Origin of the sequence: Morganella sp. HSTU-ASny43, assembly GCF_022819185.1 — a bacterium.
Lineage (GTDB): Bacteria > Pseudomonadota > Gammaproteobacteria > Enterobacterales > Enterobacteriaceae > Morganella > Morganella morganii.
Genome location: NZ_WSPG01000002.1, coordinates 57,331 through 172,673, shown reverse-complemented (window position 1 = coordinate 172,673; position 115,343 = coordinate 57,331). Strand labels below are relative to the sequence as shown.

The window sequence follows — 115,343 nt, the reverse complement described above, 5'->3', positions numbered from 1 at the left end:
CTGGAAGAGCTGACCCCGCGTGAACGTGAGGTGTTTGATCTGCTGGTGGCCGGGATGAGTGTGAGGGCGATTGCGGATAAACTCGAACTCAGCCATAAAACTGTGCATGTCCACCGCGCCAATGTGCTGGGCAAACTGCAGTGCGACAGCACGATCGATCTGGTTCATTTTGCCCTGGCGCACCACCTTATCGCGGGACAATAGGCCATGAGGCGCGGCGCTCGTCTGCTGTTACAGTCGGTATTTCTGCTGTTTACCTATTCCCTGACCTGGATTGGTCTGTGGATCATCGGTTTTTACCTCAGTCAGAACAGTGTGCTGTCAGCGTTTTTTCTGCCGGAAGGATTGCGGCTGGCGCTGATGATCCTGCTGTGGCGGCGCTTCTGGCCGACCCTGCTGCTGGCGGAGCTGCTGCTGAATATCTGGCTGGCACAGGAACAATTGCTGTCACAGCCGGTGATCCTGCTGTCGCCGCTGCTGAGTCTTATCACCGCCTTTATTATCCAGACCACCTGGTGGCGCTACACCCTTTACTGGCAGCGCCTGTTACTGCTGATCACCGGTGTCGGTATCAACAGCCTGCTGCATACCCTGGTGTTCAGTCTGCTGACGCCGCTGAGTGTGACTCAGATTTTCCTCACCACGCTGACCGGCGGTATCCTTCTGACACCGTTTGTCTATCTGATCTATGAATATCTCCATGAACAGCATTTCCGCCTGATCCTGGATTACGGCACGCCGGATCCGCAGCTGCGCACGTCGCTGCTGATGTGGTGTTTTCTGTTCTGCCTGGCCGGGCTCAGTGCCCAGCTCTTTTTTACCCCGGAAATTGAGCGCCTGCTGGTGCTGCTGGTGTTTATCCCCAATGTCTTTATGGCCTACCGCTACGGCTGGCAGGGCGGCGTGCTCTCTGCCCTGCTCGGCAGTCTGATCATCACCTTTGCCCGCCAGTTTAACGGCGCATTTGCCGATTTACAGGAATTGCAGATGTTTATGAGCACCCAGGCACTGATTGGTATCGGCCTCGGGATTGCCATCAGCCGTCAACAGCAACTGTCACGTAATTTACAGCGCTACCGCGAACGGCTGGAGCAGGAATTACAGGCGCGGCGTGACCTGATGCAGCAACTGGTGCATACGGAAGAGGATGTCAAAAAAGCGATTGCCCGCGAACTGCATGATGAAATCGGCCAGAACATCACGGCGATTCAGATCCAGTCGATGCTGGTCAGAAAAACCGCGCCGGATCCGCAAAGCAGCCGTGCGGCAGCACAAATCAATGAACTGGCACAGAAAATTCATCAGTCCACCCGCCAGCTTTTACGGGAACTGCGTCCGCCGGTGCTGAGTGAAATGTCTCTTGAAAATGCACTGCGCCATCTGATTACGGAATTTGCGTTCGGGGAAAACGGCATTCAGTGCGAGTTTCATTATGAACTGAAACAGCCGCCGGAAAATGAAACTGTGCTGTTCACGCTTTACCGGCTTGTACAGGAATTGTTAAATAATATCAGTAAGCATGCCGGAGCCACCCACATCCTCATCATACTGAGACAGCAACGTGACACGATACAGCTCCATGTCTCTGATAACGGTATCGGTATCCCGGAGAGCAAACGCCGCGGCGGCTTTGGTCTGCGCGGTATTGAGGAACGGGTCAGGGCACTCGGCGGCGACTGGACACTGACCACCACCGGCGGGACCCGGATTATTGTTAACCTGCCCACATTTTCTGATGAAAATCACGAAAACTAAGACTTATTCCTAGTCATCTACTACCTTCTCTCATCCTTTTTATTGACAGATTGATTACATTTACAGCCTGAACGGGACATAACGTAATGGCCGGAAAACAGACCAAAACCATGGATAAAACCTATCGATTCTGGCGCAATAAACTGATGTTATCGATGATAATCGGTTACGCCACGTTTTATCTGACCCGCAAGAGCTTTAACTTTGTGATGCCGGTGATGCAGACAGAACTGCATCTCGATAAAAGCGATATCGGCCTGATAGCGACCGCATTTTACCTGAGTTACGGCATCTCAAAATTTGTATCGGGGATTTTCCACGATATCACCGGTTACCGCTGGTTTATGGGCGCCGGGCTGTTTATGACCGGCGTGCTGAATATTGTCTTTGCCTGGTGCCTGTCATTTCCTGCCCTGCTGATTGTCTGGACACTGAACGGGTTTTTCCAGGGCTGGGGCTGGCCGCCGTGCGCGCGCATCCTGACACACTGGTATTCGCGCAATGAACGCGGCTTCTGGTGGGGATTGTGGAATATCTCCATCAGCCTCGGCGGCATTACCCTGCCGCTGCTGACCGCCTGGCTGGCAACCCGTTACAGCTGGCAGACCGCCCTGATAGTGCCGGGCATTATCGGGATGGTGACCGGCCTGTGGCTGTGCAGCCGGTTACACGGCACGCCACAGGAGGAAGGATTACCGACTGTCGGACAATGGCGGCATGACCCGTCAGAACTGCGTCAGGAGCAGTTATCCCCGCCGCTGCCGATGCGGGTGATCCTGAAAGAGACAATTTTATGTAACCGGATGATCTGGTTACTCGGTTTCTCCTACATTCTCGTTTATCTCATCCGGATGGCGATCAATGACTGGGGAAACCTGTGGTTATCCGAAACACACGGCAGCAATCTGCTCAGTGCCAATGCCACATTGTCACTGTTTGAACTGGGCGGTTTGCTGGGTGCGGTCTGTGCGGGCTGGGGGTCGGATATTTTATTCCGTGGTCAGCGCGCCCCGATGATTCTGCTGTTTTCCCTCGGCCTGTTTATTGCTGTCAGCGCCCTGTGGTTAATACCGATTCATCACTACGGACTGCTGGCGGCGTGTTTCTTCAGTACCGGCTTTTTTGTATTCGGGCCGCAAATGTTAATCGGACTGGCGGCGACAGAATATTGCCATAAAAAAGCCGCCGGTACGGTAACGGGTTACCTTGGTCTTTACGCCTACTTAGGGGCGGCAATGGCCGGGTGGCCGCTCGCGCAGGTCATGGCACATTACGGCTGGCAGGGCATGTTTACCCTGCTGACCAGTGCCGCGGCACTGACGGGATTACTGCTGATGCCGCTGCTGATAGCTAATGTCAGCAAGCGGGAACATCTGGCAGGCTCTGTTTCACTCTCCGATGACAGAACCCTATAATAAGGAATGAACTGATAATGAAACTCAAGACCCTCTCTGCTCTCGCTGCCGCCGGTTTATCACTGGCTGCTGTTACCACATCCGCTAATGCCGCCGGTCGTCTGGTGGTTTACTGCAGCGCGACCAACGCCATGTGTGAAGCTGAAACACAGGCTTTCGCCAAAAAATACGATGTGAAAACCACATTTGTCCGTAACGGTTCCGGCAGCACCCTGGCCAAGATCGAAGCGGAAAAACGTAACCCGCAGGCTGACGTCTGGTACGGCGGTACATTAGATCCGCATTCACAGGCGGGTGAGATGGATCTGCTGGAGGCGTACAAATCCCCGAATTTAGATCAGATCATGCCGCAGTTCCGTGATCCGGCCAAACGCAAAGGCAACTACTCTTCTGCGGTTTATGTCGGCATCTTAGGTTTTGGTGTGAACAAAGATCGTCTGAAAGAGAAAGGCCTGCCAATCCCGACCTGCTGGAAAGATCTGACCAAGCCGGAATACAAAGGTGAAATCCAGATTGCTGACCCGCAGAGCTCCGGTACGGCTTACACTGCGCTGGCGACATTTGACCAGCTGTGGGGCACCGATCAGGCATTCGATTACCTGAAAAAACTCAACAGCAATATCTCCCAGTACACCAAATCCGGTATTGCCCCTGCGCGTAACGCCGCCCGTGGTGAATCCGCTATCGGTATCGGCTTCCTGCACGACTATTCCCTGGAAGTGGAAAACGGTGCACCGCTGGAGTTAATTTCCCCGTGTGAAGGAACCGGTTATGAAATCGGTGGTATCAGTATCCTGAAAAATGCCCGTAACATGGACAACGCCAAACTGTTCGTGGATTTCGTGCTGTCCAAAGAAGCCCAGGAAATCAGCTGGAAAGAGGGTAAATCTTACCAGATCCTGACCAATACCACGGCTGAATCCTCACCAATGTCACTGAAACTCTCTGATCTGAAACTGATCAACTACGATATGGATAAATACGGTGATGCTGAAACCCGTAAGAATCTGATCAACAAGTGGGTCACCGAAGTCAAAATGAGTAAGTAATGTTGTCTGCCGCGCGGTGTTCTGCCGCGCGGTCTTGTTTTTATTATAATAATTATATTGTCTTGTCTCATTCTCCTGAATGAAGACGGGCAAGGGAGATTCTTTAATGTCTGAAACCCTGACTCTGCCTTCAAAACAGGGACGGGATTCCATCTTCTTATGGCTGCTGATCGCGTGGCTGGGCTTTGCCCTGCTGCCGTCCTGGAGCCTGGATTATGGTTTAACCGACTCCACATCAGATGAAATTCTTGCCGCTTACGGCTGGCACGGGCTGAATGTCAGCTGGCTCTGGTATCTGCTGCCGTCAGTACTGTTTTTCCGCTCACTGACACCGGCTTCCCGCGACCAGCGCGGACGTCACTATACCGATATTGCGATCGCCGTTCTGACGGCAGTGGTGGCGGTTGTCAGCGCCGTATGGGAAGGGAAAGGTCTCGGCTATTCCGCCATTGTGCTGTTTATCTCGCTCGGCATGATTATGACCCTCGCCCTCAAACGCCTGGAGTGGCTGGGCGGCGACCAGTTTGTTATCGGCTCACTGATTGCGGTGGTCGGGCTGATTGCGCTGTTTATTGTATTCCCGAGTATCGCGATTTTTATCCCGATGTTCACCGACAATAACGGGGATTTCGCGCCGTTCGCATTTGTATCGATTCTCACACAGTCCCATATTGTGCAGGTCATCTGGAACTCCGTGATACTCTCACTGGCAGTCGGTGCGGGCTGTACCTTCTTCGGTCTGATTCTGGCGATTTATACCAGCCGTATCGCAAAACGTTCGGCAATTATCGGCCGTGTGTTCTCCATCCTGCCGATTGTCACCCCGCCGTTTATTGTCGGCCTGGGTGTCACCCTGATGATGGGACGTTCCGGTTATGTGACCGAATTCCTCGCCACGTATGCGGGGCTGGAAAACACCAACTGGCTGTACGGCTTTACCGGGATCTGGCTGGCCCAGGTGCTCGCCTTTACGCCGATGTCCTTTATGATCCTCGACGGTGCCATCAAAACCATTCACCCGTCGCTGGAAGAAGCGTCTTACACCCTGCGCGCCAACCGTTTCCAGACGTTCTTCAACGTCTTTATGCCGCTGCTGAAACCGGCGCTGGCTAACGCCTTCCTGATTGTGATTGTACAGTCACTGGCAGACTTCAGTAACCCGCTGGTCCTCGGCGGTAACTTTGACGTGCTTGCCACCCAGATTTACTTCTATATCACCGGCTCCCAGCTCGATTATCAGGCGGCCAGTACCCTCGGCGCCTCCCTGCTGGTCTTCTCGCTGCTGGTCTTCTGTGTGCAGTATATGTGGATCGGCAAACGTTCTTATGTCACGGTGTCCGGTAAATCTTACCGCGGTGATGTACAGCCGCTGCCTGCCGCGCTGGTTGCGTTTGTCACCACCTTCCTCACCATCTGGGTTGTCTTCAACCTGGTACTGTACGGCAGCATCTTCTACGGCAGCTTTACCGTGAACTGGGGCGTGGATTACACCTTAACCCTGGATAACTTTATCAAGCTGTTCGGTCAGGGCATGAATGACGGCGCATGGCCTTCACTGCTCGATACCCTGCTCTACGCCGGGATTGCCGCACCAATCACCGCCGTGCTCGGCCTGCTGATCGCCTACATTGTGGTGCGCCAGGAATTCCGCGGCAAAAAGACCATCGAATTTACCACGATGCTCTGCTTCGCGGTGCCGGGAACCGTGGCGGGTGTGTCTTACATCCTCGCCTTTAACGATTCTCCGTTCTATTTAACCGGGACGGCGGCAATCGTGATTATCTCCATGACGATGCGAAATGTGCCGGTCGGGATCCGTGCCGGTATCGCCGGTCTGGGGCAAATCGACAAATCCCTGGACGAGGCGTCACTCAGCCTGCGTGCCGGTTCGATGCGGACAATCTTCCACATCCTGCTGCCGCTGCTGCGTCCGGCGATTCTGTCGGCACTGATTTACAGCTTTGTCCGCGCCATCACCACGGTCAGTGCCATTGTGTTCCTCGTGACACCAGACACCCGTGTGGCAACCGCCTATATTCTGAACCGCGTGGAAGACGGCGAGTACGGCGTGGCCATTGCCTATGGCTCAATCCTGATCGTCGTGATGCTGGCGATTATTTTCCTGTTCGACTTTTTGATTGGCGAAGCCCGTGTTTCACGTTCCAAAGCCAAAAATGCACAGTAATCATGGAGTAACCGACATGACACAACAAAGTTTTGTTGAATTAAAAAATGTGACTAAACGCTTTGGCACCAACACGGTCATCGACGATTTAAGTCTTTCTATTCCGGCGGGCAGCATGGTCACCCTGCTCGGCCCGTCCGGCTGCGGAAAAACCACCGTGCTGCGTCTGGTGGCGGGGCTGGAAAAACCGACCGAAGGTAAGATGTTCATTGACGGCGAAGATGTCACAGACCGTTCCATCCAGCAGCGTGATATCTGTATGGTGTTCCAGTCTTACGCGCTGTTCCCGCATATGTCCCTCGGCGATAACGTCGGTTACGGGCTGAAAATGCTGGGCCGCCCGAAAGCGGAAGTGAAAGAGCGGGTGGAGGAAGCACTGGAGCTGGTGGATCTGGCCGGATTCGCGGATCGCTTTGTCGATCAGATCTCCGGTGGTCAGCAGCAGCGTGTTGCACTGGCCCGTGCCCTGATCCTCAAACCGAAAGTGCTGTTATTTGATGAGCCACTGAGTAACCTCGATGCCAACCTGCGCCGCAGCATGCGGGAAAAAATCCGTGAATTGCAGCAGAAGTTTAATATCACCTCTCTGTATGTGACCCACGACCAGAGCGAGGCCTTTGCGGTCTCGGATATGGTACTGGTGATGAACAAAGGGAAAATTATGCAGCTGGGATCGCCGCAGGAGCTGTATCGTCAGCCTGCCTCGAAGTTTATGGCGAGCTTTATGGGTGATGCCAATATCTTCCCGGCGACACTGACCGGTGATGCCGTTGAGATTTTCAGCTACCGCCTGCCGCGTCCGCCGCAGTTCGTCACGGACAAAAGCAGCGTTACTGTCGGTGTCCGTCCGGAGGCCATTACCCTGAGTTTGCTGGGTGATGAGAGCCAGCGCTGCACCGTGTCTCATGTGGCCTATATGGGGCCGCAGTATGAAGTGACCGTCGACTGGCACGGCCAGTCCATGCTGCTGCAGATTAATGCCACACAATTGCAGCCGTCTGTCGGCGACAGTCTGTTCCTGCAAATCCACCCTTACGGTATGTTTATTCTGCCGGAAGAGCAGTAATTTTCCCCTGAAATACAAAACCGCTTCCTCACGGAAGCGGTTTTTTGTGTTGCTCACACTGCCCGGTCAATTATTTTTTATAGCTGTAACCGGCTGAGAAATTCTCACGCGCCTGCTCCTGAGCGGCATCGAAGAAGGTTGCCACCTCTTCTGCTGTCTGTTTCGGCAGCTTTTTCGCCGCTTTCTGAATACGGCGCAGTGCTTCTGTCGCATCAGAACGGATTTTGTCGGTATTCTGCTGTGTCAGCTTACCAAAGCGTTTTTTCACATCGCCGTTGATAATCACCGTATCCACACCGGATGATGTGGTCTGCAGAACCACTGAGCCCGCCGGATAACTGGACGGTACGAAGGCTTCTTTCTGGGAAACGATAATAATATCCGCTTTTTTACCTTTGGTAATCGAGCCGATCTCTTTCTCCATCCCCATCGCTTCCGCACTGCCGTGTGTTGCCCAGGTCAGCGCATCGCGCACACTCAGGTCAATTTTGGTGGTGGTTTTGCCGGTGCGGTTTGCTTCTGCTTCGCTGTCCATACAACGCTGGAACTGAAGACCCAGACGCATCTGCGAGAACAGGTCACCGGAGCCGACACAGACAATATCGCTGCTCAGGCCGGGTTTAAAACCGTGGTCAAGACTGGCGCGGAACGGCGGACGCCCCATCCCCATCTGCATTTCAGTTTCCGGCGCGATAGAGACTTTACCGCCGGTCTCTTTCAGGATTTTCCACTCGCTGTTATCCAGCGAAGTACAGTGAATGTGGAGATGGCCGGGCTTCAGCAGATTATTGTGTTTCAGCTCATGTAACCCTTTCAGCAGAATGGATTTTTCTGCCGCACCGGTATGAGATGCCACAAAGATACCCAGGTCATTGGCCAGCTCAATCTCTTTCGCGGTATGCGCAAACGGAATGGTACCGAAATCACTCAGCAGCACACCCATCTGGTTCAGGGTTTTATTACCGGAACCATAATATTGCTGATGAATATTTTTCATCACATCCAGGCGCTGCTGATGGCTGCGGAACCGGTTACTGCCTTTATAATCATAGGCCTGCATACCATAAGCATAGATACTGCGGATCCCGGAGGCACGCAGGGATTCAATCGCCGCCGGCGCATGATCCGGTGAGTTAACACAGTCACAGCAGTCAAGAATGGTGGTTACCCCAGCATTCAGTGCCTCAACCGATCCCACCAGTGCCGCCATGCGGATATCTTCCGGCTCCATGACTGAACCGATGCCGTAGAAAGTAGAGCCGAGGAAACCGGCCAGTGACATATCCGCGGAGATCCCGCGCAGCAGTGACATCCAGGTATGACGGTGGCTGTCGATAATCCCCGGCAGGATAATACCGCCGTCCGCATCAATCAGCTCCGCATCAACCCCGGCAAATTTGGACACCGGGCCGACATCGACGATTTTATCGCCGTCAACCAGCACCGCACCGTCTTCAATATCACCATACTGCTCATCCATAGTGATAAGATAGCCGTTATAAATCAGCTTCTTACGCTTATCTGTTTTGATATAACTTTTATTTTTATCATCTGCCCCTGTCAGCACGGCATTGCCACCTGCTAATGCAGAATGGCTGCCGAGCGCACCGGCCGCCAGCCCCATTGTGCCGAGACCGGCATTTTTCAGGAAAGATCGTCTTGAAGGATCCTGCGCTTTTTCTGTCATTTGATTATTACTCCTCACACGGTTAACAGACACCATAAGTGTACTAATTAGTACGGTTTTTAAAGTCTAACAAGACTCATTTGTATTAACCAGTACATATTGTGTGATTTCCTGAATTGACAGATACCGGGCACAGTTTTTGTTGTGATCTTTTTTTATACTGGCAAACTTATTTTTTGCATGAATATCAGGGAAGAAACCATAATGCGCCTGTCTCATTCATTTCTCAGGGGAACCGTTGTACTGCTGCTGTGCGGGATGTTAAGCGGCTGCGGGGTGTTTTATGGTGCCATGTGCGGCGGTATGGCTATATTTACGCCGTCAGAATCGGTGACCAAAATCCCGGCACCGGATGCGGTGACCGGTCAGCCGTATGAGCAAACGATTGAAATCACCCGGCACGCAGGAATGATCCCGTTTTATGTCAGTGAGAAACCGGACTGGATGACGGTCACACTGATGTCAAAAAATGAGGCCGGGGAATGGATACCGCTTATCACCGGTGAGGAGTGGCAGACACGGGTGATGAAAGCCGATCAGCGCCCGCTGATCGCTGCCCGTTTGCAGGGAACACCGGCGGAGCGCGGGAAAGTCAGGGTAAATATCAAAGGAATGTCTTACCGCAACATGTGCGGAAACTCAGACCCGGTCTATTCTGTGCGGCTGACCGTGAAAAAAGCGGAGTAATTACTTACTCCGCCGTTCCTGAATATACAGCACCACTGACGGCACGCTCTGAATAATCAGCATGCGGAGAATATGGTTAAGCATGACAAAACCCGCATCTATCCCCATCGCAATTGCGGCGAATGTCATGGCTTCCATGCTGCCGGGCGCCCAGGAGAGCAGCAGCATCGGGAAGGAAAAACCGGTCAGGTGAGACGCCCCGAATGCAATCAGTGCAGTCAGCACAATATTGATCAGCACCACCTGCGCGGACGTCACCATATTGCGCAGCAGTGACCTCAGCGGAAACAGAACAAAATAGCTCCCGATATACATGCCGATCAGCGTCATACTGATATCATTCAGCGGCAGCGGGAAAACAATGTAAGTACTCACCATGCTCTGTACCGCAATCGCCGTGCCCAGTGATGTCAGCATAAACGGTGCCGGGACATTGATTTTTTCCAGCGCTTTGCCGGACAAATACCCGCACACCACAATCACCAGCAGCCACAGCACGGACACCAGACTCTGCGGCGGAATATCCGCAGGCGGCGGGACAGGATGATCACTGCCGACCACCACACCCGCCAGCATAATCAGAATAATCAGGCGGATAGTATGAGAAATCACTACCTTCTGCGGCGGTGTACCGGTGTGATCCATCAGCGCCAGAATTGCCGCCATTGCCCCCGGCACCGCTCCCAGCAGAGATTCCTGAACTGACCACCCCACCCGTTTGCGGAACCAGAGAAAACTGACGGTAAACTGCACCGCCAGACACGACACCATGATGAGCATAATCAGCAGAAGATGATCAAACTGACTGAGATCGACACGGGTAAACATCAGCCCGACGGATGTTCCGAGCACCATCTGAACAAAGGTTAATGTTCCCTTAGGAATAGTGAGCGAAACATTGAAACGGTGCGCAATAATAATCAGAATGATGGGGCCGAACATCAGCGCCATCGGCACGTTCAGGTATGCCAGCAATAATCCGGCCGCAAAACAGGCCGAAACCCCTGCTGCAGTTTTGATAATATTCATATTGTTATAATGTCAGCCGGTTGCCGGAACAGAAAATCAGTCTATCACCGGAATCAATTAATTACAGGGGATATAATTATGCGCGTAACTTTCTCACCGTCAGAGGCGGAAATCAGTGTGGTGCACGGAAGATAAGAGAACAGCCGTGATTACGGCTGCTCATCCTGTTGTGCCCGGCTGTCCGCCATGGCCTGATTCAGAATCGCTTTTGCCATCCACTGGGTAATATCGATGACTTCACCGTCATTCATCTTCCAGATATCTTTCATCACCAGGAACACTTCCGAACCGTACACCAGCGAAAATGCGCGGATCACTTTATCCAGTGTTTCCTGATCCACATGCGCCTTCAGCGGCTCGGTGACATTAGCCAGAATCGCCTTGCGGTGCCCTCTGACCAGTTTTTTCTCATCATTAGTCTGGGATTTGGCCGAAGCCGAGCGATCCTGCGCCCACTGCTGCAACGACACATACAATGCCGCACGCAGTGCACCTTCGTGGCGGAACATCTGCGGATAAGCGAAAGCCAGCAATTGCTCCATGCGGTCGCGGGTTTCCGGGCTGTCGGAGCGCCAGGTCAGAATCGGGCCGAGGCTCGCATCCACGGTGGCGGCGATCAAATCACTTTGTGTCGGAAAATAGCGGTAAGCCGTTGCCCGTGACACACCGGCTTCCGCTGCCAGTTCAGAGACTGACGGCATCGCGCCCTGTTCAAACAGTGCCAGCGCGGTATTAACCAGCAGATTAAATGTCCGCTTCCGTGTGCCGGAGTAAAGTGCCCCATCATCAGTACAGGCCATAACTGATTTTCCTTTAACAATTTTCTGTGAATTTTGCGCGGCTATCTTACACAACATCCCCGCCGGCAACACCCTTATGGTGTTTTTTTTATCAAAAAACTGATTTAAAGATAGACAAATTGAGATGCATGTCTCAAAATCAGCCAAACAAAATGATACTACAGTCTCATTCTGGTTATGATGCGTTATCAGACATCCGATATCCCTTTGAGGTTAACCATGAACAGCAATAAAGGCGCTGTCTATATCGCCACAACGCTCGATACCAAAAGTGATGAGATTTTTTATGTCAGTGAGCTGATCCAGCGCACCGGCCTGGCTGTAAAGACTGTGGATTTAACCACAAAACCCGGTCAGCTGACCCGGGAAGCGGATGTCTGCGCCCGCGACGTCGCCGCCTGTCACCCTGACGGCGAAAGCGCGGTTTTCTGCGGCGACCGCGGCCGTGCTATCGCGGCAATGGCTGTCGCCTTTGAACGTTTCCTTGCAAAACAAAATGATATTGCAGCACTTCTCGGTTTGGGCGGATCCGGTGGAACGGCACTGATTACACCAGCAATGCAATCCCTGCCTGTCGGCATCCCTAAACTCATGGTTTCCACCATGGCCTCCGGTGATATTTCCGGCTATATCGGCGCAAGCGATATTGCCATGCTCTACTCTGTCACTGATGTCTCCGGCCTGAACCGAATTTCACGTAAAGTTCTCCGTAATGCGGCTAACCAGATTGCCGGGGCGGTTTACTTCTGTCAGGAAGAGCAGGTTACTGATAAACCCGCCATTGCCCTGACTATGTTCGGCGTCACCACACCGTGTATCCAGCAAATCAGCAAAGAACTGGAAGCGGATTACGATTGTCTGGTCTTTCATGCGACCGGCAGCGGCGGTAAAGCGATGGAGAAACTGGCGGATGACCACCTGTTCGACAGTATCCTTGACCTGACCACCACGGAAGTGTGTGACTATCTTTTCGGCGGTGTTCTGGCCTGTGATGAAGACCGTTTCGGCGCCATTGCCCGCTCACAGACGCCGTATATCGGCTCCTGCGGCGCACTGGATATGGTCAATTTCGGCCGCCCGTCCACCGTACCGGAAAAATACGCCGATCGTCAGTTTTATCATCACAACGCCCAGGTCACCCTGATGCGTACCACCCCGGAAGAAAATGCACAGATGGGGCGCTGGATTGCGGAAAAACTCAACCAGTGTCACGGCGATGTCATTTTTATCATTCCGGAAGGCGGTTTCTCCGCCCTCGATGCTGAAGGTATGCCGTTCTGGTCGCCGGATGCGGACCGCGCCTTTATTGAGGCGTTCGAAACTCATTATAAACAAACAGAAAAACGTATTTTACGCAAATGCCCGTATCACATTAATGACCCGGAATTTACCCGTTTTGTCATTAATCAACACCAGCAATTACGGGCGAAATAAGGAGACACAAGATGCCACTTTCCCGTGACACATTACTGAAAAAATTCAATGACATGATTTCACGCGGCGAGCCGATTATCGGCGGCGGTGCCGGTACCGGTCTGTCAGCAAAATGTGAGGAAGCCGGCGGTATCGATCTCATCGTTATCTATAACTCCGGCCGTTACCGCATGGCAGGACGCGGCTCACTGGCCGGTCTGCTGGCTTACGGTAATGCCAACGAAATCGTCATGGATATGGCAAAAGAAGTGCTGCCGGTCGTGAAACATACGCCGGTTCTGGCGGGTGTCAACGGCACGGATCCGTTCTGTCAGTTTGATAAATTCCTGGACGATATCAAAGCCACCGGGTTTTCCGGCGTGCAGAACTTCCCGACAGTCGGCCTGATCGACGGTAAATTCCGCGCCAATCTGGAAGAAACCGGCATGGGTTATGCGCTGGAAGTGGAGATGATCCGCAAGGCACATGAAAAAGATCTGCTGACCACACCGTATGTCTTCAGTCGTGAAGATGCCATTGCCATGACCGGAGCCGGTGCGGATATTCTTGTGCCGCATATGGGTCTGACCACCGGCGGTAATATCGGGGCGGAAACCGCCACCACGCTGGATGACTGTGTTGAGATGATCAATGACTGGGCGAAAGCGGCCAAAGCTGTCCGTCCGGATATTATTGTATTGTGTCACGGCGGCCCTATCGCGACCCCGGAAGATGCACAATACATTTTAGATCGCTGCCCGGACTGCCACGGTTTTTACGGTGCCAGTTCCATGGAGCGTTTACCGACAGAAGTGGCATTAAAAGCCACCACAGAAGCGTTTAAAAATATAACAAGATAATTAAATTATTTATTTTTTAAGTCAACACCGGGTGCCTGCAATATATATTGCAGGCATTTTTTATATCAAAAATCCGCCCTCATGAGTCAGCGGACAGGATCATTAATCTCAACAATCCTGCCGCTTACGTAATGGCTTACCGGTAAACCGGCAACAGGCTGAAACTCGACAAAATATGTACCACCGCGTTCAGTACCCCGAAGCCCAGGATCAGCCAGATCATGGGCTCACCGCCCCAGACCCGGAACTGCGGGCTGCCGAAGCGTTTACGGGATGCACGGGCCAGCAGTGCCGGGACAATAGCCGCCCAGACCGTCGCCGCCAGACCGGCAAAACCGATGGCGTAAATAAAACCGTTCGGATAGATCAATCCGCCCAGCATCGGCGGGATAAAGGTGACCCCGGCGGTTTTCAGGCGGCCAATTTTGCTGTCATCAAATTTGAACAGATCCGCCAGATAATCAAACAGCCCCAGCGTCACCCCGAGGAACGAACTGGCCACCGCAAAGTTCGAGAACACAATCAGCAGCAGCTCCAGTCCCCGGCTGTGCAGTACACCGCTCAGCGCCTGAACCAGCACATCAATATTACCGCCCTTCTCCGCAATCGGAATAAAGTCCGGACGCGGAATATTCCCCATCGTGCCGAGCATCCAGATGATATAGAGCACCAGCGCCATCAGTGTGCCGATTGTCAGACAGCGGCGGATCTTACCGGGCTCTTTGCCGTAATATTTCATCAGGCTCGGCACATTACCGTGGAACCCGAAAGAGGCCAGGCAAAACGGCAGGGTAAACAACACATAAGGCAGATAAGAAGCATCCGGCTGTGCCACGTTCAGTAATACCGCCGGTTTCACATTCCACAGCAGACCGCCGAATGTCATAAAGAATGTCAGGATTTTGGCACCGAGCACAATCGTCGTCATCCGGCTGACCGCTTTGGTGCTCAGCCAGACAATAAAGGCAACCGCCAGGGCAAACAGAAATCCGCCCAGGCGCGCCGGAAGCGTGATCCCCGCCTGTGCAAAGGTGTGGCTCAGCACCGATCCGCTGGCGGAAATATAGGCATAAGTCAGAATATACAGGACGAACGCAATGGTCAGGCCGTTAATAATATTCCAGCCGTTTCCCAGCAAATCGCGGGTGATCGTGTCGAAACTGGAACCAATCCGGTAATTCAGGTTGGCTTCGAGGATCATTAATCCCGAGTGCAGCATACAAAACCAGGTGAATACCAGTGCTGCAATCGACCAGAAAAACCATGCACCGGACATTACCACCGGCAGGGAAAACATCCCCGCACCAATGATAGTTCCGCCGATAATCATTGCTCCGCCGAATACGGACGGCGAAACAGAGGACGCAGGAACAGTAGCCATAAGAGTACCTCTGGTGGCTTAGTATTACCATTATGTTTGAAATCAGGAGGATGCAGCGCATCCTCCTGTAAGACGACAGGGTTACATGACAGGTTTCAGGCGGGCGACAAAGTGACGCAGAACCGGTGGTTCATAGGTGAATGTCAGCCCTTTGATATCCGCCGCTTTCTCTTTCAGCCGGATAAAGGCATCCGCGATATAATCCATATGGTCATTGGTATAGACACGGCGCGGAATTGTCAGGCGCAGAAGCTCCATCGGTGACGGCTTCTGAATACCGGTTTCCGGGTCACGCCCCAGCAGCAGAGAACCAATTTCCACCCCGCGGATGCCGGATTCCAGGAACAGCTCATTGTTCAGGGCATGCGCCGGGAACTGATCGCCCGGGATATGCGGCAGCATTTTCTTCGCATCGACAAAGACCGCGTGGCCGCCGACCGGATACTGGATCGGGATCCCCGCTTCGCGCAGGCGCTCTCCCAGATATTCCACCTGGGTGATACGGTAGCGGAGATAATCCTCATCCATCCCCTCTTCCAGCCCGATAGCCAGCGCCTCCATATCACGTCCGGCGAGACCACCGTAGGTGACAAAGCCTTCCATCGGCACACAGCGGGTGCGCACTTCGTTAAACAGATCTTCGTCATCACGGAAACAGCACAGACCACCGATATTCACCAGTGAGTCCTTTTTCGCCGACATTGTCAGCATATCGCCGTATTTATACATCTCTTTGACGATCTCTTTCACCGACTTATCCGCATAGCCTTTTTCGCGCTGTTTGATAAACCAGGCGTTTTCACAGAAACGGGCGGAATCAATCACCACCGGAATATCATGCTTTTTGGCAATGTCATACACGGCTTTCATATTTGCCAGTGATATCGGCTGACCGCCGGAGCTGTTACAGGTCACGGTGGTGACAATTGCGGCCACATTTTTTGCGCCGTGCTCTGCGATTGCCGCATTGAGCAGATCTAAATCGAAATCCCCTTTCCAGTCATAATAGGTTGTTGTATCAAAGGCTTTCGGTGTGACCACATTGATCGCTTTCGCGCCGTTTAACTCCACATGGGCGGCAGTGGTATCAAAGTGGAAGTTGGAGATAAAGACCGGTTTATCCGCCCCGGCTTTGCGGCGGCGGGCGATCAGTGACGGGAACAGAATTTGCTCGGCACCGCGTCCCTGGTGTGTCGGGATAGTGAACGGGTAGCCAATCAGTTTTTTCACCTGATCACAGAGATGATAATAGTTACGGGAACCGGCATACGCCTCATCCCCCATCATCAGCCCGGCCCACTGGCGGTCACTCATGGCACCGGTACCGGAATCGGTCAGCAGGTCAATAAAGACCACATCGCCCGGTAATAAAAACGGGTTATATCCGGCTTCTTTCAGGGCAACTTCCCGCTCATTACGGGTGGTCATACGGATATTTTCAACCATTTTAATACGGAACGGTTCTGGAATACGTTTCATTATTTTATTCTCCGGTTTCGGGCTGCCGGATATATTTATCCGCTGCATTTTTCTGAAAAGAAAATACAGGAATGCAGCCACGTTATATCAGCGTGTTTTTAATTAGTTTTCGTGGTAAATACGCAAACGGAGAATCACTCAGGGAAGAAGTTGGAAATGCGGTGATCAATATTAAACCATGCCTGCACAAAGCAGACACCGGCAAGACGACTTGGGATGGATAAGAAATTCATACACAAAGCCCTCTGGGTGGATAAGTAATGCACAAAATTACATTGAATAATCCTTTTGTCTATGATGAACATCTCAATTATTATACTTTGATATATTAAATAATCATGATGATTTCATAAAAAAATCAAAATACATTAAGCACAGCTAATCAATTGCTTCGGTAATTAATTACGCGTTCTTTTTTTATCTTCAGCCGGCACGGAGAAAAATAAGAATAACATCAGAAAGCGTCCGGTTTGTTTACCATTTTTTGTATTCACAGAAAAAATAAACAACAATAACATTACGTATATAACAGTTAATTTAATTATCGGTTTTGCAGGCAATAAAAAAGAGGTTCTCACCTCTTTTTTATTGCTGTTTTGTGACTGAAATATCACTACACCAGTTTGCTGATCCAGCTGTTGATATCCCCGGCCAGGAAGTTTACCGGCGGGATTTCGATCACACTGTATGCGCCCGGCTGCTGACGGCAGGTCGCCCGCGCCGCAGACACCATAAACTGGGAGGTCAGTGCCGGGTTATTGATGCGCATGCTGTATTCAAACAACTGGTTATGGGTTTTACCCGACACGCCTTTGTGCGTCATGGAAACACCGTGTCCCACATCTTTCAGGGCATCCACGCTGTCCACCTGACGGACGTGCGTCTCATCAGAGGCAAAATAGCTGTCGGCTTTCAGCGCGGCGGTCACGGTATCAATATCATGCCCCGGCTCCAGCTCAACATAGACCATGCGGCGGTGAACACCGGTACCCAGCGGGATTGTCATGGAAAGTGCATCCTTCACACCGGGAATCGCTTTGGCGGCAACACTGTGCCCCATGCTCATCCCCGGCCCGAAGTTGGTGTACGTCAGCCCTTTCGGCGCCATTGCCTGCATCAGCGTGCGGATAATGGAATCCGAACCCGGATCCCAGCCTGCGGAGATGATTGCCGTACACTCACCGGCGCGGGCAATCGGGTCAAGGTGCTCTTTCAGCGCGACAATTTCACTGTGAACATCAAAACTGTCCACGGTATTAATTCCCAGTGCGAGGATCTCTGAAGCAACCGCACGGATGGCACGGGTCGGCGAGCACAGCAGTGCCACATCCACCTTGCCCAGTTCACGGATATCCGCCACCACCGGATACACGGAATCTGTATCAGCAGCAGACGGGTTGCGGCGCACAATCCCTGCAATCTCAAAATCAGCGGCAGCTTCCAGCGCCTCAATCGCATACTGTCCGATATTGCCGTAACCAACGACGGCGGCTCGTATTTTTTTCACGGAATTCTCTCTGTCATCATTGATTAGTCTGATAAGGAAATCATACTTATTTATGAAAGGAAACATTGATTTCTTAATTAGTTATGAAAAAAATGTTTTATTTTTCACCTTTCGCTATTCTCAGTAATATTATCCTGGTAGAATCCGGCTCCCTGTATCCGTCCCGGAACAAAAATCACACTCTTTACAGAAGGTCGTCATGCATCAGTCTGATGTGACAGAGCGCGGGCTCTTTTCCTTAAGCTGGCCGATTTTTATCGACCTGTTATTACACTTTTCCACCTTCCTGATTAATACCTGGATGGTCAGCCATGTGTCGTCAAAATATCTGGCGGCAATGGCGGTCGGCAACCAGGCGTTTGACCTGTTTATCACTATTTTCAACTTCATCAGTGTCGGGTGCAGTGTGGTGATCGCCCAGTATATCGGAGCGGGCAGACGGGATAAGGCCAGTCAGGCTATTCATATTTCCATCGCGTTTAACCTGCTGCTGGGATTATTGTCCGCCGGGTTTACCATTATTTTCGGCTATAAAATTCTGGAACTGATGAATACGCCGGAACATCTGATGGAAGATGCCTTTAATTATCTGCATATTCTGGGGATCTGTTTAATTCCGGAAGCAGTGACCATCATCCTGGCAGCCTGTCTGCGGGTTTACGGCAGAGCCAAACCGGCGATGTATGTCACGCTGATCGCCAACGTGGTGACTGTCGTCGGTAACTGTATTGTGCTGTACGGTCTGTTCGGGCTGCCGCAGTACGGGCTGGTCGGTGTCGCCTGGTCCACGGTGGCCGGACGTCTGATCGCGGTGGCGCTGCTGTGCGGCCTGCTCTTTTACGGCCTGCGGATTAAATTCGTGCCGCGCATGCTGTTTCACTGGTCCAGAAATATGCTGAAGCAGATCCTGCATGTCGGTCTGCCGTCTGCCGGGGAAAACCTGGTCTGGATGCTGCATTATATGGTCGCTATCGCCTTTATCGGGCTGATGGGCGAGACCGCACTGGCGGCGCAGACCATCTACTTCCAGCTATCACTGTTTATTATGCTGTTCGGGATAACCATCAGTATCGGGAATGAGATTCTGGTCGGGCATCTGGTCGGGGCAAAACGTTTTGAGGATGCCTATCAGCGCGGCATGAAAAGCCTGAAAACCGGCTTTTTCAGCACCATCCCGATTGTCTTTCTGTTCTGGCTGTTCCGCGACCACCTCGCTTACGGGCTGAGTGATGACCAGGCGGTGATAAAACTGCTGCTGCCGCTGTTCCTGCTGTCAGTCTTCCTCGAGCCGGGCCGGACCCTGAATATTGTGATGGTGAACGCCCTGCGTGCCGCCGGTGACGCCCGCTTCCCGCTCTGTACCGCCCTGTTCTTTATGTGGTGTGTGGCACTGCCGGTCGGCTATGTGCTGGGGATCAAACTGGAAATGGGAATACTGGGGATCTGGATTGGTTTTCTGTGTGATGAGTGGCTGCGCGGGCTCGTCAATACCTGGCGCTGGCGCTCGAAAAAATGGCAGTCAAAACGGCTGGATATTGAGGGCTGATCCTCCGGCAGAATTCCTGCTGCGGCTGCGCAGCGGGAATTATCTGGCAAACCAGCTGATAACACCACAACCATGCAGATAAGAGAAAAAATACAGAGTTATGCTCTGACAAACAGCTATTAACGCAGTTTTTCGTGACTGCTGTCACGGGGCCTCATCACACTTTTTTATTTATGCATAACATAATGCATACAAATCATATTCGATACTTTATTTAAATCAAATAGTTAGATAAGTATTTTTATCTCTTTTCACCACCGGACGATTTATTGCTTTTTTCCCCCCTATCCGCCCTATTTTTTATTTCCGGGAGAAAGTTTTTCTCCGGATTCTGCAAATACCCCTGAATTGTGAAAGGATTTTTCTGCTTCCCTTTCGGTACACTGAGCCGCATAACGGATTCGCGTATTTAAGGCTGAAAAATGGCAACACATCACACCCCTGCTCAATGGAACAATTTTGTCGCGGCACTGCGTCAGTCAGTCAAACCGGCGACAGGCTGCACCGAGCCGATTTCTCTGGCACTGGCCGCCGCAAAAGCAGCGGCCTGCCTCAGCGCTGCACCGACTCAAATCCGCTGCTATGTTTCCCCGAACCTGATGAAAAACGGCCTCGGCGTGACCGTTCCGGGAACAGGCATGACCGGCCTGCCGGTCGCTGCGGCACTCGGCGCTATCGGCGGACAGCCGGATGCCGGTCTGAATGTCCTGTGCGGGGTGACTGCGGACGATATCGCCGCCGGGAAAGCCTTTCTCGCCTCCGGCGCGGTGTCTGTGGAAATCAAAGAACCGTGCAGCCACGTGCTTTACTCTGAAGCCACCGTATACAGCGGCGACGATCAGGCCACCGTCACTATCTGCGGCGATCATACCCATGTAACGGAAATCAGCCATAACGGCACGATTATTTATCAGGATGATGCGATCACGCATCAGGGCGGCAGCGATAATCCGTTCGCGGATGCCTGCGCCCGTGATATTTATGATTTCGCCACTCAGGCACCGGTTTCGATGATCAATTTTATGCGTCAGGCCGCTGATCTGAATGATGCCCTGGCCCGCGAAGGCATGTCCAACCCGTACGGGTTACAAATCGGCCGTTCGCTGGAGAAACAGCGTGAGCGCGGATTGCTGTCAAAAGATCTGCTGTCCGACATTATGATCCGCACCTCGTCAGCCTCGGATGCCCGTATGGGCGGCGCGCAGCTGCCTGCCATGAGCAACTCCGGTTCCGGTAACCAGGGGATCGCCGCTACCCAGCCGGTGGTGGTGGTCGCGGAATATTTACAGGCGGATGAAGAGCAGCTTATCCGTGCCCTGACATTGTCCCACCTGATGGCGATTTATATTCACAGCCAGTTCCCGCCGCTTTCGGCGCTGTGTGCAGCCACGACCGCCTCAATGGGGGCCGCAGCCGGTATCGCATGGTTATTTGAAGGGAAATATGAGCCGGTGGCGATGGCTATCAGCAGCATGATCGGGGATATCACCGGTATTATCTGTGACGGTGCTTCCAACAGCTGCGCGATGAAAGTCTCCAGTGGTGTCAGCGCAGCCTATAAAGCGGTGCTGATGGCGATGAATCAGCAGTGTGTCAGCGGTAACGACGGCATCGTCTGTACCGATGTGGATAAATCCATTGCTAACCTCTGTGCGCTGGCCAGCCTGTCTATGCAGCACACCGACGTGCAGATTATTGAAATCATGGCAAACAAGGCAAAATCAGCCTGATTTTTCCGGGTTTGGCTTTTTAAGGAAGCCCCCTTTCCTTTACCGGCCGCACCGGCCGGTTTTTTCATGCTTTATTTTTACAACGACCTGAGCGGGTGAATATCCGCTGTTATCATGCCGTCAGCGTGGCAAACGCATTGCGGATTTCCTGCTCCGGCAGTTGCATGCCGATAAAAATCAGCACACTCTGTTTTACATCATCCTCACGCCATTCGCGGTCAAAATCTGCACTGTAAAGACGCTGAACGCCCTGGAATAACAGGCGGCGCGGCTCATCTTTAATCCAGAGTAACCCTTTGTAACGCAGCATATTATCAGCATAGCTGAGCAACAACGTTTCCATGGCGCGGGAAATGGCGCTGATTTCCACCGGTTTATCCATGGTGATCACCAGAGACTGAATGTCATTCTGCTGTTTCGGCGCAAAGCGGAACAGCGGTTTGCTGATTTCCACATTGTCATCCAGCATAAAACCGCCGACATTAAACAGCAGGTTCATGTCGATATCACCGTTAATCACCTTATACACCGGCGCTTTGGCATTAATCCGCTGCAAACGGGCAAGCAGCGCCTCATTATCCGGCTCGACGTCCGTTTTGGTCAGCAGAATGCGATCCGCGTAGCCAATCTGTGCCTGGGCGATAGTGAACTGATCCAGTTGCTGCTGTGCATGCACCGCATCCACCAGCGTGATAATGCCGTCCAGCACATAGCGTTCACACAGTTTTTCATTGGAGAAGAAGGTCTGTGTAATCGGGCCGGGATCAGCCATACCAGTGCATTCAATCACCAGGCGGTCAAAATCGATTTTGCCGCTGTCCAGGTTTTCACACAGGTCGAGCAGCGCATCTTCCAGCTCACTCGAGCGGCTGCAGCAGATACACCCGTTGCTCAGGGTTTTTATCTGCGTGGCGCGGTCACCGATAATTTCATCATCGATAGGCACCTCGCCGAATTCATTTTCAATCACAGCAATTTTCTGCCCGTGCTCCTCGTGGAGAATATGGCGCAGCAGTGTGGTTTTACCGGCACCCAGGAAACCGGTCAGGATAGTCACGGAGATAGGTTGCATAATCGGGTCCTTCTTACAGACAGACAGCGGAACAAAGGCTGTCAGAGTAACAAATAACTCGGATAATAAAAAATATCCCCCGTACAATGTGACTGACATCATACGGGGGATGAGACTTCAGCGTTACTGCATGCTGTTATCAGTGTGAGGAGGAGACTTTAATTCCCTCTTCCGGAACCGGGATATACGGAGTTTCGTTATCAGTACGTTCCGGGTTTTTGCTCGCTTTCATCGCTGTACGGATGCCGTAGAAGATGATGCTGTACACAACAACCAGGAAGATAATGCTCAGACCGGCGTTGGTGTAGTTGTTCACCACGATGTGCTGCATATTGGCGACCTGCTCAGGCGTTAACGCGACACCTTCAGCAATACGGCGTTTGTACTCATTCGCCAGCCAGAAGAAGCCTTCCAGTTGCGGGTTGTCACTGAACAGTTTCAGACCCAGCGCCCATGTGGTACAAATCAGCAGCCATACCGCAGGAATAGTGGTTACCCAGATATATTTGCTGCGCTTCATCTTAATCAGAACGACGGTGGACAGAACCAGGGCAACAGCCGCCAGCATCTGGTTGGAGATACCGAACAGCGGCCACAGGCTCTTAACGCCGCCCAGCGGATCGACCACGCCCTGATACAGCAGATAACCCCACAGACCCACGCAACCGGCAGTACCGATCACCCCGGCAATGAAGGAGTCAGTTTTCTTCAGGAACGGAACGAAGTTACCCAGCAGATCCTGGAGCATAAAGCGGCCGGAACGGGTACCCGCATCCAGTGCAGTCAGGATAAACAGTGCTTCAAACAGGATCCCGAAGTGGTACCAGAAGCCCATATCCGCTGCAGGAATGATTTTGTGGAACACATGCGCGATACCTACCGCCAGTGTCGGTGCACCACCCGCACGGTTCAGAACAGACGGCTCACCGATATCTTTGGCGGTCTGTAAAATCTCTTCCGGCGAAATCACAAAGCCCCAGGAACTGACCGTCGCGGCCGCCTGAGCGGTCACATCTTTCAACTGTGCCATGATCATCGGTGCATCTGCGGTACCGAGGTTATGCAGATCCGGCATGGTGATACCCAGCGCCGCAGGCGGGGTGTTCATCGCAAAATAGAGACCCGGTTCGATAATGGAGGCTGCAACCAGCGCCATAATCGCCACAAAGGATTCCATCAGCATAGCGCCGTAACCGATATAACGGGCATCGGTTTCACAGGCCAGCAGTTTCGGTGTGGTACCGGAAGCAATCAGGGCGTGGAAGCCGGAAACCGCACCACAGGCAATAGTAATAAACAGGAACGGGAACAGAGCACCTTTCCAGACCGGACCGGTTCCGTCAACGAACTGTGTCATTGCCGGCATTTTCAGATCCGGGTTGAGGATAACGATACCCACAGCCAGACCGACGATAACACCGATTTTCAGGAAGGTTGCCAGATAGTCACGCGGAGCCAGAATCAGCCACACCGGCAGCAGAGCGGAAACAAACGCATAGCCGATCAGGGCATAAGTGATAGTGGTATCTTTAAAGGTCAGCGCAGGGCCCCAGTACGGGTCGTGTGCAATCACACCACCGAACCAGATAGCCGCCACCAGCAGCACAATACCGATGACAGACACTTCACCGACACGTCCCGGCCGGAGATAGCGCATGTAGATCCCCATAAACAGGGCAATCGGCACAGTGGATACGACGGTGAACACACCCCACGGACTTTCTGCCAGCGCTTTCACCACAATCAGTGCCAGCACGGCGAGGATGATGATCATAATCAGGAAGCAGCCGAAGAGCGCGATAGTGCCCGGCACGGTTCCCATCTCTTCTTTAACAATCTCACCCAGAGATGCACCATTACGGCGCGAGGAGATAAACAGCACCATAAAGTCCTGTACCGCCCCCGCCAGCACCACACCGGCCAGCAGCCAGAGTGTGCCCGGCAGATACCCCATCTGCGCGGCAAGTACCGGTCCGACTAACGGACCCGCACCGGCGATCGCGGCAAAGTGGTGGCCGAACAGAACGTTACGGTTAGTCGGAACATAGTTCAGACCATCATTATTAATCACCGCCGGTGTTGACCGGGTCGGATCCAGTTTCATAACCTTTGTTGCGATATACAGGCTGTAGTAGCGGTACGCCACCAGATAGACTGATACCGATGCAACAATGATCCATAATGCACTGACATGCTCGCCGCGGCGTAATGCGACAACGCCGAGACAGAAAGCACCTATAATCCCCAGGATAAACCAAGGAATGTGCTTAAATAAGCGATTAGAGTTCATAACGCACCTTAAATGTGACTGTGATAATCAAAATGATCCGTATCCGTACGGAAAAAGTGTTTCAGCCGAATAAAATAGAAACTTCCTGCAAGTGTGTTTTATGATAGAAAAATCAAGGCGGGAAACGGGGATTATCCCGTAAGCGGTTGTATAGCAGATTAAGCGGTCACTTTTTACAGCCGGGCGGTTTTATCCGCCTCCCGGGACGGTAAAATTTGTGATCGGGTTAACGTTATGTTTTTTAAATTTTTTCGTGCTTTTTGTTAATTTTTTATGAAAGCGTGCTTTTATCCGCTTTTCTCCGTGATTTATGACCTGAAACCGACAGAAGACAGTAACCGATATGACTAAAAAACCCGGCACACCTCCCGGCAACTTCCGTGCTTATGCTGATAAGCAGACACAACGCAATATGCTGTTTCAGCGGGTTCTCCGCCTGCTGACCTTCAGTGTGGTTTTCCTCGCCGGATTTATGATTTATCAGACCTGGCAGACACAACAGAATGATGTCTATGCTGACGGGCAGATAACCGGTTATCTGCGGACAGAAATGCGCGATACCCGTTCGGGACAGCAACTGGTCGGCTGGCCGGTGGTGAAATTCGTGACAGCGGATAATAAAATCGTGACCTTTACCTCAACAGATCAGTTGCTGTGCCAGTCACAGTGTGAAAACGGTCCGGTGGGTGTTTATTATCAGAAGGATAATCCGGGCAAAGCACAGATAGCGGACTTCGGTGCCCGCTATGGTGAAATGATTGTCTGGGGAGTGGTCGCCTTTATTTTGCTGGTGACCTATATTCTGCACAGCTGGCGCCTGCGGATTCTGGCCCGCCGCCGTTACGGTGCAGCATCATAAACGGCTGTCCGGCGGTGGTGTCCGGCCGAATCCGGTGATAAGGCCGTAAGGTGAAATACGGAACCAGTGACCGCCGGTCCACCAGGAGTGCTCGCCGTCGGTTTCCTCTTCACACCCCACGCCAACCTCGGCGGTACCGCTGACAAAGCCGTACGTGCAGTCATAAATGGCGGGGATCACCACCCGCCCGGTGACGCTGTCCGCATAACCGATTTTATTGCCGGAGCGGATACGGTAACGCCCGTCTTCCGGTTCGTCCGGCGCACTGTCGAAATAGTACGGCTGATACGGTTCCTGCAGATTACGGTCAACGAAATGGCTGCCGAAGGTATCTTTATCCCGGTACAGACAGAGCTCAAAGGGATTATCCGGCCTGAAGCAGTTATCCGCCACTGACGGTTCATCTGCGCGGGCCCGCACCCATTCACGGGCTTTTTCTGCCTGCACATCCGTACCGGCAAATGCAGTCAGCGGCAGCAACATTACAAATACGATTCCCGGTATTCTGCATCTCATCGGTTATTCCTCTGCCTGACCACGGTCTGTGATGCCTTCCTCTTTATATATACGGGAAGGCCATCACAGATATTACCCCGGTCAGCCGGTGACGACTACTGATGCCGCCGCCTGTTTTGCAGTATTTACCGCCTCCTGAACAGAAGGTGCCAGCGCCAGGGCAACGCCCATGCGCCGGGAGCCGTCAATCTCCGGTTTGGCAAACAGACGCAACTGCACAGTCCCGGTCAGGGCGTGCTCCAGCCCGCTGTAACGAACATCATCGCTGCGCAGTGACGGCAGGATCACCGCTGAGGCAGCCGGACGGTACTGAACTATCTCTCCGGCCGGTAATCCGAGAAACGCCCGCACATGCAGGGCAAATTCAGAGATATTCTGTGAAATCAGTGTGACCAGCCCGGTATCGTGAGGACGCGGAGAAACTTCATTAAAAATAATATCCTCACCACGGACAAACAGCTCAACACCGAACAGACCATAGCCGCCCAGTCCGTTAACTATAGTCTCCGCCACCTGTTGTGCCCGTGCCAGAACAGCATCCGGCATGGCCTGCGGCTGCCAGGATTCACGGTAATCCCCGCGCTCCTGACGGTGCCCGACCGGTGCACAAAAATGCACACCATCTGCCGCACGGACAGTCAGCAGGGTGATTTCATAATCGAAATCAATCATCCGCTCGACAATCACCCGCCCTTTTCCGGCGCGTCCTGCTTCCTGAGAGGCCAGCCAGGCATCGTGCAATGTGCTTTCATCGCGGATAATGCTCTGCCCTTTACCCGATGAACTCATCACCGGCTTGATAATGCAGGGAAATCCAATCTCACCGGCGGCACGGATAAAAGACGCCTCATCATCCGCAAAACGGTATTCTGATGTCATCAGCCTCAGCTCTTCTGCGGCCAGGCGGCGGATCCCTTCGCGGTTCATGGTCAGTTTTACCGCATTGGCACAGGGCACGACATGAAAACCCTCCTGCTCCAAACGGTATAATGTATCTGTCGCAATCGCTTCAATTTCCGGCACAATATGGTCAGGCTGTTCTTTCCGGATCACAGCTTCCAGCTCCGCGCCGTCCAGCATGTTGATCACATAGCGGCGGTGTGCGATATGCATGGCCGGCGCGTTGTCATAACGATCAACAGCAATCACTTCAATACCGAGCCGCTGGCACTCAATCGCCACTTCTTTGCCTAATTCACCTGCGCCCAGCAGCATCACTTTTGTGGCCCCCGGGCGTAATGCCGTACCTAATGTTGTCATCACTGTCACCTGTTCAGAAATACCGGAAAATTTGCGCGCCATTATATACGCAATCGTTTGCTTTAGTCACGAAATAAGCAAATCACCGGCTGTCACAGCGCTCAGCGGGGTTTTATACCCAGACCGGCTTTTGCTGTATTTTTCCAGTGATGGCGGATAAGAGACAGGATACAGAACAACAATCCCAGCCAGATCAATGAGAAACTGACGCCTTTGACAGCATCAAAATGCTCATTAAAGAGGAACACCGCCAGCAGGAACTGAATGGTCGGCTCGAGATACTGTGCCAGCCCGATAGTGGTCAGTGTGGTGGAACGCACCGCCGCCGTGAAGAACAGCAGCGGCAGCAGCGTGACAGGTGCGGTCAGTATAAAACAGATGCGGGTAAAGGTATCTGCGGTGCTGAATGTGCCCGCTCCGCTGTTTTCAAGCCAGAAATACAACACAATAGCCACCGGCAGCAGCCAGAGACTCTCAATCAGCAGTGAAGTCGTCAGGTCATAACGGATAAATTTGCGGATAAAGCCGTACAGTGCAAACGCAGAGCCCATCATCAGCGCCAGTTTCGGCAGGCTGCCGTACTGATAAAGCTGATAACCCACCCCGGCACAGACAAAAATCAGCGCGGTTTTCTCTGCCGGTTTCAGGCGTTCATGCAGGAAGATGACACCCAGTAAAATAGAAAACAAGGGGGTGATGAAATATCCCATGCTGGCTTCCAGCACCAAATCATGGGTCATTGAATAGGTAAAGGTGCACCAGGATATTGCCATCACACTGGTACTGAGCAGACAAAGCAGCAGCGAGCGTTTATCCGCCCATACCGCTTTTACCCGGGTACGGTTTTTTAAAAAGAAACGGACAAATATTAACAGCGGAATTGACCAGAGGACACGCTGGGATAATAACTCCAGCGGCTGCACCCCCGGCAGCAGGCGGTAAAAAAGCGGTGTGATCCCCCAGAGAAAATAAGAAAAAATCGCCAGCATCGCGCCGGATCGTAAAAACATGGTTCAGCCAATCCTGTTTATCATTATGTTATGACTATCATACCCCCCTGCATTAAAAATCCCATGCGCCTGCTCAATTTATTTCCCGTCACCGGTCTCTCCCGTATACATCATATTATGTTCACTGAAACCACGCTGTTTACTACGCAGATATAACTATAAAACACCAGTCTCGCTTGATTTTCATATTGATAACGTCAACATTATAAGTATCATTAACAAATCATTTTTGGGTATAATTCCTAACATTTGATGTTAACGTTAACTTTGAGTGATTATAGCCAGATAGATCCCCTGATTTTTTATACTCTGGAAACTACAACCTCTCGTAATGCATTGATTACAAACGATAAATAATCATTTAATGTTCATTGCCACGATAAACAGAGCAACACGTCAGACATTTCCCTCCGGAGATTGAAAAATCTTTCGTGCGGTAGCTTTGTCTCTGAAAAATATCATTACCTTTTTTTAATTAACTATTTTAACGTTAACATTGAAAGGTAAGTAATAATAATTACCACTACGAACCAAAAATCAAAGAAACAACATTAAAATACAACATTGAAAGTTTTGTGTTTAGCTAAAGCGAAATTTACGCTTAATGTTGCACTCAAAACGACAGATAAGTCCGTAATTACAAAAATAACGCTGCGCTGATTTTTTATCCGGCAGCCTGCCTTTGGTTAATTAAAAAAATTAACCAAACGTGAACGGATAAAAATCAGGAAAAAAGAGAAAGGATTGTGTAACAGCAGGGGATCAGAGTGACTCTCTGCTGAGCATCCGGCAGGGGACATAAGTCCGCCCTGACGAAACCCGTTCCTCAATAAGATGCAGTGCCGCTGTTTCACCCAGCAGGCGATACGGAGAGCGGATAGTGGTCAGCGGGGGATAAAAAAGTTCTCCGGTACCGGTCATATTTTCACAGCCGAGAATACCGGCCTGCTCCGGAACAGAAATACCGCGGGTTAATAAAACCTGATACACAACAAAGGCTATCTGATCATTACCACAGATAATACAGTCAAATAACGGTGAATTACCGTCAATGTATTGATCTATCAGTGTCACAACGTCCCGGTAATAAATATCAGATAATGTGATGTTGTGCTGATTCAGCTGACCGGCTGACAATCCCGCATTCAGCCACGCATTCTGAACCGCATCACGGCGCAGACCGGATGAAAGGCATTCCGCCGGCGGCCAGATACAAAGCGGGCGGCGGTAACCCCGCTGAATAAGATATTCTGTTGCATCATACTGAGCATGATAATCATCCGGAATATAAGACGGTAACGCTGTATTTCCGGGATCATAGCAGTTCGTTAATACCAGGTTTCTGTCGCGGAGTAACTCAGGAATGTTTATCTCACGCAATTCTGCACTGGTAATAATAATACCGTCAGGGCGGCGGGATAAAATCTGGCGGACAGCCGCAACCGGGTCATCTCCGGATGAAATATTAACAACAAAGTGGTCCCAGCCATATTTTTCTGCACACTGCTCAATAGCCAGCAGTATTTCAACAGAAAACGGGGCTGAGGCGGTATCAATTGCTAATACCCCCATGCACGACAGATTTGTATTTTTACCTCTGATTTTCCGGGCTGATAAATCCGGTACATAATTCAGAACATCAATAGCATGCTGAACCTGTCTCAACGTCTCAGGCTTCAGCAGTTCCGGATTATTTATTGCCCTTGAAACAGTCATCAGTGAGACTGATGCCAGGCGGGCAACATCTTTCAGTGATGCCATATTATTATCAGTAGAAAATAAGTGTTTGTTCTGTCGCGTGAAAAAGAAAAAATGTGAGCTGCCATTTATAACATATTGTGTCTGTAATCCCAAGAGCAAATGTAAATGTTTATTTCATAAAAAACCCCTTACTCCATAAATTAAACGAACTTTAAACAATAGCAACGTATTGTTTTATAAAAATAAAAATAAAAAACATCCACATTATTTTGCTTTTATTAAAAAACATACACCGATTCCGAAATGAAATTTACTTATCCATTTAAACATTTCCTCGACGTTATCTTATCTACAATACATAAAATTTGCGTAGATAAACCTAAGTAATTATGCCCTTATTTTTATCCGTTAATATCGGTTTGTTTTGTGTCCTATTTTAATTGAGGAGTAACTTATGGATGCCGTTATTCATTTAATCAACTGTGCTGATTTACCAGGCAACAATATCAATTTCATGCTTGATAATATGAATTGTGAAGTAAAATCTTATTCATCTGAGCAGGCTTTTCTGAAATATTATGTTAATACGCCAAAAGAGCATGCCCGTGAATGTATTATTCTGGAAGTGGGAGAATCATCTGCTGAGGCATTCTATCTTATCGATGAACTCAAACGCCTGAAAAGCATTATTCCTGTGATTGTTATCACCGCTTATCCGTCTTTTGAGACCTGCCGTCGTGCATTTAAAGCGGGTATTCTGGAATTCTTCAAGAAACCGATTAATTCAGAGCTGTTAGTTAATGCGATTCATGACGCATTTAATCAATATGAAAATAGCCTCACTAAGTACCATAGATATCAACGCTTTAAAGATAAATTCAGCAAGTTATCTGCCCGTGAGAAAGAGGTCATGGATATGATTCTGGAAGGAAATACCAGTAAAGAAGCTGCACAAAAATTATCATTATCGCCGCGTACTGTTGAAGTACACCGTTCTAATATGTATACCAAGCTGCGTATTAAATCATTACTACAACTGGTGCAGGAATATGATTTCTATAAAAACTATTCAGATTCAATCTGAGCATTTCCGTTTTTATAATAAACTTTATATTCCGCTTTTGTAGTTAATAAATATACCGATGATTTTACCTGCTTCTGCTTGCTTATTTAACTGCTTCTGATGTTTCACTGTTAATACAGATTGTCATTTCTATCATATTCCGGATTGCGCCAGTGTTACCACTGGTGACAAATTGTAATGTAATGATAATACACCAGGGTATCACTCTGATATTAACGACACATACCGGCAGTCATATATTCCGGAAAACCTGACATAATGAGATCTGACATCCTGTAATACAGATATAAAACTTCATTAATAGTATTTAATACCTGATTACTCATTTTAATATTTTGTTACAAATGAAACAAAATGCACTTTACCCACCTTATGGGTAAACCGGAGTTGTGTGCTGCCTGAAAACTCCCTTCTCTTTATACCACTCTTCCCCTGCGTGTTTTCATGCTGATACTGCCAATCAGCAATAATGACATGCCCCGCTGTTATTCCCTGAAATTCGCTGTCTTCCTGTAATAATACGCCATAAAAAAAGCATCCGTTACAGGATGCTTTCAGTATTCACATAATCGCCGGATTATTCTATTTTCAGCACGTTCAGTTTGATCATAGACATTGAGTTCGGTGGTATCTGCCCTTCAATACCGGCGACACCATAACCGCCTTCCGGTTTTATATACACATCAACCGCACCGCCTGCGCCGGCAAGTGAAACGAATTTAGCCAGGTCACCCGGTAATTCATTGAACGGAATAACCGCCGGTGCATTTACCGGATATGACACGGTTACTTTACCGTCAGTTAGTTCCTCATGCATCGCAAATGTGACTGTTTTTCCTTTCAGCGCTTTATATTTCTGTCCCTGTTTGGTGATACGGTAATAAACGTCCGGCGTCATTTTGGAATAATTCTGGCGCTCCAGGCGGGCGATCAGCTCCTGGTTTTTCCGTTTATTCAGCTCACCAACCTGCTGGAAAGTATAAGCCGCCACGGCTTTATTTTTTTCTTCTGCTTTCGCAATTTGTGTATTCAGCGTGGTATTTTCTGTCCGCTGTGCACTGACAACCGCCTTTTGCTTATCCATTTCTTTCTGCAATGCGGTGTATTTTGCCGAGAGATCGGCATTTTCTTTCAGCTTAGCCGCCGCTTTGGCGAGTTCTGCATCTTTATCTGCCAGCTGCTTTTTCTGGTTATCAAGCTGAGTATTCAGCTTAATTAATTCCGCATCAGATTTCGCCAGTGCTTCAATCTGCTGTGTTTTTTCTTTTAAGGCTTTATCCAGCTGAGCAGCCCGCTGCTGTTCTGCCGCTAATTTTTTATTCAGTCCGGCATTATCCGCCTGAACAGTACTGCTCTCTTTATCTGCACCAGATATTTTTGCCGACAGCAGTTGCTTATCCGCCGTCAGCTGCGCAATTTTTTGTTCCAGTGTGGCTTTATCCACGATCAGCGCAGCCACCTCTTTTTTCAGATTATCGCTCTGACGGGCATTATCCGCCTCACGGCTCTGTAACTGAGCTGTCAGCTTAAGTTTATCGGCCTCACGCAGCTGTAATTCTTTTTCCAGTGTCTGCAACTGAGCTGCCATTTTTGCGTTATCGGTATTTTTGGCGTTCAGTTGTGTAATCTGTTTTTCCAGCGCGGTTTTATCGGCGGCCAGAGTGCTGAGGTCTTTTTTCAGCTTGTCACTCTGTGCTGCCGCATCTTTATTCTGAACAGCCAGTTGATCTGCAAGTTTCTGCTTTTCTGTTTCGGTATTTTTCAGCTTCTGCTCAGTATCGGTCAGGCTGCGGGTGACTTTCGCCAGATCGGCATTTTTATCATTCAGCAGTGCCGCATTTTTCTCTGACTGTGCTTTCTCTGCCGTCAGCTGTGCAATCTGTTTTTCCAGCGCAGTTTTATCCGCAGCCAGGGCAGCGAATTCTTTTTTCAGCTGTGCGCTCTGTTTGTCACTGTCAGCATTACCGGCCGCAATCTGTGCCGCCAGCGCCTGTTTTTCGGTATCACGCTGTTTCAGTTGCTGCTCCAGCGTACTCAGTTGCTGAACCATTTTTTCCATATCGGCATTTTTACTGCTCAGCTGTGCGATACTTTTTTCAGCCTGTGCCTGCTCTTCGGTCAGCCGGGTGATTTGCCCGGTCAGCGCCGTTTTATCAGCGGTCAGTGCGGTCAGATCTTTTTGCAGCTGCGCATTCTGCTGCTGGTTATCGGTGGTTTTCTGCAGTAATTCAAGCGCGATACGCTGTTTTTCCGCTGTGCTTGCTTTCAGCTGTTTTTCCAGCTCTGAAACCTGCGCGGTGGTTTTCTGCATTTCCGCTGTTTTCGCATTCAGCAGTTCGGTATTTTTGGCTGAGGCGCTGTTTTTATCTGCGGTCAGTGCAGAGATCTGTTTTTCCAGAGCTGCTTTTTCTGCCGTCAGTCCGTCGAGAGATTTTTTCAGCTCCGCGCTCTGTTTCGCACTTTTACTGCCCTGTTCCGCCAGTTGTGCGGTCAGTGCCAGTTTTTCGGTATCACTTTGTTTCAGCTTACTTTCTGTTGCCGTCAGCTGTTGCGTAAGTTTTGCGAGGTCGGCATTTTTACTGCCGAGCAGCGCGAGGTTCTCGTCAGCCCGGCTCTTCTCTGAATTCAGCTGCGCAACCTGTTTTTCAAGCGCCGATTTATCCGCTGTCAGCGCGGTGATCCTTTTTTCCAGATCGGCTGATTGTTTGCCGTTTTCGGTTTCCTGAGATTGCAGTTTTGCTGTCAGGCGCTGTTTTTCCGCATCCCGCTGAGCCAGCTGTTTTTCCAGCTCCGTCAGCTTCTGCGTGATTTTTGCCATACCAGCATTTTTATCCTGCAACAGCGCGAGATTTTTCTCTGCCTGAGCATTATCGGATTTCAGCCCGGTAATCTGCTTTTCCAGTGCCGCTTTTTCTGCCGCCAGTGCTGCCAGGTCTTTTTTCAGCGCGTCGCTCTGTTTGCTGTTTTCACCGGTCAGCGCGAGGATTTTGTCATTCAGCTGCTGTTTTTCCGCATCCCGCTGAGCCAGCTGTTTTTCCAGTTCCGTCAGCTTCTGCGTGATTTTTGCCATATCGGCATTTTTGCTTTCCAGCAGCGCGAGATTTTTATCTGCCAGCGCTTTTTCTTTATTCAGCGCCGCAATCTGTTTTTCAAGATCGGCTTTTTCGGCTGTCAGAGCCGTGACCTGACCTTCCGCCTGACCAAAACGGGCCAGGTTTTCGCTTATCTGCTGATTGAGTGAATCAATCGTTTTGCGGTTCTGTTCCAGCTCGGCGGTCAGTTTGGCGCTGTCGCTTTTTGCCGCAGTCTGTAACTCATTATTTGCCAGAGTCAGATTGCTGAGCTCTGTCTCTTTTTTCGCAATATCCGCGAGCGCCTGTTCATAATTATGCTGAACATTCCGGTACTTTTCGTTCAGTGACGCGAGTTCACGCTTCACATCCTGTAATTTCAGGCGGGTGAGGCGCAGTTGTTTCTGCGGATCAGACGGCGTAAACCAGGTTTCCGGTTTCAGCACACGGGCAACCGTCAGCGGCAGATCAGAGAAATACGTCATTGAACGGAAAGGTTCACCCGGGATGGCAAACAAGGCTTCCGGTGTGAGAGTCAGTGAGGAGGTCATACGGGAAGGAACAGGTGAGAACACAAATCCCCGGTGATTTCCGCCCCATTTCTGGCTGTCACGGACCAGATAAGCCGGAGACCACTGCGGGTATCCGATCGGAACAGGATTGGTCACAACAACCGGTTCCCTGACCACAATATTTTCGCATTGTGCCGGTACGGAGATCCCCGGGGTTGTTGTGTCAGTTTTCTGTGCGGCAGCTGTTTGTGTCCGGCTTTCCTGCGCGGACGAAACAGTGCGTTTTCCTGTGCGGGCAGCTTTACGTGTGCCCTGACGCTGTGACTGAGTGGCCTTACCCGCCGTATTTACCGGCGGTGTAACCCGGGTTTCGGGAGACCTGCCAGGTTGCTGCACTGATACCGGAAAATTGCCTGATGCTTTTTCAGCCTGAATATAACGGTCAAAATCTTCAATAACCTGATTAAATTCAGATGCAGTTGCCGGTTGCACTGCCGCAAACAATGCGACAGTAATACACAACCTGATGTTCAGTCTCATAACCCGTTAACCTTCTCCAGGGTATTCTCAATAGACAGAACAGAATAATAACGAACCTGGGCACACATCACTTTGGTTTTCGCTTCAATCGACATCTTCAGTAATTTAAGCGTATCCGGGCTGGCGGTTCTTTCGAGCTGACGATACAGTCTGTTGATCTGGCTGATTTCGCTGAAACCGGCGACCATCTGACTGTAATCTTTCGGAGAAATAGTTTTGAGCGAGTCGAGTTCTTTAACACACATACTCAGCTCAGGCGAAATCTGTCCGGAGGGTTGCTGTAATTCAGGTCTTGGCAAAGGTGCAGTCGTTCTCACCGGCTCCTGCTCCGCCGGCTGAACCGGTTGTGCCGCAGGCTTCGGCGCAGAGGGTGTCGTTAATGAACAGCCGGACAGGGTTACAACGCCTCCCAACAGGAGTATCCCCGCCATTTTGTTCAGTGCTGTCTTGGATAACATAGTTTCACCTTAGAGAAATAATTTGGCCACTGCTGCGTTGTGCAAAAATAGGCACCAATTGTATAGCCAGAGCCGTGGAAAATAAACTCTGACGTGTCACAACTCAGGCTTATGTAACATACACTACGTCGCGGGCGAGTCTGAACTATTCGTTTTTTGTTATCCGAACACCTTACTGCAGCCGCACAATCTGAATTCTCACGCTTGTCATCGTCAACGATTTGGCTTCGTTATTATTCTGCTCTGCCGGTCTGTTTCTTACAGGCCGAGAACATAAATTAGTCAGTTTACCTTACAAAACGGTACCGGAATATTTGCCGGACAGTTTGTAACAAGTCTTAAAAATAAGTATCACCCGGTATCTGTCCATCATAAAAAGAATATAAGCACAGTTGTACCTGAGGCGGCATTATATCTTATTCACGAATAAAATCGATTAACCGCCGCAGACAACCATTCTGTAAATATGAAAATAAAACGACAGACACAGAACAAATACATAACCCGCTGTTATCCCGGATGATTCACGGCAGTATAAATGAATAATTCCGTTATGGATTCTCTTTTTTTCAATTATGCGACCGGGATTCCGTTCCTTTTTCCGGGTTGATTATTATCATTATTTTCTTAGTAATCTATTATCTTCTTATAATTTAAAAGCGACAGAATTTATCAGGCTTATTACGCATTATATGATTAGTAACACTATCAAACTATAAATTATCATTCTGCTTCTGCGGTACTCCGGGATTATCAATACAGACACATTTTTCTCTCAATATGAGAGAAAGCGGGACAGGAAAATCCGCCGTTTCCTGCCGGACACCCTTATTTTTTTTACCTCAGTCACAAATCCCCCGATAAATTGCTGTTTTTCTCCCTGCTGGCGTATTTATTGCTTGTTTTTATGCATGCTTACTTTTTCCTGAAGCCGGAGAAATAATAATGTCTGAAGCAGTCGGAAAACGCGCGCTGGGTACGCCTTACCTGCGCGTTGATGCCCTGAGCAAAACATCAGGGCGGGCGCGCTACACGGATGATCTGCCGATGCCGGGTATGCACTACGCCAAATATGTCCGCAGTACCATTGCCCACGGGATGGTAACATCCGTTGATGCGTCACAGGCGCTCGCCATGCCGGGTGTGGTCGCGGTATTCACCTGTAACGATGTGCCGCAGATCCCGTTCGCCACCGCCGGTCACGCCTGGTCTCTGGAACCGGCCAAACGTGATGTGGCAGACCGCCTGCTGCTGAACCGCCATGTGCGCCACCACGGCGACGGTGTGGCGATTGTGGTTGCCCGTGACGAACTGACTGCCGAAAAAGCGGCGGCACTCGTCAGCGTCACTTATGACGAGCTGCCGGTTATCACCTCACCGGAGGCGGCACTGGCCGCAGATGCCCCGCAAATCCACAGCTGCGGTAACCTGCTGAAACGTACCGCTATCAATGCGGAAAGCGCCAGAGCGACAGTCAGTCAGTCGCCGTTCCAGTTCCGCGGCCATTTTGATACCCCGGTGGTTCAGCATTGCCATATGGAAGGCGTCACCTGCTACGCCTGGCAGGAGGCGGATAATAAGATTTCCGTGGTATCGAGTACCCAGATCCCGCACATTGTGCGCCGTGTGATAGGCCAGGCGCTGGATATGCCGTGGTCGCATATCCGGGTGATTAAGCCGTATATCGGCGGCGGTTTCGGTAATAAACAGGACGTGCTGGAAGAGCCGATGGCCGCCTGGCTGACCCTGAAACTCGGCGGTATTCCGGTGAAAGTGGAGCTGAGCCGCGAAGAGTGTTTCTTTGCCTCGCGCACCCGTCACGCCTTCCATATTGATGCGGAGATGGGACTGACCGCCGACGGCACACTGAACGGTTATCATCTTGATGTTCTGTCCAATACCGGCGGCTATGCCTCTCACGGACACTCCATTGCGGCTGCGGGCGGGAACAAAATCCCGTACCTGTATCCGCGCTGCGATTACGGCTATTCCGCCGCCACCGTCTATACCAACTACCCGTCAGCGGGCGCAATGCGCGGCTACGGAGCACCACAGGTCACGTTCGCCCTCGAATGCCTGATGGATGATGCCGCCGCACAGCTGAATATCGACCCGGTGGATATCCGTCTGCGTAATGCGGCGCGGTCCGGTGACTGTAACCCGGTCAATAAGAAAACGATTTACAGTGCGGGGCTGATTGAGTGCCTGAAACGCGGTAAAGAGCTGTTCGGCTGGGATGAACGCAAAGCAGAGGCGCTGGCAACACGCGGAGACATCCGCCGGGGCGTCGGTGTAGCCTGTTTCAGTTATTCATCCAATACCTATCCGGTCGGCGTGGAAATCGCCAGTGCCCGTCTGCTGATGAACCAGGACGGTAATATCAATGTGCAGGTCGGCGCGACAGAAATCGGCCAGGGCTCGGATACCGTGTTCTCGCAGATGGTGGCGGAAACCCTCGGCGTGCCGGTCAGTACCATTCAGATGATCTCCACCCAGGATACGGATATCACCCCGTTTGACCCGGGCGCGTTCGCGTCACGGCAGAGTTATGTCACCGCACCGGCGCTGAAAGAAGCGGCATTGTCACTGCGGCAGAAAATCCTCGATCATGCCTCGCTGATGACACACCAGGCCGCGTTTAATATGACCATTCTCGACGGCAATGTGGTGCTTGAGGCGCAGCCGGACGTGGTTGTCACCACCGTCGCGGAAGTGGCAATGCACAGTTTTTATCATCAGGAGATCGGTGGTCAGCTTTCTGCTGAATCCTCTCATAAAACACAGACCAACCCGCCGGCCTTCGGCTGTACTTTTGTCGATGTCACCGTGGATATTCCGATGTGTCAGGTGACCATTAACCGGATCATCAATATGCACGATTCCGGCCGGATCCTGAACCCGCAGCTGGCGGAAGGCCAGGTCCACGGCGGAATGGGAATGGGGATCGGCTGGGCGCTGTTTGAAGAGATGCTGATCAACGAGAAATCCGGGGTTGTTCATAACCCGAACCTGCTCGACTACAAAATGCCGACCATGGTTGACCTGCCGGATCTGGAGTGCGGGTTTGTCGAAACCTACGAGCCGCAGTCCGCATACGGCCATAAGTCCCTGGGTGAGCCGCCGATTATTGCGCCGGCTGCCGCTATCCGTAACGCCGTGCGTATGGCGACGGGTATTTCTGTCAATACTATCCCGCTGACACCAAAACGGCTGTACCGGGAATTTGTTAATGCCGGGCTTATCAGGGGGTAACTGCCATGTATGATTTTGAAACTTATCACCGTGCAGAGAGTGTCGCACATGCCGTCTCACTGCTGACGACGGATCCGCAGGCCAGATTGCTGGCGGGCGGAACGGATGTGCTGATCCAGCTTCATCACCTCAATGAACGCTTCCGCCGTATTGTGGATATCCATGATTTGCCGGAACTGCGCGGGATCAGCTGTGATGATGCGGGACATATCCGTATCGGCTCCGCAACCACCTTCTCCGAACTGATTGACAGCCCGGTGATCAACAAGTGTCTGCCCGCGCTGAGCGAAGCGGCTGCCACCATTGCCGGACCGCAGATCCGCAACGTTGCCACTTACGGCGGCAATATCTGTAACGGCGCCACCAGCGGCGACTCTGCCTGTCCGTCCCTGGTTTATCAGGCAGAGCTGGAGATAGCCACCCCGGACGGCATCCGCCGCAGACCACTGCGCGGCTTCCATACCGGTCCGGGTAAAGTGGCCTTTGAACCGGGTGAACTGCTGATCGCGTTCCATTTCTCACCAGAGAATTACCGTGGTAAAGGCTCCGCCGCTTATAAATACGCCATGCGCGGCGCGATGGATATCGCCACCATTAACTGCGCGGCTCTGTGTGATATCAGAGAAGGACGTTTTGAGGAACTGCGCCTCGCCTTCGGGGTTGCCGCACCGACACCGGTCCGCTGTGAACACGCGGAAGCGGCTGCGATCGGAAAACCGGTCACCGCAGACACTCTGAAAGCTGTCAGTCAGGCGATTGAACAGGATGTGGCACCGCGCACGTCATGGCGGGCAGAGAAAGAGTTCCGTTTACACCTGATCCGCGTCCTGAGCGAGCGGGTGATCCGCACGGCGGCTGAACGTCTGGGAGAAAAAATCGCATGAATATCAAAGAATGGAAAACCATCAGCTGCACACTCAACGGACAGGTACGGGAACTGACGGTGTCACCGGCGGCACGGCTGTCCGATGTCCTGCGTGAGCAGGGGCTTATCAGTGTCAAACATGGCTGCTCTGTCGGTGAGTGCGGTGCCTGCACGGTACTTATCGACGGTATCGCGGTGGATACCTGTCTCTATCTGGCGGTCTGGGCGGACGGTAAGCAGATCCGAACCGCCGAAGGTGAGATGAAGCACGGTAAACCGTCTGCGGTACAGCAGGCTTATGCGGACAGCGGCGCGGTACAGTGCGGGTTCTGCACCCCGGGCCTGATTATGATGACCACCGCCCTGCTGGAAAAACACAAAGGGCAGACCCTTACCATCCGTCAGATCCGCCACGGCCTGGCCGGTAACCTGTGCCGCTGCACCGGTTATCAGATGGTTGCCAATGCCGCGGATAAACTCCAGCGTAATCAGTAAACCGCAGAAAATAGACACCGTCCGTCTTCAGGACGGCGGTGTCAGGGTTGCGGTGTCTGTTGCTGCAAAAGTACCGGCAGGGCGTGTTCTTCCCCCCAGCTTTTCAGCATCAGTAAGATCGGTACCAGCGACTGCCCGGCGTCCGTCAGGCTGTATTCCACTTTCGGCGGCACCTCCGCATAGACCTTGCGGTGGACAAGCCCCGCTATCTCAAGCTCCCGTAACTGTTTTGTCAGCATACGCGGGGTAATAAATATCAGCAGCCGTTTCAGCTCGTTAAAGCGTTTGATGCCGCTTATCAGATGGTAAAGGATCATTCCCTTGCCCTTCCCGCCCATCATTTCCAGTGTTGCCTCAACCGGACAGGCCTCATAAGCATACGACTCGTAACGCGTCTTTCTGACAGTATCCATTTTGTACCTATATACCAAAAATGTACGTACTTGTTAAAAACATATCATAGTTTATCATTGCGCCGGTTAATGTAAATTACCTTATAAGGATGCCATCATGACCATCACTCAGGCTGTAATGCAGCGTTATTCAACCAAATCCTTTGATCCGGCGAAAAAAATCAGTGATGAGGTGATGAACAGTATCAAAACATTGCTGCGCTACAGCCCGTCCAGCGTCAATATCCAGCCGTGGCATTTTATTATTGCGGCCAGTGAGGAAGGGAAAAACCGGATCGCGGCATCCACCCGCCCGGGCTTTGAATTTAATACCGCCAAAATTACCGACGCCTCTCATGTTGTGCTGCTGTGCGCAAAAACAGATGTGGATGAAGCCTACATGAACAGCGTTCTGGAACAGGAAGACAAAGACGGCCGTTACACCACGCCGGAACACAAAGCGATGAATAACGGCGGCCGGACTTTCTTTGTTAATCTCCATAAAGAAACACTCGGTGATCTGCCGCACTGGGCGGCAAAACAGGTTTTCCTGAACATGGGGACATTGCTGCTAGGTGCTTCCGCGCTGGGTGTGGATGCTGTTCCGATGGAAGGAATGGATTTTAATACCCTGGATACCGAATTTGGTTTATCCGCCAAAGGGCTGGCACCGGTAGCCGTTGTGTCGCTCGGTTACCGCAAAGAGGATGACTTTAACGCCGCGCTGCCGAAATCCCGCCTGCCGGAAGAGCAGATCATGACCGTTATCTGATACGAAAAAGCCGCGCGGACCGGTAACATCCGTGCGGCTTCGGCACACACACATTTTCTTCCGCTTTCTGCTACCCGGCGGATAACTCGTACTTCTTAATCTTCCGGTACAGAGTGGCAATACCGATCCCCAGCTCCTCTGCTGCCTGACGTTTGTTGTCATAGCGCTGCAGTGCTTCGCGGATCATCTGTTTTTCCATCTCTTCCAGCATGGTTTCCCCGTGCAGTGCCGGATCCTCATCCGCTGCTGCCGCAGGTACGCTTCTGACCGGAATGGTAATTTCGCTGCGGTGAATATCCCCGGTATTCTGAACCGGTGCGGCAGTGCCGCTTATCATCTGCGCCGCATGTCTGGCAAAGTTCGGCGGCAGCAGTGAGATATCAATCACCTCACCCGGCGGCACCACGTTCACCAGATATTCCACCAGGTTACTCAGCTCACGCAGGTTACCCGGCCACGGCCATGCATTAATGACCGCCATCACCTCATCCGAAATGCCCGGATACACCAGACCGAGGCGCCTGGTATGCACATTGAGGAAATGGTGCACCAGCAGCTCCACATCGCCGTGACGCTCACGCAACGGCGGCAGGGCAATCGGGATAACATTGAGGCGGTAATAGAGATCCTCGCGGAATTTACCTTCACTGACAAACTGTTCCAGATTCTGGTTGGTCGCGGACACAATCCGGATATCGACCGGGATGGTCCGGCTTGAGCCAATCGGCTGCACTTCGCGTGATTCTATCGCACGTAATAATTTCGCCTGAACAATCAGCGGCATATCGCCGATTTCATCCAGGAACAGCGTGCCTTTATCTGCCGCCTGAATCAGACCCTGTTTTCCGTTGGCGGACGCGCCGGTAAACGCGCCTTTCACATAACCGAATAATTCACTTTCCAGTAACTGCTCCGGTATCGCCGCACAGTTGATGGCAATAAACGGTTTTTCACTGCGGTTACTCAGCTTATGAATAGCCCGCGCCACCACTTCTTTACCGGTGCCGCTCTCACCGGTGACGAGAATACTCGACGGGCTCGGTGCCACGCGGGAAATCAGGTGTTTCAGCTGACGGATAGGTTCGGATTCCCCGACCAGGTGTTCAATCAGCAATCCGTTTTCATCACGGCGCACTTCATTCATATCAATCGCCGCGTGGGACTGATGAAACGCCATCAGGAACATCTGACAGCCGTTAACCACATGAAGCTGCCCGATAATAATATTGCTCTCCCCTTCCCAGGAGACAATATGCTGTAAATGCCCGCGGTTCAGACTCTTGAAATAGGTCAGCGGACGGATGGCAATGGTTTTGCCGGAAATCTTTTCATGCGGGACATTGAGGATCTTCAGAGCATGCGGATTGGCAAATTTCAGATGATTTGCCTCATCCAGGATCAGAACGCCCTGATCCATAAACTCTATCAGGCTCAGTAATACCTTCTGCGCGGCATTACGGCCTTCCTGTTCATCCAGCAGCTTAGCCACAAAAATATTGGAAATATGCTGCACATAATCCGAGAAGTCATGGATGTTATCCCGGATCCGCTCCTGCTGTTCAGAGGTGACGGCCACCAGGCTGATAACCCCGATACAGCGATCCTGGAAGATGATCGGTGTACCGATAAACGCTTTCTCCTTACAGTTATCTTTATCCGCGCAATTGAGGCAGAGCGGATCAAAACAGGAGTGCGTGACTATCTTTTCTTTTTTGGTATCCAGCACATAGCGGAGCAGCTGGGAATTATTGGTCAGACGATGTCCGAGGTGCTGGTTAAACAGCCCTGTTCCGGCAATCCTTGTCAGTTTGTCATCAACGATTTCAACATCAAGCTGTAACACACTGGCGAGCATTTTGCTGAAGTGAACAATCGTCGGCTGTATCTGCATCAGCACAGATGGTGATTTTTCAGTGATCATGCTTACGACTTCCTATGCTCTTAAAACGACATATCGAAAAGAAAGTTCATAACGCGACAAATTAATGATTTTATTATAGTTATTTATCAACGGGCTGAATTATCACCCACTGATAGCACAAGATTGCCAGATCTTTATCACCGAAACTCTAACGTATGTACAAAAATCACACTTTTCTTCAGATTTGATAATGAAACTGGAATCTCCGTCACTCTATTTTATCAATATGATAAATCCGCCGGGGTGTTTATCATTCTGGCCCCGCTTCCGGCGGTTCCGCCCTCTCACCGGTCTGATACCGGCGACTTTTCACCCTTGCTGAAAATAACTTTTATTCGCATTTGTCACACATAACCCGGCCATCAGCCCCTGATAATTGTGATCACCCTCCCGAATCCGCCCTGCATTTCACCCCCGGAAGATCATTCCGGCTGATTTGGCATGCTTATTGTTAATAGTCACAGTACACATGCAGAAATGCCTTCTTCTCACTGCATATTCAATTGTCACCGGCCATTTCACATAGGATTTAAAGATGAAAAACGTTAATGAATTATTGAAAGATATCGCCAGACTGAAATCTAATCTTCATCAAAAGGATTTTTTGCTTACCTGGGAACAGAGTCAGGATGAACTGACGATGGTGCTTGATATTGCAGCTGCACTGAAAGGGCTGCGTGCCGATAACATCGCAACCAACGTATTCACAAATGGCCTTGGCATCTCTGTTTTCCGTGACAACTCCACCCGTACCCGTTTCTCTTATGCTTCTGCACTGAATATGCTCGGCCTGGCCCAGCAGGACCTCGACGAAGGTAAATCTCAGATTGCTCACGGCGAAACCGTACGTGAAACGGCCAACATGATTTCATTCTGTGCGGATGCCATCGGTATCCGTGACGATATGTACCTCGGTGCCGGTAACGCCTATATGCGTGAAGTGGGTGCGGCTCTGGATGAAGGTTTTGAGGAAGGCGTTCTGCCGCAGCGTCCTGCGCTGGTTAACCTGCAGTGTGATATCGACCACCCGACACAGTCTATGGCTGACCTGGCCTGGTTACGTGAGCACTTCGGTTCACTGGAAAACCTGAAAGGCAAGAAAATCGCCATGACCTGGGCGTATTCACCAAGCTACGGTAAACCACTCTCTGTACCGCAGGGCATCATCGGTCTGATGACCCGCTACGGTATGGATGTGACGCTGGCGCATCCGGAAGGTTATGACCTGATCCCTGACGTTATTGATGTGGCGAAAAACAACGCCAAACAATCCGGCGGCAGCTTTAAGCAGGTTACATCGATGGAAGAAGCGTTCAAAGATGCGGATATCGTGTATCCGAAATCCTGGGCACCTTACAAAGTCATGGAACAGCGTACCGAACTGCTGCGTGCCAATGACCATGACGGCCTGAAAGCCCTTGAGCAGCGCTGCCTGGCACAGAACGCCAACCATAAAGACTGGCATTGTACTGAAGAGATGATGAAGCTGACCAAAGACGGCGAAGCGCTGTACATGCACTGTCTGCCTGCGGATATCACCGGTGTTTCCTGTAAGGAAGGGGAAGTGGAAGAAGCTGTATTCGAGAAATACCGTATCGCCACTTACAAAGAAGCCAGCTGGAAGCCGTATATCATCTCCGCCATGATTCTGGCCCGCAAATTCCCGCAGCCTGCCCTGGTTCTTGAGCAACTGCTGAAAAACGCACGTAAACGTATTTTATAAATCCGGATCCCGGCCGTCACCGGCCGGGTTCTTTTCCCGATGATATGAGGTGAGGCTCTATGTCTGTCTTCTCACTGAAGTTAGATATTTCAGATAACCGTTATTTCAACGGTAAACACTCCCCGCTTTTTTCCCGTGAAGAAGCACATAAGGCGCTGAAGTTTCATGAGAAAATTACGGGTTACCATCCGACACCACTGTATGACATGAAAGATCTCGCCGCGCTGTTCGGCGTGCGTAATATCCTGGTGAAAGATGAGTCACAGCGTTTTGATCTGAATGCATTCAAAATTCTGGGCGGCTCTTATGCTATCGCCCACCTGTTGTGCGAAAAGTACAACATGGATATTAACGATTTCTCTTTCGAGAAACTCAAAAGCACTCTGACTGAAAAAATGACGTTCGCCACCACCACTGACGGTAACCACGGCCGCGGTGTGGCCTGGGCGGCACGCGCACTCGGTCAGAAAGCGGTGGTGTACATGCCGAAAGGCTCCGCACAGGAACGTGTGAATCACATTACCGGCCTCGGGGCGGAGTGTATCGTCACAGATATGAACTACGACGATACCGTCCGTCTCACCATGGAAAATGCCAAAAAACACGGCTGGATCGTGGTTCAGGATACCGCCTGCGAAGGATACACCAAGATCCCGACCTGGATTATGCAGGGCTACACCACACTGGCTGCCGAAGCGGTTGCCCAGATGAAAGAGATGAAGATTCAGCGTCCGACCCACGTGCTGTTACAGGCCGGTGTGGGTGCGATGGCCGGCGGTGTGCTGGGCTATCTGGTCGATGAGTTCGGGGCAAAAAATCTGCATTCCATTATTGTCGAGCCGGATCTGGCTGACTGTCTCTACCGTTCCAGCCTGAAAGGCGAAATCGTCAATGTCGGCGGCGATATGGCCACCATCATGGCGGGTCTGGCCTGCGGCGAGCCGAACCCTATCGGCTGGGATCTGATGCGTAACTGCGCGACACAGTTTATCTCCTGTGAAGATGCGGTGGCTGCCCTCGGCATGCGTGTCCTCGGTAACCCGTACGGCAAAGACAGCCGCGTGATTTCCGGTGAATCCGGCGCGGTCGGTCTCGGTGTGCTGGCTGCGGTTAACTATCATCCGGAACGTGCGGAACTGATGGCAAGACTCGGCCTGAACAGTGATTCCGTCATCCTCGTGATCAACACCGAAGGTGACACAGATACCAAACATTACCGTGAAGTTGTCTGGGAAGGTAAAAACCCGGCGCAGAAATATTAACTAATTGGAGTATTGAAATATGGCTAAGCAAATCCCGTTTGATGAAATTGTCAAAAAAGCTGAACACTATAAAAAAGATATGACCCGTTTTCTGCGCGACATGGTGGCAATTCCCAGCGAAAGCTGCGACGAAAAACGCGTGATTCACCGTATCAAAGAAGAGATGGAAAAAGTCGGCTTTGATAAAGTGGATATCGACCCGATGGGTAACATTCTGGGTTATATCGGTCACGGTCCGCACCTGATTGCCATGGATGCGCACATCGATACCGTGGGTATCGGTAACATCAAAAACTGGGAATTCGACCCGTACGAAGGTATGGAAAACGACGAAATCATCGGCGGACGCGGTACCTCTGACCAGGAAGGCGGCATGGCCTCTATGGTCTATGCCGGTAAAATCATCAAAGATTTAGGTCTGGAAGACCAGTACACCCTGCTGGTGACCGGGACTGTTCAGGAAGAAGACTGTGATGGTCTGTGCTGGCAGTACATCATCGAGCAGGACAAAATCAGACCGGAATTCGTGGTCAGTACCGAACCGACTGACTGCCAGATTTACCGCGGCCAGCGCGGCCGTATGGAAATCCGCATTGATGTTCCGGGGATCAGCTGCCACGGCTCCGCACCGGAGCGCGGTGACAACGCAATCTTCAAAATGGGTCCGATTCTGGGTGAACTGCAGGAGCTGTCAAAACGTCTGGCCACTGACGATTTCCTCGGCCAGGGCACACTGACTGTTTCTGAAATTTTCTACACCTCACCAAGCCGCTGTGCTGTTGCTGACAGCTGCGCAGTCTCTATCGACCGCCGCCTGACCTGGGGCGAAACCTGGGAAGGCGCACTGGAAGAAATCCGCGCATTACCGGCTGTCAAAGCAGCGAAAGGCGTGGTCTCTATGTACACCTATGAGCGTGCCTCCTGGACCGGTCTGGTCTATCCGACAGAGTGCTACTTCCCGACCTGGAAAGTGGAAGAAGATCACTTCACCGTGAAGACACTGGATCGCGCTTACCGCGGCCTGTTCAACAAAGAGCCGGTTGTTGATAAGTGGACTTTCTCCACCAACGGTGTTTCTATCATGGGTCGTCACGGCATTCCGGTTATCGGTTTTGGTCCGGGCAAAGAGCCTGAAGCTCACGCACCAAACGAAAAAACCTGGAAAGATCACCTGGTGACCTGTGCGGCGATGTACGCGGCCATTCCGTTAAGCTACATGGCTGAAATGAAAAAATAATCTTGTCTTACCGGCCCCGTACTGATGTGCGGGGCTTTTTCAGGAGTACCCCCTATGCGCACACTGATTATCAACGGCACCGTTGTCAATGCGGACGGACAATACCGGCAGGATGTTCTGATTGAAAACGGCCTGATCTCACAGGTTGCACCGGATATTGCACCGGAGACAGATGACCGCGTTATTGATGCACAGGGATGTTATGTTTTTCCGGGCGGTATTGATGTTCATACCCATTTTAATATTGATGTCGGCCTTGCCCGCAGCTGTGATGATTTTTACACCGGCACGCGTGCGGCAGCCTGCGGCGGTACCACCACCATTATCGATCATATGGGATTTGGTCCGGCGGGTTGTTCACTGCACCACCAGCTTGAGAATTATCACCGCTACGCCAAAGGACGCGCCGTTATCGATTACAGTTTTCACGGCGTGATCCAGCATATCAACGACGATATTTTAAATGAAATTCCGCTGATGGTGGCGGACGGGATCAGCAGCTTCAAACTCTATCTGACTTATCAGTACAAGCTCGATGATCCGGATATTTTACGTGCCCTGCAACAGCTTAACCACGCCGGGGCGCTGACCACCGTGCATCCGGAAAATGATGCGGTGATAGCACAGCGCAAAGCGGAGTTTGTGAAGAAAGGACAAACCTCACCGATTTTCCATGCCCTGAGCCGTCCGGCAGAATGTGAGGCGGAAGCAATCGGCAGGATGATTAATCTGGCGCATATCTGCGGCAATGCGCCGCTCTATATCGTCCACCTTTCCAACGGATTGGGTCTCGATTACCTGAAGATGGCGAAAGCCCGCCACCAGCCGGTCTGGATAGAAACCTGTCCGCAGTATCTGTTCCTTGATGAACGCTGTTATGAGCGCGATGACGGCCTGAAATTTATTCTCAGCCCGCCGCTGCGTAACCGCCGGGAAGCCGATGCCCTGTGGCTGGGTATTGATGACGGCGCGATTGATGTGGTCGCCACCGATCACTGCACCTTCCCGTATCAGCAGCGTCTGGCGCTGTCCGGCGGGAATTTCACCCGCTGTCCGAACGGCCTGCCGGGTGTTGAGAACCGTATGTTACTGCTGTTTTCTGCAGGCGTGATGCAGGGACGGATTTCACCGGAACACTTTGTTTCCCTGACCAGTGCAATGCCGGCAAAACTGTTTGGTATCTGGCCGGAGAAAGGCGTGATCCGCCCGGGCGCAGACGGTGATATCACCATTATCGACCCGGCGCAGGAAACCACTATCCGCCATGCGGATCTGCATGATAACGCGGACTACAGCCCGTACGAAGGCATGACGGTACAGGGCGCAGTCTGCTGCACACTGTCGCGCGGTGATATTGTTTACCGTGACGGCGAATTTACTGCTGAACCCGGCCGCGGCCGTTTCCTGAAACGCCGTCCGTTTAAGGCTCCGCACCGGTGTTATTAATTTTTTCCGATTATCGTTTCAACTAATTCATTACGGGTAAAAAAGGATGAAAAAAACAATCGTATTAGCACTGGGCGGCAACGCACTGGGAAATGATCTTCCGGGACAGATGGCTGCCGTCAAAACCACCTCTGTCGTGATTGCCGACCTGATTGCTCAGGGATACCGCGTTGTGGTCACACACGGCAACGGCCCGCAGGTGGGGATGATAACCGGCGCATTTGAAGCTGCCAGCAAAACCGAAGCCAAATCACCGGTTCTGCCGATGTCAGTCTGTGTGGCACTGAGCCAGGGATATATCGGTTACGATTTGCAGAACGCACTGCGTGAAGAGCTGCTGAACCGGGGTATCAATAAGCCGGTTGCCACTATCGTGACACAGGTAGAAGTGGATGCGGCGGATCCGTCATTTAAAAACCCGGCCAAACCTATCGGCGCGTTCTACAGCAAAGAAGAAGCGGAAGCCCTGAGCAGGAAAGGGTTTGAGATGCGCGAAGATGCGGGCCGTGGTTACCGCCGCGTGGTCTCATCACCGAAACCGGTTGATATTATTGAAAAAGAAACCGTCAAAGCCATGCTGGATGCTGATCAGCTGGTGATCACTGTCGGCGGCGGCGGTATTCCGGTGATCCGCGACGGCAACACCCTGCGCGGGGCCAATGCGGTTATCGACAAAGACTGGGCGAGCGCCAAACTGGCAGAGATGATCGATGCGGATATGCTGATTATCCTGACCGCCGTGGAAAAAATTGCCATCAACTTCGGCAAACCAAACGAGCAGTGGCTGGATAAACTGACATCTGCGGATGCACAGCGTTATATCGATGAGAAACATTTTGCACCGGGCTCCATGTTACCGAAAGTGGAAGCCGCGCTCTCCTTCAGCCGCAGTAAAAAAGGCCGCAAGGCACTGATTACTCTGCTGAATAAAGCCAAAGACGGTATTGAGGGTAAAACCGGTACTATTATCGGCGATTAATCTTCCTTTTGTTAATATAACGGCCGGGTTTCCCGGCCGTTTTTCTGCTGCAATAATTATAAACCACTGATTGGTTTTTCTTTCGGATATTTCAGTGTGTAACTCAGCGGCAGTTCCATTACCTGCTGCGGCTTCAGCTCCACTTTCCATTCCACTTCACCGGTCTGTTTATTAACGGTCCCTTCTCCGGTTTTAACATCTTTCACCAGGATATTGGTATCCTGACTGACCGGGATCTGATCAAACACCGTTACCACCAGCGGCGCTTTGGCGAAAGATGACAGGGTAATCATATAACCTTCGCTCTGTTCAACCGCAGAGCCCAGAATACCCGGCTGTTTTGTCAGTTTACTGTCCACCTTACGGCTGACCTGAATATCTTTATTCATGCCGAACGGCAGTTCCAGCTCATTAGTTATCAGGCCGGAATCGATATAAGTCTGCCCGATATAACGGTTATCAAAATAGATATTCGCCTTACCGCTGAGCAGATTCAGCGCCGGTGCGTTTTCCACAACCGCCTGTAAATACACATGTTCGTCCATCTTAGGCCGTGTGATATAACGGTATTTTCCGTCCAGCGCCGTCTGTTTGATCGTCAGTGAGCGCGACTCCGCAACGGACGGCAGGGAGTACGGTTTATCAATGCGGTATGTCAGGCTGATACCGTTACTCTCTGCGGTAACAAACGACGAGATCCCGCCGGCAGGGGCTTGTTTCGCTGAGCGGTTGCGGCTGTACTCCTTCTTGTCCTCCGCCATCATAGCCACCGGGGCAGGCGCCATTTCACCCATCACCGCATACTCATTGATCAGTGACAGATACTGCGGATAAAGTTGCGGCGGGGCAATACTCTGTACCGGGTCGGCGGATGACAGCACCAGATCCACCTGATCCCAGTCAATACCGGTGTTCTGGATCACATCCGCTTTGTAGGTCAGCGTCACCGGCTTATCCATACCGGCGCTGCGGATATCATAGGACGGCGCCCAGGCCGCATCCGGCGTGATATAGTCGATATCCAGTTCCGCTGTCACCGCTTTTTTCGTGGACACATTCAGCACCAGCTGTGTGCGGCGCTCCTTAAACTGTGTGACTTTCTCTTCATACTGCGCTTTCAGCAGTGTCAGTGCTTCGGTTTTTTCTTTGATTTGCCGGGAATATTCCAGCTGTTCCGCATAGATTTTTGCCATCTGAGTGCGGATAAAATCCAGCTTCTGCACGGATTGCTCCTGTGTCAGCGGCGCCCCGCCGGTGCCGAAGAAATCCTGATCACGCAGCAGACCCAGCTGCTCGTTATTCACTTCCGTCTGCATATTCAGCTGCTGAATCGCCAGATCCTGCTCCTCAATCTGCGCCTTCATAGCATTGATTTCGTCTGAATACACCGGCTTTTCAATTTCGCTGCGCAGATTGACGGACTGAATGATGACATCATCATTATTCAGCATAACGGATAAGCTGCCGGGATTAATATTTCCGGCCACATTAGTCAGGATCACATCACTGTCACCGGCAGGCAGATTCAGTGTTGCGCTGTTACTCAGCTCTGCCCCGCGCAGGAAAATCGTGGCTTTGTTAAGTTTTACATCCTGAACAATTACATTCGGTTTGCCCGCCGCCGCGGCTGTTACCGCCATACCGGCGATCAGCAGGGTACTTTTAACGCCAAAGGTTAATGTCATTACTTAACTCCCTGATTATTATCATCACGATTCCGGCACCGTATACCGGCAGGCCGCTGTGTACACCATAACTCACCATAGTAGAACAGCTGCGGTAACGAAGATAACGGAATAACCCTAAAAGCGCGGCTGCCCGCCGTTTGCCGGGCTTTTTATATGTTACTGCTTCTTTAAAACGGTATTTTATGATTAACATTTGCACGTTTATTGTTTAGTATACTAAACACATTTTCTTCTGACGGATAAAAAAGGTCGCAACCATGACGACACTCCGGACACACACGGCAGCGCCTGCCACTTCACGCAACAAGCTGTTATGGATAGCCGGGATGGGCTGGACATTTGACGCCATGGATGTCGGGCTGCTGGCATTTCTGCTGGCCGCCCTGCAGGCCGACTGGGGGCTGAGTGCCGCACAGCTCGGCTGGATCGGCAGTCTTAATGCCGCCGGAATGGCAGTCGGTGCCTTTGTTTTCGGTCTGATGGCAGACCGGAAAGGGCGCAAACCGGTGTTTATTATCACTCTGCTGCTGTTCAGTCTGGGATCCGGGCTGACTGCTGTCGCCGGTTCGCTGGCCGTGGTGCTGGTGCTGCGCTTTTTCATCGGGATGGGACTGGGCGGGGAGCTGCCGGTAGCCTCCACGCTGGTCAGTGAGAGCGTAGCCCCTCACGAACGCGGCCGTGTGGTTGTGCTGCTGGAGAGCTTCTGGGCCGTGGGCTGGCTGATTGCGGCACTGATTGCCTATTATGTTATCCCTGATTACGGCTGGCGCACGGCGATGCTGCTCAGCGCCCTGCCTGCGCTGTATGCCCTCTGGCTGCGGGCAAAGCTGCCGGAGCCGGTATCCCGCTATACCGCGCAGGAGCGCCCGAAACTCACCATTGCGCAATCGATGGCACTGATCTGGTCGCCGCAGTACCGCCGTGCCACCCTGATGCTGTGGATCCTGTGGTTCTGTGTCGTGTTTTCCTATTACGGCATTTTTCTCTGGCTGCCGGGCGTGGCGATCCTCAAGGGATTCAGTCTGATAAAAAGCTTTCAGTATGTGCTGATCATGACACTCGCCCAGTTGCCCGGCTATTTCAGTGCCGCCTGGCTTATCGAGCGTTACGGCCGCAAATTCGTGCTGGTCACCTATCTCGCCGGAACAGCAATCAGTGCTTACGGGTTCAGTTGCGCGGAAACCGCCACGGCACTGGTCATTTCGGGCATGCTGCTCTCATTCTTTAATCTCGGCGCCTGGGGCGCGCTCTACGCCTACACGCCGGAGCAGTATCCGGACAGTGTCCGCGCCACCGGTGCCGGTACCGCCACCGCAATCGGTCGGATAGGCGGGATCCTCGGCCCTCTTCTGGCCGGTTACCTGATTCAGTATCAATTTGCTGTCAGCACGATTTTCCTGATCTTCAGTGCCGCGGTGGTTATCGCCATTCTCTCCGTCATTTTCCTTGGCGCGGAAACCCGTAACCGCGAGCTCAGTACCATTTAACATCTGTTCTGACGGCGGTTATTCCGCCGTCAGAGCCTGATGCAGCGCATAGTTATCGCTGTCATTCCTCCCCTTTACCGCAACAGGCGCGTATAATTCAGCCATTATGTCACTGCCGGATCGCCGGCGAAAACCGTAAAAAGAAAATGAATCAATACGATAAAATCAGTAAATTTCTGAGTTATGTCCTGCGGCACCAGCCGGACTCCATCGGGATCCGCCTCGACAATGAAGGCTGGACAGATATCACCGTGCTCCTGCGTCAGGCCGCTGCTCACGGCACACCGTTTGACCGTGAAACGCTGGAAAAGGTGGTGGAAACCAATGACAAAAAGCGGTTTACGATCTCATCCGACGGCATGTATATCCGTGCGGCACAGGGGCATTCTGCCGGACAGGTGGCGATCGATTACCCGCCGCAGACACCGCCGGATATTCTGTATCACGGTACCGCTATCCGGTTTATCAGTGATATCTGTGAACTGGGATTAATTGCCGGATCACGGCACTATGTGCACCTCAGCGCGGATGAAGATACCGCACTGACTGTCGGTGCCCGTCACGGCAAACCGGTGGTACTCACCATTGCCGCCGGGGAGATGCATAAAACCGGTTATCCGTTCTATCTGGCGGATAACGGCGTCTGGCTGACGCCGCATGTACCGATCAAATACCTGTCGCAGAAAAAACCCGGCTGACCGGGTTTATGCGTTAAGACGTGCTGCATGCCACGCGATATGATCCGCGATAAAACTCGCAATGAAGTAATAGCTGTGATCATAACCGGCATGCACACGGATGGTGTGCGGGATATTGTGTGTTTCGCAGGCGGATTTCAGTAACCCGGTTTTCAGCTGCTTACTGAAGAAGGTATCGGCAAGTCCCTGATCAACCAGCATATCCGTCACCCGGTGGCCGGATTCAATCAGTTTCACCGCATCATACTGTTCCCACGCCGCTTTATCCTCTCCCAGATAGGCAGAAAACGCTTTTTCGCCCCACGGCACCTGTGACGGTGACACAATCGGCGCAAATGCCGACACGCTGAGAAATGCATCCGGATTACGCAGCGCCAGCATCAGTGCGCCGTGCCCGCCCATCGAGTGCCCGCAGATACCGCGTTTTTCCGATGTGCCGAAATGTCCGCTTACCAGGGTGTGCAGCTCATTCAGAATATAATCATACATCTGATAATGCGCTTTCCACGGCTCCTGTGTGGCATTGACATAAAACCCGGCGCCCTGGCCAAGATCGTACTCTTTATCATCCGCCACCTGACTGCCGCGCGGACTGGTATCCGGCGCGACAATCACCAGACCGAGCTCCGCTGCATAACGCTGCGCCCCGGCTTTGGTGATAAAATTCTGCTCGTTGCAGGTCAGCCCGGAAAGCCAGTACAACACCGGACATTTCTCTGTTTTTGCCTGCGGCGGCAGAAACACGGAAAAGGTCATCGGCGTACCGGTCACCGCAGAATGGTGACGCCAGACTTCCTGGCTGCCGCCGAAACAGGCGTGATGTTCAATCCGTTCCATATTATCTCCCTGAATACGTTATCAGTAATGAATGACGGTGCGGATGGATTTACCGTCGTGCATCAGATCAAAAGCTTCATTGATTTTATCCAGTTCCATGGTGTGCGTGACAAACGGTGCCAGCTCGATTTTGCCGCTCATGGCATCTTCCACCATTCCCGGCAACTGAGTACGCCCTTTCACGCCGCCGAACGCCGTACCTTTCCAGACCCGGCCGGTCACCAGCTGGAACGGACGGGTTGAAATCTCTTTTCCGGCACCCGCCACCCCGATAATCACTGACTGTCCCCAGCCACGGTGCGCACTTTCCAGCGCCGACCGCATCACATTGACATTGCCGATACATTCAAAGGTATGATCCACACCCCATTTGGTCATTTCGACCAGCACCTGCTGAATAGGTTTGTCATAATCATTGGGATTAATGCAGTCTGTGGCGCCGAACTGTTTTGCCAGCTCAAACTTGGACGGATTGGTATCGATAGCAAAGATGCGGCCCGCTTTTGCCTGACGTGCGCCCTGCACCACAGCCAGCCCGATACCGCCGAGGCCGAATACCGCCACAGAATCCCCTTCCTGTACCTTCGCGGTATTGTGTACCGCGCCGATCCCGGTGGTCACGCCGCAGCCGAGCAGACAAACCTGCTCCGCATTGGCCTGCGGATTGATTTTCGCCAGTGATACTTCCGCCACAACGGTATATTCGCTGAATGTTGAGCAGCCCATATAGTGATAGAGCGGCTGACCGTTATACGAGAAACGGCTGGTGCCGTCCGGCATCACGCCTTTGCCCTGGGTTTCGCGGACGGCAACACAGAGGTTGGTTTTACCGGAGGTACAGAAATCACACTCACCGCACTCGGCGGTGTACAGCGGGATCACATGGTCGCCCGGTTTCACACTGGTCACGCCCTCACCGACCTCAACCACCACCCCGGCACCTTCATGGCCGAGCACCACCGGGAACAGACCTTCCGGATCATCACCGGAAAGCGTGTAGGCATCGGTATGGCATACCCCGGTGTGACTGATTTTCACCAGCACTTCACCTTTCTTCGGCGGTGCCACATCAATTTCAACAATTTCAAGGGGTAAACCCGGCCCGAAGGCGACTGCTGCGCGTGATTTCATAACGGTTCCTCTGTGTCTGAGGCTTATCATGGCAGGCGATAAGCACGAATGCCGTCCACCATACCGCACAACAGCGCTGCCTGTATAGCGCCGGTCAGCAGGTGGCCGCCACCACGGAAGCCGCGACCGCGCCGGTGGCACCGGACGAAAACCTGCCGCCGTTATTGCGGGAAGCGCTGCAGATTATGGACAGTGATGATGGTGAACAGGCCTTTCTGCACAGCCCGGAGAGTCTGATTCGGGGGTTTGAGGTGCAGCTTACATCAGCACCGGGGAGTTGCTGATAACGAAAAAAACGAAAACCATTATCGTCCGGCCCGGTAACGCAAATTCGCCAGATCATGACCGGACGGTTGCTGGTAAATATCCAGCCGGAAATATTTTGCCGACGCATTCACATATTCAAATATCTGCGACTGAGTTTCCTCATAATCAACCCAGGTGGTGGAGCGGGTAAAACAGTATATTTCAACCGGCAATCCCTCCGGTGTCGGCGACATGGTTCTGATCACCAGATACATATCCGCCCGCACATCACCGCGCATTTTGATCCAGTTAAGAAGATATTTGCGGAACAGCTGTAAATTAGTGACCCCTTTTGCAGCCATCCACTCTTTTACGTCATCATAACCGGTATTTTCCGCCAGTATTTCATCCAGTGACTGACGAAACGATTCCTGATTCCGCAGCTCCGCTAATAACGTTTCATCAGCAAACGATACTGAGGACTGATCAATATAAAAACTGCGTTTAATACGGCGGCCGCCGGAAGAGAACATCGGCTGCCAGTTAGTGTATTTTTCGGTCAGGAAATCTTTTGTCGGGATCCTTGAGATCGTATTATCCCAGTTGCGGACAGTAATGGTATGCAGCGCAATATCAATCACTTCACCGCTGATATTACTGCCGGGCAATTCTATCCAGTCATACAGTTTCAGCACCTTACCGTTGGAGACCAGAATATTGGCCACAAAGGATAATAAGGTGTGCTGAAAGACAAACATCAGAACAGCTGCAACGGCACCGAAACCGGAAATAATAATCAGCGGCGACTGCGAGGTCATTAACGCAATAATCAGGATAAAGGAAACAATCCACACCCCGATTTTGGCAATTTCAATATACCCCTTTATCGAGCTGTTACGGTACGATGAACGCCCGGTATGGCGCAGGATAAATATATCCAGCCCGTCATTAACCAGTGAAGCCAGATTAATAATCAGGAATGCGCTGCATACGGTATTAAACAGAATATTCATTTCTGCCGAAAAGGTCGGCAGCATTTTATTAATGTACAGCACCAGCGTGACAGCCACGACAGAGGCACTTTTCTTGGCAATACTGTGGATCATGCTGTCGTCAGTCAGGTTAGTAAATAACGACAACAAACGTTTTGCCACGCGCAGAAATATAAGCCGCCCGAGAAACCAGGTGACCAGCAGAATAACCACCAGAATCACCGCTGATAAAACGGCGCTCGCGGTAATAAAATCATATAATTCAGATAATTTTTCCATCATATCTCACAGCATACATCAAAATATCAGCAATAGAGTCTGACACAGGTAAAATATGTGTGTTTGATTACAGGTGATATCAGGCTGTTACCGGTTATTTCCGGCGGGAAATTCAGGATTTTTCCTGCGGCTCACAGACCATATGCCCCGGTGATTCCGGATTCAGATCACGGGTGCCGAAGCGGCGGACAGAATAATCAGAGCGGATACAGTGATAAACCCGGCCTGATGCGGCAGAGGATACCGTAAAATCAATATTCCGCTTACCGGTAACGGACGGCGGATTTTCTTTAATATTGCTGATGGTGAGATCTGATATATCCCCCACCTGAAAATCGCGGTTAATCGCAGCCTGTGCATGCATTTTCAGGGAATCCGGCGTATAGAGAAGTCCTGTACCCGGTATCATCCGAAATCCGCCGGTACTACGATCGCACAATTGTGATAATCCCGCATCGCGATAAGGAATATAGTGATAATAGTTCTCATTACGATCACGGACGGATTTATCATGCTGAATACACCGCAACTCAGTCTGGCTGAAATCAATAATACCGTGCCGGTTGCCGGGGCAAAATCCGGTTTTCTGCGCAAGCTGTTTGCCTTTTCCGGCCCGGGTGCACTGGTGGCGGTGGGATATATGGATCCCGGAAACTGGATCACCTCGATTCAGGGCGGGGCGCTGTACAGTTATCTGCTGCTGTCGGTGATTTTGCTGTCCAGCCTGATTGCGATGCTGTTACAGGCAATGTGCGCAAAACTCGGGATCGTCACCGGCCAGGATCTGGCACAGGCTACCCGGGCACGGGTCGGGCCGAAGCTGGCGGCGCTGTTGTGGATCACCACGGAACTGGCGATTATGGCGACCGAGATTGCGGAGGTGATCGGCAGTGCGGTGGCACTGAACCTGCTGTTCGGCATTCCGCTGATGGCCGGTGTGCTGCTGACAGTACTGGATGTATTTCTGCTGCTGGTGCTGATGAAACTCGGTTTCCGCAAAATTGAAGCCTTTGTGTTTGTCCTGATCTTAACGATTTTCCTGATTTTTGCCTACGAGGTGATGCTGTCGGACCCGGACATGAGTGCAGTATTGCGCGGCTTTATTCCGTCGGAGAAAATCTTCACCGCCACACTGGCCGGGCAGGATTCCGCCCTGCTGATCGGGCTGGGGATTGTCGGGGCAACGGTGATGCCGCATAACCTCTATCTTCACTCTTCTATTGTGCAGAGCCGTCAGTATGACCGCCGCAGTGAGGCCGGGCTGCGCGAGGCGATCCGCTTTGCAACAATTGATTCCAATATCCAGCTCGGGTTTTCATTTATTATCAACTGTCTGCTGCTGGTGCTCGGTGCAGCGCTGTTTTTCGGTAACGATCCGTCTGACCTCGGACGTTTCACCCAGCTGTATGACGCGCTGCAGAATCCGGGTATCGTCGGCGGTATCGCCAGTGCCACGCTCTCCACACTGTTCGCGGTGGCGCTGCTCGCCTCCGGGCAGAACGCCACAATCACCGGTACACTGACCGGGCAGATTGTGATGGAAGGCTTTATTCATCTGCGGCTGCCGATGTGGCTGCGCCGGGTGATCACCCGTGGTCTGGCCGTGATCCCGGTGATTATCTGTATTTACCTGTGGGGGGATCGCGAGGATGTGGTGGAAAGTCTGCTGATTTATACCCAGGTGTTTCTGAGTATCGCCCTGCCGTTCTCCATGATCCCGCTGCTGCTGATGACCTCGAGCAAAAAAATCATGGGGGTGTTTGTGAACTCGCAGCTGACGATCATACTCGGGACTGTTTCCACTGTGGCACTGGTGATCCTCAATTTACAGTTGATCCGGGAAGTGGCCGGGATGCTGTTCCGTGCCTGAATAATCCGGGTACGGTGCCGTACCCGGAAAATCCGTGATCAGCACTTCGGGGCGCTGTCCATTTTATTCAGCCGTGTCATGATGGCCTCCAGCACGCCGCCGCCGATCGCGCGGGCTTTGTCAGAAACCGAACGGAAGTCCGCCAGTGCACCGCGCGGGTCAACGTCAGCGATTTTAAACCCTTCCGGCACACACAGCCCTTCATTGAGCAGGCCGCGTACCATGCCGTCCATCGGCGAGAGAATTTCTGTGTCACCGATACGGGCAATCACATCCCCCTCGTGTACCAGGTCGCCGATATTCACATGGCGCGTCATCATGCCGCTGTGCGGTGCGCGTAACACGCGTTCGGTGGTTTTGCCGTTGATATTGCCCGGAATACCGGTATTCGGTGCCGCGCTGCCGTGGGTGATCACCCGTCCGAGGTGATGACCGCGCTGAGTTTCAATCACCGCATCACAGTCCACACCGGCCTCAAAGCCCGGTCCGAGGGCAATGGTGCAGGGAGCCATCTTGCGGTGGGTACCGGCAACATTGCGTTTGGCGATAATGGCATCCACCACCACATCCGGGTGCAGCGCCGGTAACAGTTCGCCGTGTTCGTCCGCCAGCACCGGGATAGCGCCTTCTTTCAGGTAGCGGTTTACTTCATCAATATCATGAGCATAACGGGCACAGACGCCTTCCACACAGCTTTCGCCGTCATAGAGCGCCTGGGCGAAAGAGACCGTACAGCGGATCACGGTCGGTTTGCAGACATCCAGCATCACCACTTCAAAACCGCTGTGATACAGGCGTAATGCCACGCCGGTTGCCAGGTCACCCGCGCCGCGGATCACCACGCGTTTTGCTCTGCGGGCTTCTGCCGGGTTCTGTTTCATTGCCCCGCCCGGTGCATCATTCATAACCTGTAACAGCTCAGCCAGAATACTGACCGCGATTTCATGGGGCGTTTCTGCACCGATATCATAGCCAACCGGCGCATGAAGCCGGGAGAGCTGTGCATCAGATACCCCGGATTCGCTTAATTGTTTAGTGAATGTCTGTACTTTGCGGCGGCTGCCGAGTAACCCGAGGTATTTTAACGGCTTGTCGATAAGGCAGTTGAGGGATTCCAGATCCTGGCTGTTGGTGGCGATAATCACATAATCTTCCGGCTGCGGATCCAGCTGGTTCACCGCATCGGTAAATGAAGGCGCGTGCCACAGGCGGGTTGACGGCGGGAACAGATCCGGCTCAAGGCTGCCGGCATACACATCCGCCACATGAATATCGATATTCAGGAAAGCCGCCAGCTGTGCAATAGCACGGTTGACGTGACCACCGCCGAGAAGGATCAGACGCGGGCGCACACCGTGTACCGCGATATACACCGACATCGCACCGCCGCAGTCAGAGCCGACAGCATGCTGCCCGTTGCGGGCCATCCGGCCGTGGAACATGCGGGAACGCCCTTCGTGCAGCGCTTCCACCGCCTCTTCAATCACTTTGCGCTCCACCATACCACCGCCGATGGTACCGATAGTTTTTCCGTCCCCCAGCACCAGCATTTGTGCGCTGTGACGGGGAGTGCTGCCTGAACATTCAATAATTTCCGCCATGGCAAACGGGCAATTTTTCTCAACCAACTTCGCTGCTTCGGTAAAAATTTTCATAAACAGACCTCAATGGATATCCCTGCATTTATCATTGATATTATTGTCGCTGCAATATGTGTGTAATTGCGGGATCTTCCCTGACGGCACCGAACCATACTGCGTTCAGCGGTGTGCCGCGGAGCCAGTCTGCCAGTATATCCGGCGAAAAATTCTCATTTTGAGAAAAGCGGTTTATCAGCCAGATCCGTAATGCGTCCGGTGGTGCTGATTTCCACATCCCCTGCGGATGCCGGATCAGGCGGCTTATCGCCCCCAAATCCAGCGTATCACCGCTGTTTAAGCCGGTAACGGCAGAGAAATGTGACCACCGGTGAACATTGTCAGGCCCGACGGGAGCCCCCAGAAGCCGGCCATCCGTCACAGCAATAACACAATCACTGTAATCAGGTATGCAAGGTTCATGCTCAGCCGGCGCTTTTATGCCAAAACCGCGAGCTCCGTCAGCTTCGGCTAAAATAACATCAACGGCATTTTGTTCCGCCAGGGCGTTAATATCGGCGGAGGAAAAGCCGCGAACCTTGTTATTCAGCGGGTTCCAGCCGGTATAACAGGCAAATGAGCCTCTGTTTGTGACCGCATCAGGCAGGCGGACCGGGTGACAGGCGAGAATGACCGGGAACCCTTCGCGGGGCAGAAACATATGGGTGGTGGTGGTGATCATCACCTTTTTCCCTAATTGAGAAAAAGCCTGTGCCAGCCAGAACAGGCAGCTGGTTTTGCCGCCTGCCCCGACAATACTGATCACCATTGCATGGCCGCCCGGATGTGTATCACATAACCGGCGCAGCGGTTCAGGTATAGTGGCGCAACTTCGGACAGGGATCTGTGTATTGAGGGCCGTTGTCATCGTCATTACCGAATCCTTTGAATATCAGTCACTTTCAATATTTATCAGCGGAGTTTATACCCATTATGCCGTCTCACCCGACCTCAGCCGATACCGCTTTATCTTATTTATCAGTCCGGGAGCCGCTTTGCCCGCAGGAAACGGACTGCATAATGACGGCGGCCGGGCTCTCCTCACGGATGGGTGAGTGGAAAATGATGCTGCCATGGGGCAGCGGCGGTGCCACTCTGCTGGATACCAGTCTGTCGAATGCACTGCGCTTTTGTCACCGGGTTCTGCTGGTGACCGGCTTTCGCGGCGCGGAACTGGCTGCGCGTTATCAGTCCGTAAAACGTATTCAGATTCTGCATAATCCGGACTATGAAACCGGGCTGCTCTCCTCGCAGCACCTGGCCGCACAGGCGGTGACCAGCGAATACTGTTTTCTTACCCACGGTGATGTACCGTTTCTCACCCCGGCTATCTGGCAGACCCTGTGGGCACAGCGCGGTGATGCCGCACTCCTTCCCTGTTACAAGCAAGTTCCGGGCCACCCCGTGCTGCTCTCCCGCGCATGTCTGCTCGCCGCACTATCACAACCGGCGGGCAATACCATGAAAAAACGGCTGCTGGCCGGTCCTCACACCTTCCTGAATATGCAGAGCGATGAGGTTATTACCGACATCGATACACCGGAGGCTTATCAGCAGCATTATCGCGGGTAATCCGGCTGTGCACTATTACTTCCGTCTCATTAATAACATTAATTGTTAACGCGGTTTTCCCATTATCAATGTGATACATTTTTTCTTTTTTTGAGAATCTCATTCACATGTTAATCCCATGGTAATAAAGATCTTTTTTATTGATTCATATTCTCATTTAGCGCTGTGCGAGCTGTTTCACACTTTGACATTAAGATTAGATTTGTCTCACATTTTTTTATTTCTCTGAATACGAAATCCGCAGCCTTAAACAATCCTGGCGTAATTGTTGCAACTGTGAGTGCATACAGTTGCATGTCCGGCACCACCGGCATGCCCCCTCATATTGCAGCAAGGAGAGTTTTATGGGAGATATAATGCGTCCCGTCCCGTTCGGCGAACTTCTGAACCGGATCTTTGAAGAATATAAGGCGAGCCGTTCCATTTTTGGTATCAATGAACGGCAGTTTTACCGCAGAGAACATCAGCATCCTCTGATGTCTGTCTTCGGTGAAACCTGCGAGACGCCGATCGGCCCGGCGGCCGGTCCCCATACTCAGCTTGCTCAGAATATTGTGGTTTCCTGGCTGACCGGCGGCCGTTTTATCGAGGTGAAAACCGTTCAGATCCTCGATGAACTTGAGCTCGAAAAGCCGTGTATCGATGCTCAGGACGAATGTTTCAACACCGAATGGTCCACCGAATTTACCCTGCCGAAAGCCCACGACGAATACCTCAAAGCCTGGTTTGCCCTTCATTTATTAGAAGCGATTTTTGACCCGCGCACCAAAGGCGAGGCGAAATCCTTCATCTTTAATATGAGTGTCGGTTATAACCTGGAAGGGATTAAACAACCGCGCATGCAGCAGTATATCCACGCCATGTTGGATTCCTCACAGCTGCCGGTCTTCGCGAAATACCGCGAGGAGATGAAAGCCTTTATTTCCCGTCCGGGCTTCCTGAAAGAGCTGGGTCTGGAAGATCGCAAAGCCGATCTGCTGGCCATGACTGACCGCGTGCCGGGGGATTTATCCAAAGGTGTGACCCTCTCCACCATGCACGGCTGCCCGCCGGATGAGATTGAGGCTATCTGCCGCTACATGCTGGAAGAAAAGCACATCAATACCTATGTGAAGCTGAACCCGACACTGCTCGGCTTCCCGCGTGTCCGTGAAATCCTCGACACCTGCGGCTTTGATTACATCGGGCTGAGTGAGGAATCGTTCTCTCATGACCTGAAACTGGATCGCGCCCTGGAAATGTTACAGCGCCTGATGGATCTGGCGAAGGAAGTGGATCGCGGTTTCGGGGTCAAGCTGACCAACACCCTCGGCACCATCAATAACAAAGGGCGTCTGCCGGGCGGCGAGATGTATATGTCAGGCCGAGCCCTGTTCCCGCTCTCCATCAACGTTGCCGCGCTGCTCTCCCGTCATTTTGACGGCAAACTGCCGATTTCTTACTCCGGCGGTGCCAGTAAGTTCAATATCCGCGATATTTTTGAATCCGGTATCCGCCCTATCACCATGGCGACTGACCTGCTGAAACCGGGTGGTTATATGCGCCAGACCGAGTGCCTGCGTGAGCTGGATAAGTCCGATGCGTGGGGCATGACGCAGATTGATGTGGGTAAACTGAATGCGCTGGCAGAACGTGCCGTCAGCATGGAATATACCCAGAAACACTGGAAATCAGACCAGGAAATCGACGCCGGTGGCCCGCTGCCGCTGACCGACTGTTATGTCGCACCGTGTGTGACTGCCTGTGCCATCAAACAGGACATTCCTGAATATATCCGCCTGCTGGGCGAAGGCCGCTATGCGGATGCACTGGAACTGATTTACCAGCGTAACGCCCTGCCTGCCATCACCGGTCATATCTGTGATCACCAGTGCCAGTACAACTGTACCCGCCTGGATTACGAAAGTGCGCTGAATATCCGCGAACTGAAAAAAGTGGCGGTGGAAAAAGGCTGGAAAGAGTACAAAGCCCGCTGGCACAAACCGGCCGGTTCCGGTGATAAAAACCCGGTCGCGGTGATTGGTGCCGGCCCTGCCGGTCTGGCTGCCGGGTATTTCCTCGCCCGTGCCGGTCATCCGGTGACGGTATTTGAGAAAGAAGCGAATGCCGGTGGTGTGGTGGCGAATATCATCCCGCACTTCCGTATCCCGCGTGAAACTATTGAGCACGATATTCAGTTCGTCGCTGACCACGGCGTGAAATTTGAATACGGCTGTGACCCGCGTCTGACCGTCGATAAACTGCTGGAGCAGGGTTTCACCTATGTGCTGGTCGCGATAGGGACAGACAAAAACAGCGGCGTGAAACTCGCCGGTGACAACCGCAACGTCTATAAATCCCTGCCGTTCCTGCATGATTACAACAACAATGCGCCGCTGAAAATGGGCAAACATGTTGCCGTTATCGGTGCCGGTAACACCGCGATGGACTGCGCCCGCGCCGCCAAACGGATTGCCGGTGTGGAAGATGTGACGGTTATTTACCGCCGTTCTCAGGCAGAAATGCCAGCCTGGCCGGAAGAGTATGAAGAAGCGGTTGAAGATGATGTGAAATTCATGTTCCTGCACAATCCGGAGCAGTTCAATGCTGACGGCACCCTGCTGGTCCGCACCATGAAACTGGGTGAGCCGGATGAGTCAGGCCGCCGCCGTCCGGTGGCGACAGAAGAGACTGTCTCCCTGAAAATCGACAGCGTGATCACCGCTATCGGCGAACAGCAGGACTGCGAAGTGCTGTCACAAATCGGCGTGCCGATGGGTGAAGACGGCTGGCCGGCGGTGTACCGCAACAGCGGTGAAACCACCCGCGCCAATGTGTTCCTGATTGGTGATGTGCAGAGCGGCCCGTCCTCTATCGTGGCGGCTATCGGTGATGCGGGTCGTGCGACGGATGCCATTCTGGAGCGCGAAAATATCCTCTCTCACTACAGCGACAAATACTGGCTCAATGTGGATCCGCAGGATATCACTGACCGCAAAGGCGCTATCGCCGTGCAGATGGTGGACAGCAACGACCGCGAGGCGTTCGTGAAACAGGAAGCTCAGCGCTGCCTGGAATGTAATTACATCTGTGCGAAATGTGTCGATGTGTGCCCGAACCGCGCCAACATTTCAGTGGCGATTCCGGGCTTCCGTAACCGTTATCAGACCCTGCACCTGGATGCGATGTGTAACGAATGCGGCAACTGTGCCCAGTTCTGCCCGTGGCAGGGCAAGCCGTACAAAGACAAAGTCACTATCTTCAGCCTGCCGGAAGACTTCGAAAACAGCACCAACCCGGGCTTCCTGGCTGACGGCAGCACCTTTACTGTCCGCCTGGACGGCAAAGTCAGCAAATTACAGCTGGGTGCTGACGGGGAATTCAGTCAGGTTCCTCAGGAGCTGGAAGAGATGTGCCGCATCATGAGCCATGTCCATAAACACTATCGTTATCTGTTAGGCCGGGTGGAGAAATAATTATGCTGATTCTGAAAAATGCCACCATCACTGAGTTCGAACCGGCGGGGATCCGCGAAGGGGTCGATATCGCCATAGAGGGTGACAAAATTGCGGCTGTGGGTAACGGGCTTCATTCCCGTTACCCGGGCGCGGAAGTCAAAGAAATGAACGGCAAACTGGTGATGCCGGGGATCGTCTGTTCCCATAACCATTTCTATTCCGGCCTGTCACGCGGCATTATGGCGAATATCGCGCCGAGCCCTGATTTCATCTCCACCCTGAAAAACCTGTGGTGGCGGCTCGACCGCGCGCTGGATGAGGAATCCCTTTATTACAGCGGCCTTATCTGCTCTCTCGAAGCGATTAAGAGCGGCTGTACCTCGGTGATTGACCACCATGCCTCACCAAACTATATCGCCGGTTCCCTGAAAACCCTGCGCGACGGCTTCCTGAAAGCCGGTCTGCGCGGCATGACCTGCTACGAAACCACCGACCGCAACGGCGGCCTGAAAGAGCTGGAAGCCGGGGTGGAAGAGAATATCGCCTTTGCGGAGCTTATCGACAGCGAACGCAAAAGCGGTAAATCCCGCTATCTGGTGGAAGCGCACATCGGGGCACACGCGCCGTTCACCGTGGCGGATGAAGGTCTGAAAATGCTGCGCGAGGCGATTAAGAAAACCGGACGCGGCCTGCATATCCATGCGGCGGAAGACAGTTATGACGTCTCTTTCAGCCATGACAAATACGGCAAGGACCTGCTGATCCGCCTGGGTGAGTTTGATCTGATTGATGAAAAAACCCTGATCGCCCACGGCCTGTATCTTTCTTCCGCAGATATTGAGCTGCTGAATAAAAAAGATGGCTTCCTGGTCCACAACGCCCGCTCCAATATGAACAACCATGTCGGCTACAACCACCGCCTGGGTGACTACAACAACGTGGTACTCGGCACAGACGGTATCGGCTCCGATATGTTAGAAGAAATGAAGTTTGCCTTCTTCAAACACCGCGATGCAGGCGGCGCTATGTGGCCGGACAGCTTCACCCGCTTCCTGTGGAATGGTAACCGCTTACTGGCACGCAACTTCGGCAAACAATTCGGCCGCGTGGAAACCGGGTATCAGGCTGACCTGACCATTTGTGATTACACACCACCAACACCGTTTGTCGGGGATAACCTGCCGGGCCATCTGGCCTTCGGTTTAGGATCCAACAGTGTGAACAGCGTGATGGTGGATGGTGTGATGGTGTATGAAAACCGTCAGTTCCCATTCGATATCGAACCGCTCTTTGCAGAAGCACGCAAAGCCGCGAAAAAGATGTGGGCCCGGATGGACGCACTGTAATAAAAAACCATGGCCTGCGGCACTGCCGCAGGCCGGAAGAGCAATGTAGGGGTAACCCATGATCGAACAATTTTTCCGCCCTGCCACCTTAACGCAGGCAACTGAGCTGAAACAACGCTTTCAGGAAAACGCTGTCTGGTTTGCAGGCGGCAGTAAACTGAATGCGGTACCGACCAAAACTGACCGCACTGTCGCTATCTCACTGTCACTGCTGCCGCTGAAGTCCATCGAGTGGCAGGACGGTATTCTGCGCATCGGCGCGGTTGTCACGCTGGAAACGCTGCGTGAAAGCCCGCTGATCCCGCGTGCGCTGTATGACGCGCTCGGTTTTGTCTATTCACGCCATATCCGTAACCAGGCCACCATCGGCGGGGAGATCGCCGCCTGTCAGCGCGAACATGCGCTGCTGCCGGTGCTGCTGGTACTGGATGCTCAGGTTCAGCTGGCCAGCAATGATGTGATCCCGCTGGAAAGCTATCTCGCCGCACCGGATGACCGCCTGATCACCCATCTGATTTTACAGGATCCGTTCCGCCGCTGTGCCACCCGTACTGTCCGCGAAACCGCTGACGGCTGGGCTGTGGTCACTGCCGCTGTCGCACTGACCGGTAATAATGAGCAGCGGATCGCCGTTGACGGTGTCGGTTGCGGTATCAGCCGTCTGCCGCAGGTTGAGGCGAAAAATCTCAGCGGGGAAGCGCTGGAGAAAGCCGTCAGTCAGGCCGTGAATCCGAAAGCGGATTTACTGGGCAGCGAAGAATATAAACGCTATATCACCGGAATTTTAGTTTCAGACCTGCTGACAGACTGCCGGCAAATGGGGGAGGAATAAGAAATGAACGTCCATTTTATACTTAACGGCACCCCGCATTCACCCGATTGCATTCCGGGCGAAAACGTCCGTAACATTCTGTTCAGCCTGGGTATGCACTCTGTGCGTAACAGTGATGACGGCTATGGCTTCGCAGGCTCTGACGCCATTTTGTTCAACGGCCGTATTGTCAACGCCTCACTGCTGATCGCCGCCCAGCTGGAAGGCGCAGTGATTGAAACCGCCGAATCTCTCGGCAAATGGAATGAACTGAGTGATGTTCAGCAGGCGATGGTGGATGTGGGTGTGATCCAGTCCGGTTATAACGACCCGGCGGCTGCCCTGATCCTGACTGATCTTATCAAACGTATTCCGGAGCCGGATCGCGACCAGATTGATGATGCCCTTTCCGGACTGTTCAGCCGTGACGCTGGTTATCAGCAATTCTATGAAGTCATTGATCTGCTGGTAAAACGCCGCAAAGATCCGCACTACAAAGCTGACAATGCACCGGCCTTCCGTGATGACCTGACCGTTGTCGGGAAAGTCACGCCGAAAACCGATGCTGCCGTAATGGTGCAGGCAAAACCGTGCTATGTGGAAGACCGCATTCCTGCCAATACCTGTGTCATTAAAATGCTGCGCAGCCCGCACGCTCACGCGCTGATCACCCGCCTGGATGTCAGTAAAGCGGAAGCCCTGCCGGGCGTGGTGCATGTTATCACCCACAAAAACTGTCCGGATGTGTATTACACCCCCGGCGGACAGAGTGCGCCGGAGCCGTCTCCGCTTGACCGCCGCATGTTCGGTAAAAAACTCCGTCACGTCGGTGACCGCGTGGCCGCTGTGGTGGCAGAAAACGAAGCTATCGCACTGAAAGCATTATCGTTAATCGAAGTCGAATATGACGTGCTGAAACCGGTTCTGTCTATCGATGAAGCCAAAGCTGACGGCGCACCGCTGGTGCATGATGAGCCGGTGATTTATGTTAACGGCGCGCCGGCCGACCTGGCAGAGCAGAATAAAAACGCGGCAGATCGCGGCGAGCATTTACAGATTAACTTCCCGATCGGCGCAAAACCGTGCAAAAACATTGCTGCGGGTGTTCACGGCCATATCGGGGATCTGGATAAAGGCTTTGCCGAAGCGGATACCGTTATCGAGCGCACCTATGAATCCCGCCAGGTTCAGCAGTGCCCGACCGAACCGCATATCTGCTACACCTACATGAACGGCGACCGTCTGGTGATCCACGCCTCCACTCAGGTACCGTGGCACTTACGCCGCCAGGTGGCGCGTATTCTCGGCCTGAAACAAAACAAAGTGCATGTGATTAAAGAGCGTGTCGGCGGCGGCTTTGGTTCCAAGCAGGATATCCTGCTGGAAGAAGTCTGCGCGTGGGCAACGTATGTCACCGGCCGTCCGGTCTCATTCCGCTACACCCGTGAAGAAGAGTTTATCGCGAACACCAGCCGCCATGTGGCAAAAGTGAAGATCAAACTGGGCGCGAAAAAAGACGGGAAAATCACCGCCATCAATATGGAATTCCTGGCGAACACCGGCCCTTACGGTAACCACTCACTGACGGTACCGAGTAACGGTCCGGCGCTGTCACTGCCGCTCTATCCGTGTGATAACGTCGATTTTCAGGTGACCACTTACTACTCCAACATCTGCCCGACCGGTGCATATCAGGGTTACGGGGCACCGAAAGGTAACTTCGCCCTGACCATGATCCTGGCCGAACTGGCGAAAGAACTGAATATCGACCTGCTGGATCTGATTGAAACCAACCGCGTGCATGAAGGTCAGGAACTGAAGATCCTCGGTGCTATCGGGGAAGGTAAAATGCCGACCTCGGTACCGACTGCCGCCAGCTGCGCCCTCGGCCCGATCCTGAAAAAAGGCCGCGAACTTATCAACTGGGATTCCCCGCGCAAACAGGACGGCGACTGGAAAACCGGACGCGGCGTGGCCATCATCATGCAGAAATCAGGGATCCCGGATATCGACCAGGCAAACTGTATGGTCAAACTGGAATCTGACGGCACCTTTATCGTCCACTCCGGTGGTGCGGATATCGGTACCGGACTCGATACCGTGGTCAAAAAACTGACCGCCGAAGTGCTGTGCTGCTGCCCGGATGATGTCCATGTTATCTCAGGGGATACTGACCACGCGCTGTTCGACAAAGGAGCTTATGCCTCCTCCGGCACCTGCTTCTCCGGTAATGCGGCGAAAATGGCGGCAGAGAATCTGCGTAAAAAAATCCTGTTCCACGGTGCCGCGCAAATCGGCGAGCCGGTGGAGGATGTCACCCTGGCGGCACCGGGTGTGGTGCGCGGTAAGAAAGGCGAAATCACATTCGCGGATCTGGCGCATGCAGCCGAAGGCGGTACCGGGTTTGGTGTGCTGGTGGCAAACGCCAGTTATATCACACCGGACTTTGCCTTCCCGTACGGGGCAAACTTTGCCGAAGTGGCCGTGAACACCCGTACCGGTGAAATCCGCCTGGATAAATTCTACGCACTGCTCGACTGCGGTACGCCGGTGAACCCGGATCTGGCCTTAGGTCAGATTTACGGTGCCTCCATGCGTGCCATCGGCCACAGTATGTCAGAAGAGATCCGCTACGACGCCAAAGGTGTGCCGCTGACCCGCGACCTGAAAACCTACGGCGCACCGAAGATCGGCGATATTCCGCGTGATTTCCGCGCGTTCCTGGTGCCGAGTGATGACCAGGTCGGCCCGTATGGTGCGAAATCCATCTCGGAAATCGCGGTTAACGGTGCAGCACCGGCTATCGCCACCGCAATTCATGATGCCTGCGGTGTCTGGCTGCGTGAATGGCACTTCACGCCGGAAAAAATTCTGCGCGGCCTGAGCAAAATATAATTAAATCAACCCTGCCCTCGCCGGTTCCGGTGAGGGCTTTTTGTAAGCAGAGGAGTCAGCTATGTCGTCTGAACATACCGTCAAAGCGGTACGCGGGAAGTTCCTGGATATCACCCGCGTAGTGACCTCGATGGACGATCTGCCCGATGCAGTCCGCCTGATTGATGACGGCCTGATGCTAATCCGGCACGGAAAAATAGAGTGGTTCGGACAGTGGGAAGACGGGAAGCATCTGATCCCGGAAACCGTCCGTGTCCGTGATTACACCGGGAAACTGGTGGTGCCGGGCTTTATTGATACCCACGTTCACTATCCGCAGAGCGAGATGATCGGTGCTCACGGCGAGCAGTTACTCGAATGGCTCAACCGCCATGTGTTCCCGACCGAAAAGCTGTATCAGGATATTGATTACGCCCGTGAAATGTCAGCGTTTTTTATCAAACAACTGCTGCGTAACGGCACCACGACCGCACTGGTCTTCAGTACTGTTCACCCGGAATCGGTCAATGCCCTGTTTGATGCGGCAAGCCAGCTCAATATGCGCCTCATCACCGGTAAAGTGATGATGGACAGAAACGCGCCGGACTACCTCACCGACACACCGGAAAGCAGCTACGAAGAGTGTAAGGCACTGATCGAACGCTGGCATAAGAAAGGGCGTCTGCTCTATGCCATCACCCCGCGTTTTGCACCGACCTCCAGCCCGGAACAACTGGCGGTGTGTCAGCGGCTGCGCGAAGAGTATCCGGACACCTGGGTTCACACTCACCTTGATGAAAACAAAGCAGAAATTGAGTGGGTAAAAGAGCTCTATCCGGACAGTAAAAACTACCTGGATGTCTATCACCACTACGGACTGACCGGCGAACGCAGCGTATTTGCGCACTGTATCCACCTTGAGGAAGAAGAGTGGGACTGCCTGCACGATACCGGCTCGGCGGTGGCATTTTGTCCGACATCAAACCTTTATCTCGGCAGCGGCCTGTTTAATCTGAAAAAGGCGCTGGCGAAAAAAGTGAAAGTCGGGATTGGTACGGATGTCGGTGCCGGAACGACCTTCAATATGCTGCAGACACTGAGTGAAGCTTACAAAGTGATGCAGTTGCAGAAAACCTGTTTAACCGCCTTTGAAGCGTTTTATCTCGCCACTCTCGGCGGCGCGCATTCATTAGGACTGGATAACTGTATCGGTAACTTTGCCGCCGGCAAAGAAGCGGATTTTGTGGTACTTGAACCGACCGCGACCCCGCTCCAGCAGTTGCGTTATGACAACTCACGCACGCTGGCGGAGAAACTGTTTGTGATGATTGCGCTTGGTGATGACCGCACGATTTACCGGACTTACATCGATGGACGCCTGGTCTATGAACGGACCTGACGCACACCAATGCAGTGATTAAAACACATTTTCATTTCATTCTCGGGGTCTGCAATTATGTCTGATAATACAACACCGGATAACTCCGGGGCGGCAGCAAAAGGCGCACTGGACGCGTACTTTAAAATCTCCGCCCGCGGCAGCAGCGTCAAACGGGAGATTCTGGCGGGAGTCACCACCTTCCTCGCCATGGTCTATTCTGTCATCGTCGTCCCTTCCATGCTCGGCAAAGCCGGGTTCCCGCCGGGTGCCATCTTTGTCGCCACCTGTCTGGTCGCCAGTATCGGCTCCATCATGATGGGATTGTGGGCAAACCTGCCGATGGCTATCGGCTGTGCTATATCACTCACCGCCTTTACCGCATTCAGCCTGGTGCTCGGGCAGCAAATCAGTATTCCGGTTGCGCTCGGTGCGGTCTTTCTGATGGGTGTGATTTTTACCCTGATTTCCGTTACCGGGGTGCGAAACTGGATCCTGCGCAACCTGCCGATGGGGATAGCCCACGGCACCGGGATTGGTATCGGCCTGTTCCTGCTGCTGATTGCCGCCAACGGTGTCGGTCTGGTTATCAAGAACCCGCTGGAAGGTCTGCCGGTGGCAATGGGGGCATTTACCTCCTTCCCGGTCGCCATGTCACTGATCGGACTGGCGGTGATTGTCAGTCTGGAAAAAATGCACGTCCCGGGCGGGATCCTGCTGGTGATTATCGGGATTTCAGTTATCGGCCTGATTGTTGACCCGAACGTCACCTATCAGGGGCTGATCGCCATGCCGTCACTGAGTGGTGCGGACGGTAAATCTCTGATCTTCAGTATGGATATTATGGGTGCCCTGCAAACAGCGGTTCTGCCGAGTGTGCTGGCGCTGGTGATGACAGCGGTGTTTGATGCCACCGGCACCATCCGTGCCGTCGCCGGACAAGCCAACCTGCTGGACAAAGACAATCAGATTATCAACGGCGGCAAAGCGCTGACCGTGGACTCCGTCAGCTCCATTATCTCCGGTGCGGTGGGTGCTTCTCCGGCAGCGGTATATATTGAATCCGCTGCGGGGACAGCCGCAGGCGGTAAAACCGGGCTGACTGCCGTAACCGTCGGCGTGCTGTTCCTGCTGATCCTGTTCTTCTCACCACTCTCTTACCTGATCCCGGGGTATGCAACCGCACCAGCACTGATGTATGTCGGCCTGCTGATGCTGAGTAATGTGGCAAAACTGGATTTCGACGACTCTGTCGATGCCATGTCCGGGCTGGTGTGTGCGGTCTTTATCGTACTGACCTGTAATATCGTCACCGGTATTATGCTGGGTTATGTCACCCTGGTCATCGGCCGCCTGGTGGCAAAAGAGTGGCGTAAACTCAACACCGGCACAGTGATTATTGCGGTGGTGTTAGTCGCCTTCTATGCGGGCGGCTGGGCTATCTGATCAATAAACAAACGTGGTTTTATTCCTTACGGGGCACGCTGTGTGCCCCGTTCTGTTATCCGCCGCCCGGCGGTACACTGGTTTGTTATTCATACATCAGCCTTCCCTGTATATCCGCAATACCGATTGTGACAATACATCCTGCATTGAAATGAAGAAAATCGGACTCTATCCCGTCAGAAAAAATAACCCCGTTTTCCGGCATCTGTGATTCAAGCTGTAATGTCATCGTATTATCGACCGCCCCGAAAACCAGTGAGGTTCCGGATGTCCGCCCCGGGAAAGGCTCCCGCACACTGAACTGCAGCCGCTTTTCATCCCAGGCGATCCCGGCGCGCAGCGGATGTGAACTGCCGCCGGTCACGCCCAGCGCACCGGCCAGAACAGACTGTAACCAGCCCGTCGAACCGAGCCCTGTTGAGACAATCACCCCGGAGGAAGACTGCGCCTCCGCCTGCCCGCCGTGACTGAGAATATAGCGGGCCGATGTGTGACTTTTCGGCCCGATAAACAGATCATTGACCGCCAGCATTTTCTGTCCGTCATTGGTGACCGCCTGTGCAAAACTCAGGACTTTCGACGGCATATCCAGGTTCAGTGTCCGCATCACCACCGATGCCAGCTGCGGCAGTTCAAAAGGCAGCAGTATACCGTCCCAGCGTTCCGGATCCGGGTTAACCGCAATCACCGGCTGGCCGTTCAGGTATTTCAGGGTATTCGCCACCAGCCCGTCGCGGCCGATAATCACCACAATATCGCGGTCAGAAAACTGATACCCCGGCAGCAGCGTGCGATCCGGAATCTGTACCTGTCCCGCCTGCAGCAAAATACGTTTCGCCTCTGTCAGCTGCGCCTGGTAGCGATCATGCTCCGCGAGATAATCACTCACGGAGATGCCGTTATGCTCCAGATAAAACTTCGCCTGCGGCCAGGTATTGAAACGGGCGATCAGCTCCTGTAACCGGGTTTTCTGTGTGACCAGGACAAACCGTACCTCATCCCGGCGGCTCATGCTTTGCTCACTTTTTTCATCATCTGACTGAACATATCCGGCGCGATATTCAGCTCACCTATTTTTCCGGCATTCTGTGCCAGTGACTCAAAGGCCATCGCCATCAGCTGCTCCGGCGCCATCCGGCTCAGTGCCAGGGCTTTGAGATTCTCCACCGGCAGCTCACGGTACGCTTTCATTTTGGTTTCAATGGCATACGCATCCGCATCGGACTGAACGCGCTGATTATCGGCACTGAGAGAAACCAGTGTCTGACGCTGCTGCTCCTCACCAATCTCTGCCACCAGCCGCTCCTGCGCCATTGCCGCCTGTTCACGCAACAGTGCGCGTTCGTTTTCCAGCCGGGATTCCTCTATCTGCTGCTCTTTTTTCTGCACAGAGAGATCGGTCTCCAGCTCAGCTTCTTTGATCGTGCGCTCCTGTTCAACGGAGGATTTACGCCGCGCATAAATCGCATCATCCGCCTCTTTCAGCAGGGATTCCCGGGCTTCCGCCTCAAGTGCGCGGGCCGTTTCAGGTGTCGGGGTAATCGCGGTGACAGAGAAATCCAGAATGGTGATCCCCAGAGCCTCAAGCGCCGCCTGCTGTGACAGACGTGACTGCACCAATGCCACCAGCGACTGGCTGAGCAATAATGCACGGCGCAGCGGCGTGGACTGGATCTCCGCCTGGATAATGGTTTGTGCCGCGCGGACAATCCGGTCATTCAGTTTCATCGGGTCGTCGGTCGCGTAGGTTTTTCCGTCCCGGTTGAGTACAAAGTTAAGCACTCCGGCCGTTTTTTCCGGCGCACTGACCTGAAAGGAGAGTTGCCCCTGAACGCGGAGGCTCTGGAAATCCGCTGTCTGGAAATTGAAAATAAACGGGGTTTCCTGCGCACTTAAGGGTAGTGCGGCGATCGATGTGGTCGCACTGTTGTACCAGAAGCTCAGCCCTTGTCCCTGACTTTTGACATGACCGTTCACGGAACGGATAACAAATGTGGACGGGTCTGCTTTAAAGAATTTTAAATTAAACATAGTATCACCTCATTAGTGTCGTTATGACAATAACAAATAGTGACTTATTGACACTATTAATGTCAAGCTGAATTAGTGTCTGAATGACATTTAATTTGCAATCCGGATTTCTCTCCTTACAATAGAATGACTTATCCCGATTTCAGGATGTGACGCAAATGGATGAACAAACTTACCTCGCCGGTTATCAGCGCCGTGATTTTTTGTCGCCCCTGGTGACTGTTGATGCTGTGCTTTTCACTTATCACAATGAAACCCTGCATGTGCTGCTGGCCGAACGTGCGGAACATCCGGAGAAAGGCAAATGGGGATTGCCCGGTGGTTTTGTGGATGAGGCACAGGATAAGACTCTGGAAGATACCGTACTGCGGAAACTGCGGGAAAAAACCGGTGTCACACCGCCGTACATTGAGCAGTTATGTACGGTCGGCAATGGTCAGCGGGACAAACGCGGCTGGTCAGTCACCGTCTGCTATACGGCACTGATTGCCATGCAGGCGTGTGAAAAGCAAATTAACACAGTGAATTCAGTCAGATGGATACCGCTGGATGAAGCAGAGAATATGATATTGGCGTTTGATCACCAGTTACTTATCCGTCAGGCCAGAGCGCGGCTGCGCCAGAAATCCCTCTATTCCGTCGTGCCGGGATTCGCCCTGCCGGAAACCTTTACCCTGCCGGAATTACAGCACGTTCATGAAATTCTGATTGGTCAGCCGATTCAGAAAAAATCATTCCGCCGCCGTCTCGAACAGGCCGATCTGCTGATTGATACCGGTGAAAAACGGGCTGAACGCGGTCGCCCGGCGGCACTGTACCGCCTGAAACCGGCGTCGGCTGATTACCGTTTTATCCGTAATCTGGAAACAGACGAAGAATAAAACCGTGTTCCGCCTGTATTACTTCCTGACGGCTTCTGCTATCGTCAGCAACACATCCGGGCTTTTGACGTTGGGATAAACGCCGCTGAACGGAATAACAATGTAACGTCCGTTTTTGACAGCTTCCAGGTGAGACAGCGCCGGATGATTTGCCAGCCAGGCTTTTTTCTTTTCTGCCGGTGACCAGACCGCATCGGCGAGAATAATATAGTCCGGCTGTTTATCCAGCAGTGTTTCCGGAGAGACGTGAATACCTGCCATCGGCATGTCGATAAACACATTTTCGCCCCCGGCCAGGGTGATAACTTCGGTCATAAACCCTTTCTTTCCCTGTGACATCAGGGTGTCACTCTGGCTGTCGAGGTAAAAAATCACCGGTTTCCGGGGCAGCGGCGGCAGGGATTTTACCTGCGCCAGCGTGGCATCGATACGGGCAACGGCGGCATCCGCCTCTTTTTCCCGCCCGAGGACCCGCCCCAGGCGCTGCAAATCAATTTTAATACTGTCAAATCCGCTGTATGCCTGACGTTCGCAGGAAAATGCCATCAGATAGCTGCCGATACCGGCACGTTGCAGATCATCCTGCCCGCCCATCGAAGCCATAAAGGCAGAGGAAAACCCGGCTACGACAAAATCTGCCCCGGAGGCGATCAGTTTTTCTGTCGCGGGGTATTTGGCCGAAAAAACCGGAATACCGTGATAGCGCCCTGATTTCAGTGCCTCCGCTGAATCATCAATATAACTCACGCCCAGCATCTGCGGCCCGGCATCCAGCGCCAGTACCATATCAGCGGCATGCTGATTCATGGCAATGATATGCTGCGGCGGCGCGGTTTTATCCCACAGCGGATCGCATTTATTTCCTGCCGCAGCCCCTGCAGACAGCAGCAACAGGATCACACTGACAGCATACCGGGTAATCTTCATTTTATTTATGATCCGCCAGCAACGACGGTACCACTCTTCCCTGCTCTATCTGTTCAGAAACAAACAGATGGATCTCTTCCGGCGTGGTCAGCCGGTACCATAAATTATCCGGATAGACCGTTACCAGCGGTCCCTGGTTGCAGGGATACTGACAGTGAGAGCGGGTCAGCAGCACGCCGTTTTCATTTTCAAACAGGTTCCGCACCACAAGCTGATGGCGCAGCTGCATCAGCAGGGATTTGGCTCCCCGGCAGACACAGCGCGGCCCCATACAGAAGAAAAGGTGATAGCGGTATGGCGGTGTTTTTTCCCAGTTCGGGTTGGATTCAGCTTTCGGCTCACGACTGTTTGACTGCTTTTCCAGTTCCGTCATCACGTCACCGGCCTGTTTGGCATCTGCCGCAGAATCCCCCCCGGTAAGTACACACAAACTCCGGAACACCCGTAACTGCGGGTAATACTCTGCTATCTCCAGCTCCAGCGCCGACGTCAGAGACATCAGTTTTTCACCGGATTGCGCCGGGTCTGTCAGCACCATCAGCAGGACACAGCGGGTCTCCGGTGTGACCGTTTCCTTCAGCTGATGCAATACCGCCCCGCTGCCCACACAGCAGGCGGTATCACCGGGAAAGCCCTTCTCACTGAGTGACAGCCAGAAATCCGCAGATAAGCACGCCTCATTCTGCAACGTGTTCAGATACAGTGTGACATTCTTTCCCATAGCTCAGTGTCCTCAGAAACGGTAGGTGTAACGCAGTTCAGCGGTTAACGGACGACCGAGGTTGTCCACTTTTTCCAGGCCGTTGCTGGTCAGACCCGCCGGGTAATCGCGGTCAAACAGGTTTTCCACCAGCAGCGTGAGCTTATGCTGCTGCGCATGATCCACATACAGATACGCGCTGGCATCAAACACGGTGTAATGGCCGTAGGTATCACCGCCGGATTTCAGTTCACCCACATAGCGGGCAGCCAGTTCCGCACCCCACTGTTTTGCCGGGGCGTCATAACCGATGCGGCCGCGGGTAAAGAGTTCCGGGATATCGTTGAGTGTCGCGCCGTTTTTGGTATCCAGCCAGTTACGGGTGATATCCCCGGAGACATACCAGGACTCATCAAAGTTCAGTTTGGTCGCCAGTACCACACCTTTGGTACGGATTTCACCATCACCGTTAACCCATTTATCGTATTTACCGACTTTCACTGTCGTGATCAGATCATTGATTTCACGGGCGTAGGCCGTTGCACCGAACTGCCATGCACCGCCGTTTTCCCACTTCGTCAGGTAGTCAAAACCGGCTTCGATGTTTTTACTGGTTTCCGCTTTCAGGTTGGCATCACCGATGGTTTGCTTACTTTCATCTTTGACATATAACTGCTCAGCGTTCGGCAGTTTAAATGCTGTTCCCACCTGGCCGCGTAAATTGAGCTTTTCATTCACCTCATATTTGGTGCTTGCCATCCAGACGGTTGCATCCTGGCCGCCTTCAAAGCGTTCATAACGCACGCCGAGACTTGGTTTCAGCTCCGGTAAGACAGGGATATCCGGCCGCACCTGTAAATACAGGGCATTGGCTTTCGCGGTATCCGTTTCGATCTTCATGACCTCATCTTTACCTTTGTACCACTGGTTATCTGTCCCGACGACAAACTCATTATCCCCGAACAGGTAAGATTTGATCTGTGCCTGAACGCCGTAGTCCCGGAATCCCCAGTAAGAATCATCATTCTGAATATCCACGGAGCCGTCCGCCAGATAGCGGCTGCGGTCATAACGGGTATTCCAGTCATTAAGATGTGCACGGATTGAGTAGCTGGTATCCTGCGTCAGGAAATGCTCAAAGGAAACTGTGGCCAGATGATGGTCACGTTTGTTCATTGCCTGACGGTGATGGTTCGGGGACACCATATCCAGATCGGCCTGTGTGTACTGGTAGAATCCCTGCAATTGTGCGGTATCCGCAATAGTCTGGGTAACCTGGACACCAACAGATGTCACGTCATAGCCACGCTTTTTCTGACCGATCGTGCCGTTGTAATCACTGTCGCGATATGGCTGATAACCGTCAGATTTACTGCGGGTTACCCACGCCATCAGACCGGTTTTGCCGATATCGTTATCAAACGCTTTCTCGACGTAACCCTCTCCGTAACGGCCTTTATCCGTATCCGCGCCGACACTGAATTCACCGGACAGTACCTCTGAGGTCGGTTTTTTGGTGACAATATTAATCACACCGCTGATCGCCTGAGTACCGAAAGAGAGACTCTGCGCCCCCTGTAACACTTCGATGCGGTCAATCGCAATCAGCGGCAGAGTATCGAGATAGATCCCGCCGAACAGGCGGTTGTTCAGACGGACGCCATCAATCAGAATTAAGGTGTCATCCGGGCGGCCGCCCATAAAGGAATATTTACCGTAGCCGTAAGCCCCTTGTCCCAGAGAGACATATAATCCCGGCACATATTGCTGTAATACCTGGTTTAAATCGGATGACGGCCCGGAACGCTGAATTTCCTCACGGGTAATAACCTGTAATTTATTCCCGTAGTCGGCCAGTTCATTAACGGTGGTGGATTCAATGGTGGAAGATCGGACAATAATCGTGTCGTCATTATTTCCCAGTGTTCCGGCCTGCGCACAGAACGATAACAGCACCATGGCGGATAACGGTACCAATGCAAACTTAACTGATTTCATACCTTTCTCTTTTATTATTTTGTTGTGATACATGCCGTGAAGACAGAGTCGCTCTGACTCAGAAGCAGACAATATACTGAATGAATTCAATGGGTAAATATGAGAACAGTTCTTTTTCCCGCTTTGTGAATACGGACAGATTCAGCCCCTTTTTTCTTTAAATTCCTGTAGGCAGCTGTGTCTTTTTTGTTTCATTTATTAATTATCATTAATGATAACTATCACCTTAAACTCATTTATTGTTATGTTATAACATAACAATAAATGCATGAAAACCGATCCGAGAATAAAAAACCGCAGCCCCTTATAAGAGAGACTGCGGTCTGAAAATAATTTAATTAATATTTTTCGAAGAATGACTGAATTTTCTGCGGATCAGTGGTCTGTGTCAGAGCCAGTTGCAGCAATACTCTGGCTTTTTGCGGGTTCAGTCTGCCGGAAGCCACAAAACCGTATACATCATCATCCACTTCCGCGTTACGTGTTGTATAACCGGTCGGCACCCGGCTGGCGCGGACAACCACCACGCCCTCTTTGGCTGCGGCGGCTAATGCATCAAAAACGCCTTTATACATATTGCCGTTACCCACGCCGGCACTGACAATCCCGGCATTTCCCTCTTCCCGCAGGGCTTTTACCGGCGCATCTGAAGCATTGGCATAATTATAAACAATACCGACTTTCGGCAGTTCGCTGAGTTTACTGATATCAAACACCGCACCGGCCTGCCGTGGCAGCGCTGCCTGATAATAGGTCACTTTGCCGTTATGGATAAATCCGGTATCCCCGGCATTCACCGCTTCAAACGCCTGAACTTCCGTGGTATTCATTTTGACCACATCCCGCCCGCTAATCACCTTGTCATTCATCACCATCAGAACGCCGCGATCGGCCGCCGATTTATCCGTTGCCAAAACCACTGCATTATAGAGATTCAGCGGGCCGTCCGCGCCCAGTGCCGTGGACGGACGCATTGCCCCCACCAGCACAACCGGCTTATGGCACGATACTGTCAGGTCAAGAAAATACGCGGTCTCCTCCAGCGTATCGGTACCGTGAGTGATGATAAATCCGTCCGTTTTATCACAGGTCCGGTTGATTTCTTTTGCCAGCGTCAGCCACACCTTGTCATTCATATCCTGTGAGCCGATATTCACAATCTGCTCACCACTGAGATCTGCCAGTGCTTTGACTTCCGGTACGGCATCAATCAGCGCATTGACGCCTACTTTTCCGGCCTGATAACCGGACGAAACCGACGATTCCCCGCCCCCGGCAATAGTGCCGCCGGTGGCCAGAACTGTCACAGAAGGAAGTGCAAACGCAGGGGTCATAAAGAGAGATATCAACGCGGACAGCAGAATCTTGTTGCGGTTTTTCATACCTGAATACTCCGTTGCTCAGTAGAATTATAAATAGCCAATTAATAAATATAGAACTAATTAGATATTTAAATTCTCCTTACAGAGAATATTCACAGCAAGATGCTGAAAATGAGATCAGAAGCGGTATTTTAAAACGGTGACTCAGAAGAAGCCATTCTGACCTGCCGGAAAGAAAACACGATGCAGGTCAGAAAGCGGAAGCAGAACAACAATCACATCAGACGGCGGCTCAGTGTCTCCGACGGTTTCTCATTAAACAGGCGCTGATAGTCAGTGGCGAACTGCCCCAGGTGCCAAAACCCCCACTGCATTGCTGCGTCTTTGACGGTAGTCTGTTTTGAATACGGGCTGACCAGCTCACGACGCACAGCATTCAGCCGGATGGTTTTCAGATAAGCATTCGGGCCAATACCCAGTACCTGCTGGAAGGCATTCTGCAGCGTGCGGCGGCTGACATACAGCTCATTACACAATTCCAGCACGGTCACCGGTTCGGTGGCATTTTCAAACAGGTATTCACGGGCTTTAGAGACCAGTTTCAGGTAGTTCACACGGTTGGTGTAGTGCTCATCGGCCACGGTGCTGGCATCTTCCAGCAAGCCGAGGAATGCCGTCAGCAGGTTATGACTCAGGACACGGCTGACGGTACGGTTGCGTTCCTGCTCAATTTTGGAGTGCCAGAGGGCATGGCGGATATACTGCCAGATCGCCTCTTTTTTGAAGGGGTTCACCCCCACAGCCGGGTTTTCGCTGAGCAGATTCATCAGCCGCTCCGGGTTTTGCAGCACCACAGAGTGCTTTTTCAGGATATCGTGAGAGATCACCAGTCCCTGAATGTGATAGTCATCCGGCGTGCTCAGTTCAAATTCTTTTCCGCCCGGACGCACGGCTATTTTCTGCCGGCACAGCATCTGATTGCCGATATAGCCGGTATTCTGCTGCTCCCCCGGAATGCCGAACCAGAAGGCATTCGGCCAGACCATACAGGACTGGCGCAGAGACAGATTAGTGTATTCGTGGAATACCTGAAGCCCGTCAAACAGGGTTTCGGTCAGTTCCCCTTCAAACCGGCCCGGCGTCAGCTGATCATAAAGCTGCTGCCAGGCGGTAATAGCACACGCCTGATCATAGGCATCATGCGTATAACGCTGTGTAAAATTCTGCTCGATCACGATAGGGCTGAGATCGCGGTCATGCGGCACTTCATCATTAAGGTGATGTAAATCTGGTGTGATTTTTTTCATCATTATTTTTTCCCCAAAATGAACGGCCGCCATAAATGTTAACCAGCGACCAATTGCTGCCAGAAATCGGGATGAGGATTCGGTACGACCATGCTGTAAACCAGCGCACCTTTATCTGCGGCGACCTGTGATGCGGCTTTTTTGGCGGTTTCGACGTCTGCAACATCGCCACTCATCACAAAGTAACATTTACCCCCGATACCATACGCCATATGAAGTCGTATTAACGTGACGCCGGCTGCTTTAACAGCAAAATCCGCCGCCTCAATGCAGGTTGCGACACTAAAGGTTTCCACTACCCCGACGGCTTCACGGGCATTCACATCCGTCACACCACCGATAGCCGGGAGCACATCCGGGTGGATATTACTGAGCAGAAACTCATCCACTACCTGAGCACCGCCTTTTTCCACACCGCAGCGCATTGCCTGCTGTGCGGCGGCAACATCACCGCCGACCATCACCACATATTTGCCGGGACACACGGTTTTGCCCATCAGCAGAGTGACTTCTGCACTTTTGAGCATAAAATCAGTGACTTCCATCCCTTTGGCGATACTGGACAGTTCCACCATCGCAATTGCACTGTGCATAGTTATTCCTTCTCTATCGTGACAGCCGAGCTGTCAATATGGCGAACCACACCGCTGATACTGGCGTGAACCGGCGCACCCAGTGCTTTTTCCGGGACAGCGGCGATCAGCATGCCCGCCGTGACGTTATCCCCTTCACTGACAACCGGTACCGCCGGGGCACCGATATGCTGACGTAACGGGATAATCACCTGCTGCGGCGCGTAGATCTCATCAGTCATCGGCGCTTTGTGCATGTATTCCGTCAGTTCCAGACGGCGGACAAGGCGTTTGACCGGCAGCATGCGGTGCTGAGCCATCGGATCTTCCGGGCGCAGTTCACCTTCGTAGCGGATCCCTTCTTCGCGCAGCTTCACTTTCAGCATCTGATTCAGGCGCATCGGTGAGATCTCCACCGGGCAGGACCAGGCTTCACAAATCGCACATTCCGAGCAGGTCAGTGCCGCAACAACGGCTGACGGTGCGGAGATCTGCTCATACCCCACCGCGCGGACAATCAGGTGCGGCGGCAGTTCGTGGCCGATCATATGACGCGGGCAGAGCTCGGTACACATGCCGCACTGTTCACATACGGTACGCGCCTGGTTGATCACCGTGCGCTCCGAACGGGTCCGGCGCTGAATTAAAATATGGTCATCCGGCAGGACTAATAAGCCGCCGGTGGTTTTGGTCACAGCATCATCAAGGGATGTCTGTAATTTGCCCATCATCGGCCCGCCGTTGATATACGCCGGGTTGCTGATGGTGGATCCGCCTGCCAGTGCCAGCACTTCACGCAGTGTGGTGCCGACCGGAACGGAAACGGTAACAGGATGATGAACCGCGCCGTTCACCGTCAGGACACGGTGTATCACGGCCTGTTCCTGTTCAACGGCATACGCGACATTGATCAGCGTCTGCACATTACTGACCACCACGCCGACAGACAGCGGCAGTGCCGCAGGCGGGACCCGGCGGCCGGTCGCCAGCCAGATGGTGATCACTTCATCACCGGCCGGATAAACATCCGGCAGGATATGCAGACGGACAGAATCCGGCACGCGGGCATTCAGGATATCAATGGCCGCCTGATGCTTGCCTTTGATGGCAATAATGCCCTCTTTCGCGCCGGTGGCCCGCATCGCATACAGCAAACCGCGGATCATCGCATCCGCCTCAAGGACAGCCAGCTGCTGATCCACCTGCAAAAGCGGCTCACATTCAGCCGCATTCACCAGATAGATTTCCGCCTGTGCCGCCAGTTTGACGTGGGTCGGGAACCCCGCCCCGCCCGCACCGACAACCCCTGCATCCTGCACACGCTGACGAATGATTTCGGGCCCGCACTCATGCAGACCCGGCATCAGATTACTCATCGCGGTTTCCCTCCTGTTTTACCCGGTAGCGGCTGCCGCGTTTGCGCAGTTTGCCCTGTTTAAACAGGTCTTCCAGCACATCACGGCTGTCCTCTATCAGGCAACTGAAATGCATGGCCGCTTCTCCGGCGGTCACGCCGTGGCGGTGTTTGGCTCCAGCGGCAAAGATCATCATGGCATCCGCATCCGGTGCAGCGGCAGAAACAGCTGCCGCCGGAGCCGGTTCAGATACCGGAACCGGTGCCGGAGACTGCGGTTTTACCTTCACCGGTACACCGCTGAAACCGGTGACCAGCCACTCGGTATCACCATCCGGACGGCCGATGACCTTATGGCCGATCACTTTACCGGTACGGTTTGCGGCCGCAATGCCCGCATCCACCGCCGCACGGCACGCCGCCAGATCACCCTCAACAACAAGCGTCACCATCCCCGGGATCACCATTTCATAGTTAAGGATGCGGACATTGGCCGACTTCAGCATCGCATCCGCCGCATCAATGCCGGACACCAGGCCGTATACCTCAAGTAATCCCAGTGAATCGATCATGACCTATCTCCTGTGTTAATGACTGAACTGACGACTGACTGCACTGCTCAGGCGCGCTGAACCGGATTGCGCGCGATATCCAGAACGGCTTCGGTAAAGGCATCACATGCTGCTTTACATGCTGCCTGGCTGCCGGTCAGGAAGGCTGCTGAGTAGTTGGTTTCTGACGGAGGCGGCACATAAGTGGCCAGCTGCACATCAGCGGCTTTCAGTGCGACATCAATCCCGAAGGTCGCTTCCAGCGGCGGTGCCACCAGATAGGCAATCGGGTCACCGTGTTTAACTTTGTCACCATCAGACAGGTAAGAGCCGGTACGGGAGACCAGATGCGCCAGGAATGCGGTATCTTCTTTGTCATTCGCCCACTGGAATGCCGCGCCGGATTCGATATTGGCGACCATGGCATCCAGACCCGCGCGGACTTCCGCCGGGTTCGGGCCACCGAGGATAATCATCACTTCACCGGAGGTCGGTGATGGTGAGTTTGACGCCCCTGCATACAGGGAACGTCCGTAAACCACTTCCACCAGAGCTTGTTTGGTGGCTTCGTCAGCGGCAATGTAAGCAACATCGTCGGAGTCTGCGGTGATAAGGCCGAGGCTGCGGATGTGTTTCGGTAATTTCAGTTCACGGCAGAAATCTTCGTGTGCATTAGCGATAAGACGCATCGCTGTCACGCTCGGCCGGATAAGATCTAATGCAGGCATATTCAGTTCCCCGTTAACGGTTCATGTTGATACCGGACGCTTTCTGCTCCAGCATGCGTTTGGCTAAATCGACGATAACAGCGGCGGCTTCCACCGGCGGTGTCCCTGCGCGGTGAATGTTCGAGATACAGGTACGGTCTGCTTCCACTGTACCCGCCACTGTCGGTGAGTACACCGCGTAGCAGGAGAGGCTTTCAGACTGACCCAGCCCCGGACGTTCGCCCACCAGCAGGATAACCACTTTCGCGCCGAGCACTTCACCGGCCTGGTCTTCAATTTTCACGCGGCCGTAACGGACAAAGAACGGCGTGCCCACTTTCAGACCGGACTGCTCCAGACCTTTCATCAGCGGCGGCAGAATTTCGTCGTAGTTTGCGGTGATAGCATCGGTGGACAGACCATCAGAGATAATGACCTGCACATCCGGCGCCTGCACACACTTGGTTTTCAGCAGTTCGATGGATTCTTTATTCAGAATACGGCCCATATCCGGACGGGTCAGATACTGGTTTTTGTCTGTGATTTCAGACTGTAACTCCAGCAGGTTCTGTTTTTTCACCCATTCCGCCGGGACTTCTTTCAGTACGGTATCTTTGGAGCGCGAGTGGTCAGCCAGGAAGCGCAGCAGGCTCTGGGTGCGCGGACGCACACCGGCACGGCCGGAGCAGACACGGGAACCGGTGCTGTTACGCAGTTCCTGTAACACTTCTGCACGGTGCGGGTTCTGCACGCCGATCCACTGTTTTGCTTCCGGTGAACCGAGATCCCACTCAACGGACTCAACAGACGTATTACCCTGATTCAGCACAGCCTGCGTTGCCGCAGCAACCGCCTGTACGTTTTCGCCCGTGTGTCCCATCTGAGCCATCACGCTGCGTACGATGTCATTAATTTGTTTTTGATCCATGGTGATTTACCCCGAAAATCAGAAGAACAGTGACGGATCGCCGGCACGATTGGTAAGACGCCCGTTTTCCATCAGACCCATTTTTTCCAGCCAGGCTTCGAATTCCGGCGCAGGGCGCAGGCCGAGTAACTGACGGATAGTTGCGATGTCATGGAACGCAGTGGTCTGGTAGTTGAGCATGATGTCATCACCCAGCGGCATACCGATGATGAAGTTACAGCCCGCAGAGGCCAGCAGGATCATCAGGTTTTCGTTGAGGTTCTGATCCGCATCCGCATGGTTGGTGTAACAGCAGTCACAGCCCATGGAGATACCGCTCAGTTTGCCCATGAAGTGATCTTCAAGACCGGCGCGGATAATCTGGCGGTCGTTATAGAGATATTCAGGTCCGATAAAACCGACAACGGTGTTCACCATGAACGGATCATAGTGACGCGCCAGGCCGTAGTTACGGGCTTCCATAGTCACCTGGTCAGCACCGTAGTGAGCGCCCGCTGACAGTGCAGAGCCCTGTCCTGTTTCAAAGTACAGGCAGTTAGGACCGGCGATACGGTTGTACTGCGCACCGACGTGGCGGGCTTCGTCCAGCATTTCCAGCTCAACACCGAACTCACGCAGACCTTTTTCACTGCCGCAGATGCTCTGGAAAATCAGGCCGCCCGGCGCACCGCGTTTGATGGCTTCCATCTGTGTGGTGACGTGCGCCAGTACACAACCCTGAGTCGGGATATCGTATTTATCGATGATGCCGTAGACAGCATCCAGCACGCGGCTGAGGTTATCCACATCGTCCGTTACCGGGTTGACACCGATAACCGCATCACCGCAGCCGTAAGAGAGACCTTCATAAATCTGTGCCACGATACTCTGCACTTCGTCACGGGTATCGTTCGGCTGTAAACGGCCGCTGAAGTGGCCCGGCAGACCCATGGTGTTATTCGCACGTTTCACGACAGGAATTTTCTTCGCGCCGTAAATCAGGTCTGCGTTGGAGCAGATTTTTGCCACCCCGGCGATGACTTCTGAGGTCAGGCCTTTGCGCAGCAGATTGATGTTATCGAGAGAGGTCGTGTCGCTCAGGACATGCTCACGCAGCTCACCGATAGTCCAGTTTTTGACCCGGTTGTATTCGGTTTCGTTGATATCGTCCTGGATCAGACGGGTTACGCAGTCTTCTTCATACGGAACGACAGGGTTGTTGCGGACATCCGCAATCGTCAGTTCAGACAGCACTTGTTTTGCTGCCACACGTTCCTGGGCGTTACTGGCCGCGACACCCGCCAGGATGTCCCCGGAGCGGAGTTCGTTAGCTTTCGCGAGAACGTCTTTCACGTCCCGGAACTGGTAGGTCTGACCAAACAGCGTGGTTTTCAATTTCATATTACGTTCCCTCAGGAAGGAAATGCGAGTGATTTAACAGTAACAGGGACGACAGAGCCGCTGAATAACGGCGTGCCGATGTCGATATAGTCGCCTGTGTGCGTGATAACTTCGTCGATAACAGCCAGTTCGCGGCCGTTCATCAGCGGACGCAGCAGCATGCCCAGTGCCTTACCGAAATCCTGTCCCGCGATCACCAGCAGCGGCATGGTGTTCGGGTATGTTTTGGTAAAGCGTTCCAGGGCATCAATACAGCTTTGTACCGAGGCGTAGTTAGTCGGCAGTGATTCCGGCAGGGCCAGCGCGTACAGATCCTGTTGCGGATTAAGATCCATCTGCGTCAGGGCACGGCTCCAGGTATTCACCAGATCTTCATCATCCGCGCGGCCCAGCGCCGGATGCACCACCGGAATATTGCGGACCGGCAGCGTGATGCTGTCCAGCCAGATGGTGCTGCCGGACAGAGACAGCGTATGCGCACCGGCGCCGATCACCGTGGCACGGACAGTCTGTGCCGGAGTCTGCATCGGTAAAGCACTGAAATCCGCATTGCGGTGTATCGCCTGTGCCAGCAGCGGCCCGATATCACCGAAACGGAAATCATTACCGCTTTCCGGATTGCTGTAACACTCCCCGACACCGCCGGACAGTGTGACCGCATAAAAAGAACTTTCCGCAGGCAGGCCGTCCGTCATCAGCAGCTCACGCCCGAGCGGGGTGAGGTTGCCGCTGATCACTTCATACAGCAGCTCACTCATGCGGTCGGCAATGGTATTCAGCTGTGCCGGTGTCAGGGACATCGGATCGGTCTGCTCACCAAAACAATCACGGGCGATAAGACGGCCCGGTGCATGCACATAAGTGACGCGTCCGCTGTTATCTGTTTCGAACAGACGACCGCCGACGTTCAGACAGGCGGAACTGATCACATGACCGGCTTCGAACAGCACATAGTTTGCTGTGCCGCCGCCGATATCAATGTTCAGTACCCGCGCCATCTTCTGCTCAGAAAGTGTCTGGGCACCGGATCCGAAACCGGCAATCACTGATTCCAGGTGCGGACCGGCGGTGGCGACCACGAAATCCCCGAGTTTCTGGGATAACGCCACCACAGCCGGACGCGCATTGCGGGTTTTGGCGGTTTCACCGGTAATGATGATGGCACCGGAGTCAATCGTCGCCGGGTCCATCCCGGCGGCGGCGTACTGATCCAGTACCAGTGCCAGAAGCTCTTCCTCACGCAGGTGGCCATCTTTATCCACCGGCGTGAACAGAACCGGGCTCTGCCAGATAATTTTGCGATCCACAAACTCATAACGCGGCACCTGTGACACCGCCGCGCGGTTTACCAGAGCGAGACGGGAGAAAATCACCTGTGTAGTGGTGGTGCCCACGTCAATACCGACACTTAAGAGTTCGAGGGTTTTCATGCTTATTTCTCCTCCGCGACGCTTTCAGCAGCAGCTTCAGTGGCCGCAGCGGCATCTTCCTGCTCAATATTTTTCGGCATCATCATGATGGCAACGAAAATCGCAGTGATACCGCCGATAATTTTCCCTGCAATCATCGGGAAGATCATCGGTGCCATGTTGGCGGCCACAAAGCCCAGGTGGTCACCCAGTGCGAAGGCAGCGGACACGGAGAACGCACAGTTGATGATTTTGCCGCGGGTATCCATTTTCTTCATCATGCCGAACATCGGGATGTTGTTCGCGAGAGTCGCGATCATACCGCCTGCGGCCATGTTGTTGATTTTCAGCAGGCTGCCGATCTTCATAAAGGATTTTTCAAACCAGCGGGTCAGCAGCAGCACCATCGGGTACGCCCCTAACAGCACCGCAGAGATAGAACCGATAACTTCGATGGCGCGCATCACTTTGCCCGGCACATCACCTTCTGCCATGAAAATCGGATCCAGGCCCGGAATCAGGTTCCAGCCCACAGTGAACTGCGCCACAGCTGCGGCCAGGCCGATAGTAATGATGGCAACAAGGATTTTGGCGAAGATCTGGAAGCCGTTGATCATTTTCTCAGGAATGAATTTCAGACCGAGGCACACCAGCGCCGCCACGATGATCACCGGGATCATATTGACCAGCAGCATGGTCATGCTGAAATCCACGACCTGACCGTCAATTTCCACACCGGAAAATTTCGCCACCAGACCACCGGCAATACAGCCGACCGGAATGGTCACGATACCGGCCAGCACACCGAGTGCCAGGAAACGGCGATCTTTCTTCTCGATAATGCCCAGCGCAACAGGGATAGAGAACACCATGGTCGCACCCATCATGGATGCCAGCAGTACGCCGGAATATAACCACGCTGCCACATCACCGCCGGACAGCTCTTTCGCGAGGAAGAAGCCGCCCATATCGATGGCCAGAATACTGCCCGCAAACACTGACGGGTTCGCACCCAGCATTTCATAGACAGGAATAATCACCGGCCCGAGCAGCATGGCGATCACCGGTGCCAGCGCGGTCATACCGACCATTGCCAGACCCAGTGCACCCATTGCCATAAAGCCTTCTTCAAACTGTTCACCGGAACCGGCAATGCCTTTCCCGACTTTACCCAGGCCGATCTTACCGAGGATTGCCTCTGAGCCACCGAACTGGCTGAAGATACGATCCACGGCTGCTATCAGCATAAAACTCATCATGATGTACATGATGATTTCATTAATGCCCATACCCTTCTCCTTCCGTGCCTGTCGCGCAGGCTGTTCTTATTGATTGACTCAGGCTGACTCGTAAATCGCCGTTATCTGAGCCGCTGTGACCGCGCGCGGATTGGTTTTGATGCAGATATCCTGCAATGCCGCTTTGGCAAAACCATCGAAATCCTCACGTTTTCCGCCCAGGGATGGCAGCGTCTGCGCGAGTTCCACGTCACTGATCAGTTGTTCCACGGCCTCAATGGCCTCCATGTCGGTCATCGGCCGCTGAGTCAGCGCATGACCAATTTCGCTGTACGCCTGTTTGCAGACCAGGCGGTTAAAACGCATTACCTGCGGCAGCATGACGGCGTTCGCCTTGCCGTGCGGAATGTTGTATGCCGCGCCAATCTGATGCGCCATCGCATGGCACAGCCCCAGACCGGCATTGGAGAACGCCATCCCGGCCATATAAGAAGCCAGCATCATGTCCTCACGGGCTTTGATATCATGCCCCTGACCGACAGCAATCGGCAGCGCGTGGCTGATCATGGAGATCGCCCGCAGTGCCAGCGCCTGTGTCAGCGGCGTGACGTTGCTCGCCACATACGCTTCAATCGCATGTGTTAAGGCATCGATACCGGTCATTGCTGTCACATGCGGCGGAACACCGAGTGTCAGACAGGCATCAATAATGGCGAGATCAGGCAGTAACTGGCTGTGTGCCAGCACCAGTTTGATATGATTTTCCGCAGTAATAATCACGGAAACATTGGTCGCTTCAGAGCCGGTACCGGCAGTGGTCGGGATAGCGATAAACGGCAGACGCGGATTGAGCGCCGCACCCGGCATCATATCCGCCAGCGGCAGATCCGGATTGGCAGCCAGCACCGCCACGGCTTTCGCCGCATCCAGCACCGACCCGCCGCCGAGGGCGATAATGCCGTCGCACTGCACGCTCAGCAGATGCTCAACGGTACGGAACACATCTTTATCCATCGGCTCGCCCGGCGGGCACGGCCAGATTTCATATGCAATGCCGCTGCGGCTCAGATTACGCTCCAGCACATCGGTAAGACCGGCCTGTAACAGCATGCCGTCCACCATAATAAAAACGTGCTTAATTCCGCGCTCCGCAAGAACATCCCCGCTGCGGCCGACGGCGCCCGGGCCGATTAATGTGGTCGGCGGGACAGAAAACTCACGCACCTGACGGGCATTCACCAAATCAAGCGCCTGATAGATAGCGGACTGAACCTCAGCCGCGGGTAAACGATTATCCGGCATGACGGTTTTCTCCCTGAGATACACCGCAGACGGCAATCGCCAGCGGCGTCATAAAAATAGAATGCTGTGGCAGTACCACGGTAAGATGCGGGAAACGCGCCTGAAACAGCGGCTGCACACCGGGCTGCATACAGGAGCCGCCCGCCAGCCACAGTTCAGTCACATCCTCACCGCGAATATGATCGTCGACGATATCCGTCATTTTTTCGTATACCGGACGAATAACCGGCCAGATGCTTTCACCGCGCTCACGCTTCATCTGCTCGGCATCTTCCAGTTCAATGCGCTGGTTGCCCGCCAGGGTCAGGGAAATATGATGACCGCCGGTGGCTTCGTCGCCGGAGCGGGTCACTTCGCCCTTCTGCACAATCGCGATCCCGGTGGTACCGCCGCCGATATCCACAACAGCGGCTTTATCCAGCCCCATCATGTCAGCGACCGCAGACGGCTCATCCAGCACTCTGGCGACCACCAGACCGGCAGATTCCAGCACATTCACGGAGATACGCGGATCTGTTCCCGGCGGGAATGACGTTGTCGCCACCTCAAACCGGAAACCGAACTGTTTTTCCAGCGCATCCAGATGTTTATTAACGATTTTTACCGCACCGAAGAAATCCCAGACCACACCGTCGCGCACCACATCTGCCCAGTCCAGGCACACCGCGACCGGCTGACCTTCCGCATTCACCACCATGGACACCACATCACAGGTACCGAGATCGATCCCCAGCCACAACGGCGCATCTTTGTGATCACCCGCCTGCGGCTGATTACAGATTTCCGCTGCCCGCTGTAAGCGCGATGCCAGCCATTCCTGATTGCGTTGAACCATCGGTTCCTCCGGTTTAAAACATAACGTCAGGGTTAACGTGAGTAACTCACACTAACCGGGAAAAAAGCGGTGAAGCCCGCAGGCCCCACCGCAGCGGCTTACACGATGCGGAATGAATCCACCATGGTGCAGCGGCGCAGACGAACGAACGTCCGCGCACAGGTCACACCTTCACCGGTCGGTGTGGTGATCGTCATGGTTGTCCAGCCTTCGCCGCCCAGTCCCAGACCGGCAATACACGGTCCGTTTTTCACGAAAATACTGGTATCGATGGCATTCGCCATGCGGTTCAGGTTGCTGATGTTATTGGAGTGCATCGCTGCGGTATGATGGCAGCCGCCTTCCAGTTTCACCGCCAGGTCAATCGCCTGATCCACATCTTTCACGCGGATGATCGGCAGAACCGGCATCATCAGTTCAGTGACGGCAAACGGATGTTTGCAGTCGGTTTCCGCGATCAGCAGACGGGTATCTGCCGGCACAGTCATACCGATAGCCGCAGCAATTTTCGCTGCATCACGGCCTACCCAGTCGCGGCTGACAGTGCCGTGGCCGGTTTCATCAACATTCTTCAGCAGAACCGGGATCAGCTTCTCGCTCTGTTCGCGGGTCAGTAATACCGCGTGATTACGCTGCATTTCGGTGATCAGTTTGTCTGCAATGCAGTCAACCGCGATCAGCACTTTTTCATCCGCACAAATGATGTTGTTATCGAATGATGCACCGTGAACAATGGCTTTCGCCGCACGTTCGATATCGGCAGTTTCATCCACCACGACCGGCGGGTTACCGGCACCGGCAGCGATCAGACGTTTGTTGGTGTGTTTGCGGGCGGATTCCACCACCGCATCACCCCCGGTCACGACCAGCAGGCCGATCCCCGGATATTTGAATAAACGTTGTGCGGTTTCGATATCCGGTTTGGCGACAGTCACCAGCAGGTTGTTCGGGCCGCCTGCGGCAACAATGGCTTCGTTCAGAATCGTGATGGTGCGCTGTGAGACTTTTTTCGCTGCCGGATGCGGCGCGAAAATCACACTGTTACCCCCGGCGATCATACTGATGGCATTGTTGATTGCCGTCGCCGCCGGGTTAGTGGATGGTGTGACAGAGGCGATAACACCCCATGCCGCATTTTCGATTAAGGTTAAACCGTGGTCGCCGGTTAACACTTCAGGACGCAGACACTCAACACCCGGGGTGCCGTTTGCCTGTGCTAAGTTCTTCGCGAGTTTATCTTCCACGCGGCCCATGCCGGTCTCTTCAACAGCCAGAACCGCCAGTTCGCGGGCATGTTCTGTTGCCGCACGGCGGATTGCGCCGATGCAGAGATTACGCATTTCAACAGTTTTTAATGATTTCTGTGCTTCTTTGGCGGCAAGAACGGCATCATCCAGGGATTCAAACACCCCGAAACCGTTATTCTGTGAGGCTGCCGCCTGCTGTGGTGCCGCTGATGCAGCCGCCGGTTGTGTGCCCGCACTCATGCTGGCCAGAACCGCTTTTACCACATTCTCAATTTCTTTCTGATCCATATTCACCCACGCCTCTTTCTGTGACTCGTTGCGGCGATTTATTTATGAAAAATCACCTGACTTTCCATAACGGCCTCATCCACAATGCCGATGATGCTGAGATCGACCGGTGACGCTTCTTTGCTCTGAGCACGCCGCGCCGAACTTCCGCTGACGATCAGCACCCATTCACCATTACCCGCACCGATACTGTCGGTTGCGACGGCCACCTCACCGTTAGGACGCCCCTGGCGGTCAATCATTTCCACCAGCAGTAACTTGTCGGATTCCAGTCCGGGATGACGCACGGTGCACACGATTTGTCCGATAACGACAGCCAGTTTCATGTTCACCTCTCTTTATATTTCAGCAGCCTGAATACAGCCGGCTACGGATTTCAGGTAAAAAAATCCCCTGCCGTCTGAGTGACAGCAAAAAAACCGGGGAGATTAAAATCGCGTGGCGTCAGAAGCACGCCACGCTAACAACGATTAATCGATTGATTTATCGCCGGACATTTTGATAGGAAACACTTCTTCCAGATCGCCATGCGGACGAGGAATAACGTGTACAGAGACCAGTTCACCGATACGCTGAGCTGCTGCCGCACCTGCGTCAGTCGCTGCTTTACATGCTGCAACATCACCGCGCACCATGGCTGTTACCAGACCACCGCCGATTTGTTTAACACCGACTAATTTAACGCGTGCTGCTTTGACCATCGCATCGGATGCTTCGATTAATGCAACCAGACCCTTAGTTTCGATCAGTCCTAATGCTTCCATGATATTTTCCTCTCATTGAGATCCCATCAGGGACCGGTTTAAATAACGCTTTCTGCTTCAGTGCGGCGGACAGGTTGTCCGGCCTGAGCTAACTGTGTTTGTGCTACCAGCACCAGTTCAATAATGTCGCGGGCATTACAGCCGCGTGACAAATCATGCACCGGTGCATTTAATCCCTGAATCAGCGGGCCGAGTGCCCGGTAACCGCCGAGACGCTGGGCAATCTTGTAACCGATATTGCCTGCTTCCAGTGACGGAAAGACCATGACATTTGCCCGCCCCTTTAACTCACTGTTCGGGGCTTTTTGCGCAGCGACACTTGGCACAAATGCCGCGTCGAACTGCAGTTCACCATCCGCCTGTAACTGCGGGGCGCGTGCATGAATAATTTCCACCGCCTGCTGCACCATCGCCACATTAGGATGTTTCGCGCTGCCTGCTGTTGAAAAAGACAACATCGCCACACGCGCGGTTTCACCGGTGATTGCCGTGAAGGTTTCCGCACTGCTCAGCGCAATATCCGCCAGCTGTGCAGAAGTGGGTTGAGGTACGACACTGCAATCAGCGAAACCCAGCACATTGCCTTCCGTTCCCGGCGGCAACATGATGAAAATAGATGATAATGTTTTAACGCCCGGCTTCAGGCCGATCACTTTCAGCCCGGCCCGCAGAACAGCGGCGGTTGACGAGATATTCCCCGCCACACATAAATCCGCTTTTCCGGCGGCAACCATGGCGGCACCGAACCACAGCGGCTGGCGCATGGCCTCATCCGCATCTTCCGGGGCTTTTTCGCCGAGGCGCGCGGTGATGGTATCCGCAAACTCTGCACGCCACTCATCCGCACTGTCCGGATCAATGGTGCTCAGGCCGTCCATAATGACACCGGTACGCAGCGAGAAATCACGCAGCGCAAACGGGTTTGCCAGCAGAACAGGCTCCGCCAGACCATTTTGTTTCAGATAACGGGCGGCGTGGATCACGCGCTCATCCAGCGCATCCGGCAGAACCACCCGCGGCGGGTTCAGTTTTGCCTGCTGACGGCATCGTTCAATGAGCATGTGTTCCCCCTTGCATCAGAGCCTGTTTCAGAGCCTGTGTGGTCATTACGCCGCCTTCGCGCACCACCATCACCATCAGGACATACACCGCACTGGAGAGGCGGTTAAGCGCCTGCATAATGTCAGGGCGGATGACCTGAAAATAACAATCGATATAAATACGTGCCGCACTGACTTCCGTTTCACGGACTTTGGTCCGCAGCAGGTTCAGCGCCGCCGCATCACGGCCGTGACTCACATCCGGAACGATATGGTCATGACCCAGGTATTTCAGCGGATTATGAGACAGCTTGTGCAGCTCATCCGCGTTCAGATCCGCAATACTCTGCTCACCGAGCGGTTCATTGAGCGCATCGGCACGCATAATATTGCCGAGCACAGAGCGGATATCCGCCAGCCAGCCTTTCAGCGGCGTCTGTGCAAATTCAGTCTGTAACCAGACGGCTTCGGCAATGGTGGCATCCAGCGCGGCGCGGAAGGCCAGACGCGGATCATTTTTCGCCACCATGGTGTGACCGTTAAGGTGTGTCAGCGTGTCCGGCTTTTTCGCCACCGGCTGATGGCATAATTCGCAGGCCGCGACATCCGCTTTATCCTTACTGGTTAACCCGTGTACCGCTTTCAGGTCAGGGACAGCCGTTTCGGTTTTACCGGATTCATCCGGCGTTTCCACAAACAGACGACCTTGTTTATCCTGAAATTTCACCTGTAAACGGCGGCTTTCGATCAGCTCACGGGCGGATGGTGTCATCCGGCTGTCAGCAGGCAGATGAATTTCACTGCCTTCGCTCAGCGTAAAGTTATCCCGCAGCCAGTCTTCAGTGATAAAGGTCATGGCGATACCCCTCAGCAATCCTGCCAGTTAGCCGGCCAGGCCACATACAGGAAGCGGACAGTGGATGGTGTGCCGAACTCAATCGCGGAGCCTTTCGGAATAAACATCACATCACCGGCTTTCGCGATCATGGTTTCGCCCTGATGGCGCACATGCAGCTCGCCTTCCAGAACCAGATCCACTTCGTCGTAATTCAGCGTCCACGGGAAGAATGCGTTTTCCCACTGCATAAACCCGGCAGCCATACTGCTGTTATCCTGCGCAGTGATCAGATCCGCAATCCCGACACGGTGCGGACCCGCGCCATCGAAATTACCGAATTTCACTGAGCTGCTGTCGACCACTTTAATGCCGCCTTTGCCGGTGACACTGCGGTAGCTCTGGGTATTCGGGGTATCAGTGTTCTCTTCCGCCGGTTTGAATGCCGCCACTTTCGCTTTAATCTGCGCGATACGCTCCTGCACCACTTTATCGACCAGTTGTGCAATCAGGGTTTCGGTGACATTGCCGTCAGGCAGCTGCGCGATAATGCACTCGCGGATTTTCTGACGCTCTGCGGATGAAATATTGGGTTCTGTTCCGGCGGTTGCGGCCAGCGGTGCGGCGGCCGGTGCGCTGTTCTGTGCGGCATCCACCTCACAAATCACAAAGCCCAATTGTTCAGCCACAACATGGGCTTCCGGCGTGACAATACTCTCTTTCAGCACCACATCCAGACGGGTTTTGCCCGCTGCGTGTGCTTCCCGGATGTCATTGGCCGTTATTAGTTTCTTCATCGGATATTCCTCTTATTGGCTGTCGGCTGTGGCCAAAAACTGTTTCACTTTCAGGACGTCATCAGGATCAAGGCTGTTGATGGCAAGTACCGGTTCCTCAAACCCCCGCGTGGAGAGCAGCTCGCGCACGGCGGGCACATCCGCATCCGGTGCATCGGCTTTACTGATAACCGCAAAGCGGCGCATACGGGGATAGATATCGAGTAATCCGGCAGGAATCCGGCACTCCGGGTTATTTGCCGCGTGGACATAAACCAGCACATCACAATCTGCCAGCGTATTAATCAGCGCGTGGTAGAGACGGGGATGGCTGAAATATTCACCCGGTGTATCAACACTGCCTTCATCATTGAACTCAATCGCCTGTGTTTTACGCGCAAGATCAAAATCCCCCTGCAACGCATTGAATAATGTCGTTTTTCCTGCACCCACATCACCCACAAACACAATTCGTTTCATTCAGACGGCATCCTTAACTGCACCCGCTCAGCTGCGGGTGATATCACAAACGGCATAATTGAGGAGCTGGCTTAACCCGCGTACAGTCTGGATCAATGCTTCTTCCACTGCGCCGACAGAGCCGTAAATCACGAGTGCACCGGTGAAACGATCAAGAAAGCCGATATCCACACCAGCGGCCTTTGTGGCAAGATCACCCGCAATCATTGCGGTTTCGCCGGGTGTCAGCGTCATAATGCCGATGGCTTCAGCACCGGGAACCCCGATTTTTTTCGCCAGATCACTGCCCGGATGCGCAATCAGATGCGCCAGCGTGACCTGTTTGCCGGGAACAAATTCCTGGATGATACGTTCCTTTTCCATCGTGCTTACCTCGTCACTCTCCTCATAAGAATTGATTCAATCCTAGTCACACTCTTAAAAAGGGGATAACAAAAATCGGCAATCACGATTAAATGTTGAAACAGATCACTAATTGGCAGAATTGTTAATTTGGTAACAAACAGCGATCACCCGGGGAAAAGGCACGGAAATTGAATCTGTTATTTATGACGGAATTGTTTCAGATGCGGTAATAAGCAAAATACGTAGTACTGAAATGCGTAAAATACAGCAATTGCCTTACCCGCGATATTCCGGTAAGGCAATGAGAGAGAAAGCGGGTTCGCGGTGTGATTATTTCTGTGTGTCACGAATAAAGTTTTTATCCGGCGACTGCTTGAGCAGACTGATAAACAGGTTCTCTTCTTCCGGGATGATATCCTTGATAAGACATCCTATCCCTATTGTGTAACTGTTTGTATTTGATAATATATTATTCATCGATCCCCGGTCATGGGTATAGATAACCCGGTCCGGATCCTCAATCACAATCGCCTCTTCCATAAAAAACATTTCACTGAGAAAATCACTGTTATTCTGTGCGTACATCACGGCCGGGTAATTTGCCAGCTCGCGGATATTAATCTTTTTATGCTGTGCCAGCGGATGTGTCCGGCAAATAAAATCAAATAGCTTTTTTTATCAGGACATAGATTTTTCTTATGATACGAACGGGGAAATAAAATAGTTATAAGAACCAGTGAGATAAATATTCATTTTCTGTTATTTTCCCGTCTGATAAAAAATAAAGCAGACAGCCTGCTATTTTTATCAATCCGGAATGAGAAACCGGTCACAACGGGGATTTTCGCCGGATCACCGGCAGAGTGTGAAGTATCCCGCAAATTGACATTTATTTATCACTTCCTCACTTGTACGTACAATAGCACTCACGTAACGTATAAACCAATCTGGTTTAAACCAAAAGGCCAATCCGATGAAAACAACACAAACTGCAGCTGATCTTGCCAGAGAGAAACTCGATGCCATGCTGACCGCCGGCGTTATCGCGCCCGGAGACAAGCTGCCCGCAGAACGTCCGCTGACAGAACAACTCGGTGTCAACCGGATGTCACTGCGCCAGGCACTGCTCAGCCTGGAGAATGACGGAAAAATCTTCCGCAAAAACCGCAGCGGATGGTTCGCTGCCCTGCCGGTTTTCAATTACAACCCGAAATCCCCGGCAAGTTTTAATCAGGCGGCAAAAGCACAGGGACGGGTACCGTCATGGGAATACACAGACAAACTGACGGTCACTGATGCCCCTGCGGAGATTACCGGTAAATTCGGTCTTGCGGCCGGTGATGCGGTGTATCTCATTACCGGATGGGGGGCACTGGACGGGCATAAAGTGTTCTGGCACCAGACCTATATTAACCCGGCTGCCGGTCCGGACTTTACCGCAAAACTGGATAACCACTCTTTCGCGGCAATCTGGGAAGAAAAATACAATATCACCACCACGACTGCCGGACTGGCATTCAAACCGGCCCGGATGCCGGAAACCGCCAGTAAGGCTATCGGCTGTACCGCGAATTCCCCCGGTATCCGGGTGGAAAAATACCGCTGTGATGCGGAACATAATATCGTTCAAATCGACATTGAGTACTGGCGGTTTGAATCTGTTTATTTTTTTGTTGAGCTTTAGACACAGGAATCTGAATCATGAATACTGATGATGCCCGCCGGATTATTGAACGTGCAGATAAATTACCGTTATATCTGCATGCCTACGCCTATCATCTGAATATGCGTTTTGAAAAAATATTGCCGGGTGACTTACTGGATATCGCAAACGAACATCATTTGCCGGGCGTCAAAATACATGTACTGGATGGTGAAACACAATCTCTTTCAACCATGACAGACGAACAGCTTGAGGCTTTTGCAGAGAAAGCAAAACGTTATCATCTGGATATTAATATTGAAACCAGCGCCTCCGATAATAAAACCCTGGATGATGCGGTCAGAATCGCACTGAAAACCGGGGCAAGTTCTGTCCGTTTTTATCCGCGCTATGAAGGTGCACTGTCTGATGTGCTGCGCCGTATTTCCGCAGACATCGGTTATTTAAAAACACACTATCAGCACTCCGGTCTGACATTTGTTCTGGAACAGCATGAAGATTTAAAAAGCCACGAGCTGGTTAAGCTGATAAAAGAAGCTGATTTCCCGGAACTGACGCTGTTATTTGACTTCGGCAATATGATCAATGCCTGTGAATTACCGATGGAAGCGCTGGCAGTCATGCAGGATCATATTACTCAGGTGCATATCAAGGATGCGGTGATTCTGGAAGAAGGTGATGGTTTCGGCCATACCGCCTGCCGTTCCGGGGAAGGTAATCTGCCGTTTAAAGAGATGCTGCGGGCATTAATATGTCTGGGTGAAGAGAAACCGCAGGTTATTTCCTACGGGCTGGAAGAAGAAGTGGATTATTACGCACCGGCCTTCCGTTTTAAAAATGAAGGGAATGATCCGTGGATCCCGTGGCGTCAGCTGAGTGAAACACCGTTACCTGAAAATGAAATTGAAGAACGTCTCGCCCGTGAAAAAGAAGATGCCGTCAATCAGCTGATTTATGTCCGTAACGTCATTGATGAAATAAAGACAGAGGCACTCGCCGTTATTCATAAATAAAAAAATATCAGCACTACACACCATTAATTTAAAAACAACACTCAATACTGACTGAAAATTATTTTTCAGTCGGGAGGCACACTATGCTTGATAAAAAAAGATGGGCTATATTCAGCCTGTTAATTCTGTGTGGCGGTACTATCTATAAATTACCGTCACTGAAAGACGCCTTTTATGTTCCGATGCAGGAATATTTCCATCTGACAAATGGTCAGATTGGTAATGCCATGTCAGTAAACTCAATTGTGACGACCATTGGTTTCTTTTTATCTATTTATTTTTCTGACAAATTACCGCGCCGTCTGACAATTTCATTCTCATTAATTGCAACCGGCCTGCTGGGTGTGTATTTATCCACAATGCCGGGCTACTGGGGCATTTTATTTGTCTGGGCATTATTTGGTGTCACCTGCGATATGCTTAACTGGCCGGTATTATTAAAATCTGTCAGCCTGCTGGGCAACAGCTCACAGCAGGGCCGGATATTCGGCTTCTTTGAAACCGGCCGCGGTGTGGTCGATACCGTGGTGGCCTTCTCCGCTCTTGCGGTCTTTGCCTGGTTCGGCAGTGGTTATCTCGGTTTTAAAATGGGGATCTTATTTTATTCCGGCGTGGCTATTCTGGTCGGTGGTATTATCTTCCTGTTCCTGAAAGATGATAAACACACCGTCACCGAACCGGTGAATGAATCCGGTGAAAATAAAGAGAAAAAGCCCGGCGTCAGCGCGGTATTAAAAGACGGTACCGTCTGGCTGATTGCTCTGAGTATTTTCTTTGTCTACGCCGTTTATTGCGGACTGACCTTCTTTATTCCGTTCCTGAGTAATATCTATGCACTGCCTGTCGCACTGGCCGGTATTTACGGTATTCTGAATCAGTATTGCCTGAAAATGGTCGGCGGCCCTATCGGCGGATTAATCGCGGATAAGATTTTAAAATCACCGACCAAATACCTGTTTTATACCTTTATTATCAGTGTGATTGTCCTGGTCACCTTTATTTTCCTGCCGCACGAAAGTATGCCGGTGTATTTGGGTATGGTCTGCACACTGGGCTTCGGTACTATTGTTTTCACTCAGCGCGCGATTTTCTTTGCGCCGATTGGTGAAGCCAATATCAAAGAGTCCAGTACCGGGGCTGCAATGGCACTGGGCAGCTTTATCGGTTATGCCCCGGCCATGTTCTGCTTCAGCCTCTACGGCCATATTCTCGACAGCTATCCGGGCATGACCGGTTACAAAATCGTGTTCGGCCTGATGGCATTGTTTGCCTGCTGCGGCGCTTTCGCTTCCGGTATTCTGATTATCAGTATTAAAAACCGCAAAGCTCGCGCTGATATGATGGCATCTTCCCGCTAATCATACCGTACGGATAACATCCCCCTGATATACGGTGGTGTTATCCGTTTCTGTTTTCCGGATGGTTATTTCAGATATCTCCCTTTAGTTAAATATATTTCTTTTAATCCGGAAATTGTGTCATATGTCGTGAAATATATATTTGTCATTAAATGAGTAAAAATAACCGGTTGAAAAACCAATACATCACTACCCCTTAAGGAGTATTGACAAAAATTATTTAAAGCAATGAATTACATAAGCTGAATTGATTAAGCTGCATTTGATATACATCAATGAGAAAAACCGGGATCGCCGTATTTTTAGCCTTAATCCACACAAAATCTGAGGCTGAAATGAGCAACGTCAAGTTAGCAATCATCGGTAACGGTATGGTCGGCCACCGCTTTGCCGAAGAGCTTACCGATAAAGCGGACGCCGGACAGTTCGATATCACCGTATTCTGCGAAGAGCCGCGTGTCGCTTATGACCGCGTGCATCTCTCCTCCTATTTTTCTCATCATACGGCGGAAGAATTATCCCTGGTTAAACCCGGTTTCTATGAAAAACACAATATTTCGGTATTAATCAATGAGCGGGTGATTACCGTTAACCGTCAGGAAAAGGTGCTGCATACCAATACCGGCCGCACTGTGCATTATGACAAACTGGTGATTGCGACCGGCTCTTATCCGTGGATCCCGCCGATCAAAGGCAGTGATACCCGCGACTGTTTTGTTTACCGGACGATTGAAGATCTCAATGCCATTGAAGCCTGCGCCCGCCGCAGCCGCAAAGGTGTGGTGATCGGCGGTGGTCTGCTGGGGCTGGAAGCCGCCGGGGCCCTGAAAAACCTGGGTATTGAAACCCATGTTATTGAATTTTCGCCAGTCCTGATGGCGGAACAGCTCGATGCGCTCGGCGGTGAACAGCTGAAGCAGAAAATTGAACGGATGGGTGTAACGGTACATACCGGCAAAAACACCACGGAAATTACCGCATCCGGCAGCGGAGAGAGCCGCAAAGTGCTGCATTTTGCCGATGGTTCATCGCTGGAGACCGATTTTGTCGTCTTTTCCACCGGGATCCGCCCGCGTGACCGGCTTGCCCGTCAGTGCGGACTGGCCGTGGCGGAGCGCGGCGGTCTGGTGATTAATGACCAGTGTCAGACATCTGACCCGGATGTGTATGCTATCGGGGAATGCGCGTCATGGCACGGCAGAACTTACGGACTGGTGGCACCGGGCTACAAAATGGCACAGGTGGCGGCTGATCATCTGCTGGGGAAGGAGAATCAGTTTACCGGTGCGGATATGAGCGCAAAACTGAAACTGCTGGGTGTGGATGTCGGTGGTATCGGCAATACACATGCGACAGACGACGGCTGCCACAGTTATATTTATCTCGATGAAGCCAATGAGGTTTATAAGCGGCTGATTGTCAGCGACGATAATAAATATCTGCTGGGTGCGGTGCTGGTCGGGGATACCGAAGATTACGGTAATCTGCTGCAACTGGCACTGAACCGTATCGAACTGCCGGAAAATCCGGATGTTCTGATCCTCCCGGCACACGCCGGCAGCAAACCGGCGATCGGCGTGGAATCCCTGCCGGACAGTGCACAAATCTGTTCCTGTTTTGATGTCACCAAAGGAGACATTATTCAGGCCATTCATAACGGTTGCCAGACGGTTGCGGATATCAAAGCGGAAACCAAAGCCGGTACCGGCTGCGGCGGATGTGTTCCGCTGATCACTCAGGTGCTGAATACAGAACTGACTAATCTGGGTATTGAGGTGAATCATCACCTCTGCGAGCATTTTGCCTATTCACGCCAGGAGCTGTATCACCTGATCCGCGTGGAAAAAATCACTACCTTTGATGAGCTGCTGGGCCGCTACGGCGAAGGTTACGGCTGTGAAGTATGTAAACCGACCATCGGCTCCCTGCTCGCGTCCTGTCGGAATGACTATATTCTGCGCGACGATCTGGTGCCGTTACAGGATACCAACGATAATTTCCTCGCCAATATGCAGAAGGACGGCACCTATTCGGTGATCCCGCGCTCACCGGGCGGCGAAATTACCCCGGAAGGTCTGCTGGCTATCGGTACAGTTGCACAGGAATACAATCTGTATACCAAAATTACCGGCTCACAGCGTATTGCGATGTTCGGGGCGCAAAAGCAGGATTTACCGGCTATCTGGGAAAAACTGATCGCCGCCGGATTTGAAACCGGGCACGCCTATGCCAAAGCACTGCGGATGGCGAAAACCTGTGTCGGCACGGCATGGTGCCGGTTCGGGGTCGGCGACAGCACCGCACTGGGTGTTGAGCTGGAACACCGTTATAAAGGCATCCGCACCCCGCATAAAATGAAATTCGGCATCTCAGGCTGCACCCGCGAGTGTTCCGAAGCACAGGGGAAAGATATCGGGATTATCGCCACCGACAAGGGATGGAACCTGTATGTCTGCGGAAACGGCGGCATGAAACCGCGCCACGGCGATCTGCTGATGGCTGACCTTGATAAAGAGACCCTGATACGCTACATCGACCGCTTTATGATGTTTTACATCCGCACCGCCGACAAACTCAGCCGGACATCCACCTGGCTGGAAAGCCTCGAGGGCGGGATTGATTACCTGCGGGATGTGATAGTCAGCGATAAACTGAGCCTCAATGCACAGCTGGAGCAGGAACTGGCGCAGCTGCGCGAAAAAGTGACCTGCGAGTGGCAGGAAACGGTGAACAACCCGCATGCCCGCAAACGCTTCAGTCACTTTGTTAACAGCCCGCTGCCGGATCCGAATGTGCAAATGGTAAGTGAGCGCTCACAACATCGTCCGGCCCGCCCGGAAGAGCGGATTGCTGTCACTCTGATCGGGGAGGAATAATCATGAGTCAATGGATTACGGTTTGTCAGGTCAGTGATATCACCCCGGGAACCGGTGTGTGTGCGCTGGTAAAGGGTGAACAGGTGGCGCTGTTCCGTCCTTATCCGGACGAGCGCATTTTTGCCCTGAGTAATATCGATCCTTTTGCGCAGGCCAGTGTGCTGTCGCGCGGATTAATTGCAGAGCATGACGGCTCGCTGTGGATTGTCAGTCCGCTGAAAAAACAGCGTTTCCGGCTGACGGACGGGTTGTGTGCGGAAGACGCCGCATATTCCGTCGCCGCCTTTGCCGTTAAGGTGACGGATGGCACTGTGAGTGTTTCCGCCGTGCCGCAGTAACCCCATACAAAAAAAAGCGCAAAATGACTGAGGGCATTTTGCGCTTAATACTTAGTACATAACACATAAAACTGATTTTTTATTGTTGCGCGGTATCTGTATCCCTTGTACCGCGCCTGTCTTGTTTATTCTGAACGACCGGTCAGGCTGACGTTGTGGCCTGTGCTACCGGAGGTTCAATAACTGCCTTTGGTTTTCCGCGGCAGCCTTCACCGTAGTGCTCACCTTCCCAGCGGCCGACGATAGCGGCACCGATGGCGTTACTCATTACGTTAGTGGCAGAGCGGCCCATGTCGAGGAACGGATCCACACCCATCAGCAGAATCAGACCCGCTTCCGGAATGTTGAACTGGTTCAGTGTCGCCGCGATAACCACCAGAGACGCACGCGGTACACCGGCCATCCCTTTCGATGTCAGCATCAGAATCAGCAGCATGGTAACCTGCTCACCCATAGACAGGGTGATGTTACATGCCTGAGCGATAAAGATAACCGCGAATGAACAGTAAGCCATTGAACCGACGAGGTTAAAGGAGTAACCGATTGGCAGTACGAAACTGGCGATCTTGTTGGAAACACCGAACTCTTCCAGTTTTTCCAGCGTACCCGGGAATGCCGCTTCAGAACTTGATGTGGTGAATGCCAGCAGTGCAGGTTCAGTGATACCTTTGGTCAGACGGAAGATACAGCGGCCGACAACCACCGCAGCCAGACCAATCAGAATCACCCACAGCATCGCCAGTGTAAAGTAGAATTCACCCATGAAGATACCGGCGCTGACCAGAACACCCAGACCACGCTCTGCAATCATACCGGAGATAGCGGCAAACACTGTCAGTGGTGCGAACAGCATGACGTAACCGGTTAATTTCAGCATCAGGCTGACGAGGGATTCCAGCACATTCACAATCGGCAGGCCTTTCTCACCGATAGCGGAGAGACTGATACCCATAAAGATTGAGAATACAACGATCTGCAGAATTTCGTTACGCGCCATTGCATCAACGATACTGGTCGGAATCGCATGAGCAATAAAGGTTTTGAAGGAGAAAGGAACAGGTTCCACAATACCCTGAACCGCACCGGCAGTATCCGCAACGAAGTTAATACCTGCGCCCGGCTGGAACAGGTTAACAATAACCAGACCTAACAGGATTGAGATAAAGGATGCGCAGATAAATAAGAATAGTGTTTTGGAGAAAACACGACCTAACGTTTTCGCATCACCCATTTTCGCGATACCAACAACCAGTGTTGATATAATCAATGGGGCGATAATCATTTTAATCAGACGTAAGAAGATATCGGTAATAATGGAGATATCTTTTGCATAGACCTTATTAAATTCAGCAGATGCCATTTCATTAAAGCTGAAGCCGACAATCACACCGACAATAAGACCAATGACTATCCAAGTGGTTAAACTCTTCGATTTCATAATAATTCCATTCTGTGTTGGGTCGCATTTATTCTCAACTTACTTAATATCCTCTGAAATTTTATTTCAGTTATTTTTACCCAGCCTTCCGTGGCTTTAAATATTAAATAATTTTATACATCACACTGAGAAAAATGACGATTTCTGTTTCTGAAATCGATGTGGAGCGCGGGGGAACCCCGTACGCCACACCGAGTTGTCGTACTAATGAGATATTGAATGACTGATATTGTTAAATATCAAATTCCATTTTTAATAAAGGCGCATGTTGCTGGGCACCATAAACATCGGTATCTCCGACAGCACCAGAAACAATATGTCTCGGCATTACAATTTTCACAGCATTCGCCGGGTCAAACCAGACAATATTATCGATAAAGTCAGGTTTCACACAATACAGACCAGCGACTAAGTCTTTATTAAATTGTTTTGAATTTTTTACCGCGGTATAAGTTTCTTTATCCTTGAATAAAATATCCATCACAATTTCATACGGACCGGAGTTTTTAGAACGCACAACTTTGGCTAATTCTAAAATTGACTTTTTCATTTCGCCACTCCTTCAGGTGTTACATTCTCCATACGGAATGTGAATTTAATATCCGGGGTGTATTCCATCAGATGATAGATGGAGAACTCATACACTTTACCGGCACGGATATCCGACGGAGAGAACGGGAAGGCTAAGTTGCCCGCGGTGGCGATACGGCCATCATACCCGTAGTGCAGCATAGTGGAACGTGCCAGGGAACAGATACTGTCTGCCTGCTCCTGGGTAGGAGCAACAACATCCAGTAAAATACCCAGCTCATAACTCTTGGTCACAGTTTCAGGTTCTGCGTCACCCATCACACCGTTTTTACCGTACAGATGGAAATTCATTTTCACGGTATCAGGGTCGATGCTGAGGTTTTTCTCAACACTTTTACGCACTTCCACCAGAATCTTATCCATACCGGCGATCATGATAGGGTCATGCGTACCGGCGATAGTGATGGTGCGGTAACCGACCGGACGTGCAGCTTCCAGTTTAACGGTATACGGTGTTGATACATGGCGTGAACCGGTTACACGAACCTGCCCGTTACCCAGATCTTCAAACTTACACTCTTTCAGATCCAGCACACCGCCCGGTCCCGGTAATACGTACGGGTTGGATTTCTCATACAGGGTGTGAGCCGCTGCTGAGGTGTCCGTAAACTTACGGATCGGGTTGAATGCTTTCAGGGTGAAACCGGTTTCGTCGATAATACCCATTGCACAGTCAGATCCGGAACCCGGGGTGGCTGCGATTGCCGCACACTCCAGAATCTTACCGCAGTGCAGTGCCAGACCTTCGTCAAACCCTTTCATAATCGGCAGAGCCGCGAAGCAGCAAGGGTCATAAGAACGGCCGGCCAGAACAACCTGAGCACCGGCTGCCAGTGCTTCCTGGAACGGCTCGACACCCATCTGAGCAACGATATAGGTACTTTCGTCGATCACTTCATGCGTCAGTTCAGGCACGAACGCCAGCGGCGTAATTTTGCCTGCATCCAGCGCTTCGTGAACGGTTTTCTTCTCAACATCCGCAGGGATCAGGGCCATCTTGAATGACAGACCTTCTTCCTTTGCCAGTTCCAGAATGATTTCACGGCACCATTCCAGATGAGGCTGTGCACCTGAACCACCGGCAGTACCGATGACAACCGGAATATTGTTTTTCACACCGGCTTTCAGCATATAACGCAGGTCGCGTTTTACCCCGGCACGGTCGGTAAAGGCTTTACCGGAACCGAGGTAGTGAGGACCCGGGTCAGAAGACCCGGCGTCGACGGCGATAAGATCCGGCGATTCTTCCATCGCCTTCATAAAACTCTCTTCCGGAAATCCGTACCCCAGGATGGCAGTAGGGGACAGGATTTTAAATGTCCTGGACATAATGCTTCCTTATGCTTTTGCTTTCAGTACAGCCAGTGTGCGGTTCATTTCGTTATGAACAATGTTCATACCTTCATCGAAGCCCATACCCGGCTTGATCAGCATACGCATCGGACGTGTCGCAATCGCGATATGCACACAGGTACGCGCACTGACGTCGGTTTCGTTACAGGTACCGCCCTGGTATGCTTCCATACCGTGTTTCTGGCAGTACAGCACCGCGTCAGCGATGTTGTGAACAGAACCCAGGTCAGGGGTTTTGATCTGAACCATGTCACAGCAGCCGGCATCCGTGAAGTCGATGATGTCCTGACAGGTGTTACACCATTCGTCAGCAACGATTTTGACTTTGGAACCCAGTTTTTTCAGGTGATCCATAATGCCTTTCATCAGGCGGATCTGGTCTGGTTTGTTACCTGCGTCAACCGGACCTTCGATGTACAGTTCCAGATCACCGGCCTGCTCCTGCAGACTTGCGATGTACTCTGCGCAACGAATCGGATCTTTGTCGAAAATTAAACCGATGGTGCCGTAAACGTCGATGTGCAGAGACGGTTTGTAAGTGTCTTCTGTACGTAATTCAACGATACGTTTGGCCAGCCACTCAACATAAGCGCGCAGTTTTTCACCCTGACGGCCCAGTTTTTCATCCACGTTGTTGATGAGGCCGTGCGGCAGAACGTCAACGTGTTTGAGGATCATTTTGTCCACAGCGTTGTAGCGGTCATCACCACTCTGACCGAACAGAGGGATTGGCTCAGCCACAACCGGCAGATGCCACTCGTCGCACACAACTTCAGCTTTCAGACGGTTGCTTGCCAGTGCTGTAGCGTCCAGCAGAGCCTGGGACAGACCATAACGGATAGCGGTATGCAGTTGTTTGCCTTCCACTTTCAGTTCATCGAAGAACTTAGCGTTGTTGCGGAACTCACTGACATCACGGCCTTCCAGCAGCGGTTTGATGTGTTTTTCCAGGAACGGAATGAAGTTTTCCGCCAGGAATAACGGGTCACGACCACCCGCACCGGAGTATTGAACCGCGGCACAGTCACCCATTGCCACAGAACCGTTTTCCAGGATTAACTGGACTGACACACACTCACCTGCCTGACGCACTGCGGTAAAGCCCGGAGTGACCGGCTTACCGGTGTAGACGAAACCGTCGTGACCTGCGCCGTCTTTGATAGCCTGCTGGTCGTCAAAATAAAAGGATGAGTTACCCGCCGTGAACAATGCCTGTTTAATTTTCATTATGGTCTTCCTACTAATTTACTGTGAGATACTGCGTTAATATCATCAATAATCATCTGGAATGAAGCTTCACGACCCTCTTCGCGGGCACGCTCAGCAACGAAATCATGGTGCATGGACAGAACGTCATCCGGCAGCGGAACCGCGCCTGCGTCGAACACACGGATTGCACCGTTGTTGTCGCGGATAGGCATCATCTTGCCGGAGTTACACATCGCAGGAGCGAACGGAATATCCAGAACACCGGCTTCGAATGCGCGGACAGTACCGACTGCAATGTCGCCGTTACCCAGTTCAAGGACTTTCTTCATCACTGCGCGGACTTCGCGTTTAATCAGTTCCACTTCCAGATCCACGTCTTTGCACGGCGGGAATTTCTGGTCGCGGACCATGTTCAGCATCTGGTTGGAGGCACGCAGACCCTGGCAGTTCGCTTCCGCAGTCGGGATACCGAATGCTTCATGCGGAGACTTGGTGATTACTTTGGTTGCACCGGACATACCGGCAACCGCCGCACCCCAGGAGATAACTGCCGCCGCACGGGATTCATCTTCAGGGAAACCGCCCATCCACTGGTGGAATACGGTACTCAGCTCATAATCTTCGTAGCCGTAAGCGCGGAAATATTCATGAGACAGTTCACGCAGGGAGCGGATTGCCGCGATATCCTGCACTAAGTTACCGACCTGGCCGTAACCGACGGTGATGGATTTAACGCCCTGCTCCAGCGCCACCAGACCTTCGATGATTGCCACAGTGTGGGAAATGAATGGCGGGATCAGCGTACCGGTTAACGGACCGAATGGTTCGCGGTTGATACGGATACCGTTTTCTTCATATAAACCGATTACGCGGTCGCAGTACTGCCAGTCACGGATGGATTTTTCCAGGGTGACGCGTTTTGCGTAAGGGATGTTATAGGAGATACCGCCGCCTTCGTAACTGGTGAAACCACTCGCCATGGAGATTTCACACAGCAGACGTGCATCCGGGGTTCCGTGACGGATCTGCAGTGGTTTATCCAGGGATTCAGTGATGTGACGGCAGGCTGCAACACCGTGGTTAACCACCGGCAGGCCGTTCAGTTTAGAGGTACCGGCTTCAACAGATTTCTGGATACCGACTGCCGCTTCTTCATAACGGTTCAGACGGGTATACGCATCGATAGTGGTCGGCAGCAGGTCACACTCTTTCTGCAGTTTTTTCAGCAGCTCGATGTGCTCTTCGATTAAGGCAACACCTGCACGCGGCTGGCTTAATGTGATGCCGTCGCGGTCAGCTTCGAATAATTTTTTGGCAAAGTTTTTATCTTCAGAGATAGTCGCCTGATATTTGACACCATCTTCAAAGTTTTCCACGTCTTTCCCTGTCACCCAGGTCTTTAATACGTCTTTGCGCTCGGCCATGAAGTCGTCGATTGCAATTTTTTTATTCTTCAGTTCCATTTAATGGCTCCAATAATCTTGCTATCTGGTCAAAATCTGCACGCCGGTCTGAGCTGCTGCTTTCGGATACCGGCAGGCGACGTTGGCTAACAGAGGAAATAACCCTTGTGAATCCCGGTAGTACTCAAATTCGTCCGGCAGCAGAATCTGACGGCCTTTGTTATCGAATTTGCGGTACCGCATATACTGTTTAATGTCAAAATCAGCTGTCCGCGACAACCAGCCGCCGGTACCGATGATTTTGCTGACCCGTGATAAATCACGGCCAATCTGTAAATCCACCGTACCTGCACAGGTGGTCACCTGCTGTTTTGTGCCCGCATGGCGTTCAGTTCCCAGTGCGACACAAATACCGGCTAACAGATGGTCATAAACACGTTCTTCGTCCGTCTGAGGCAGATAATCAGGGTGCTCATTGACATAACGGGTGTAGCGGTAAAAGGCATCCAGCTGCTCCGGATGATTCACAAACTGCGCTTCGGCTAATTCGCGGCCTGCCTCACCGGCGATCACCGCCGATACACGCATGCCAAGGTCACCTTCCACAGTCCGTTTCACTTTCGGCTCCGGAATCCCGTGTAAAATGGTATCCGGCAGTAAGCTGTTGTTGCAGGACGAATAAATATCCGTCGTTGCGCCACCCATATCCATCAGCACAAACTCTTCCCAGCCGGGAACGTTGTCACGGATTTGCTGTACTAACTCAAAGACAGAGAATGGTGTCGGACGCGGCTCTTCGCCGGTCTGTTCAACAATGACGTCCAGTCCCTTGCCCTTCACAATCTTTTTCAGAAAAATGTCACAGATAGCTTTACGCGCATCAAACGGGTTCGGACTATCCAGACTCGGTAAAATGTTGTTAACGACAGTCAGTTCTTTATGGCCGAGGATCTCAGCAATATCGTCCTGAATATCACGGTTACCCGCATAAATGATGGAGCAGTTCAGATCGGATTCCGCCAGCATTTTTGCGTTTTGTAATCCGTATCCGACATCGCCGCCATCCGTCCCGCCGGTGAACAGGAAAATATCCGGGGGTGTCTGTTCGAGTTTGCGGATATCAGTCCGGTTGAGCTTGTACGCAAAGTGCTGAGACACTTTTGCGCCCGCTGAGTGAGCAGTGACTTTTGCTGACTCAAGTGTAATTGTCGGAACCAGACCCAGTGCCGCTACCGCTAACCCGCCTTTGGCGGAAGAGGAATAGTTAATGTTAACTTTCCCGGCTTCCAGTAAAGGACGCGCATCGGACACATTGAGGATTTTATTCAGTACAGTGAAAAATCCGTCTGCCAGATGGTCAATCGTCGTGGGGGTCAGGGCATAATTCTTTAATTCAATATGATCATCACTTCCCACGTCGAACACGGCACCTTTTGTCCAGGTTGAACCGATATCTATCGAGACGTTGATCATTACGCGGTCATTCCTTCTTTGCGGGCCGGGCTTTTTTCAATGTCTTTTTTCATGACATCGCAGACGTATTCCAGGTCTGTGCTCGGGAAGAACACGCGGTTAAAGCCCATGTCGCTGAATTTTTTCTCGATTTCAGCCGGTTCCTGTTTACCGATAACCAGGTTACCGCCGACATACAGCAGAATTTCGCCCAGACCACGTTCGATGCAGCGCTCACGCATACCTAAACAGTCCACTTCGCCGTGACCGTAAATAGAGGAAACAACGATTGCCTGCGCGCCGGTTTCAATAGCGGCGTCGATATATTCGTCCTGGCTGACCATGACACCCAGGTTAATCACATTAAAATTGTGCTGGGAAAACACGCGATCTAAAACTTTGTTACCGACGGCATGGCAATCGGCACCAATTACACCAATAACAATGGTAGGCTTCTGCATGATATACCTCTAAATAAACTGAATGTTCGGAATTAAAGTTAAAACAAAATCTGTTAAATCCGTTTGGTATTAATTAAGAAAGTATCTAAGTACAAATCAGGTGTTCATCCCTATTTAATTCCTTAACTTTCCACTGATGATAATGTGCAATTCAGGGGATTTAAAAACAATTGATATAAAGTAAGGATATCTTGCAAAAACGGAATGGTTTTCGGTGGGGTATAAAACACGATGCAGATCACACTTAAATTCCATTTAAAATCATATAGATACCATCAAAAACAACAAACAAAAACTTTAATTAACAATTATTTAAACCTAATGACAAATAAATCAATCCTGATTTTGTGATCATTGTTATATTATTAAATTCACCATAAATAGCAATTAATTTTTAATGTTTAAACTATATTTTATAGTATATTCAACATGAATATATTTTGATAAAAAATGACGAAATAGTGTGACGAACATCTTATTAAAGTATGCAACGGAATGCCACAGAGAAATAAAAAAATAAATGATACAAAAAAGTAAATGACTTATTATTAATATGATAATGATGCTGTCTTGTTTTTGTTATTCCAATGACTGAAATAAGCCATTCAGCTCACATAATTACCCCGGAACCGCTATTACGGTGCCGGGGTTTTATTTTTTCAGCGGATTCCGTGCTCTTCGGTAAACTGAGCCAGCAGGTAATTAAGGTAGTCAGTCAGCAGTTCCTCATCTTCCAGCGGCAGGAGTTGTTCCAGGGCGGTGTCGGTAAAGAACTTCTGCCAGAACAGCCGTTTGGCATCGCGGGAAGCATTGGTGGCTTTAACCTGCTCGCGCAGCCGTGCGGCGGCACGCAGCTTCACCGGGGCATCCGCCGGAATCGCCTGCATAACACGGTGTTTCAGAAACTGTGTATAGACCGGGTTTCCGCCGCAGGTC

The 115,343-nt window shown here is 52.2% G+C and carries 97 protein-coding genes (2 of these 97 only partly in view); 39 read left to right on the top strand and 58 right to left on the bottom strand.

Annotated elements, in window-relative coordinates:
- From GN208_RS02170 to fbpC, 6 genes are all read left to right on the top strand, one after another.
- Positions 1-204, top strand: partial view of a response regulator transcription factor gene (locus GN208_RS02170; protein WP_004236009.1) — the end only. The gene continues 426 nt to the left of window position 1, outside the view; only the last 204 of its 630 coding nucleotides appear in the window; the start codon falls outside the window, past its left edge; it ends in the stop codon at positions 202-204.
- 3 nt (positions 205-207) lie between these two features.
- The gene (locus GN208_RS02165) at positions 208-1,755 is read left to right on the top strand and encodes an MASE1 domain-containing protein (RefSeq protein ID WP_004236010.1); all 1,548 of its coding nucleotides are present in this window, start codon (positions 208-210) and stop codon (positions 1,753-1,755) included.
- A gap of 86 nt (positions 1,756-1,841) precedes the next feature.
- On the top strand, positions 1,842-3,170 hold the full coding sequence (gene uhpC, locus GN208_RS02160) for an MFS transporter family glucose-6-phosphate receptor UhpC (RefSeq protein WP_004236011.1): 1,329 nt from the start codon (positions 1,842-1,844) through the stop codon (positions 3,168-3,170).
- A 17-nt stretch (positions 3,171-3,187) separates the two neighbouring features.
- The gene (locus tag GN208_RS02155; protein WP_004236012.1) at positions 3,188-4,219 is read left to right on the top strand and encodes an ABC transporter substrate-binding protein; all 1,032 of its coding nucleotides are present in this window, start codon (positions 3,188-3,190) and stop codon (positions 4,217-4,219) included.
- A gap of 106 nt (positions 4,220-4,325) precedes the next feature.
- Entirely contained in the window at positions 4,326-6,404 is a 2,079-nt protein-coding gene (locus GN208_RS02150; RefSeq protein ID WP_004236013.1) for an iron ABC transporter permease, read from the top strand.
- 16 nt (positions 6,405-6,420) lie between these two features.
- Positions 6,421-7,470, top strand: coding sequence for a ferric ABC transporter ATP-binding protein (fbpC, locus tag GN208_RS02145; RefSeq protein WP_004236014.1), 1,050 nt, complete (start codon positions 6,421-6,423; stop codon positions 7,468-7,470).
- Positions 7,471-7,540: 70 nt separating this feature from the next.
- Here the strand turns inward: fbpC and GN208_RS02140 are convergent, their stop codons facing one another.
- Complete coding sequence (locus tag GN208_RS02140; protein ID WP_004238940.1) at positions 7,541-9,157, bottom strand: amidohydrolase family protein; 1,617 nt, start codon at positions 9,155-9,157, stop codon at positions 7,541-7,543.
- Between the two features lie 204 nt (positions 9,158-9,361).
- Between GN208_RS02140 and GN208_RS02135 the strand changes: the two genes are divergently transcribed.
- Complete coding sequence (locus GN208_RS02135; protein ID WP_004236016.1) at positions 9,362-9,844, top strand: hypothetical protein; 483 nt, start codon at positions 9,362-9,364, stop codon at positions 9,842-9,844.
- Here GN208_RS02135 and GN208_RS02130 read toward each other — a convergent pair whose 3' ends face one another.
- Both GN208_RS02130 and GN208_RS02125 read right to left on the bottom strand, forming a co-directional pair.
- The gene (locus GN208_RS02130; protein WP_004236017.1) at positions 9,845-10,873 is read right to left on the bottom strand and encodes an AbrB family transcriptional regulator; all 1,029 of its coding nucleotides are present in this window, start codon (positions 10,871-10,873) and stop codon (positions 9,845-9,847) included.
- 149 nt (positions 10,874-11,022) lie between these two features.
- Positions 11,023-11,673, bottom strand: a complete 651-nt coding sequence (locus tag GN208_RS02125) for a TetR/AcrR family transcriptional regulator (RefSeq protein ID WP_015422485.1) — start codon at positions 11,671-11,673, stop codon at positions 11,023-11,025.
- A 219-nt stretch (positions 11,674-11,892) separates the two neighbouring features.
- Between GN208_RS02125 and GN208_RS02120 the strand changes: the two genes are divergently transcribed.
- Together GN208_RS02120 and GN208_RS02115 are read left to right on the top strand one after the other, a co-directional pair.
- Positions 11,893-13,107: a Tm-1-like ATP-binding domain-containing protein gene (locus tag GN208_RS02120; protein WP_015422484.1), complete on the top strand. Its 1,215-nt coding sequence runs from the start codon at positions 11,893-11,895 to the stop codon at positions 13,105-13,107.
- A gap of 11 nt (positions 13,108-13,118) precedes the next feature.
- Complete coding sequence (locus GN208_RS02115; protein WP_004236022.1) at positions 13,119-13,946, top strand: phosphoenolpyruvate hydrolase family protein; 828 nt, start codon at positions 13,119-13,121, stop codon at positions 13,944-13,946.
- A 136-nt stretch (positions 13,947-14,082) separates the two neighbouring features.
- Here the strand turns inward: GN208_RS02115 and mtr are convergent, their stop codons facing one another.
- The 4 genes from mtr to GN208_RS02095 form a co-directional block, all read right to left on the bottom strand.
- Positions 14,083-15,327 carry a tryptophan permease gene (gene mtr / locus GN208_RS02110; protein ID WP_004236023.1) on the bottom strand — a complete coding sequence of 415 codons (1,245 nt, stop codon included), beginning with the start codon at positions 15,325-15,327 and terminating at the stop codon, positions 14,083-14,085.
- An 81-nt stretch (positions 15,328-15,408) separates the two neighbouring features.
- Positions 15,409-16,806, bottom strand: a complete 1,398-nt coding sequence (tnaA, locus tag GN208_RS02105; protein WP_015422483.1) for a tryptophanase — start codon at positions 16,804-16,806, stop codon at positions 15,409-15,411.
- A gap of 134 nt (positions 16,807-16,940) precedes the next feature.
- Complete coding sequence (tnaC, locus tag GN208_RS02100; RefSeq protein WP_015422482.1) at positions 16,941-17,039, bottom strand: tryptophanase leader peptide; 99 nt, start codon at positions 17,037-17,039, stop codon at positions 16,941-16,943.
- Between the two features lie 380 nt (positions 17,040-17,419).
- The gene (locus GN208_RS02095; RefSeq protein ID WP_032097802.1) at positions 17,420-18,313 is read right to left on the bottom strand and encodes a diaminopimelate dehydrogenase; all 894 of its coding nucleotides are present in this window, start codon (positions 18,311-18,313) and stop codon (positions 17,420-17,422) included.
- Positions 18,314-18,512: 199 nt separating this feature from the next.
- Between GN208_RS02095 and GN208_RS02090 the strand changes: the two genes are divergently transcribed.
- Together GN208_RS02090 and GN208_RS02085 are read left to right on the top strand one after the other, a co-directional pair.
- Complete coding sequence (locus GN208_RS02090) at positions 18,513-19,859, top strand: MATE family efflux transporter (RefSeq protein WP_004236027.1); 1,347 nt, start codon at positions 18,513-18,515, stop codon at positions 19,857-19,859.
- A gap of 422 nt (positions 19,860-20,281) precedes the next feature.
- The gene (locus GN208_RS02085; protein WP_032097801.1) at positions 20,282-21,589 is read left to right on the top strand and encodes an L-serine ammonia-lyase, iron-sulfur-dependent, subunit alpha; all 1,308 of its coding nucleotides are present in this window, start codon (positions 20,282-20,284) and stop codon (positions 21,587-21,589) included.
- Between the two features lie 112 nt (positions 21,590-21,701).
- Here GN208_RS02085 and yjiA read toward each other — a convergent pair whose 3' ends face one another.
- Both yjiA and GN208_RS02075 read right to left on the bottom strand, forming a co-directional pair.
- Positions 21,702-22,661 carry a GTPase gene (yjiA, locus tag GN208_RS02080; protein ID WP_015422481.1) on the bottom strand — a complete coding sequence of 320 codons (960 nt, stop codon included), beginning with the start codon at positions 22,659-22,661 and terminating at the stop codon, positions 21,702-21,704.
- Between the two features lie 139 nt (positions 22,662-22,800).
- Complete coding sequence (locus GN208_RS02075; protein ID WP_004236032.1) at positions 22,801-24,951, bottom strand: carbon starvation CstA family protein; 2,151 nt, start codon at positions 24,949-24,951, stop codon at positions 22,801-22,803.
- Between the two features lie 343 nt (positions 24,952-25,294).
- Here GN208_RS02075 and GN208_RS02070 point away from each other — a divergent pair, with 343 nt between their 5' ends.
- Positions 25,295-25,810 carry a DUF3592 domain-containing protein gene (locus tag GN208_RS02070; RefSeq protein ID WP_004236033.1) on the top strand — a complete coding sequence of 172 codons (516 nt, stop codon included), beginning with the start codon at positions 25,295-25,297 and terminating at the stop codon, positions 25,808-25,810.
- On the opposite strand, the gene GN208_RS02065 is transcribed toward GN208_RS02070, so the two are convergent.
- From GN208_RS02065 to GN208_RS02050, 4 genes are all read right to left on the bottom strand, one after another.
- On the bottom strand, positions 25,805-26,326 hold the full coding sequence (locus tag GN208_RS02065; protein ID WP_015422480.1) for a hypothetical protein: 522 nt from the start codon (positions 26,324-26,326) through the stop codon (positions 25,805-25,807). The two genes, GN208_RS02070 and GN208_RS02065, sit on opposite strands and share 6 nt — an antisense overlap.
- A gap of 81 nt (positions 26,327-26,407) precedes the next feature.
- Entirely contained in the window at positions 26,408-27,586 is a 1,179-nt protein-coding gene (purT, locus tag GN208_RS02060) for a formate-dependent phosphoribosylglycinamide formyltransferase (RefSeq protein WP_036418041.1), read from the bottom strand.
- Between the two features lie 101 nt (positions 27,587-27,687).
- Positions 27,688-28,596: an EamA family transporter RarD gene (gene rarD / locus GN208_RS02055; RefSeq protein WP_004236036.1), complete on the bottom strand. Its 909-nt coding sequence runs from the start codon at positions 28,594-28,596 to the stop codon at positions 27,688-27,690.
- A 762-nt stretch (positions 28,597-29,358) separates the two neighbouring features.
- Positions 29,359-30,357, bottom strand: a complete 999-nt coding sequence (locus tag GN208_RS02050; RefSeq protein WP_015422479.1) for a LacI family DNA-binding transcriptional regulator — start codon at positions 30,355-30,357, stop codon at positions 29,359-29,361.
- Positions 30,358-30,751: 394 nt separating this feature from the next.
- Between GN208_RS02050 and GN208_RS02045 the strand changes: the two genes are divergently transcribed.
- Positions 30,752-31,381: a LuxR C-terminal-related transcriptional regulator gene (locus tag GN208_RS02045; RefSeq protein ID WP_004236038.1), complete on the top strand. Its 630-nt coding sequence runs from the start codon at positions 30,752-30,754 to the stop codon at positions 31,379-31,381.
- A 577-nt stretch (positions 31,382-31,958) separates the two neighbouring features.
- On the opposite strand, the gene GN208_RS02040 is transcribed toward GN208_RS02045, so the two are convergent.
- Positions 31,959-35,504, bottom strand: coding sequence for a hypothetical protein (locus GN208_RS02040; protein ID WP_015422478.1), 3,546 nt, complete (start codon positions 35,502-35,504; stop codon positions 31,959-31,961).
- Positions 35,501-35,962, bottom strand: coding sequence for a hypothetical protein (locus GN208_RS02035; protein ID WP_004236040.1), 462 nt, complete (start codon positions 35,960-35,962; stop codon positions 35,501-35,503). The genes GN208_RS02040 and GN208_RS02035 overlap by 4 nt, the downstream gene beginning before the upstream one ends.
- A gap of 945 nt (positions 35,963-36,907) precedes the next feature.
- Between GN208_RS02035 and xdhA the strand changes: the two genes are divergently transcribed.
- The 3 genes from xdhA to xdhC are packed head-to-tail and all read left to right on the top strand — an operon-like array spanning position 36,908 to position 40,574.
- Positions 36,908-39,214, top strand: a complete 2,307-nt coding sequence (gene xdhA, locus GN208_RS02030) for a xanthine dehydrogenase molybdenum-binding subunit XdhA (protein ID WP_004236041.1) — start codon at positions 36,908-36,910, stop codon at positions 39,212-39,214.
- A 5-nt stretch (positions 39,215-39,219) separates the two neighbouring features.
- A complete protein-coding gene (xdhB, locus tag GN208_RS02025; RefSeq protein ID WP_004236042.1) occupies positions 39,220-40,098 on the top strand; it encodes a xanthine dehydrogenase FAD-binding subunit XdhB in 879 nt (292 codons plus the stop codon).
- Complete coding sequence (xdhC, locus tag GN208_RS02020; protein ID WP_004236043.1) at positions 40,095-40,574, top strand: xanthine dehydrogenase iron sulfur-binding subunit XdhC; 480 nt, start codon at positions 40,095-40,097, stop codon at positions 40,572-40,574. The genes xdhB and xdhC overlap by 4 nt, the downstream gene beginning before the upstream one ends.
- 41 nt (positions 40,575-40,615) lie before the next feature.
- Here xdhC and GN208_RS02015 read toward each other — a convergent pair whose 3' ends face one another.
- The gene (locus GN208_RS02015; protein WP_015422477.1) at positions 40,616-40,987 is read right to left on the bottom strand and encodes a helix-turn-helix domain-containing protein; all 372 of its coding nucleotides are present in this window, start codon (positions 40,985-40,987) and stop codon (positions 40,616-40,618) included.
- Positions 40,988-41,084: 97 nt separating this feature from the next.
- On the opposite strand from GN208_RS02015, the gene GN208_RS02010 reads away from it, so the two are divergent.
- Positions 41,085-41,738: an oxygen-insensitive NAD(P)H-dependent nitroreductase NfsB gene (locus GN208_RS02010; protein WP_004236046.1), complete on the top strand. Its 654-nt coding sequence runs from the start codon at positions 41,085-41,087 to the stop codon at positions 41,736-41,738.
- A gap of 70 nt (positions 41,739-41,808) precedes the next feature.
- Here the strand turns inward: GN208_RS02010 and GN208_RS02005 are convergent, their stop codons facing one another.
- A complete protein-coding gene (locus GN208_RS02005; protein WP_004236047.1) occupies positions 41,809-43,659 on the bottom strand; it encodes a sigma 54-interacting transcriptional regulator in 1,851 nt (616 codons plus the stop codon).
- A gap of 535 nt (positions 43,660-44,194) precedes the next feature.
- Here GN208_RS02005 and ygeW point away from each other — a divergent pair.
- The 5 genes from ygeW to arcC are packed head-to-tail and all read left to right on the top strand — an operon-like array spanning position 44,195 to position 50,306.
- Positions 44,195-45,382, top strand: a complete 1,188-nt coding sequence (gene ygeW, locus GN208_RS02000) for a knotted carbamoyltransferase YgeW (protein ID WP_004236048.1) — start codon at positions 44,195-44,197, stop codon at positions 45,380-45,382.
- Positions 45,383-45,441: 59 nt separating this feature from the next.
- Entirely contained in the window at positions 45,442-46,644 is a 1,203-nt protein-coding gene (dpaL, locus tag GN208_RS01995; protein WP_004236049.1) for a diaminopropionate ammonia-lyase, read from the top strand.
- 19 nt (positions 46,645-46,663) lie between these two features.
- Positions 46,664-47,881, top strand: a complete 1,218-nt coding sequence (locus tag GN208_RS01990; RefSeq protein WP_004236050.1) for a YgeY family selenium metabolism-linked hydrolase — start codon at positions 46,664-46,666, stop codon at positions 47,879-47,881.
- A 54-nt stretch (positions 47,882-47,935) separates the two neighbouring features.
- On the top strand, positions 47,936-49,327 hold the full coding sequence (gene hydA / locus GN208_RS01985; protein WP_004236051.1) for a dihydropyrimidinase: 1,392 nt from the start codon (positions 47,936-47,938) through the stop codon (positions 49,325-49,327).
- 46 nt (positions 49,328-49,373) lie between these two features.
- Positions 49,374-50,306 carry a carbamate kinase gene (gene arcC / locus GN208_RS01980; RefSeq protein WP_004236052.1) on the top strand — a complete coding sequence of 311 codons (933 nt, stop codon included), beginning with the start codon at positions 49,374-49,376 and terminating at the stop codon, positions 50,304-50,306.
- A 56-nt stretch (positions 50,307-50,362) separates the two neighbouring features.
- On the opposite strand, the gene GN208_RS01975 is transcribed toward arcC, so the two are convergent.
- Entirely contained in the window at positions 50,363-51,991 is a 1,629-nt protein-coding gene (locus tag GN208_RS01975; protein ID WP_004236053.1) for a DUF4139 domain-containing protein, read from the bottom strand.
- Between the two features lie 260 nt (positions 51,992-52,251).
- On the opposite strand from GN208_RS01975, the gene GN208_RS01970 reads away from it, so the two are divergent.
- Together GN208_RS01970 and GN208_RS01965 are read left to right on the top strand one after the other, a co-directional pair.
- Positions 52,252-53,481, top strand: coding sequence for an MFS transporter (locus GN208_RS01970; protein ID WP_004236054.1), 1,230 nt, complete (start codon positions 52,252-52,254; stop codon positions 53,479-53,481).
- 146 nt (positions 53,482-53,627) lie between these two features.
- Positions 53,628-54,179 (top strand): RNA 2'-phosphotransferase, encoded by a 552-nt coding sequence (locus tag GN208_RS01965; protein WP_004236055.1) that lies wholly within the window; start codon positions 53,628-53,630, stop codon positions 54,177-54,179.
- 6 nt (positions 54,180-54,185) lie between these two features.
- Here the strand turns inward: GN208_RS01965 and fghA are convergent, their stop codons facing one another.
- Both fghA and GN208_RS01955 read right to left on the bottom strand, forming a co-directional pair.
- Complete coding sequence (fghA, locus tag GN208_RS01960) at positions 54,186-55,016, bottom strand: S-formylglutathione hydrolase (protein WP_004236056.1); 831 nt, start codon at positions 55,014-55,016, stop codon at positions 54,186-54,188.
- A 21-nt stretch (positions 55,017-55,037) separates the two neighbouring features.
- A complete protein-coding gene (locus GN208_RS01955; protein ID WP_004236057.1) occupies positions 55,038-56,147 on the bottom strand; it encodes an S-(hydroxymethyl)glutathione dehydrogenase/class III alcohol dehydrogenase in 1,110 nt (369 codons plus the stop codon).
- 80 nt (positions 56,148-56,227) lie between these two features.
- On the opposite strand from GN208_RS01955, the gene GN208_RS01950 reads away from it, so the two are divergent.
- The gene (locus GN208_RS01950; RefSeq protein WP_004236058.1) at positions 56,228-56,431 is read left to right on the top strand and encodes a TetR/AcrR family transcriptional regulator C-terminal domain-containing protein; all 204 of its coding nucleotides are present in this window, start codon (positions 56,228-56,230) and stop codon (positions 56,429-56,431) included.
- Between the two features lie 21 nt (positions 56,432-56,452).
- Here the strand turns inward: GN208_RS01950 and GN208_RS01945 are convergent, their stop codons facing one another.
- Together GN208_RS01945 and GN208_RS01940 are read right to left on the bottom strand one after the other, a co-directional pair.
- Complete coding sequence (locus GN208_RS01945) at positions 56,453-57,664, bottom strand: mechanosensitive ion channel domain-containing protein (RefSeq protein WP_015422476.1); 1,212 nt, start codon at positions 57,662-57,664, stop codon at positions 56,453-56,455.
- A gap of 112 nt (positions 57,665-57,776) precedes the next feature.
- Complete coding sequence (locus GN208_RS01940; protein WP_004236060.1) at positions 57,777-58,073, bottom strand: hypothetical protein; 297 nt, start codon at positions 58,071-58,073, stop codon at positions 57,777-57,779.
- A gap of 102 nt (positions 58,074-58,175) precedes the next feature.
- Between GN208_RS01940 and GN208_RS01935 the strand changes: the two genes are divergently transcribed.
- Positions 58,176-59,534 (top strand): Nramp family divalent metal transporter, encoded by a 1,359-nt coding sequence (locus GN208_RS01935; RefSeq protein WP_004236061.1) that lies wholly within the window; start codon positions 58,176-58,178, stop codon positions 59,532-59,534.
- Positions 59,535-59,572: 38 nt separating this feature from the next.
- Here GN208_RS01935 and yqeB read toward each other — a convergent pair whose 3' ends face one another.
- Together yqeB and yqeC are read right to left on the bottom strand one after the other, a co-directional pair.
- Positions 59,573-61,189: a selenium-dependent molybdenum cofactor biosynthesis protein YqeB gene (gene yqeB, locus GN208_RS01930; protein ID WP_004236062.1), complete on the bottom strand. Its 1,617-nt coding sequence runs from the start codon at positions 61,187-61,189 to the stop codon at positions 59,573-59,575.
- Positions 61,190-61,229: 40 nt separating this feature from the next.
- On the bottom strand, positions 61,230-62,045 hold the full coding sequence (gene yqeC, locus GN208_RS01925; RefSeq protein ID WP_004236063.1) for a selenium cofactor biosynthesis protein YqeC: 816 nt from the start codon (positions 62,043-62,045) through the stop codon (positions 61,230-61,232).
- A gap of 146 nt (positions 62,046-62,191) precedes the next feature.
- Between yqeC and GN208_RS01920 the strand changes: the two genes are divergently transcribed.
- The 7 genes from GN208_RS01920 to GN208_RS01890 all read left to right on the top strand — a co-directional run bounded on the left by GN208_RS01920 (position 62,192) and on the right by GN208_RS01890 (position 74,035).
- Entirely contained in the window at positions 62,192-62,743 is a 552-nt protein-coding gene (locus GN208_RS01920) for an NTP transferase domain-containing protein (RefSeq protein WP_032099120.1), read from the top strand.
- A 344-nt stretch (positions 62,744-63,087) separates the two neighbouring features.
- The gene (gene ygfK, locus GN208_RS01915) at positions 63,088-66,198 is read left to right on the top strand and encodes a putative selenate reductase subunit YgfK (RefSeq protein ID WP_015422474.1); all 3,111 of its coding nucleotides are present in this window, start codon (positions 63,088-63,090) and stop codon (positions 66,196-66,198) included.
- Between the two features lie 2 nt (positions 66,199-66,200).
- Positions 66,201-67,526 carry a putative aminohydrolase SsnA gene (gene ssnA / locus GN208_RS01910; RefSeq protein ID WP_004236066.1) on the top strand — a complete coding sequence of 442 codons (1,326 nt, stop codon included), beginning with the start codon at positions 66,201-66,203 and terminating at the stop codon, positions 67,524-67,526.
- Positions 67,527-67,584: 58 nt separating this feature from the next.
- Positions 67,585-68,358 carry a molybdopterin-dependent oxidoreductase FAD-binding subunit gene (gene ygfM, locus GN208_RS01905; RefSeq protein WP_004236068.1) on the top strand — a complete coding sequence of 258 codons (774 nt, stop codon included), beginning with the start codon at positions 67,585-67,587 and terminating at the stop codon, positions 68,356-68,358.
- 3 nt (positions 68,359-68,361) lie between these two features.
- Positions 68,362-71,232 carry a molybdopterin-dependent oxidoreductase Mo/Fe-S-binding subunit gene (locus GN208_RS01900; protein WP_004236070.1) on the top strand — a complete coding sequence of 957 codons (2,871 nt, stop codon included), beginning with the start codon at positions 68,362-68,364 and terminating at the stop codon, positions 71,230-71,232.
- Positions 71,233-71,293: 61 nt separating this feature from the next.
- Positions 71,294-72,610 carry a guanine deaminase gene (gene guaD, locus GN208_RS01895; protein WP_004236071.1) on the top strand — a complete coding sequence of 439 codons (1,317 nt, stop codon included), beginning with the start codon at positions 71,294-71,296 and terminating at the stop codon, positions 72,608-72,610.
- A 57-nt stretch (positions 72,611-72,667) separates the two neighbouring features.
- Positions 72,668-74,035 carry an NCS2 family permease gene (locus GN208_RS01890; protein WP_004236072.1) on the top strand — a complete coding sequence of 456 codons (1,368 nt, stop codon included), beginning with the start codon at positions 72,668-72,670 and terminating at the stop codon, positions 74,033-74,035.
- A gap of 85 nt (positions 74,036-74,120) precedes the next feature.
- Here the strand turns inward: GN208_RS01890 and GN208_RS01885 are convergent, their stop codons facing one another.
- A complete protein-coding gene (locus tag GN208_RS01885) occupies positions 74,121-75,047 on the bottom strand; it encodes a hypothetical protein (RefSeq protein ID WP_004236073.1) in 927 nt (308 codons plus the stop codon).
- On the bottom strand, positions 75,044-76,066 hold the full coding sequence (locus GN208_RS01880) for an SPFH domain-containing protein (RefSeq protein ID WP_004236074.1): 1,023 nt from the start codon (positions 76,064-76,066) through the stop codon (positions 75,044-75,046). Before GN208_RS01880 ends, GN208_RS01885 begins: the two co-directional genes overlap by 4 nt.
- Positions 76,067-76,224: 158 nt before the next feature.
- Between GN208_RS01880 and GN208_RS01875 the strand changes: the two genes are divergently transcribed.
- The gene (locus GN208_RS01875; protein ID WP_004236075.1) at positions 76,225-76,947 is read left to right on the top strand and encodes an NUDIX domain-containing protein; all 723 of its coding nucleotides are present in this window, start codon (positions 76,225-76,227) and stop codon (positions 76,945-76,947) included.
- Between the two features lie 18 nt (positions 76,948-76,965).
- On the opposite strand, the gene GN208_RS01870 is transcribed toward GN208_RS01875, so the two are convergent.
- The 24 genes from GN208_RS01870 to GN208_RS01755 all read right to left on the bottom strand — a co-directional run bounded on the left by GN208_RS01870 (position 76,966) and on the right by GN208_RS01755 (position 99,837).
- Positions 76,966-77,874 (bottom strand): ABC transporter substrate-binding protein, encoded by a 909-nt coding sequence (locus GN208_RS01870; RefSeq protein ID WP_004236076.1) that lies wholly within the window; start codon positions 77,872-77,874, stop codon positions 76,966-76,968.
- A gap of 1 nt (position 77,875) precedes the next feature.
- Positions 77,876-78,595 (bottom strand): (2Fe-2S) ferredoxin domain-containing protein, encoded by a 720-nt coding sequence (locus GN208_RS01865; protein WP_004236078.1) that lies wholly within the window; start codon positions 78,593-78,595, stop codon positions 77,876-77,878.
- A 12-nt stretch (positions 78,596-78,607) separates the two neighbouring features.
- Positions 78,608-80,572: a TonB-dependent receptor gene (locus GN208_RS01860; RefSeq protein WP_015422473.1), complete on the bottom strand. Its 1,965-nt coding sequence runs from the start codon at positions 80,570-80,572 to the stop codon at positions 78,608-78,610.
- Positions 80,573-80,910: 338 nt separating this feature from the next.
- Positions 80,911-81,954 carry an L-asparaginase 2 gene (ansB, locus tag GN208_RS01855; RefSeq protein WP_004236080.1) on the bottom strand — a complete coding sequence of 348 codons (1,044 nt, stop codon included), beginning with the start codon at positions 81,952-81,954 and terminating at the stop codon, positions 80,911-80,913.
- 215 nt (positions 81,955-82,169) lie between these two features.
- A complete protein-coding gene (gene eutR / locus GN208_RS01850; RefSeq protein ID WP_015422472.1) occupies positions 82,170-83,204 on the bottom strand; it encodes an HTH-type transcriptional regulator EutR in 1,035 nt (344 codons plus the stop codon).
- A gap of 35 nt (positions 83,205-83,239) precedes the next feature.
- Positions 83,240-83,794, bottom strand: a complete 555-nt coding sequence (locus GN208_RS01845; RefSeq protein ID WP_004236084.1) for a BMC domain-containing protein — start codon at positions 83,792-83,794, stop codon at positions 83,240-83,242.
- A 2-nt stretch (positions 83,795-83,796) separates the two neighbouring features.
- A complete protein-coding gene (locus GN208_RS01840; protein ID WP_004236086.1) occupies positions 83,797-85,149 on the bottom strand; it encodes a 4Fe-4S dicluster domain-containing protein in 1,353 nt (450 codons plus the stop codon).
- Positions 85,142-85,699, bottom strand: coding sequence for a BMC domain-containing protein (locus GN208_RS01835; protein WP_004236088.1), 558 nt, complete (start codon positions 85,697-85,699; stop codon positions 85,142-85,144). The genes GN208_RS01840 and GN208_RS01835 overlap by 8 nt, the downstream gene beginning before the upstream one ends.
- 47 nt (positions 85,700-85,746) lie before the next feature.
- Positions 85,747-86,406 carry an ethanolamine utilization microcompartment protein EutL gene (gene eutL, locus GN208_RS01830; protein WP_243828282.1) on the bottom strand — a complete coding sequence of 220 codons (660 nt, stop codon included), beginning with the start codon at positions 86,404-86,406 and terminating at the stop codon, positions 85,747-85,749.
- 13 nt (positions 86,407-86,419) lie between these two features.
- Positions 86,420-87,313, bottom strand: a complete 894-nt coding sequence (gene eutC, locus GN208_RS01825) for an ethanolamine ammonia-lyase subunit EutC (RefSeq protein ID WP_004236091.1) — start codon at positions 87,311-87,313, stop codon at positions 86,420-86,422.
- Positions 87,314-87,331: 18 nt separating this feature from the next.
- On the bottom strand, positions 87,332-88,693 hold the full coding sequence (locus GN208_RS01820) for an ethanolamine ammonia-lyase subunit EutB (protein ID WP_004236092.1): 1,362 nt from the start codon (positions 88,691-88,693) through the stop codon (positions 87,332-87,334).
- A gap of 11 nt (positions 88,694-88,704) precedes the next feature.
- On the bottom strand, positions 88,705-90,123 hold the full coding sequence (gene eutA, locus GN208_RS01815) for an ethanolamine ammonia-lyase reactivating factor EutA (protein WP_004236093.1): 1,419 nt from the start codon (positions 90,121-90,123) through the stop codon (positions 88,705-88,707).
- A gap of 2 nt (positions 90,124-90,125) precedes the next feature.
- The gene (gene eutH, locus GN208_RS01810) at positions 90,126-91,391 is read right to left on the bottom strand and encodes an ethanolamine utilization protein EutH (protein WP_004236094.1); all 1,266 of its coding nucleotides are present in this window, start codon (positions 91,389-91,391) and stop codon (positions 90,126-90,128) included.
- A 48-nt stretch (positions 91,392-91,439) separates the two neighbouring features.
- Positions 91,440-92,642 (bottom strand): iron-containing alcohol dehydrogenase, encoded by a 1,203-nt coding sequence (locus tag GN208_RS01805; protein WP_004236096.1) that lies wholly within the window; start codon positions 92,640-92,642, stop codon positions 91,440-91,442.
- Positions 92,632-93,477 carry an ethanolamine utilization protein EutJ gene (gene eutJ / locus GN208_RS01800; protein ID WP_004236098.1) on the bottom strand — a complete coding sequence of 282 codons (846 nt, stop codon included), beginning with the start codon at positions 93,475-93,477 and terminating at the stop codon, positions 92,632-92,634. The genes GN208_RS01805 and eutJ overlap by 11 nt, the downstream gene beginning before the upstream one ends.
- Positions 93,478-93,575: 98 nt before the next feature.
- Positions 93,576-95,012 (bottom strand): aldehyde dehydrogenase family protein, encoded by a 1,437-nt coding sequence (locus tag GN208_RS01795; protein WP_004236100.1) that lies wholly within the window; start codon positions 95,010-95,012, stop codon positions 93,576-93,578.
- A gap of 38 nt (positions 95,013-95,050) precedes the next feature.
- On the bottom strand, positions 95,051-95,338 hold the full coding sequence (eutN, locus tag GN208_RS01790; protein ID WP_004236102.1) for an ethanolamine utilization microcompartment protein EutN: 288 nt from the start codon (positions 95,336-95,338) through the stop codon (positions 95,051-95,053).
- A gap of 144 nt (positions 95,339-95,482) precedes the next feature.
- Positions 95,483-95,776, bottom strand: coding sequence for an ethanolamine utilization microcompartment protein EutM (eutM, locus tag GN208_RS01785; RefSeq protein WP_004236103.1), 294 nt, complete (start codon positions 95,774-95,776; stop codon positions 95,483-95,485).
- Between the two features lie 38 nt (positions 95,777-95,814).
- Positions 95,815-96,837, bottom strand: coding sequence for a phosphate acetyltransferase (gene pta, locus GN208_RS01780; RefSeq protein WP_004236104.1), 1,023 nt, complete (start codon positions 96,835-96,837; stop codon positions 95,815-95,817).
- The gene (gene eutT / locus GN208_RS01775; protein ID WP_004239002.1) at positions 96,827-97,672 is read right to left on the bottom strand and encodes an ethanolamine utilization cob(I)yrinic acid a,c-diamide adenosyltransferase EutT; all 846 of its coding nucleotides are present in this window, start codon (positions 97,670-97,672) and stop codon (positions 96,827-96,829) included. Before eutT ends, pta begins: the two co-directional genes overlap by 11 nt.
- 11 nt (positions 97,673-97,683) lie before the next feature.
- Complete coding sequence (gene eutQ / locus GN208_RS01770; RefSeq protein ID WP_004236107.1) at positions 97,684-98,448, bottom strand: ethanolamine utilization acetate kinase EutQ; 765 nt, start codon at positions 98,446-98,448, stop codon at positions 97,684-97,686.
- A gap of 12 nt (positions 98,449-98,460) precedes the next feature.
- Positions 98,461-98,907 (bottom strand): EutP/PduV family microcompartment system protein, encoded by a 447-nt coding sequence (gene eutP / locus GN208_RS01765; RefSeq protein ID WP_004236108.1) that lies wholly within the window; start codon positions 98,905-98,907, stop codon positions 98,461-98,463.
- Between the two features lie 27 nt (positions 98,908-98,934).
- Positions 98,935-99,270: an ethanolamine utilization microcompartment protein EutS gene (eutS, locus tag GN208_RS01760; RefSeq protein WP_004236109.1), complete on the bottom strand. Its 336-nt coding sequence runs from the start codon at positions 99,268-99,270 to the stop codon at positions 98,935-98,937.
- Between the two features lie 312 nt (positions 99,271-99,582).
- Positions 99,583-99,837 (bottom strand): hypothetical protein, encoded by a 255-nt coding sequence (locus GN208_RS01755; RefSeq protein ID WP_004236110.1) that lies wholly within the window; start codon positions 99,835-99,837, stop codon positions 99,583-99,585.
- Between the two features lie 388 nt (positions 99,838-100,225).
- Here GN208_RS01755 and GN208_RS01750 point away from each other — a divergent pair, with 388 nt between their 5' ends.
- From GN208_RS01750 to nirD, 5 genes are all read left to right on the top strand, one after another.
- Entirely contained in the window at positions 100,226-100,936 is a 711-nt protein-coding gene (locus tag GN208_RS01750) for a UTRA domain-containing protein (protein ID WP_004236111.1), read from the top strand.
- 17 nt (positions 100,937-100,953) lie between these two features.
- Complete coding sequence (locus tag GN208_RS01745; RefSeq protein ID WP_036413845.1) at positions 100,954-101,928, top strand: TIM barrel protein; 975 nt, start codon at positions 100,954-100,956, stop codon at positions 101,926-101,928.
- Positions 101,929-102,011: 83 nt separating this feature from the next.
- The gene (locus GN208_RS01740; RefSeq protein WP_004236115.1) at positions 102,012-103,286 is read left to right on the top strand and encodes an MFS transporter; all 1,275 of its coding nucleotides are present in this window, start codon (positions 102,012-102,014) and stop codon (positions 103,284-103,286) included.
- 335 nt (positions 103,287-103,621) lie between these two features.
- Positions 103,622-106,162, top strand: coding sequence for a nitrite reductase large subunit NirB (nirB, locus tag GN208_RS01735; protein WP_049240497.1), 2,541 nt, complete (start codon positions 103,622-103,624; stop codon positions 106,160-106,162).
- Between the two features lie 2 nt (positions 106,163-106,164).
- On the top strand, positions 106,165-106,500 hold the full coding sequence (gene nirD, locus GN208_RS01730; protein ID WP_004236118.1) for a nitrite reductase small subunit NirD: 336 nt from the start codon (positions 106,165-106,167) through the stop codon (positions 106,498-106,500).
- A 142-nt stretch (positions 106,501-106,642) separates the two neighbouring features.
- Here the strand turns inward: nirD and GN208_RS01725 are convergent, their stop codons facing one another.
- From GN208_RS01725 to GN208_RS01690, 8 genes are all read right to left on the bottom strand, one after another.
- Positions 106,643-107,938 carry a dicarboxylate/amino acid:cation symporter gene (locus GN208_RS01725; RefSeq protein WP_004236120.1) on the bottom strand — a complete coding sequence of 432 codons (1,296 nt, stop codon included), beginning with the start codon at positions 107,936-107,938 and terminating at the stop codon, positions 106,643-106,645.
- 232 nt (positions 107,939-108,170) lie between these two features.
- Entirely contained in the window at positions 108,171-108,488 is a 318-nt protein-coding gene (locus tag GN208_RS01720; RefSeq protein WP_004236121.1) for a DUF4387 domain-containing protein, read from the bottom strand.
- A complete protein-coding gene (locus tag GN208_RS01715; RefSeq protein ID WP_004239011.1) occupies positions 108,485-109,858 on the bottom strand; it encodes an acyclic terpene utilization AtuA family protein in 1,374 nt (457 codons plus the stop codon). The genes GN208_RS01720 and GN208_RS01715 overlap by 4 nt, the downstream gene beginning before the upstream one ends.
- A 9-nt stretch (positions 109,859-109,867) precedes the next feature.
- Positions 109,868-111,109, bottom strand: a complete 1,242-nt coding sequence (locus GN208_RS01710; RefSeq protein WP_004236123.1) for a methylaspartate ammonia-lyase — start codon at positions 111,107-111,109, stop codon at positions 109,868-109,870.
- Entirely contained in the window at positions 111,109-112,554 is a 1,446-nt protein-coding gene (locus GN208_RS01705; protein WP_004236125.1) for a methylaspartate mutase subunit E, read from the bottom strand. The genes GN208_RS01710 and GN208_RS01705 overlap by 1 nt, the downstream gene beginning before the upstream one ends.
- A gap of 21 nt (positions 112,555-112,575) precedes the next feature.
- Complete coding sequence (gene glmL, locus GN208_RS01700) at positions 112,576-113,967, bottom strand: methylaspartate mutase accessory protein GlmL (RefSeq protein WP_004236127.1); 1,392 nt, start codon at positions 113,965-113,967, stop codon at positions 112,576-112,578.
- Positions 113,967-114,407: a methylaspartate mutase subunit S gene (gene glmS, locus GN208_RS01695; RefSeq protein WP_004236129.1), complete on the bottom strand. Its 441-nt coding sequence runs from the start codon at positions 114,405-114,407 to the stop codon at positions 113,967-113,969. Before glmS ends, glmL begins: the two co-directional genes overlap by 1 nt.
- 659 nt (positions 114,408-115,066) lie before the next feature.
- Positions 115,067-115,343 carry the final stretch of a bifunctional precorrin-2 dehydrogenase/sirohydrochlorin ferrochelatase gene (locus tag GN208_RS01690; protein ID WP_225310093.1) on the bottom strand. The gene runs 425 nt beyond the window's last position, so the window shows 277 of its 702 coding nt (coding positions 426-702); its start codon lies beyond the right edge, outside the window; it ends in the stop codon at positions 115,067-115,069.

Bases quoted from the DNA above. Each gene is read 5' to 3' on its own strand.
- GN208_RS02165 (WP_004236010.1), top strand. From the start codon at position 208: ATGAGGCGCGGCGCTCGTCTGCTGTTACAGTCGGTATTTCTGCTGTTT.
- uhpC (WP_004236011.1), top strand. From the start codon at position 1,842: ATGGCCGGAAAACAGACCAAAACCATGGATAAAACCTATCGATTCTGG.
- GN208_RS02155 (WP_004236012.1), top strand. From the start codon at position 3,188: ATGAAACTCAAGACCCTCTCTGCTCTCGCTGCCGCCGGTTTATCACTG.
- GN208_RS02150 (WP_004236013.1), top strand. From the start codon at position 4,326: ATGTCTGAAACCCTGACTCTGCCTTCAAAACAGGGACGGGATTCCATC.
- fbpC (WP_004236014.1), top strand. From the start codon at position 6,421: ATGACACAACAAAGTTTTGTTGAATTAAAAAATGTGACTAAACGCTTT.
- GN208_RS02140 (WP_004238940.1), bottom strand. From the start codon at position 9,157: ATGACAGAAAAAGCGCAGGATCCTTCAAGACGATCTTTCCTGAAAAAT.
- GN208_RS02135 (WP_004236016.1), top strand. From the start codon at position 9,362: ATGCGCCTGTCTCATTCATTTCTCAGGGGAACCGTTGTACTGCTGCTG.
- GN208_RS02130 (WP_004236017.1), bottom strand. From the start codon at position 10,873: ATGAATATTATCAAAACTGCAGCAGGGGTTTCGGCCTGTTTTGCGGCC.
- GN208_RS02125 (WP_015422485.1), bottom strand. From the start codon at position 11,673: ATGGCCTGTACTGATGATGGGGCACTTTACTCCGGCACACGGAAGCGG.
- GN208_RS02120 (WP_015422484.1), top strand. From the start codon at position 11,893: ATGAACAGCAATAAAGGCGCTGTCTATATCGCCACAACGCTCGATACC.
- GN208_RS02115 (WP_004236022.1), top strand. From the start codon at position 13,119: ATGCCACTTTCCCGTGACACATTACTGAAAAAATTCAATGACATGATT.
- mtr (WP_004236023.1), bottom strand. From the start codon at position 15,327: ATGGCTACTGTTCCTGCGTCCTCTGTTTCGCCGTCCGTATTCGGCGGA.
- tnaA (WP_015422483.1), bottom strand. From the start codon at position 16,806: ATGAAACGTATTCCAGAACCGTTCCGTATTAAAATGGTTGAAAATATC.
- tnaC (WP_015422482.1), bottom strand. From the start codon at position 17,039: ATGAATTTCTTATCCATCCCAAGTCGTCTTGCCGGTGTCTGCTTTGTG.
- GN208_RS02090 (WP_004236027.1), top strand. From the start codon at position 18,513: ATGCATCAGTCTGATGTGACAGAGCGCGGGCTCTTTTCCTTAAGCTGG.
- GN208_RS02085 (WP_032097801.1), top strand. From the start codon at position 20,282: ATGGCAACACATCACACCCCTGCTCAATGGAACAATTTTGTCGCGGCA.
- yjiA (WP_015422481.1), bottom strand. From the start codon at position 22,661: ATGCAACCTATCTCCGTGACTATCCTGACCGGTTTCCTGGGTGCCGGT.
- GN208_RS02075 (WP_004236032.1), bottom strand. From the start codon at position 24,951: ATGAACTCTAATCGCTTATTTAAGCACATTCCTTGGTTTATCCTGGGG.
- GN208_RS02070 (WP_004236033.1), top strand. From the start codon at position 25,295: ATGACTAAAAAACCCGGCACACCTCCCGGCAACTTCCGTGCTTATGCT.
- GN208_RS02065 (WP_015422480.1), bottom strand. From the start codon at position 26,326: ATGAGATGCAGAATACCGGGAATCGTATTTGTAATGTTGCTGCCGCTG.
- purT (WP_036418041.1), bottom strand. From the start codon at position 27,586: ATGACAACATTAGGTACGGCATTACGCCCGGGGGCCACAAAAGTGATG.
- rarD (WP_004236036.1), bottom strand. From the start codon at position 28,596: ATGTTTTTACGATCCGGCGCGATGCTGGCGATTTTTTCTTATTTTCTC.
- GN208_RS02050 (WP_015422479.1), bottom strand. From the start codon at position 30,357: ATGGCATCACTGAAAGATGTTGCCCGCCTGGCATCAGTCTCACTGATG.
- GN208_RS02045 (WP_004236038.1), top strand. From the start codon at position 30,752: ATGGATGCCGTTATTCATTTAATCAACTGTGCTGATTTACCAGGCAAC.
- GN208_RS02040 (WP_015422478.1), bottom strand. From the start codon at position 35,504: ATGAGACTGAACATCAGGTTGTGTATTACTGTCGCATTGTTTGCGGCA.
- GN208_RS02035 (WP_004236040.1), bottom strand. From the start codon at position 35,962: ATGTTATCCAAGACAGCACTGAACAAAATGGCGGGGATACTCCTGTTG.
- xdhA (WP_004236041.1), top strand. From the start codon at position 36,908: ATGTCTGAAGCAGTCGGAAAACGCGCGCTGGGTACGCCTTACCTGCGC.
- xdhB (WP_004236042.1), top strand. From the start codon at position 39,220: ATGTATGATTTTGAAACTTATCACCGTGCAGAGAGTGTCGCACATGCC.
- xdhC (WP_004236043.1), top strand. From the start codon at position 40,095: ATGAATATCAAAGAATGGAAAACCATCAGCTGCACACTCAACGGACAG.
- GN208_RS02015 (WP_015422477.1), bottom strand. From the start codon at position 40,987: ATGGATACTGTCAGAAAGACGCGTTACGAGTCGTATGCTTATGAGGCC.
- GN208_RS02010 (WP_004236046.1), top strand. From the start codon at position 41,085: ATGACCATCACTCAGGCTGTAATGCAGCGTTATTCAACCAAATCCTTT.
- GN208_RS02005 (WP_004236047.1), bottom strand. From the start codon at position 43,659: ATGATCACTGAAAAATCACCATCTGTGCTGATGCAGATACAGCCGACG.
- ygeW (WP_004236048.1), top strand. From the start codon at position 44,195: ATGAAAAACGTTAATGAATTATTGAAAGATATCGCCAGACTGAAATCT.
- dpaL (WP_004236049.1), top strand. From the start codon at position 45,442: ATGTCTGTCTTCTCACTGAAGTTAGATATTTCAGATAACCGTTATTTC.
- GN208_RS01990 (WP_004236050.1), top strand. From the start codon at position 46,664: ATGGCTAAGCAAATCCCGTTTGATGAAATTGTCAAAAAAGCTGAACAC.
- hydA (WP_004236051.1), top strand. From the start codon at position 47,936: ATGCGCACACTGATTATCAACGGCACCGTTGTCAATGCGGACGGACAA.
- arcC (WP_004236052.1), top strand. From the start codon at position 49,374: ATGAAAAAAACAATCGTATTAGCACTGGGCGGCAACGCACTGGGAAAT.
- GN208_RS01975 (WP_004236053.1), bottom strand. From the start codon at position 51,991: ATGACATTAACCTTTGGCGTTAAAAGTACCCTGCTGATCGCCGGTATG.
- GN208_RS01970 (WP_004236054.1), top strand. From the start codon at position 52,252: ATGACGACACTCCGGACACACACGGCAGCGCCTGCCACTTCACGCAAC.
- GN208_RS01965 (WP_004236055.1), top strand. From the start codon at position 53,628: ATGAATCAATACGATAAAATCAGTAAATTTCTGAGTTATGTCCTGCGG.
- fghA (WP_004236056.1), bottom strand. From the start codon at position 55,016: ATGGAACGGATTGAACATCACGCCTGTTTCGGCGGCAGCCAGGAAGTC.
- GN208_RS01955 (WP_004236057.1), bottom strand. From the start codon at position 56,147: ATGAAATCACGCGCAGCAGTCGCCTTCGGGCCGGGTTTACCCCTTGAA.
- GN208_RS01945 (WP_015422476.1), bottom strand. From the start codon at position 57,664: ATGGAAAAATTATCTGAATTATATGATTTTATTACCGCGAGCGCCGTT.
- GN208_RS01940 (WP_004236060.1), bottom strand. From the start codon at position 58,073: ATGATACCGGGTACAGGACTTCTCTATACGCCGGATTCCCTGAAAATG.
- GN208_RS01935 (WP_004236061.1), top strand. From the start codon at position 58,176: ATGCTGAATACACCGCAACTCAGTCTGGCTGAAATCAATAATACCGTG.
- yqeB (WP_004236062.1), bottom strand. From the start codon at position 61,189: ATGAAAATTTTTACCGAAGCAGCGAAGTTGGTTGAGAAAAATTGCCCG.
- yqeC (WP_004236063.1), bottom strand. From the start codon at position 62,045: ATGACGATGACAACGGCCCTCAATACACAGATCCCTGTCCGAAGTTGC.
- GN208_RS01920 (WP_032099120.1), top strand. From the start codon at position 62,192: ATGACGGCGGCCGGGCTCTCCTCACGGATGGGTGAGTGGAAAATGATG.
- ygfK (WP_015422474.1), top strand. From the start codon at position 63,088: ATGGGAGATATAATGCGTCCCGTCCCGTTCGGCGAACTTCTGAACCGG.
- ssnA (WP_004236066.1), top strand. From the start codon at position 66,201: ATGCTGATTCTGAAAAATGCCACCATCACTGAGTTCGAACCGGCGGGG.
- ygfM (WP_004236068.1), top strand. From the start codon at position 67,585: ATGATCGAACAATTTTTCCGCCCTGCCACCTTAACGCAGGCAACTGAG.
- GN208_RS01900 (WP_004236070.1), top strand. From the start codon at position 68,362: ATGAACGTCCATTTTATACTTAACGGCACCCCGCATTCACCCGATTGC.
- guaD (WP_004236071.1), top strand. From the start codon at position 71,294: ATGTCGTCTGAACATACCGTCAAAGCGGTACGCGGGAAGTTCCTGGAT.
- GN208_RS01890 (WP_004236072.1), top strand. From the start codon at position 72,668: ATGTCTGATAATACAACACCGGATAACTCCGGGGCGGCAGCAAAAGGC.
- GN208_RS01885 (WP_004236073.1), bottom strand. From the start codon at position 75,047: ATGAGCCGCCGGGATGAGGTACGGTTTGTCCTGGTCACACAGAAAACC.
- GN208_RS01880 (WP_004236074.1), bottom strand. From the start codon at position 76,066: ATGTTTAATTTAAAATTCTTTAAAGCAGACCCGTCCACATTTGTTATC.
- GN208_RS01875 (WP_004236075.1), top strand. From the start codon at position 76,225: ATGGATGAACAAACTTACCTCGCCGGTTATCAGCGCCGTGATTTTTTG.
- GN208_RS01870 (WP_004236076.1), bottom strand. From the start codon at position 77,874: ATGAAGATTACCCGGTATGCTGTCAGTGTGATCCTGTTGCTGCTGTCT.
- GN208_RS01865 (WP_004236078.1), bottom strand. From the start codon at position 78,595: ATGGGAAAGAATGTCACACTGTATCTGAACACGTTGCAGAATGAGGCG.
- GN208_RS01860 (WP_015422473.1), bottom strand. From the start codon at position 80,572: ATGAAATCAGTTAAGTTTGCATTGGTACCGTTATCCGCCATGGTGCTG.
- ansB (WP_004236080.1), bottom strand. From the start codon at position 81,954: ATGAAAAACCGCAACAAGATTCTGCTGTCCGCGTTGATATCTCTCTTT.
- eutR (WP_015422472.1), bottom strand. From the start codon at position 83,204: ATGATGAAAAAAATCACACCAGATTTACATCACCTTAATGATGAAGTG.
- GN208_RS01845 (WP_004236084.1), bottom strand. From the start codon at position 83,794: ATGCACAGTGCAATTGCGATGGTGGAACTGTCCAGTATCGCCAAAGGG.
- GN208_RS01840 (WP_004236086.1), bottom strand. From the start codon at position 85,149: ATGAGTAATCTGATGCCGGGTCTGCATGAGTGCGGGCCCGAAATCATT.
- GN208_RS01835 (WP_004236088.1), bottom strand. From the start codon at position 85,699: ATGATCGATTCACTGGGATTACTTGAGGTATACGGCCTGGTGTCCGGC.
- eutL (WP_243828282.1), bottom strand. From the start codon at position 86,406: ATGCCTGCATTAGATCTTATCCGGCCGAGCGTGACAGCGATGCGTCTT.
- eutC (WP_004236091.1), bottom strand. From the start codon at position 87,313: ATGGATCAAAAACAAATTAATGACATCGTACGCAGCGTGATGGCTCAG.
- GN208_RS01820 (WP_004236092.1), bottom strand. From the start codon at position 88,693: ATGAAATTGAAAACCACGCTGTTTGGTCAGACCTACCAGTTCCGGGAC.
- eutA (WP_004236093.1), bottom strand. From the start codon at position 90,123: ATGAAAACCCTCGAACTCTTAAGTGTCGGTATTGACGTGGGCACCACC.
- eutH (WP_004236094.1), bottom strand. From the start codon at position 91,391: ATGGGCATTAATGAAATCATCATGTACATCATGATGAGTTTTATGCTG.
- GN208_RS01805 (WP_004236096.1), bottom strand. From the start codon at position 92,642: ATGCCGGATAATCGTTTACCCGCGGCTGAGGTTCAGTCCGCTATCTAT.
- eutJ (WP_004236098.1), bottom strand. From the start codon at position 93,477: ATGGTTCAACGCAATCAGGAATGGCTGGCATCGCGCTTACAGCGGGCA.
- GN208_RS01795 (WP_004236100.1), bottom strand. From the start codon at position 95,012: ATGGATCAGAAAGAAATTGAGAATGTGGTAAAAGCGGTTCTGGCCAGC.
- eutN (WP_004236102.1), bottom strand. From the start codon at position 95,338: ATGAAACTGGCTGTCGTTATCGGACAAATCGTGTGCACCGTGCGTCAT.
- eutM (WP_004236103.1), bottom strand. From the start codon at position 95,776: ATGGAAGCATTAGGACTGATCGAAACTAAGGGTCTGGTTGCATTAATC.
- pta (WP_004236104.1), bottom strand. From the start codon at position 96,837: ATGCTCATTGAACGATGCCGTCAGCAGGCAAAACTGAACCCGCCGCGG.
- eutT (WP_004239002.1), bottom strand. From the start codon at position 97,672: ATGACCTTTATCACTGAAGACTGGCTGCGGGATAACTTTACGCTGAGC.
- eutQ (WP_004236107.1), bottom strand. From the start codon at position 98,448: ATGAAGAAACTAATAACGGCCAATGACATCCGGGAAGCACACGCAGCG.
- eutP (WP_004236108.1), bottom strand. From the start codon at position 98,907: ATGAAACGAATTGTGTTTGTGGGTGATGTGGGTGCAGGAAAAACGACA.
- eutS (WP_004236109.1), bottom strand. From the start codon at position 99,270: ATGGAAAAGGAACGTATCATCCAGGAATTTGTTCCCGGCAAACAGGTC.
- GN208_RS01755 (WP_004236110.1), bottom strand. From the start codon at position 99,837: ATGTACGCACAGAATAACAGTGATTTTCTCAGTGAAATGTTTTTTATG.
- GN208_RS01750 (WP_004236111.1), top strand. From the start codon at position 100,226: ATGAAAACAACACAAACTGCAGCTGATCTTGCCAGAGAGAAACTCGAT.
- GN208_RS01745 (WP_036413845.1), top strand. From the start codon at position 100,954: ATGAATACTGATGATGCCCGCCGGATTATTGAACGTGCAGATAAATTA.
- GN208_RS01740 (WP_004236115.1), top strand. From the start codon at position 102,012: ATGCTTGATAAAAAAAGATGGGCTATATTCAGCCTGTTAATTCTGTGT.
- nirB (WP_049240497.1), top strand. From the start codon at position 103,622: ATGAGCAACGTCAAGTTAGCAATCATCGGTAACGGTATGGTCGGCCAC.
- nirD (WP_004236118.1), top strand. From the start codon at position 106,165: ATGAGTCAATGGATTACGGTTTGTCAGGTCAGTGATATCACCCCGGGA.
- GN208_RS01725 (WP_004236120.1), bottom strand. From the start codon at position 107,938: ATGAAATCGAAGAGTTTAACCACTTGGATAGTCATTGGTCTTATTGTC.
- GN208_RS01720 (WP_004236121.1), bottom strand. From the start codon at position 108,488: ATGAAAAAGTCAATTTTAGAATTAGCCAAAGTTGTGCGTTCTAAAAAC.
- GN208_RS01715 (WP_004239011.1), bottom strand. From the start codon at position 109,858: ATGTCCAGGACATTTAAAATCCTGTCCCCTACTGCCATCCTGGGGTAC.
- GN208_RS01710 (WP_004236123.1), bottom strand. From the start codon at position 111,109: ATGAAAATTAAACAGGCATTGTTCACGGCGGGTAACTCATCCTTTTAT.
- GN208_RS01705 (WP_004236125.1), bottom strand. From the start codon at position 112,554: ATGGAACTGAAGAATAAAAAAATTGCAATCGACGACTTCATGGCCGAG.
- glmL (WP_004236127.1), bottom strand. From the start codon at position 113,967: ATGATCAACGTCTCGATAGATATCGGTTCAACCTGGACAAAAGGTGCC.
- glmS (WP_004236129.1), bottom strand. From the start codon at position 114,407: ATGCAGAAGCCTACCATTGTTATTGGTGTAATTGGTGCCGATTGCCAT.